The following is a 115,343-nucleotide window of genomic DNA, read 5'->3' on the forward strand; positions in this document are numbered from 1 at the left end:
AAGTGCAGCGGAAGCTGAGACGGTCACCTTTACCCCAGCACCTAATTTCAATGGTGCGGTTAGTGATATCCAATTCAGCACCACCGACGATGATGGTGCCGTATCAGCGCCAGCCACCGTTGAGATTACGGTAACTCCTGTTATTGATATCACTTATGTTGTCATTACTGGTGATGAGACAGTGACTGAAGGCGATACTGCAGACTATAGTGTCAGCTTAAAAGACAATGATGGCAACCCCGTCATCGTCACTCAAGATACCGATGTCACCGTCACCTTTAACAATGGCAGTACCCAAGACGCCGACACCGACTATAACAACGCCCAAACCATCACGGTCATCATACCCGCGGGCCAATCGAGCGCCGCGCTTGACGTTGATACCATCGATGACTATCTTGCCGATGATGGCGAAAACTACAGCCTCACCATCACCAGTGTTGGCGCCAACGAATTTGAAGCGGTTGACTTTAGTAACGAAACCACGAACACCGTCACCACCACCATCGACAGCAACAATGCAGGCGACAGCGCGAATGAGGGTGGACTTGATAGCAATGATACTGTCTATGTCAAACTAACCGGTGATGACAGCCAAATAGAAGCAGACGATGCTGTACTGACCCATACCTTATCACTTGTGGATGCTGACGGTCAGCCTGTTGAAATACCAGTAGGCGGCAGCGTAGTGGTTAATTTATCTTATCTCAACGATGAGACCACTGCGGTCGATTTTGATGCGAGTAGCAAGCTGACTACGGTCACATTTAATGCCAGCACTGGTAATCAAATCATTCTGACCAATACAGTATTAAATGATCAATTAAAAGAAGGTGTCGAGAATTATCAGCTAGCAATAAGCTCTGTTGATGGTACCAATAGTGGCTTGGAGTCTGTCAAAATTGATACCGAAAACAGTGTCACAGGAGAGGTTGTCGACGACGTTGATCTAAAACCTGATGTCAATACCGTACAAGAAGATGGCGTTTTAACCGCAACAGGCAATGTATTAGCTAATGACGAAATCGGTACCGAAACATCCGTCAGCTTGCAGAGTCAGCCTAGCGATGCAAATGATTATGGCGCGCTGACGCTAAATAATGACGGCTCGTACACCTATGTTCTAAATAATAACAGCTCTACCGTACAAGCCCTTGCCAGAGGGGAGGTAGTTGAACAAGTATTTACTTATAGAGTAGGTGATGATACTCAAACCTTAACCATCACTGTAACTGGTACCAACGACGCGCCAACCTTGGATGTCTCTGGTAATAGTAATACCACTGTCAATTATACAACAGCTTACCAAGAGGGTGATGTCCCTGTTGCTATCAGTGACAGTAGTACCATTGCCGATATTGATAATAACGATACGATTGGTAGTGCATTTATTGTATTAACAAACTCACAAACAGGCGACTTAATTGCTATTGATGAAGGTGATCTACCAGCAGGTATTTCAGCCACATTGTTAGGAAATAGCCGCATTGAGTTGAGCGGGAGTGCAAGCTTAGCTGACTACCAAACCGCTATCGATGCCATCACTTTTGCCAACACCTCTGCTACCCCTAGCGAAATAGACCGTATCATTGAAGTGACAGTCACTGATATAAATAATGCTAATAGTAATACAACAACGACAGTTATCAGTGTGGATGCGACGCCGCAAGCAGTCGATGATTCTGCTCAGGTCACTGAAGGCGGTAAAACTATATCGTCGAATACCACGTCCCTAAACTTACTAACCAACGATGATTTGGGTACGGCAAACACAACCATTACGTCATTCACATACTTAGATGAGAATGGCGATAGTCAAACAGTAGCAGCAGGCTCTGTAGTTGATACTCAATACGGCTCGCTAACTATCAACGCAAATGGCACGTGGACATACACATCAGATGATACATCGAATAATCTAAATGGCATTATCGATAGTGTCTCTTATACGATTACAGATGCCGATGGTGACACCAGTACCGCCGACTTTAATATCACAGTGGATGACACGCAGCCCACGGCACTTATTCCTGAAGTAACGCTGAATGAAGATGATCTAACTGGCGGTACCGATACGACGCCTGATGCGTTACGAGCGACGCGTAACCTTGGTATCACTAAAGCTGCAGACGACATCAGCGATGTGGTATTCACTGGTGTTACCACAGCAGGGCTAGAAGCCTTGGCGCTTGAGTCCAATGGTGAGCCATTGACTTACCAGGTGAGCAATGACGGTCATACGGTCTTTGCTAGTGCCATAGGTAGTGAAGTGTTTACTATTACTCTGACCAACCCTACGGATAGTACTGGAGATTCGCAAGCGTTTATATTTGAGCTACAAGGTCAGCTAGATCACACGGATGGAGTTACAATAACCTTACCTCTCAAATATGAAATTCAAGATACAGACAGTGCCACAGTGCAACAGTTTAATGTCAATATCGAAGATGACAAGGTGCTGGCTACAGATGATACACCTGTAAGTGTGGTGGAAGGCTCGTACATTGATGGTGATGATAGTACATTGCTTACGGGTAATGTGATTGATAACGATAAAGGTGCAGATGCGGACTTAAAAATCAATAACTTTACTTATGTAGATAAAGATGGAAATACGGTTGAAGATTCTACCGAGTTTGGGGTGAGTCTAGAAACGCCAACAGGTACTCTAACGGTTAATGAAGATGGCAGCTGGACGTTTGCCGCTAATAAAGCGATTGATAATCGTGTTCCTGCGCCGCCTCTACCTGATCCACAAGAAGATGGATCATTTAGTTACACACTAATCGACGCCGATGGTGACGTATCGAGCACTGCTAGGCAGCCTATAAGCGTGACAGACACTGCGCCCGTCATTGAAAGCGATGAAAGCGTTGTCTTAAAAGAGAGTGATTTGTTCCCTAATTCGGGCACTGCTAGCACTTATGTGGTCAAAGTCGATTCCGCATTTACGGTCACTGGCAATGAGGATAATATCTCTGATATTTACTTTACCATGGGTGATGGCGATCTAATAAACGGCCGTTTCCAGAGCAGTGGGCTACCGCTTTATTATCGCTATGCTGAGGTCGATGGCGTAATAGATTATAGCACCCTATATGTGTCGACTACCCAGCGCGGCGAACTGGTTGCGGATACAGTCGATAATCCTAACAACAACGTCATATTCAAAGTGGAAATCAACCCTGAGGGATTGCCTTATACCAGTGCAGATGCCCTGACTTATACCGCCACCCTCTATGATACGATCAGGCACGACAATATCGATGCCGATAATGACGGTAGATTGGACAATATTATATTTGATCTCGATTACGCGGTTGTCGATGAAGATGGCTCGATAACTGAAGATCAATTCGATGTCGAAGTGGAAAATAGACTATTTAATAAAGATCTTGATTTCACTATCAATGAAGGGGATTTTGGGGACATCACTGGGGATGAAAACCTTGCCCCAAATGGTAAAGATGCCTTATTAATCAATGCTGCTGAAAATTTCGATGGCGGTGTGGTTACCATATTGAATTATGATTTATCGTCATCGAGAGTTTTGCAAAGTGGCCAATCTATTTATATTGATGTAAACGGTAATGCCATTGGCACCGATGATCAGGATAACCCAGCAATCGTTGGTAGTTTGAAGAATATCGGTAATGGGCAAATCGAGTTTAATCCAGAAGAGAACTACTCCTCTATCGCGACGCCAAATGATAGAAATGTAGGCACGGCGGAAGCGCCTACAGGTTATGAGCAGACACCTGATTCGTTTGATCCTAATTATAGTGTGATGTTTAACATTCGTGTGCAAGACGGGGGGCAAACTCTAACTAGTAGAATCAATATCGAAGTAGACCCTGTAGCTGATGCGCCTATTATCGTTATTAATAAGACTGATAAAATTAGTATTGTTGATGGTGTTTATACCAACTCTGTTGAAGAAGATTCATCGACTCAGCTTGGCTTTATAGCACCAATCATTGGTGATAATGGCGGTGAGGCCAGTACGGATCTGAGAGATTATAATTCAGACTACGTGAGTGGCGCTACAAGCGATAACGATGACAATATAAACGGTGGATCTGTCGATCGTAGCGAACGTTTTGGGGCGATTACATTAAGCGGATTTCCTGATGGTGTTCAGCTATTTTACACTGATGTCAATGGCGTTCAGGACATCAGTGATAGAATAGGAGAAGATGGTACGGTCACGTTTAAACTCACCGATGGTACTCACATTAACAATGAGTTTACGGCTGATGTTGAGAATATGACAAGTGCTGACTTTGAATCATTAGTCGTCTCTCCTTCAGTTCAAGATGCCACTAACTTTACAGTAACCATGAGTGTCACTGAGTATGAAGTTGATGAAAAGGGCATCCCTTATCCGCTAGAGCCTAATGACTCCAGTAGTGCTGATCCTGATGGTAGCTTGATAGGAGAAACCACGTCAGTAGATATACTCATCGATGTGCAAGCGGTGACAGATGCATCGATTATTGATTTAGCAGAGCCTGGTACAACTTCTATCACTCTATCAGACGACCCCAACAATGGCATTGATAAAAACGATACGATCAATGCGGTTATCGACGAAGACAGCAGTCTAGATTTGCAGTCTATATTGAATGAAACATTTATAGATGACGATGGCTCAGAGGAGTATTGGTATTCTATTGAAGGGTTCGATGATGCGCTAAATGGTCAGGTGGTGACGATCAATGGTAACAGCTATACCATAGCTGATGGCACAGTCACTCTTCCAAAAGCGCGAGTGACGGCTAGTGATTTGGACCCAAGCTTTACGTTCACGCCTCCGAAAGATTTTGCGGGTGTGATTAATGCAACGCTTATGTTAAATACGAAAGACACCGATGCTGATTCTGTAGGTATCGACCCTGCCATTCAGACCGCCTCTGTACAATTGAGTATAACGGTCAATCCTACCATCGATGTGACAGCAGTGGATCCACAGGCAGGGGCTGAGGATACAACGATCGCTTTATTTACAACAAATGCTGCTGGCGATTCAGTCTTTACCATTACTGATCAAGATGGTAGTGAGACCTTGTCAATAGTGGGTATCTTGAAAGATCAAATTGATGATTTGATTACTGCAGGTGCCGAAATTTCTCTAAATGGTACGCCTATCACAACGGCAGATCTGACAGATGAAGAGCCTTATTACGGTTTTGATGTCACTGATTTGGATGGCTATACTATTACGCCGCCAGCACATAGCAGTATTGATATCAGCTTAACTTATTTTGTAGAGACTACTGATGGTTCAGTCGATAGTGATAACCCTATCACCGACAATGAAACCTTTGATGTCACTATTAAGGTCACTCCAGTGGCTGAGAGTGCTGATATCGATAGCGATGGTGACAATAGCAATGATGTCACTCTCAACCCAGACCATACCTATAGCGCACTAGTATTTGAAGACGGAGATGATGATGGTGTGAGCAGTTCTGCGCCCGTCTGGTACGACTTATCAACTGATGCTGGCTTTAATTTACTTAATGGTTGGTCAAATGAAGATGATGCCGATCCCGATAACTTTGGCGAACCAAGCCATAGCGCAGTTAGTATCGATTCAGAAGAGACCTTTGCCCGTCTGATCATTCAGATTAGAGCTGAGAACGGTGACTGGGTCAACGCTACCGGTGCTCAATTCCGTTATGACATCGCAGGTGAGACGCAGACTGTCACAGCAGGTACTGATGGTGTAGACGTACCAGTGGCTGGGCTTAGCAGCTTGGCATTTATTCCGCCTAATAATTATTCAGGGGAACTACGTATTCAAGAGCAAGCGGTCACCATCGACTATGATGAAGATGATGATACCGCAACAGATAAAGTCGTATCTGGCGAGTCTTTTCTTTACCTAACTGTGACGCCTGTTGCTGATGATGTACTGCTTAGCGTGCAACCTGCTAAAGGAGAGGAAGATGCAGGTAGATCTAATGGCAATCCAACCGATGAAGACAGCTATACACCAGATGACACTATTGACAACCCTGAGGGAGGCATTGCGCTTAAGATAAAGGCACAGTCCAAAGATAAAGACGGTTCTGAAACCTTTAATGTCACTATTGATGCGATACCGGATGGTGCCTACCTTTATGTGTGGGATGCTGATAATGGCGCAAATGGTGGCTATGTCTTGATTGACCAAAACTATGGTGCAGTCAATGATGTTACCACAGTAGATAATGCTGATGATACATGGTCGGTCACGTTGACTGATTATCAAAGTGATAAAGTACCATCGTTTATACCGCCACTGAATAGTAATGATAACTATACGCTACAAGTCACTGGTGTATCAGTAGATGGCACGGACACCAGTGAGCCTAGTGCGTCATTGGCATTGCCTATCAAGATTGACACGATTGCGGATAAAATCCTCAATGACGAATTGAATAAAGTTACCTTTGATTATGGTGGGCAAACCTCTGATAACTACGCGGTTATCCTTGAAGAAAGCGCATTGGATGCCGCTAACAGTGAGATAGCCTTTAGGTCTATTTTTAAGACGCCAGAAGATATCCGATCTTACGATGATGATGGATCTGAAATCGTGACCTACGTCATTACTGGTCTCGATGACAGGTTTGCGATGCAGGGAGCAGATGTAACCTTTATCGGTGGTGAAGGCACTGCTAGGCAGTGGGTTGTGACTGATGAAGCGATTAATAATGGCGAGATAATACTCAAAACCGCAGACAACTTCGCAGGCGAGATTAACTTTAATATCAAAGGCGTCAGTACGGAGAAAACAGGCGGTAGTGAGGCAAGTCAAAACCTCCAGCCTGTGCAAATTTTTGTTAAGCCGGATGCGCTTGATAATGATGTGGTTAATCCTACTGCTGAGCAGAATGAAAACGATTCTGTCACGTTAGACTTTGAGCGCGCCTTTAGACGTACGGATAATCCAGATGATTGGACATCAGGTGTTGAAGAGCTAAAGAGTGTGGCTATTAGCGTCACTGACCTTGAGGCACTAGGTGTTCAGCTCACTGTCGGTGTCGGTGTCAATAGCGTTGTTATCACAAGTGCTAACCTCGAAGTTGCTGATGCTGGGTTTTATACCATCGAGCGCGATTCAGAGGGTGCGTTACCTAAGGCTAGTATCATTGCTATTCCAGCTGAGCCTGCCAGTTCTGAGTCTGGTTTTGTCAATTATCAATCAGGCAATGATGTCTATGACTTTGGCATTAAATATACAGTGACGGATACTGTCAGAGCTACGAATAATGAGACGGCAGATATCGTCTATCAAACATCACAAACCCGTGAGACGAACTTCGTCGTAGATGTCTTACCTATTACTAATGAACCAAAATTTGTCAATCTTGCTGAGATTAAGACTTCAGAGACTATTGATATCGTTAACGCCGATACGGCTGATAATGAATTTATTAAAACCGTCACTCTTACCTCACCAGACTTAGATGGTTCAGAGGTGTTTACACGAATGCAAGTAGACGGTGTGCCTGATGGTATTTTGGTGCAAGTGGATGCTAATGGTGATGGCACCTTCGTTGACGCGGTCAAAGCGGGTGATACCTGGTATGTCGACTTTGATGATGAAACCATAGACACATTTATTACGGCGAGTGTGGACATCAAGTTCAGTGTAAAAGCGGGTTATGATGTAGATAATGCAGTGGACTTGCCCATTACAGTTACCGCCTATAACCAAGATGCACCTGATGTTGAGCAATTAGCACGGGAAACCTTTGAGTTGACGCTTGTTACGGGTACGGACGGTGGTGGAGAGGTGCCTCCTGAGTTAGTAGCCGATCTCATCGTGCAGCCGATAACTTTGACTGAGGATGAAGATGGTCAATCTTTAGATAGCTTTATCACTGGCACACTTAATCAGGTGGCTTATGACAACCAAACGTCTGCACCGATATCATTCACCATTGCCAACTTGCCTGATGATGTGGTGTTACAAGCGTCTAACGGGGTCTCGTTATCCAAACAAGGCAATACATGGTTAATCAGTGGTAATGTCACCAGTGATAGTGATATTGCTGATTTACTGTCTAATATTAGTATTATTCCCACCAGTGATTACAGTACAAACAACCAAAGTGAGGCAGTTACTTTAGATATCTCATTTACAGTGACTGACAGTAATGGTGACTCTGAGACTGTGACAGCAGACGATCCAGCGTTTCCAATAGGTGATCCAGGCACTAATGACAGCACATTGATTGTGCTGCCCATTACCGATTACTTCGATTTCCATGAAGAAGATCCTACAGCAGCACAGAATGATGACAATATCGTTATAGCAGAAGATGAAGAAAAAACCTTAACATTGAATCTGACAAGTACTGTAGACGTAGGTAATGTCGAAGTTATCGATGGTAATGTTTATCTTCAGTTCGCTGATAATGCTTCCGTTAATGGTACGCTTGAGGACTCTAACGGCGTGCCTTTAGATACAGCTACTAATCCTGCAGGATTGCCTGTAGGGGAGTATTTTGTATTGCCAGTAGGCGCAAACAATCCTACGTCTGTAAGTTTCAACTTCGTTCCTGAACCTAACAAAGATGGCGCGACTACAATTGAGGCTTACGTGGTACACAAGGAGACGACAGATATTCCAGATTATGATACGACGACACTAGTATCACGCAAAGACTTTGAAGTCACTGTGGAAAAAGGTCCTGATCCCTTGCTATTAGTCGTCAATGAGGCTGAGTCAAACTTAACTGTAGATGAAGATCAGGGCGAGATCGGTGACACTACTGACGTCAATGTCGTCAGTATCGTGTATACCACCGAACAAACTGATACAGATGAAGGTGATAACGATCAGCCTGCTTCCTTCATAATCAACAATATCAATGATGACTTTACCGTGTACTATGTCAATGATAGCCAAGATATTGTTATAGCCAATAAAACAGGGACAGGGTCGTGGAGCTTGCCAAGTACTGAGGCAAATCCGACGCCCGAGATATTTATCCAAGCACCAGAGAATTATAGCGGTACGAGTAACGCAGTTATTTCAGTATTAAGTACAGACGGCCTACAGGGTGACGCCACGACCGTAGAGCTAGTATTTAACCCAATAGCTGATGGCGTCGAGTTAACCCCGCAGAACTCAGCTGGCAAGGCCTATACATGGGTCGAGTTAAATACCAATGCTAAGATGGAAGACACCGACAGCAATGATATTGGTGAAGGAGGTAGTGAAACACTAACTTTGACAATCACCCCTGAAGATGGCAAACCCTTCGATGAGTCCATGCTATTTAGGATTGGCGACACAGGAGAGGTCATTGGCTTACGTAATGCTGACGACGATGGCGATGGTATCTCTGAAAGCTTAGATGAGGTATCTGTTGAATTTGTAGCGGGTAGCTATGTATTAAGTGGCGTGCCTAGCAGTAGTATTAACGATATACAGATTCTGTATCAGGCTTATAACGGCACCATCACTTATACAGGCAAAACTGTCGAGACCTCAGACCCTGATCAAGTCTTCTCTAGCGAAGAGATCAAAACTGCTGTACTGAACCTGAGTGAGTCTGTCGCTATCGAAACAGGGGCGCAAAATGACACTATCACTACCGCAAATCGTAGCACTACCGTAAACTCTGGCGCAGGTGATGATAACATTACCGGCGGTGCTGGTGATGACTTCCTAGATGGCGGTACTGGTATCAACACGCTAGTAGGCGGCGCTGGGAATGATACGCTAATATTCTCTGCTGACAATACCTTGATGGATGGTGGTGACGGTATCGATACTCTATTGATCAATGTGGCTAATACCACTATCGATTTTGGTGGCTTTGATAGTGGCGTGATTGAGAACATAGAGATGATTGACCTAACTGGGAACGATGCGCAGTCATTAATTAACATCGGTACCAATGACGTTATTACCATGACCGAAAGCAATAATGAGCTATTTATTAATGGTGATGACGAGGATAAGATATCTTTGACCGCGGAGTTTGTCGAGCAAGAAGTATCTGATCAAGCAGATTACATCCAGTATCAAAGCACCATAGATCCAACGGTTAACTTATATATCCATAATGACATCACCATACTATAAGTAGGATAGTTCAGAGTCGATGCTTTTAGATTACTTTCTTAGGAAAGTGTTAGTAGCTTGCAAAGGCGTCTAAGAGAAGAGGGTACTTCTTTTAAAGCATTGCTATTGGAAGTTTGAAAAAAGTTAGCTTATAAATACTTAATAGAGCAAAGGTTATCAGCTACAGATACGGCATTTTTACTTGGTTATCATTCTAATAGTCAGTTTTTTGGTGCTTTTAAAAGTTGGTTTGGGATGACGCCAAATAGTTCGGCAGATTATGGCCTACACTGGGAATTGCCTACCAACTGGCAACAAGCAGACTTTGATGACTCTAGTTGGCCGAATGCCACCACCTATAGTAACCAAACCATTGGGGTAGACAACAAATCAGCTTATACCAATTTCATAGATATTTTTGATAATGAAAAAGCAGATGCTGAATTCATTTGGTCAACCAATGTAGTACTCGACAATGAATTGATCGTACGTTACACAGTAAATGGATTATAAAACTTTATTTAGATTGTTCAGCCTTTATGAAAGCTACTAAGCAATAAAGTTGCAGCTATTAAACGCCTATATTGATAACATTATCTAGTACAACTGAACTTCATGTCTGAGCACTTTATACTTATAGCTAATAGTGATCAGACATTCTTTGCTCTGATTAAAGCGAAGTCGACATATATGATTATTATCGACAAACACTCTCATTCATCTTTGCTTATTCACATCAAAAACAAGCTTATTACTCAGCAGTAGTAAGCCTGTTTTTGATGTAATGATTCTCGCAGATGCGCTACAAGCAGTTTCAATTTTTGGTCCGGTTGCCGTGCTTTGGGGTAAACCGCATACATACCCATTTTCTTTCTTGTAAAGCGTTGCAAAATCTGGGTGAGCGTATTTTGCTGCATTTCTTCATAAACAAGTGCTTGTGGTAAAAAGGCGATACCTAGGTCGCTGAGAGTCGCTTGTTTAATCGCATTAAGATGATTGCTATGAAACCGACCCTGTACAGGAAGCAGTTGCTCCGTACCATCTATATATAGCGGCCATATACCATTCGCCGTATGATCAAACTTATAGACCAAACACTCATGACTCCGTAATTGTTCAGGGGTTTGAGGTGTACCGTGTCGCTCTAAATAGTCTGGTGTCGCACATATGACCCACTGGCTATCTATAAGACGTCTTGCAATGAGTGATGAGTCTTCAAGCTCTGCTGTCCTTATCGCCAGATCAAATCCTTCTTCTATCAAATCAACCAATCGATTGGTAATCTGTAAATCTACTGATATTTCTGGGTGTTGTTTACAGAATTCGGCAATGGATTCGCTCAATATTAGATTCGCAGAGACCGCTGGCATGGTTATACGTATGTTGCCTTTCATGTCCTCACCATAGCCTGTTACGGCATTTTCAGCTTCCTGAAAGGCAAATTTAGCGATTTTAGCTTTGTCATAAAGCGTCCTTCCTGCATCGGTTAAGCTTAACTTTCTGGTTGTCCTATACAGTAGCTGTGCATTTAAGCTCTCTTCTAATCTTACAATACGTTTGCTTACCACTGAATTCGTTAATGACAGCTTTTCAGCGACCCGAGAAAATGATCCTTCATCAACCACTTGGACGAATAAAACCATATCGTCAGCTTTGCCCATACTTGTTCCCCAATTGGTGTAATACGTTTTGGATTATAGCAAAAAAAGAAAATAACATTATCCTTTGATGCAATATATCAATGTATCGACAAGGCGTAGAATATTTTAGGGAATTTTGAGCATTTGTTTATTTAACCATTCTATTAATCATGTCACTGACAGAGATTGTCTTCGGCTTCGTCTGACCGACAGCGTGAAGTTATAAAAACAAATGCTTAAATGAAGTTGTTCAAGGAAGATTACACGATAAAAAAAGGACTATGATTTTGAATCAAACAATATATGGACTGTTGGCATTACTGCCAATCGTTCTCTGTGGTATTTTTTTGATAGGCTTGCAATGGTCAGCCAAAAGAACCATGCCAATCGTTCTGGCGGTTACTGCCGCGCTTGCCCTCTTTGTATGGGATATGACGCTTAATCGCGTGTCTTCATCTATTATTCAGGGAATGGTCATTACCGTCTCAGTATTGTGGATCGTATTTGGTGCTATTTTTTTATTGAATACGTTAAAGCATACGGGTGCCATTGCCGTTATCCGTGCTGGGTTTACCAATGTATCGCCAGATAGGCGGGTGCAAGCCATTATTATTGCTTGGTGCTTTGGCTGCTTTCTTGAGGGAGCGGCTGGCTTTGGTACAGCGGCCGCTATTGCCGCGCCTTTACTTGTCGCGATAGGATTTCCAGCGCTAGGTGCCGTGTTAATGGGAATGATGATACAAAGTACGCCTGTGTCATTTGGTGCAGTCGGTACGCCTATCGTTATTGGAGTAAACAAGGGATTAGATACAGTAGCCATTAGCGCCCAACTGGCACAACAAGGACTAGAGTGGGGCGATTTTTTACAACTGATTACCAGCCAAGTAGCCGTTATGCATGGTGTCATTGGTACATTTATGCCACTTTTTATGGTGATGATGCTCACGCGCTTTTTTGGTAAAAATAAAAGCTGGAGAGAAGGCTTCGCTATTTGGCCATTTGCTATTTTTGCGGGTTTGGCATTCACAGTCCCTTATACCCTAACAGGTATTTTTTTAGGGCCAGAGTTTCCATCATTGGTCGGCGGTTTGGTCAGTATCACTATCGTTGTTAATGCGGCAAAACATGGATTTTTAGTACCAAAAACCACATGGGATTTTGAACCGAAAAAAAGCTGGCCAAGTGAATGGCTTGGTAAGCTAGTGGTCAGCAAAGAAGACATCACTCCTGCGTTGAGTGATAAAAAGATGTCCACGGTCATGGCATGGTTCCCTTATTTATTGGTTGCCCTTTTATTGGTGTGTTCTAGAGTATTAACAGGCTTTCAGTCTTTGCTGAACAGCGCGACAGTAGACCTAACCTCGATTTTAAGTGAGGTAGATATCAGTGCCAGCTTTAGTCCTTTATACTTACCAGGCGGCTTGTTATTAATCAGCGCCTTGGTTGCTGCCGCTTTTCAAACCAAAAGACCTGCCAGTGCACTAAACAATGCATTTAAAGAATCAGGCAAAACTGTACTAGGGGCCGGATTTGTCCTTATTTTCACGATTCCAATGGTTAGGATTTTTATTAATTCAGGCGTAAACTTATCAGATGTGGCGAGTATGCCTGTCGCCAGTGCAGAGTTGTTTGCGGGTACTTTTGGTAGTGTTTTCCCTCTGATTAGTGCAACCATTGGTGCGTTAGGTGCTTTTATCGCGGGGTCTAATACCGTATCCAACATGATGTTCAGTCAATTCCAATATGAAGCCGCCATGAGCTTACATATTTCACCTTCTCTAATCATCGCGGCTCAAGCAGTTGGTGCCGCTGCTGGTAATATGATTGCAGTACATAATGTTGTGGCTGCATCGGCAACGGTAGGCCTACTCGGTATGGAGGGCGCCACACTTAGACGTACTATTTTACCTACCATCTATTATGTGTTGTTCTGCGGGATTATCGTCATGGCTGCCATTTATATCTTTGGTTTTCAAGGGCCTTTAGCATCATGAGTGACACACAATCACCAAATAAAGAGCGTCATATGCCGTCATTAAATAGAGCTTCATCAAACCTTTTCTCATCAAATATAGCGCATCAAGACCAAGACATACTCCGTCCTGAGCAAGTATTAGACAAGCTAACCCATTTACTGGGAGCCAGTAATGTACAGGCTGATCCAGAGAAAAACGAACACTATAGAATGGGGTGGCGCTCTGGTGGCGGCAGCGCTTTGGCTGTTTTGTTTCCGCAAACGTTGCTGGAGATTTGGCGTAGTCTAGAAATATGTGTGGAAGGCGACTGCATTATTATCATGCAAGCAGCAAAAACAGGGCTGACTGAAGGCTCAACCCCGAGCGGTAATGACTACGATAGACCAGTGGTTGTGATTAACACCCTTGCAATGAATCAGTTGTATTTGGTGAATGATAACGAGCAAGTGATTAGCTTACCTGGCGCCACGTTGCATCAGTTGCAAAGTCAGCTCAAAGCCGTAAATAGAGCGCCTCACTCGGTCATCGGTTCATCGACGTTAGGTGCGTCAATTATTGGCGGTGTTTCTAATAATTCAGGTGGGGCACTGGTAAAAAGAGGTCCTGCTTATACCGAACTTGCTTTGTTTGCCCAAATAGACAAGCACGGTCAGCTAGTGCTGGTTAATCACCTAGACGTAGAGTTAGGCGACACTCCAGAAGAAATACTCACTAATCTGCAAACAGGTAATTTTGATAAAAGAGAACTACCTGACACTGGTAAGATGGCATCTGACAAAGAATATATCGCCAGAGTAAAAGATGTTGATGCAAGTACGCCAAGTCGTTTTAATGCGGATAAGCGAAGACTGTATGAAGCAAGCGGCTGCGCTGGCAAGCTAGCGGTATTTGCAGTACGTCTTGACACTTATCCAACGGCTGTAAAAGAGAAAATATTTTATATAGGTACCAACAGTGTGAGTGAGCTTGCACAGTTGCGACGGCAGATACTATCGAGCTTCAAAAATATTCCGGAAGTTGGTGAGTATATGCATCGTGATATATTTGATGTATCTGCTAAATACGGAAAAGACACGTTCCTGAGTATTAAGCATCTTGGTACCAATGCCTTACCTAGATTGTTTTCTATCAAAGGCGCTATGGATGCAAAATTCCATAAATGGTCATGGATGCCAAAGCATTTCACTGACAAAGTCATGCAATTCGTCGCCAATATATTTCCAAAGCATTTACCGAAGCGAATGCTAGAGTACCGCGACCAATATGAGCATCATCTCATCTTAAAAATGAGTGATGATGGCATAGCAGAAGCACAGGATTTTCTTGAGGCGTTCTTTGCCGTGTCAGACACAGGTAACTATTTTGAATGTAGTCAAGAAGAATCAGAGAGCGCCTTTTTACATCGCTTTGCCGCTGCAGGTGCTGCATTACGTTATGAAGTGATACATGAAAAAGACGTCGGCGATATATTGGCATTGGATATTGCTATACCACGTAACGAATTAGAATGGCTCGAAACGCTACCTAAAGACATTGAACAGCATTTGGAAAAGAAACTCTATTATGGACACTTCTTTTGTTATGTATTTCATCAAGACTATATTTTGAAGAAGGGTAGTGATGCACATCTTGTTAAAAAAATGATGTTAGAGCTACTGAGCGCACGCGGAGCCAAATATCCTGCTGAGCATAATGTAGGGCATCTGTACGAAGCGGAACCTGATTTGCAGAACTTTTATAAAAGTCTAGACCCAACCAATACCTTTAATCCGGGTATTGGTAAAATGTCGAAAACTAAACGCAATTGCTCGTGCTGTTTATAACTGAACTCTAAAACTGATATTTAAAACTGATATTTAAAACTGATATTTAAAACTGGCCGTGGGCTGATTGTTTATCAGCTGCTAAGTAGCTAAATAGTTCAGTATTTGTCCATTATAAATTGTTCAATACATCCTCAGAAGCACTGCCGATTGGTAGTGCTTTTTTATTATTTCTCGGTAAATGTATCAGCAGCCTCGAGTTCAGAAGCACATTTATTCAAAATGATTTTGTTATCTATTGTTAAATACCAGTCGATGCTATGTATAATGCAGCACTAGCATAGCTTTCACTTAGTATGGCTTTCACTCATATGCCTTTAATAAGAAGATTACATTATGTCAAACAAGCGTCCTTTATATATTCCTGTTGCTGGACCCGCTCTTTTAGAGACACCTTTATTGAATAAAGGTAGTGCTTTTTCATCAGAAGAACGTAGCAGCTTTAATTTAACGGGGCTATTACCTCATAATATTGAAACAATTGAAGAACAATCATTACGTGCTTATCATCAACTGAGCTCATTCACTGATGCGATGGATAAGCATATTTACTTGCGTAATATACAAGATACCAATGAAACCTTATTTCATCATTTAATTGAGCAGCATATCGAAGAAGTCATGCCGCTCATTTATACCCCAACCGTTGGTCAGGCGTGTGAAAAATTCTCGCAAATTTATCGCCGTAAACGGGGTTTGTTTATCTCATATCCTGAGCGTCACAAAATCGATGATATGCTACAAAATGCCACCAAACAAAACGTCAAAGTGATCGTTGTTACTGACGGTGAACGTATATTGGGGCTAGGAGATCAAGGTATTGGCGGTATGGGAATTCCAATCGGTAAGTTGTCTTTATACACGGCTTGTGGTGGTATTAGCCCAGCTTACTGTCTACCTATTTTGCTAGATGTCGGCACCAACAACCAACAGCTGCTTGACGATCCTATGTATATGGGCTGGAGGAATCCGCGCATCTCTGGCGATGAATATAATGAATTTGTGGACTTGTTTATTCAAGCCGTTAAGCGCCGTTGGCCAGAAGTATTATTGCAATTTGAAGATTTTGCTCAGGAAAACGCGACCCCGTTACTGAATAAATATCGTGATCAGCTATGCTGCTTCAATGATGATATTCAAGGGACTGCTGCGGTATCGGTTGGTACTTTGATTGCAGCCTGTCTAAATAAAGGTCAAAAACTTAGCCAACAGAATATCGCATTTTTAGGCGCAGGATCTGCGGGTTGCGGTATTGCTGAGCATATTATTCGCCAAATGCAGCGTGAAGGATTGACTGAAGAGCAAGCTCGTAGTCAAGTATTTATGGTTGATCGCTATGGCTTATTGACAGATGGCATGACAGAACTGCAAAAATTCCAAGAACCGTTAGTACAAAAAGAATCAGCTATTGCAAGCTGGGATAAAAGTAAGAAACTCGGCTTAGCGCAAGTGGTTAAACAAGCAAAAATCACTGTATTATTTGGTGTTAGCGGACAAAAAGGTCTGTTCACCCAAGAAGTGATCGAATCGCTATGTGCTAATACTGAGCACCCAATTGTACTACCACTTTCAAATCCAACGTCTCGTGTGGAAGCAACGCCGCAAGAAGTCATGAATTGGAGTAAAGGTAAGGCAATTGTTGCGACGGGTAGTCCGTTTCCTCATACCACTTATAACGGTCAGTCTTTTGAGGTGTCTCAGTGTAATAACAGCTATATATTTCCCGGTATCGGTTTGGGTGTTTTAGCAGCACGTGCGACAGGTATCAGCGATAATATGCTAACGGCAGCAAGCCAAGCTCTTGCAGATATATCCATGGAATACGAAAAAGCACCTGGTGCCATCTTACCGCCGATCAAAGTTATCAGAGAGATCAGTGAAAAAATAGCGTATGCAGTGGCATTGCAAGCGGCTCAAGACAAGCTAGCACTACCTATCACATCGGAGAATTTACAACGCCGATTAAAAGCGAACTTTTGGTTACCTGAGTATCGTAACTATCGCCGTACTTCTTTTTAGGTTAGAGATTAGATAGTTAGCCATTATCAATATTGCAAACACCATAAAAAATCACCTTAACTTGAACAGTTAGGGTGATTTTTTTATCTGTGTAGTGATATAAAACTATAAGGTCTGTATGGTCGCGTAGCTTGTTTCAGTAATGTGTAAGGTAATGATTTTGACGGTATCTTATTTGTCGATATTGGTCGATACCGTCAAAAGTAGCCAAGATATAATTTTATTATTCCTTACTAACCTTGCCTATTAACCCTTAAATATAAAAAACCCCTTGTAGCACAAGGCTTACAAGGGGTTTTTTATTACTTCTAATATTATTGGATGGTGCGCCCACCAAGACTCGAACTCGGATCGATCGCTTAGGAGGCAACTGCTCTATCCTGTTGAGCTATAGGCGCATTATGGAGTGACATTGTAGAAAAAAGCAGTCATAAAAGCAATCAACAAAAGACAAATAGAGACAATTTATCTTTACTCACCATTGCTAAGCGCGTCAGTGACATCTACAGCATGATCACCTGATGCATTTTTTGCCTGTGAGGTTGGTTTAAATAAGTCATTTACACTGTTCTTATAACCACTAATGTTCTCATAATCATATTTTTTTAGTATATCTTGACCTGTGCTCGATAGTAAAAAATTACGGAAGTTAATAGCAGTTGTATCGTCTGTCAGGATGACACCTTCAAGCGCCTGTTCATCTTTTAGCGCATAGTTAAAGGGGTTTAGAGTGTGTATCTTTTTATCTTTATCATGCGTACTATTATCACTATTTTTATCAGATGCATTACTTATATCACTGGCCTCAGTACTTTTTTGTCTTTGATCATTTCTATCTTGTGCCTGTTGTAACTCTGACTGTAGGAGCGATACCCGTTCTGTGGATAGGCTATCGTCATTGGTAATAATCATGTCTGTATCAAAGACAAAGTCAGAGAGTTTGTCTTTGGTAGAACCACTACTTGGTACTGTAAGAAGGTCGTGAGAGGGGACATAGCTCGCTAACACTTGTACGTGCGGATAACGAGATTCAAAGCTCACAATGATATCGTCCAAAGGTATCTGTAACTTCTCCTCTGCTCGAATGTATAAAACACTGTCAGCAATCTCTCTTGATTCATCACCTTTCGTACTAGAGTCTGCTTCACTTTCACTTGCCATGATTGGCAATGGGTCTGTGTTTTTGCGATTACTGGTCCACAACCAAATGAAGACCGCGATAAAGATTGTGAGCAGTAGCAAGATTAGCCCAGCCAGCAGTAGTTTGTAGTCTTTCATATATTACTGCTCTTTTATTATTAGTTGATTCATAGCAACGTTTATATACAGGGTAGTATCTATTTTTTAAAGCTTTTGTTCTAGTACTTCATCGGTTAATTCAGCCAACATGTCTGCAAAGATATCCGTGTCTGCAGAAGGGGTAGATACTTGTTCTTCATTAACCTCACCACTTTCATCAGTATGGCCATTGGTTTGGCAATCTGTTAGAGGATCAGATTGGTCGTTTAATACCTTGGCAGCAGGTGTAGTAGTTTGATGCGCTGCTAACGGCGATTCACCGGTTAATAGTCTGTCTTTTAACCATCTAAACCCATGTGCCTCCCACCATGCTTCAAAACGTGGCAACGTGCTACCACGTACCGCTACAGGTAGATCTAGCGTTCTCAATTTCTGCGCAAGGATAGGGTTGCTGATAGCTTGATGGATGCTCAAATAAAGTGAGCTACTATCATCGGTATAGGGTCGTCTGTTTTGCCATGATCTCTCATCGATTTTCATACGTGGCAGTTGCCACAACTCACCGCGATAATACACGACGTATAAGCGTTGTTTTGGATGGACAAAAATAGCATCAATGGGACGCAATGGCATAATATTAAGTAATCCCGTCAATAGAAAGTATTATTTAGATACAGGTTGTAAAGGCCAATTTAAAAACCGCAATGAGATTATTTCATTGTAAATATGAATGATAGTATAAAACGACACTAAGTGTCGCAAGCTTATTATAATATCGGCATCTACACTAGTAAACGATAACCATCAATGGCACACTGATAGCAAATTTGGCATGTCAACGTTATCAATGGATATGTAGAATTTGCTACTATGGTTGTTTTTGTTTAGGGCCCTCATGCTAGCAGAAATGCATCATAGTAACGACCATCAAACATGGATTGATGAGTATCGATTTTTGTTTTGTCTGGATGTTGTATAGCGTTTTTGACATTGGATACAGACATCTCATCTATAAGTGAAGCCTTCTTTATTAATCCTAATACCTCACCTTTATTGCAATCAGATTATTGTCTATGTTCACTATTATTCAGTCGCACCGTACCGAAAACCTCGTTGATCAATTGCTCGTACAATATCAGTCCAAGGATCAGCCTGTTTTTGAGCCTTTTATTGTCATTGTACCGTCAATGGTATTGGGAGATTGGTTGGATAAAACTATTGCTAGCCGTGCTGGTATTAGTACCTTGGTGCGTACTAAATTTTGGGGTCAGTATCAATGGACACTGATGCAAGATGTATTGACCCGCCATAATGCATACTTACTGGCGCAAAACCCTGAAGCGACAACTCTAAACGTGCCGGAAGTGGCGGTGTTATCACCGACAGTAATGCAGTGGCGATTGTTTGGTTATTTGACTTACTATCAGGAGTCGATTGTTGCAGATGAAAAGCATCCAGTTCATCCGTTGCTAGCGTCTTTGATTGATGACCCACAGGCAACTGCTCAACAAGACAGTTTACAACAGGATAAGGCACAACAAGATGCCCGTATTTGGCAGCTGGCAAGCGATTTGGCTAGGGTGTTTAACCGCTATTTGACTCACCGTGAGGATTGGTTGGCATTATGGTCGCAAAACAAGCCGTTGAGCGTAAGTGAGTTGATAGCAGATAAAGACGCCTTATCCCTACGCTTTGATAAGTATGCGCGCGGCACGCCTGAGTGGTTGGTCGAGCATTATGTTGAGTTGGAAGTTGCCCAACGATTCTTGTGGTCGCATTTGTTTGCCGATGTTCATCTACACCGTGTGGCACTGGAGCGTGCGTTTTGGTCAGCTTTAAAAGGCAACAAGGCGAATGAGCGCGATCAGTTACCCAAAGTATTACGTATATTTACCATCCAGCAACTGCCACAGACCGAGTTAGACTTTCTACAGAGTCTGTCGCAATACATGAATATCACGCTATTGCATTACAATCCATCAAAGCTGTTTTGGGCAGATATCGTTGATAAATCATGGTTACAACGCCAGCAGATTATCAACCCTGAGAGTGTGTTTTTGCGTGATTACGGTCACAGTTTGCTATCGCGTCTCGGTAAGCAGTCGCGCGATGCGTTTGCGATGCTTGCCAATTTATCAGGTAATGAGCAATACGACGATGCGCTAGTCGAATGGCAAGATAACTTTGATAAGGGTGTAGATAATGTGCTCGGTCATTACGATTATGAAAGCATAGATGCTGCTGATGACGCTGTCAGTACTCAAGATACGCAAGGTAACCTAAGCTTATTAAAACGTTTGCAAAATGACGTATTGATGCTTGATGAGCAATCTACTCAGCAAGCAACGGCTGCTACAGTCTCACAAGCAGTAAGCAAGCAACTAGAGCCGAGCTTTGATGAAGATAAGCCAGAAACGGCTTGGTATGAAGATGAAGCGTTAGAGAACAAGCGTTTTGAGAAAGACCGTTTTTGGGCAATCTCTTCCCAAGATAATAGCCTAAGCATTCATTCGTGTCATAGTTTGCAGCGTCAGCTTGAAGTGCTGCGTATTATGATTGGTCGTTGGCTGAATGAACCTATCAAACTAGGTGAAAAGAAACGCCATATCTCCGACATTGTTGTGCTGCTACCTGATGTTGAACGTCATCATGCATTGATTGGCTCTATCTTCGTCAATGGTAAGGGTCAAGACGGCTTGACTTTGCCTGCTAAAGTGACTGGTGTTGTTGATGCCGACATTCGCCAGTTATGGGAAGCCATTATCGGTTTTTACAAACTATTGGGTAGTCATAGCGCTCGTTTTGAAGCAGCTGAAGTCTTAGACTGGCTCATGTTACCGCCATTGTTTGAAAGCTTTGGACTGACTCATGAGCAAATGAGCCGTGGCTGTGATTTATTGGTAGAGGCGGGCTTTATTCGCGGTTTTGACGAGCTGCATCTTAAGCAAACTTTAGACAGCAATGATTACGACTATCGCTTTAGCTTTGCACAGGCATTAGACAGATTAACTTTAGGTCTGGTCATGCCAGAGGCTGAGTTGAGCGACTGCTTATATGATCTAAATGGCGATGAATGGCCAAGCACTGCGTTACCAGAAATGACCTTGCCGTTACCACAAGTGAGCCTAAATGATGCGCTGATTGTTGAAGCGCTTTGCCGTATTTATACTGGCTTGGTTGCACGACGTGATGATCATACACAAAAAATGAAAGCGGAAGATTGGCTCGATCAGATTGAGACACAAGTTATCCATCGCTACTTTGGCGATGTGGATCAAACACGTACCATGCGCGCCATTTACAACGCGATGAATGGCTTTAAATCAAGTCTGCGAGCCAATCGTCACTATAGGCAGTACGCTAGTGGTGATGTCGACAACAGAGAAGTGGAGCAAAGGCTGGCAGGTGTGGAGCAATTGCCGCTCAAGCTGAGCTTTATGCTAGACAGTATCGAAAACGAGCTTGAAAGTCAGCAAGTCAGTGCGGAGCCGACGGGGGTGATTACCTTTGGTCGATTCGGTGCACTAAGAAACGTGCCGTTTGAGCTGGTGGTGATGCTCAATATGGATCTCTCTGAGTTTCCTGGGCGTGACCGAGATAACCGCTATGATTTGATGAAAGCGACCAATGCACGCCGCGGTGACAGAGTCAGTGAAGATGATGACAACGGCGCATTTTTAGATGCGCTACTGTGTGCGCGCAGTGCTTGCTGGATGTTCTACAACGGCCAAAGCTTGACGGACACCCATGAGCATTTGCCAGCCAACCCAGTGAGCGAGCTATTGCAGTTTTTGCAAGGCGAGGTGCAATGGCAGGTGAACTCGCTTGAGACATTACCCGAGAATATTGATCCCACCACCGAGAGTCTCAAGCGCTATTTGCCTAAATTGATTAAACAGTGGTTGGTGACTGAACATCCTGCACTACCTTTTCATGAGAGTCTGTTTGAAACGGCAATCGAAGGCATTGATGTTTTTGAGCAAGCGTCTCCTGATATTGATAACAATGCTAATGCCAACGTTAATCCCAACATTAATATCAATGCTCAGGATTCTAGCCCTGTCGATATGATTGATGAGTTGGATACTTTATTAAATATAGCCATGCGCAAAACCAAACTGGCTCAGAAAAAGCAGTTTCCGCCTGCGCCGCTTTGGCAAGCGGTGTTTGACACATTAAAAGGTCGAGTATCTAGTGAGCATAAAGAGTTGGTGGGCTTACCTACGAAGGCGCAGTATGAGTCAATCGCTCAGGTGTTGGGTCAAGGCTTAGGCCAGCTAGGGCAAGTAGACAATCAAACCTTGTCTGCATTGGTCGAACTATTGGCGCTAGATATAGCTGTTGATGCTAGCGACGTCAGTGGTATGACAGAGGCATTATCTGATAGCATATTTAATGTTAGTGAGATAGATATTGAAGGGGCATTGGCTTACCAAGTACGCCATCCTGCCAAAGCGTTCTTACGGTCTCAAAAGGTGCATGTGGTGCAAGGTGAAGAAGCACTGTCGCAGCAAGAGCCGCTATTCTTGGACAGTCTGACTACCTATCAAATCAAAGATCATTTGATTAAACAATTGGTTACTGATGAGAATAAGAAAAATGATAGTAATGCAGCGGATGAAACTACCACTCCAACTCTAATGTATCAAAAAATTATGCCTGCTGGTGTCGCTCGCCAAACTACATTACCCAATCAACAAAAGAAACTGCAACAGCAATGTCTAGAGTTCAAAGAGCAGCTAATTGCTAATGGCTTTGATGAAAGCAGTATTCTCAACGAGAGTAAGGCAGATAGCAGCAGTGTATTGCAGCTACTGACGCCAACCGCTGAGTATCCCGTTCAGATAGAGCTAAAAAATATACTTAGTAGCACTGACAACGAATCAAGCAATCAGACAGATATAGAGGGTATAGAAACACTGCTTAAGCTGTTGCCAAAAATCATTAAGATCAAAGGTTCAGTACCCATATTAGCACCCATATCAATTATTCAGGCGGGCGTGCCTTATGCTCAGCAATCACCCAAGCAGTGGTTAAATATATTGCCCAATTCTGCCAGCCCTAGGCATTTACTCAAGTTTTGGTTGTCACATTTGTATTGGCAAGTGGCTAGACGTACCACTGCCGAGCAAGTAGTATTAAATGATGGCGTGAGTATTTGGCGCTTTAATAAGCCCAGCTCACAAGTCAAAAAGTATGACAAGGTCATTACATTCAAACTGAGCCCGATTGTGTATGAAGATGCTGTGATTGAGCTGATAAAATGGGCTGTTTTTGGTAAGTTAACGGGTCAAGTGCCTATTACGTTATTACCAGAATATGCACTTAACTACCTTGATAAGTATCTAAAGCATGAAGAAGGTGACAGCAACCGCTACTGGCCAAAACGAGCCGACTTCTCAGACTGGTTAAGACCTAACTACAACTCAGACACGGTATACGATACTTGCTCGCAGCATGCTATTTGGCAGTACGTACTACGAGACCAAGATGCATTCAAAGCGCTATCGGCAGCGTTGACTACATTAGCCCAGCCATTATACGCGCCGATGTTTAATGCGTTAACTAACTTAGATAGTTAGCCAGTTATTTAGAACAGCCTCTAATTAGTTTTTGCTATTTTGTTTTGATAAATAATAATTAAAAGTATGCGCCCATATGACAGACCTTAGCGATCCAACCAGTACCATTGACTTGTCTACACAACCGAATTTATTTGATGAATATTCAGATGAACTGACTTTATCTGCTGTGCCTGAGCGTAAAAATGATGTCATACCGGCAGTTGAGGTTGATCTAACGGGTAAACACCTGATTGAAGCCTCAGCGGGCACGGGCAAAACTTGGACGTTGACCGGTATCGTGCTGCGCCTACTGATCGAAGCGCGACGTGCACCAGAGCAAATCATTGCCACGACTTTTACACGAGCCGCCGCTGCCGAAATGCGTCAGCGTATCCATGATCGTTTGGTAGATTTTTATCAATTATTACAATGGGTTAATAGCCTAAGTGCCGATACTAGCAATAAAGAGAGTCTCTATCCCAATATATTGCAAGTCTTGCCTGAAAGTAATAAAGACACACAGGCAGGCAATGGTTCAAGTACTAATGCAGACGCTGAAACAGATATTGACGATTTAAATCAAGACCTTGCTACTGATAAGCAAGCGGCGGCAGAGAAACGTAAACAAGCAAAAAAAGACCGCGAAGATTGGCTGGTTAATCAGGCCAAATATGTGCGCTTAGATGGCATCATGCAAGATCCTATTAACTTGCATCTCGTCGGCTATTTGCTAGATCACGTGTACAGTTACCCCATGGCGGAAGCTATTAGGCGTACGGCACTGGTACTAACCACATTGGATAAGCTGTTTGTAGGTACGCTCGATAGTTTGGCGCAAAAATGGTTGACGGAGTACAGTAGCGAAACTGGTCACCAGCAGGGTATGGGGATTATTGAAGACAGCAGTATTGAACAAGTTACCGATAGCATTGTTCATGATGAGCTGCGTCAGTTTCAGAGCCGCTTATACTATGAGCAGCCTAAACTTTATGCGCTAATGGATCAGCAAGGTAAGTTGTCTGCAGTAGGTGATCATAAGAAGTATGTGACTCGCTCGCTTAATTTTATCTCTGCGCCGATTGATGAGATAAGGATTGAGAAAGGCTTTGACTTTGATACATATGAAAAGCTAATCAATGAGTTTTCTCAGTTAGATTTAGCTGATATCCAGCCTTATTTAAACCCTGATTATAGAAAGTCTCAAGGATTCCGTGGTGGTTCTAATTTAACCAAACAGTTTGATGCCATTATCGAGGTGCATCAAAAGATATCGCAGTATCAGCTGACCTTTAATAGCTATTTAAATGAGAGCGAAAACAAGATTTTGACATCATTGCAGGATTCTAGATATCCCGATGAAGATGGTAAAATTAAGAACTTTAATAAGAATAAAGAAAAAGAGCATCAGACACTTTTTGAGCTAGAGAGCATTAGCAAGTTAATGGCTCTCTTAGACATGCTTGATAGTTTGAATCAGCATATTTTGTTGGTATTGGCCAATCTTAACCGTCATATTGTGCTGGCTGTGCGCAATAGGCTACCAGTCATTTTGGAAGAGCGCGGCGAGACGACCTTTAGTTTGCAGATGGTACGCTTAAACCAAGCATTAACTGGCCGCCAAGGAGATAAGCTGGCGCGTTATATTCGTCATCATTATCCTGTGGCATTGATTGACGAGTCGCAAGATATCAATGGCGAGCAAGCCATTATGATTGAAAGCATCTATTTGCCAAAGAATAAGCGTAAACAGTTGGACAGTGACAAGCAGGCAACCACTAAGAAAGCCAATCATGAGTTTCTGCTATTGGTTGGTGATCCCAAACAGGCTATTTATGGGTTTCGCGGTGGCGATGTGGCCAACTATAATTATATGAAAGCCCAGTTTGACAAGAGTACGCTTTGGACACTAGATATCAATCGCCGTTCTAATGCGGGTGTGATTAACGCATTGAACTGCTGGTTTGGTATGGCTGATGCCACAACTGCTGAGAATAAGCTGTCGCAACTAGGAACCGGTATTCATTACCAACATATCAAAGCGGCAAAACCAGAATATGAGCTGTCTTGGTTTAATGAGTCAAATAGTCTGGATGATGTGCTGGTGACAGAGGTGCTTTCTGCTCAGCCAGTGAGCTTATTGCACCTGCCTTATGATAAGGACAAAGAGTTTGATTATGATGAGCATGAAATAACAGCTCGCCATATAGCCACTTTGCTTAATAGTGGTCAGACACTTAAAGGTAAGCCGATTCAGCCGAGTGATATTGGGGTGCTAGCACGTGCCAAAAAAGATCTGAAAAGAGTCGAAGACGAGCTAGTAAAACTCAATGTGCCGACCTTGACCACCAGTGATGTCAGCATATTTGAGACTATCATGGCAGAAGATGTAGCGGCGCTACTGAGTGCTATGCTATATCCGTATCGTCATGACATGATTAATCGGGTATTGACCAGCCATCTATATGGACTAAGTATCAAAAACATTAAAGCCATGATGACGGATCATGAGTCAGGAATTACCGAGGGTAGTAGTAAGCCAAGCGCCCATGCAAACAGTTCTAATTTGAAAGACTTCTCAACTAATGAAGCTACTGATACTAAAAAAAGCTATCAAGACTTTATTACCTATCTAAAAGAAGGTGCCCAGCGTTGGCAGCACTTTGGCATATTATCGGCGCTACATTATTTATTAGATAAAAGTCCTGTGCAGCCGCAAGGCGTTTGGCAAGCCCTAGCTGCTCATCCAGAAGGTGACCGTCATATTATGGATTTGCGTCATGTAATGGACATTTTGGCGCAGTATGGCTTAGGCATGGGTGAGTATGAGTTGTTGGCGTGGTTCAGACAGCAGATAGATACAGCACCCAACAGTGATTGGGCTAAGCAATATCCGCTACCGACAGAGTCTGGCGTGCAATTGATGACCATTCATAAGTCAAAAGGGCTTGAGTTCCCTATTGTTTATGTATTGGGAATGGGTGATGCCAGTAGGAAGTCTGGTAATAAGGAAGACTATGGGCTGTATCTATATAATGCGCAACAAGCGCCCTCAGCGCTAGTGCGGCAGTCGATAGAAGTACAGCAATCGCTAGATAGTCAATCGACGGGAAATCAGCGCCGCTTCTCACCACTGCAAGGCTCTGCCACAGTTGAGGATTACTATACTGATATCGAAACACAAGAAGGTTTTGATGAGATAAGACGGCTTGGTTATGTGGCATTTACTCGGGCCAGTGAGCAGCTGTATGTGGTGCTGCGAGATCCGAGTAACAAGACAGGATTTGAGCTAAAGCCAGTGTTTTATTGGTTTGAATCGCCAGAAGCAAAGTTCGAGCTACCTGATAGGCTCAAAGGCATTGTAGGTATGCTTAGAGGTCATAAAATTAATGAGTTTTATTACAGTAATTACGCAAACAACAATGCTAACTCAGCAGGCGTAAATGACAGTGCTCAGCTAGCCGCAACCAAATCAAGTGCTCATAAGCCTACAACAGAGGCTATTGAGTACGCACCCTTTGCCGAGATTATGAAAACTAATTATTTTTATGGCTGGGCCAAGACCAGTTTTACCGCCTTAGCGCGTCAGCTAGATGAATCTACACAAGCAATGGCGATAGTGGATGAGCGTATTGATGATGCGATAGACATTGATATGACGGAGTCTTCAGTTTCAGACCTCTCTTTACTTAATAACGGTGAGTCTCTCGAACAAGATGGTGAACTAAGCCTCAAGGTAGAAGATGATATCCGCTTTACCTTTGTAAAAGGTGCCAATGCCGGTACGTTTTTGCATGAGATATTTGAACAAATAGATTTCACTAATAAAGCCCAGTGGCCTCAGGTTATTGATAGAGCGATTAGTAGCTATCAGTTGCCGCTGATATATAGCAGTGCGGAACAGCAGAGCCGCAGATCACAAGGCAAAAAACAAAGAAATAGTGATGGGTTTGATCTTGAGTCAATAGATACAACGAAGCATGAGGCATTAGTTAATTGGATTGAAGAAGTGCTGCATGCGCCACTATTGGCCTCCAATCAACCCTTGATTGCTCTTGATAAAGGTAAGCGATTTGCCGAGTTAGAGTTCAATATGGGGTTGTCAGAGAATTTTAAAGCACAGGATATTAGTAAGCTTTTTCAACGGTATTTACCTGACGAGGCAGATAAACACGTTACTCTAGTGCCACAAAATAAAGCACATCTGTATCGTTATCTGCGTGGTGAGATTGACTTGGTGTATGAGCATGCTGGCAAGTATTATGTGGTCGATTATAAGAGTAACTTTCTAGGAAATAGCCTAAGTGACTACAATGAAGATACCCTCAAGAAAGCAATGTCTAAAGCAGGGTACTGGCTACAAGCAGCAATCTATCAAGTAGCATTACATCGATTTCTTGCCATGAGAATCAGTGATTATACGGGTAACGAAGATAAGTACTTAGGCGCTGTAGAGTACGTGTTTTTACGCGGTGTATATGACCCGAATGCTCAGACAGCTACTACATCTGTGTCGCAAGATAAGGCTCAGTCTAACCACGATAGCTTGAGCAGTAATAGTTGCTATGGATTGGTCACTTGGGATATACCCATTGCTTTTATTAAAGGTTTAGACGCATTATTTGGTCTGCCTAATTAATAAACCTGCTATGACAATTAAATAGTCAAAAATTGTTATAGCAGTTAATCGGATTAAAAGAGATAAATATACGATGAGTAATAATAACAACAAGAGCAAGTCAGCCATTAGCTTACAAGAGAGCTGGGCCAGTAATCTCAGTGATTATATTTTGCTGCGCCGTCAGCAAACACATGTAGCGTATGATGTGGCAGATACAAAGACAAACGATGAAAATAGAAGAATCGGTAAGTCAAAAGATAGCGATTTATTTACGGCTCTATTTGTTATTTTAGCGGCTTATTTGGAAGAAGGGCATACTGTATTAACTATTGATGCATCTGATCATGAAGCCCCTATGCAAGGTCATATTAATGGGGAAGTAGTCACGTTGTATGCATGGCAGCAGCAATTATTAGAGATACTAGCAACACCAATCTTTGCGCTGATTGATACTCAGATAGACATACAAATAGATGATGAGACTATAACGCAGACATCACTATTTGTATGTCTAGATATTTTGTTTGGTCAGCGAGATTATCTTTGGGCACAGTTAGCGCTTAGTAATCATGAAAAAGAGACGTTTATCAAACGTTTTGATGCGATAACGACGTTATATCAGCGCTTGAAAAATAGCGACTTAAGTACTTTTATTCACTCACTTCATGAGCATGCTTTATTTACTAATGTTGATGCGAGTATTGGTAGTAATTATCATCAAAATAGCCTAAGTAAAAATAATCAACCGATTATTTACAACATAGCTAAAAGTGAACAAACTCGAAGTTCGAAAATCACATTTTGGTTACACCGTGCTTGGCAAGCAGAGTTTAATTTAGCAAAAAATATCAACAATATCTTAAATCAGCAAGTAAGTCCTTTACAGATAGCAATACCTGAAAACCTTCATGAGCACCAAGTGAAGGCAATCAATGTCGCTAATAATAATGCGTTTAGTATTATTACTGGTGGTCCAGGCACAGGTAAAACATATACCGTGGCTCAATTAGTTATCGCGTTACAACAGGCGACAGAGAGTAGGGGAGATGAGTCTGAACATATTAGGTTTAGCACAGACAGTGCTAGTCTAGCATTAGCAGCGCCGACGGGTAAGGCTGCCCAGCGTATGCAAGAGTCTCTACAGGCGGCTTTAGATGACGCAAATGTAGAGCTGCAGTTGCAAGAGGCAAAAACCATCCATCGTCTACTAGGTATCGGTCGAACGGGTAGACCGCGCTACGATGCCAACAACCCACTCGGTGAAGATATTATTATCGTTGATGAAGCATCTATGCTCGGAGTTGAGTTGGCCAATTATCTTGTGAGCGCGGTAAAGCCAGGTGCTAGGCTGATATTATTAGGCGATGCTAATCAGTTAGCAGCCGTCGATGCAGGAGCAGTATTGGCTGATCTCTGTCGCATTCCTCTACTGCAACCTATACATGCAGAACTAACCGAGAGCCGCCGATTTAGCGACGACTCAGGTATCGGTAAACTGGCCACTCAAATTAATAAAGCAGAGACAAATATTCAAGCTATTTGGCAATTATTAAGGCAAGACGCTGCTTTGAGTTTTCAATATGTTAATACGTTACAAGCAGAGTCTATATTAAATGACAAGATAGAAAATAGCCTAAGCAAAGAAAAAATTATTTCAAGAATCTCCAGTAATTACCAATCATACATAGATAAAATTAAAAGTTTACTAGAAAATCCAGTAGAAAAATCCGTGCCAGAATCAGTTAAAAATACTACCTCTTCGTTGATGGAGGTATTTAATCAATTTAGAATCCTAACTGCTGGTCACAATGGTGAGTGGGGCGACCACTATATCAATAACTACCTTACTCAATGGCACCTTGCTGAATTAAAGTTACCATTGGGTCAAAACACGTGGTTCCATGGACGTCCTGTTATGGTGCTACAAAACAACTATGAGCTTGGATTATTTAATGGGGATATTGGTTTCTGCTTACAAACATCAGATGAAAGGAGCCAATTAGAGGTATTCTTTGAAAATAAGACACAAGGGATAGCTGTTAATTTGCTAAATGAAGAGGTGATAGCCACGGCATATGCAATGACCATTCATAAGTCACAAGGGTCTGAGTTTGATCATGTGGCCATTACTTTCGATAATAGTCATGCAAGATTGCTGAGCAAAGAGCTTATCTATACAGCAGTGACTCGTGCTAAGAAGCAGGTAACGATATATAGTACCAAACACGCTTTAGAAAAAGCAGTTCAAACACCAACTGAGCGGCATACTGGTTTGGCATTACAATTTTAACGATTCATTCAAGTTGTTGTCGGCGCAATAAGTCAGCGCAATAAAAAAGCATCCAATTTGGATGCTTTTTTAGGACTTAACTATTTTAATCAATTAGGGACTGTATAGAATTGAGAAAGCATTGAAAAAAATAAGCAACGCCTTACTCTAATGTTTACCACAACAAAGAAACAAGGCGTCACTTATGGCTCGCACTAAGCTCAACGATGAACATTGGCACAAGCTATTTATTATATTGCGACAAATTAACGTATATAACAAGCCCAATCTAAGACGTACCGTTGAAGGCATGTTGTACCGCATACGAGTAGGCTGTCCATGGCGAGACTTACCTTCTTATTTTGGTCATTGGTCTCGCATATATCATCAATACCGTTACTGGCGTAAAACCGGTAAATGGCAAAAGCTCATGAATATAGTCACAGCAAACTATGATAGTGAATGGTTATTTATAGACGGTAGCGTGGTTAAAGCTCATCAGCATAGTACAGGCGCAGCCAGTCATCTTGATGAGGCCATTGGTAAAAGCGTTGCAGGTAATAGCAGCAAACTGCACTTAGTGGTCGATGCTTGTGGCAACCCTATACATGTTGAGCTGTCAGGTGGGCAAGTACATGACTCTAAGATGGAAAAGGCGTTGATATGTAGCACGATTAACAACCAGACTAAAGCGGTGATTGCAGACAGGGGCTACGATAGTAGCGATATTAGAGAGTGTATCTTCAAGCACTGTGCTCAGTCAGTCATACCTGTTAAGTCGAACTCTAAAAGCAGTAACGACACACTAGATTGGTATTTGTATCGTTGCCGTCATTTGGTAGAAAACGCTTTTGCTAGATTGAAACATTTTAGGGGCATTGCCACGCGATATGATAAGCTCAAAGATAGCTTTGCAGCGGCGGTAATGCTCGCTTGTGTCTTTATCTGGTTGCCCTTGATTTGAATTCTATACACACCCTAAGTTTAGAATTAAACTTTGTCTTCTTTGATTGCATAGATACCTGGCAGGTGACGCAAGTAACCATGGAAATCCATACCACAACCGTAAACATAGCGATCTGCAACATCAATACCCACAAAATCTACGTCAAAATCTGCAACTTTGCGATCATGTTGCTTGTTAAGCAAGACACAAGACTCAAGTGATAGAGGCTTTTCTTTGCTTAATTCTTCAACAACTGCTTTTAGGGTAATACCTTCGTCAAAGATGTCGTCAATTAACAATACGTGCTCACCTTCGATACTAACATCAGGCTTGAATTTCCAATCAAGCTCATTAGTACCTTCGTTATCACGATAACGAGTCGCATGAATATAATGCATGCGATGGTAGAACGTAAGATGTGTCAGTAGTTGACCAGCTGGGATCAAGCCGCCGTTCATCACGACCATAACAATTGGGTTTAGACCAGCATAATGTAGATTGAGCTGAGCGGCCAAACGCTCATAAGCAGCAGCTACTTCGATACTGCTAATAAGGCACTCTGAGTTGCGTAAAGTTTTTTCAATTTCTTGGTTACTGATTTGGGTCATCGGGTGCGCCTTTGGTAAAAAGTGCCGCTTATTTTAGCAAATTTTAGTGAATTTGCCCAACGTCATATGACTTTTGGGACAAAATTAATCCAACTTTTAGGGTTATTCTGGCTTTTCTATAATAAATGGACGGTAATAATTGGCCAATCTATTCAATGAGTCATTTGGTAGGTCAGGTAATAGCTTATTAAGTGCCATACTCATGCCTTTATCAATTGCCGATTTGGCAACTGGAACTGACTTACGTTTGATCATGCCTAGCTTTAATGTCTCAGCATAACGACTGATAAAATGGGTCAATGTCTCTTCGTTCATGGTTTCGAGTGCTGTTTTAAATTTGGCTCTATCCACATGTTCAGGCGTGATAGCAGCAAAACCTTCAGTGATGGTATTGGCATCTTTTTCTGATAGTTTAAAGCCGACACGTTTAATGCCTTCATTATCAATAAAGGTTGCATGATCTCTTAGAAAATGAAAACTTGGTAATACGTCTTTGTTGTTTTCTTTACCCAATAAGATATTGAGCAGAGTATCCGTCGCGCGTTCAATCGTTCCAACAATTTTGCGCATAGAGGCTTGACGCTCAGGGTTAGGAATAATATCTACCAAACCAACCAATAAATTATCAGTAAGATCACGCGCTGTCTGATGCGTAAGGGCATCGCGATAAGGGTAGTACTCTACATTCTCATTTGAAGCAACGACTTGTTCGGCCTCACTGATTAAAGCTTTTAGTTTATCTGAGGGTACGAATCCAAAATAATGTGCCATTGCACTTCCTTTATTTGTTGTTTTTTATGTCTTACTTGCGTTACATTGATCACCAAATCGGTTATTATTCAAACAAAGTTTCAGTCTCAGGCTCATCACACCAAATGCTGATTAGTGACATGCCCTAGTTGTAAGATAAATGACTTTGTTGATTGGTAATAATTTTGCAAATTGCTAGAATTTACCTAAACGATAGATGAGCTGAGTCACTCATCGCACACTAATTTAGCATATTTTTCATATTTTAATTCAAAAAGCTTGAACTTATAAGGCTATTGACTACTTGTCTAGGGAGAGATGAGATGAATAGTGCTATTGTACTACTATTCGCCGTTGCCGCTATGCTCTGCGGCTACGTTTTTTATTCAAAATTTATCGCCACCAAAATTTTAGCATTGGACAACAGCCGTCCTACACCCGCACATACGATGAAAGATGGGATCGATTATGTTCCCACCAATAAGTATGTATTGTGGGGGCATCACTTTACGTCAGTGGCAGGGGCTGCACCAATTATCGGTCCTGCCATTGCAGTCATTTGGGGCTGGGTGCCTGCCATTATTTGGGTAGTGGTAGGTACTATCTTTATGGCTGGCGTACATGATATGTCTGCTATTTGGGCAAGTATGCGTAATAGAGGTCAGTCGATTGGCTCTATCGCTGGTACTGTCATGGGCACACGTGTCCGCAGCTTGATGATGGTTGTCATTTTCTTGTTACTACTGATGGTCAATGCTGTATTTGGCGTAGCTATCGCCAATATGATGATCAAGACGCCATCTGCGGTATTGCCAGTTTGGGGTGCCTTAGTGGTTGCCTTTATCATCGGGCAGTGTATCTATCGCTACAATATGAATTTGGTCTGGGTGTCCATTATCGGGGTAACAGCCTTGTACGGGCTTATTTATCTTGGCCCTATGTTCCCGATTGTGTTACCTGAAACCGTGATGGGTTTGCCTGATAACGCGGTATGGATCTTGATCTTGTTCGCCTATGCGGCGATTGCGTCGTTGTTGCCTGTATGGATGCTACTTCAACCTCGCGATTATATTAATGGCTTACAGTTATTTGTCGGTTTGATTCTACTATACGCTGCTATTTTTATTGGCACGCCTAATATTGTCGCGCCAGCCGTTAACACTGCATTACCAGCCGATACGCCGTCACTGCTGCCATTGTTGTTTGTGACAATTGCTTGTGGTGCCATATCAGGATTCCATGGTTTGGTCGCCACAGGGACTACTTCTAAGCAAATTGATAAAGAAGAAGACGTTCGTTTCGTTGGTTACTTTGGTGCATTGGGCGAGGGTATGCTAGCACTTGGGGCAATCCTTGCAGCAACCGCAGGTTTTGCGACTCTTGGTGATTGGCAAGCGGTCTATCAAAAGTTTGGTGATGGCTCTATCGGTGCTTTCATTGACGGCGGTGCGACCATCTTGAATGCAGGCGTTGGTATCGATATGGTGCTATCACAGACCATGCTTACAGTAATGGCTGCATTGTTTGCTGGTACGACGATGGATACTGGCGTACGTTTACAACGTTACATCTTCCAAGAATTTGGTGAATTTTATAATTTACCCGTATTGAATAAGAGTGTCGTTGCAACGTTACTTGCTGTCGGAAGCTGTTTGTTATTAGCGTTCGGTGCTGGTGGTATCGATGGCGCGGGCGGTATGATTATTTGGCCGCTATTTGGTACAACCAACCAGTTAATGGCTGCTTTAACCTTGATGATCGTTACCATTATCTTGTTACGTAAGGGCAAGCCAGTTTGGTACACCTTAGCACCATTGTCGTTCTTGTTGGTTATGACTGTCTTTGCACTATTGATTCAGCTCAAAACCTTCTTTACTGATGGTAATTGGCTACTTATTATTATGGATATTATTATCTTAATCGCAACTATTTTAGTGACGTTTGAGAGTTTGTCTGTACTACGCAAAGAGTGGTCACTACATAAAGGTAAAAGCGGTGAGGTTTAAACATTAACCCATATTAAGTATCTGTTTAATAAAAAACGCTAGCAGCAATTGCTGGCGTTTTTTGTATCATATAGGCATGATAGATCATAAGAGTTAAGTAAAATACGAGTACATTATGGAAAATGAAAACACATCGAATGATATAGAAAACGTTCAACCATTAGAGAATACTCAACCATGGTGGCAACGGTTTAAGAGTGGACTAAATGAGTTTTATCATGCGCCTTATCGTCAGACGATGGCACGAGCGGCACGTGATGAAGAAGATTTTTTTATGTTGCTTATGTTTGCTGAGAGTTTGGGGATTGATAATCCCGCCAGCTTTTATACATTAGAGTTGCAACCATTATTTTTAGAAAACTTTCATGAATGGCATACACGTATGGGAATGGATAGATGTCCATTTGACCATGTTGGTTGCTGCTAACAGTAGTGGATTGACTATATAAAAAAGTAGCTAAGCATTTATTAGATAATGAGACAAAATACGAGATAACGATATGGCATTACACCCTTTACATGGATTGGTAGAGCAGTTAGAGACACAACCTATTATATTTATCGGCGGCAAAGGTGGTGTAGGGAAGACCACCACGGCAGCAGCTCTAGCCAGCTACTATGCAAGCCAGCAGCAAAAAACCTTAATTGTCTCAACCGATCCAGCGCATAGTTTGGGTGATGTATTGAATATACGACTCAATAATGAGAAAACGGTGATATCACCTTATCTAGATGCGATTGAGTTAAATCCTGACGTGATTGTCGATGAACATTTTACTCAAGTCGAACGTACGATTAAAGCTTATGCCAACCCAGATATGATGCCCAAAATTCGTGAGCATCTGCGATTATCTAAATCAGCACCTGGTGCCCAAGAAGCCGCGATGCTTGAGTCTATGTGCCATCACTTAGTCGAAGCGGCAGATGCTGGGTATGAACACATCATCTTTGATACTGCACCGACAGGTCATACTTTGCGATTGTTGGTGTTACCAGAAATGATGGGCGCGTGGACGGATGGGCTGCTTGCACAGCAACGACGACAGGCCAAACTACGTTCGGTGGCGACGCATTTGGACAATCACAATCAGAAACAGAGCACGCAAAAGAACGACGTGGCCAATCCATTTGCAGCAAAAAAATCAGATCGCTGGGAGCAAGCTGTCTCCGTATTAGAAAAGCGCAAGCAATTGTTCCGCCAAGCAGGGTTGCTATTACATGACCGTACACAAACAGCGATTGTATTGGTGATGACCGCTGACGTCTTACCATTGGCTGAGACCAAGCGCGCTATCGAGCAATTGGAAGATAGTAAGCTCATGCCAGCAGCAATCGTCATCAATCAGCTGATATCAACTGCGCAGTCGGATGAGTTTTGGCGACGCCGTGCTGAGCGTCAGCAGCATTTGCTGCAGGATATCGAACAAAGCTTTACCAAGTACCCGCTGTATCCGATTTACCTGCAACAGACAGATGTACGCGGTACTGATGCATTAAGTGCGTTGTTAAGTGCATAGGGTGCATAGATAGTTCGCTAGTAATTTATGACTCACGCTTATACGACTGTAGTTTACCTGACAGCGACCATGCCATGTCTGTGCGTAATAACTGAGCTTGTTCGGACTTACCGCTGCTAAGCGACGACCATTGCGGTTTACCACGCGCTTTTTTGAGCTCACTTGGTAGTTTATGAGTTGGCCATACCGTAATTGGATTATTGTCTTCATCTGCATGGCTACTGTCGTCAGTTCGCGACGTTCCAAGACTGCTGTTTTCGCCCTTATATAATAACTGAGTGGCATCTGTAGCAGCATGACCACGATGGCGTAATGCAGTAAGTAAGTCTAATGCTCGCGTGGCTAGCAATGTTAACGTTGCAGGATCAATATACAAGCGTTTTACCCCAGTAATCCTATCGGCAATACTGCTGGTATTCGATAGCAGCCCGCCTGCAATACCACCTATAGCGGCACCCAATCCCAGAGTCGTACCTAGGGCTGCTGCATCGATACCTAGTCCTAGAAGCGCACCAGCTGCTGCCCCAGAAGTGGTACGAATACCGTAGCTTTTGAGTAGTTCAGGGTCAAAAGGATCTTGTTGATAGGCTTGTAGTTCAAGCGGCGTTGCAGCGACGGCATTGTCATAAAACTTATAAAGGTTAAGTAAGTTATGCTGCATCGCACGCTCACTTTGCCTAACCGCTTCTTGCATTTGTTCTAAGACAGGAAGTGGGTCGTCATCTTCGTTGATCTCGCGTACAAAGGCAGCAACATTCAATAAAAAATCAGCGATGATGATATTGGCCTCGTCATACAGCTGCGCCCAATCCTCCGTTCGACGTTGCATCAGCTGCTCAAGCATCTCAGAGTGGGTGAGCATAGTGGCTAGGTTTTTCCATAGACGCATCTCATCTTCAAACTCAAACGCGACCGAATCGAAACGCGTTGAAATATGCAGATTGCGTCTTGCCAGCATCGTTTGCCAGTCGTCGATATTGGCATTCTGACTGTCGGTAAAATTAAAGACAGGCATCACAGGAATCGCAGCCCAAGACAAAATCGCTAGCTCGTCTTTATATTTACCCAATACAGGCTCACGAGCATCTACCACGTAAATGGCCATATCACTTGTCAGTAGCTGACGAATTACTTTGGCTTCTTGACTATAATCATAGGGCAAGTCATAGCTGTCTGAACCTTGAGCGACATCCGCCGCCAAAAACTGTTGCAGACGTTCAATACCATCACGGCGACTGGCAGTGTTGTCCTCTAGCCAGTCCATGAGTCCTGATGCGTCCTCTAGGCCTGGTGTGTCGTATAGTGCTACCAGCACCTCACCCGTTTGACTGTCTGTCAGACTTGCTTGCTCGACGTGACGCGTGGTCGCCGCTTCGTTTTTGACTTCACCAAAATAGACATCACGCAGTAACGTGCGCAATATGGAGGTCTTACCGGTATTGGTGTGTCCCACGACCGCCAATTTTAGCGCTTCACCACTGGCGATGGTTTTTTTTGTCACATTTGCGGTGGCTGGCGGTACTGATTCAGTTGATATGGATTGATTATCATGAGTTACCCTAGACTGGGCGGCCGTTTTTGACACTGTCGAATGCGAGGTCTTGGCGTTATTATTTGAGTCGCTAGGCAACGCCTTGTCTGCAAAAAGACCTGTAGGCGTGTGATGCTCGTAATTTTCTTTTTTATTGTCATTATTCATAGTCGCGTCTTATTGTTATTGATGATCAAACTTTAGCCATTTATTGTAAAACAAATCTGGTGGCAGGTTGGTTCTGAATGCGTAGTGTCCATATCGTAAACTGTATTTTATGTATCCATGATACGCTATGAGATTGCTGTAGGTGGTCGCAGCAGTACCTTGATTTTTTTCTTAATGCCCTTGGCACGAAAAAACCGCTGCCACATTCGGTAAAACACCCCAAATATCAGACCAATAATATTATCGTGACTGGTCTCACCAACAGCCCCATATTTGACGGGATTATTGACGGTGTCTTCTTCTACGTAAGTGCCAAACCAGCGATCAAAAATAATAAGAACGCCGCCATAATTTTGGTCAATATATTCACTATTGGTACCATGATGGGCGCGGTGGTTGGATGGGGTGTCAAAGATATACTCAACCCATTTTGGAAATTTCCCCACCGTCTCGGTATGGATAAAGAACTGATAAATCAAATCTAACGCATAAAAGAAAAATACCCAGACAGGATGCACACCCAATATCATCAGCGGGACGAAAAATAACCACCAACCTGTCACCGAGTACAGCAGGCTTTGGCGCATGGCGGTGGATAGATTCATCTTATCATCTGAATGGTGCACGACATGCGCTGACCAAAACCAATTCATGCGGTGTGAGGCACGGTGAAACCAGTAATAGCTGAACTCAACCGCGACAAATATGGGTATGGCTGTCAGCAATGTCACCTCAATAGTGAATAGTCGGTATTGATATAGCCACAGGCAAATAGGCAGCACAATAAGTGCTTGGACAATCAATTCAAATCCGAGATAAGAGCCGCCCAAGCTAAAATTGGTCATCGCACGGCGCCAGCTAAAGCTTTCATTTTTCCCACGCTTAGACTGATAGAACCACTCTGCCAAAAACAATAAGAAAAATGGGCCACCAGCCAGCGGTAACAGCCATTCTTGCCAGTGAGCAGGTAAGATACTTGCCAGCATTGGCTGCCATGACTCTGGTGCAGCGGTTAAGATACTTTGGTTTAACGCCTCTTTGTAATTATCCAATATCTGACCATACTCACCTGATGTTAAGAGGGTGTTGTCTGTTGACATATTTGGCTCCTAGCCACTATAAAACATCCTTGTTACCCAAGAGATAACTATTTTCTATATTACTGGTTTATTTTGTCCCTTTTATAAAAATAATTATTATTAAGTATCGCATTCAAAAACTTTAAGAATCAATATCTACCAAGCCAATTTTTCGCGCAGAGAGCGCTGTCTGCCACTGCTGATAGCGAACGGCTTGTTTATCTACTGGTTCATCATCCGTACGAGCGTCAGTCAAGTCAGCAGAAGGGGTGGTATCACTAAGCAGCTGTACAATAAGACCATCTTTTGCATGAGCGGCGATTTGATCAAGTTTGCGTAGCGTACCGCGGTCAGGCAGTGCTTTGCTATGGATACCTAATAGGACTTGTACAGGGTGCTCGTCTAAGTAGTTTTTGAGCCGTGCCATATCATCACGGTCATCGACGATACCAAAATCCTCAACCTCACTTGATTGTTGAAAACCATGATGACTGCCATCAAGCCCTGACTGCCACCATTTATCCTGATTTGAAGGATATTCAAGCAAGGCGACCAGTTTCTTGCCTGCACTTACCGCCGCTTTGGGCGCGACAGGTGCGGGTGCTTCCGTAAAGTCATCTGCATCAACCACCTGACGCTGCCAAAAATTTATGATCTTTTGGTAATACGGTTGTTTGATGTCTAAGCGCATCTTTTTGCGGCGGAACATAAAGGCACAAAATACCCACGCTATCGCACGCGGGACAATACCGTACATCAGCAAGCTACCGACTAGCAATCCTGCCCACTGCCGCGCCACAGACAATGGCATCGCTTCTGTGACCAACCTGCTTTGTACAATCGCTGTACTATCTGGCACATCAAAACCAACCATGCCTGGTAGCCAGCCGAGTATTTGCGTTAAGCTCACCAGCGCCTGATCAGAGAGTAGGGTCGACTCCCAGCTAAAGCTATACTGACGCACAACCAACAAGAATATAATCGCAAGCAGCATGCCAGTCAACGTCGCAAGCCATAACTGATGGCTAAACCGGCCCAAATACCAGCGCATACCGCTATGCTGTAATTGGCGCTCATACAGATCGACGGCCGCCTTGGTCACATCGTCTTTACCGCGTATGAGATAGCTGGGACTGACAAAGCTGGCAAACCAACTGGGCGCTTGCTGGTCTCGATTGATAAGTGTCATGACAAGCCAGCCACCAAGCATAATAGTATGAAAACCAAGCAAGCAAACCAAGACATAAAAGAAATTCACCACATTAGACTGCAATAGCGTGAACAATCCCAAAAATCCCGAGATGCACCACACCACGCTCATAACGATCATGATGCCTTTTATGCGACCATCTATTTTGCCCAGCACCCGCGCAAGTACACCATTGCTATCTATCCGTGAGGCCCGTCGATGCAGCTTTTGGATAGGTGTGCCATCCTCGCTCTGTAGCTTTTCCGTGATCAGTAACGGGTCAGTGGCAAAGACGTGCTGATCAGTCTCTAAGGCACGTACCAGCTCGGTCAGTTGGTCTTGGGGTGATAGCATAAGGCGCTGATATCCGTATAAGAACGTCAATATAAGTAATGGAAAGCAAAAAATGCGGGTTTAATCGCTAAAAATTATTGTAGCGTATATAGAATGAGAATAATGTCTATTATTTTTATCATAGCAAACGCTCGTAAAATCAGCCAAAATGAATAAACAAACCAACACATGCTAAGAGCTGTATAAAAAGAGTGAGGGTAGCATATGAATAACGACATGAATAATAAAACCTATCTTATCATCGGCGGAACGGGCGGTATTGGTCAGGCCATGGTCAAGCAGTTGGTACAAGAGTCAGCTGCCGATCAAACTGACGGCGCATCTGCTAAAAGACATAGTACACAAGTATTCGCCACTTATCATCGCAGTGAGCCGAACTTTGAAGCAGAAAATCTACACTGGTTACCCATGAATATCAGTGATGAAGAAAGTATCCAAAAAGCGGCCGACACCATCAAGCAGACAATGGGTCATGTCGATTGGGTAATCAACTGCGTGGGATTACTCCATACAGAGACTGCGCAGCCAGAAAAGGCCTTGAGGCAGATTGAAACGGAGTTCTTTTTACACAACATGCAAATCAATGCACTAGCAAGCTTGCTGATAGCCAAGCATATCAAACCGTTGCTCGCCAAAGCTGAACGCAGCGCTGAGCATCCAGCTATTTTTGCGACCATATCAGCTCGTGTCGGTAGTATCACGGACAATCAACTTGGCGGCTGGTATAGTTATAGAATGAGCAAGGCGGCGCTCAATATGGGGATGAAAAACTTGAGTATCGAATGGGGCCGATCACTCAAAGAGGTGTGCGTAGTCGTTATGCAACCGGGAACCGTGAATACCCAACTGTCCGCGCCGTTTCAAGGCAATGTCGCTGAAGGACATCTATTCTCGCCAGCGTATAGCGCCGAGTGTTTATTGGAAGTGCTATCAGGGATGACGGCTGCCCAATCAGGCAGTTTTGTCGATTGGGCAGGAGAGTCGATACCTTGGTAATGATACAGATGATAGGGTGATTTAGGATGGTTATCCTGTTAAAACACTAATAAGCCATAAATAAGTCCATAAACTCATTCACTGGCGTTTGCTCCAATTTTTCTTGATCGTCACACAGCTCAATGATTTGCTGACACCGACTATCGATAAAGCGAGTAGCCAAGCTGGCTCGGAACTTTGCCTCAAGTATAGGAATGCCCTCGGCACGGCGGCGTTTATGACCGATAGGATACTCGATGGCGACTTTTTCTGTGCTACTGCCATCTGTAAAGAATACCTGAATGGCATTGGCAATAGAGCGCTTACTGGGGTCATGGTAATCTTTTGAATACTGTGCGTCTTCTTCTACCACCATTTTTTCGCGTAGCTCATCGATTGATAAATGCTCTTCGTGATAGTCATCCTCATAGTTCTCCGCCATCAAATCGCCTGTCAATAGTGGCACAGCCACCATATATTGTAAGCAGTGATCCCGATCAGCTGGGTTAGCAAGCGCGCCCTCTTTTGAGATGATGCGAATTGCTGAATCATGGGTGGTTAGGACAATTTTTTCGATCTCATCAATTCGACCTTTCACATGTGGATGCAAAATGACGGCCGCTTCACAGGCAGTCTGGGCATGAAACTCAGCAGGAAAGCTTATTTTAAATAAGATGTTTTCCATCACATAACTGCCAAAGTCACGCTGAAAGGTAAATCGACGCTCGTCTTCGGGTTTGGTCGCAAGATCCTTATTGGTATGGCTAAACAGCACATCATAAAACCCCCATTGCGGTGCGGTTAGTGCGCCAGGGACACCCATTTCACCACGTGCGGTGATATCTACCAGACGTACCGCACGGCTGGTTGCATCACCTGCCGCCCATGATTTTCGGCTGCCCGCGTTGGGTGCATGACGATAGGTGCGCAGTGCCTGACCATCGACAATGGCTTGTGAGATGGCGGCCATGATGCGCTCGCGTGGCAGCTGATAGAGTTTGGCGACGACCGCAGTTGAGGCTAATTTTACCAAAAACACATGATCAAGACCCACGCGATTGAATGAGTTTTCGAGTGCCATGACGCCTTGAATTTCATGCGCCATGATCATCGCCTCGAGCACGGCCCTCATGGTTAGAGGTGCTTGCCTTTGGCCGATATTTTTTTGACTGATATAGTCGGCGACCGCCAAGATGCCGCCCAAGTTATCAGACGGATGACCCCACTCAGCAGCGAGCCACGTATCATTATAGTCAAGCCAGCGTACCATACAGCCGATGTCAAAAGCGGCTTTGATGGGGTCTAGTCTATAGGAGGTGCCAGGGACGCGAGCGCCATGCGGCGTTATTTGATCAGGGCAATCAGGCCCCAAGTGCTTGGTACACTCAGGGAAGCGCAGTGCCAGTAGTCCGCAGCCGATGGTATCCATGAGACAGTGGCGTGCAGTACGCCATGCATCAGTGGGATTTGGTGACTCGTTATCTATGGAATAATTGAGCACATAATCGGCGATTTTTTGGATTTCATCGTCATATTCTGGACGGATATTGCTCTCTACCGTTGCCTCATTTGTATTTGAATGGGCTGTATCTGAATTGGTATTTGACATGGTTGTTTCCTCTTCCTTGAGTGTGCTAACTTTTCGCTTTGTTGACCCATGCTCGCAGTCATCCTTTTAAAGCGGTTATCATTCAAAAGTAGCATACTCAATATGGAACAACCAGACTGAATTGTGTTAAGAAGTAAAACTTTGTAGGCTGTTTAAATCATCAAATAGAGCAGACCTAAAATAAACAGCGCTGCTATAATAAACAGCAGGAAGCTTAAAACTTTGGTCGTGGTTGACGCAGTATCCACACTTTCTTTTCTTACTTTGTTTTTCTTAGCAACGTATAGCACCATCTTCACGTGCTCAATATTATCTTCAAGATAATGCTCACCTTCAGGTACAAAACCCAAAGACTCATAAAAACTAAGCAGGTAAGCCTGTGCCGAGATAATAATCGGACGTTTTTTACCGTATTTTTTGCGGCAATGAGCAATAGCCTGAGTCATTATTTGACGTGCTAGGCCGTCACCTCTGTGCTCTGATAACACAAGCACTCTACCGATGGCAGGCATGGCAGTGTGGTTGATCTTGATCGTAGGGTCGGCGACCGATAGATTGGATTTTAGTTTATTGAATTCAGGCGGGACAATGCGGCAATATCCGACCAATGCTGCATTTTGATGAGCAATCAAATGCAAGCAATCAAAATCGACTTCATCCATATCTTGATAAGCACAGTTTTGTTCGACGACAAAAACCTGCGAGCGTGCTTTTAGGATATGGTAAAGGTCAACTGAGGTCAGCTCATCAAAGGTTTTGATAGAAAATTCACAATTCATAATGGGCAAGCTTCTAGCAATAGGCGGTAAAATAGGGGCATTATAACGATTTAGGCAGTCATTAACCATTCCTAACCCTTTAGGGTCTGACTGATTTTGTCTAAATTTAAGCTATCAGACATGGCACTAAATATCTCAAAGTATTTGCCGCGTTGGGCATAGAGCGCCTCGTGTGTGCCTGTTTCGACAACTTGGCCGTTTTCTATCACCACCAAATCATCGGCATCAATGATTTGAGCGATATTGTGCGAAACCATGATGACGGTACGATCTTTTTTGATCAGATCAAGGCTTTTTTTGACCTGTTGACTGGCGATAGCATCGAGACTGGCGGTCGGCTCGTCCAAAAACACAATCGGCGGATCTTTTAAAAACATCCGTGCTAGCGCAATACGCTGCTGCTGCCCACCTGATAACGACTTGGCAGTGCTCTCGTAGCCATCAGCTAACCCCATAATTTGATCGTGTATCGAAGCTTTTTTTGCCGCTACAATGATGTCATCAATGCTAGCGTTCATATCGCCATAGCGGATATTTTCACTGATCGTGCCCGAAAATATATGATTACTTTGTAGTACCAACCCAATGCGCTGACGCAACTCGTGAGTATCACAGTCAGCCAGATCGTGCCCATCTAGGCAGATCGTACCAGCGTCTGGGGCATAGAACTTGACCAATAGATTGATAATCGTGCTCTTGCCAGCGCCAGAGAGGCCAACCAGCGCCGTGATACGGTTGGGCTTAATAGTGAAGCTGACGTCTTTGAGCGCTTGCGTCCCATTCGGATAAGTAAAATCGACATGTTTAAGCTCGATATGACCTTTTAGGTTGTCGCTACTGATACCAGCGATGCTCTCGACTTGGCTGTCATCTTCTAAAATATCAAAAAAACCTTCGGCATAGGTCAATGCATTATTTATCTGGTCGTAGATGCGGTGCAGCTGGCGAATAGGGGCAGCGACGTTTTGAAATAGCATAACGTGAAATAAAATCATTCCAATGGTCATCTCACCTTGTAGGACAAAATAAGCGGTGAGCAGGATGATAACCACCACACCAATCTGCTCGATAAAGGTTTTGATGGCATCATACACAAACCCAATACTGCGAATACGCAGCTGATTATCGGTCATTTCCTTTTGAATGGCTAAGTGCTTTTCTGCTTCTATCGACTCACGGACAAAGGATTTCACCACGCTGATCGAATTGATCAAAGATATTACCAAACCGCTTTTGGCTTCTCTATAGCCACGCATCTGCCGACGAAAACCTTGTAGGCGCTTGGCTTGTTTTTGGCTGATAAAAAAGTAAATGGGAATGATAATAAGACCGACCAAGCCTATCCAAAAATTGGTCGAAAACATAATGATAAGTGCCACTATCGCATTGGCAAACAGCGGTAGCATATCGATAAAGAAGTTTTGCACTAAACTGGTTAAGCTGCTGACGCCATAATCGATACGCGTTTGCAACTTGCCGCTGTCGTTTTCGCTACTGGTATAAAATGCCATCCGATAGGTCAAGATGCGTTCAATGATTTTTTGCGATAAATCACGTGATAGATTGATACGAATCTTTTCGCCGAAGAAGCGTTGCCCAAACGAGATGAATATCGATAATATCTCTTTGGTTAAGAGTACCGCACTGATAATGGTCAGCATGCGCACGCCAGCTTCCCAAGGCTCAGCGAGGGTAGCGATTTCGGTCAAGGTATCAACGGCATAGCGCAGCACAAAGGCATTAACTTGCGCGGTAAAGGAGCCTAGAGCAGTCAGCGCTAAGGTGGCGATGATAAGCAAGCGATAAGGCGCGGCAAATACCGCCAGTTTTTTGAGGATATCCCACAGTAGTGCCCGCCGTTCTTTCTTTTCGACTGGCGGTTTTTTGTCTAACTGTGCGCGGCGTGGTTGGGGAGATGTTGGCATAAAACTCTATCGCAAATTAAAATACGCCATGGCTACGCTTAAAAAGCATCCGCTGGCACAAAAACTTCACCAACCATGATACGCCTTGCTGAGCGACTCATCGACACTTTTTTGGCTTGCCAGCGGCCATCGACCAGTTCGGTCTTACCGCCGACGAGCAATGTACCTGATGGGTGGCCAAAACGCACCTCTGTCAGCTCGCCAGCGCCTGCTGCTTGATTGACGATTGTGCCTTGTGTGGTTGCCGCAGCGGCAATAGCGACGGCTGCTGTACCCATCATGGCGTGATGCAATTGACCCATACTCATAGCACGTACGACTAAATCAATCTCGCCTGCATCGACCGATTTACCACTAGAAGCGGTATAGCTCTGTGCTGCGCCAACCCAAGCGACTTTAGGAATATGTTGGCTGGTCTGTGCCTCGCTCACGTCTTTGAATAATCCCATCGCCACGCCGCCTGTAGCACGAATTTTCTCAAGCTTGCTAAGTAGCTTGCTGTCGCTATTAATGTCGCCTTGTAATTCAGTACCCGTAAATCCTAAATCTTTTGCTTTCATAAAGATGGTTGGGATACCTGCACTAATGAAGGTGGCTTTGATGCTATCAGCATTTAGACCGCAGCCTGATACATCGAAATCATCGACCAAATTGCCCGTCGGGAACATGTCGCTGGTGGCATCAACCGGATCGATAAACTCAATTTTGACTTCAGCTGCTGGGAAGGTGACACCGTCTAATTCAAAATCACCTGTCTCTTGAACCTGTACTTTGTCATTTGCATCTTTATAGACTGGCACATGGGCAATGATGGTTTTACCAATATTTTCTTGCCAGATACGCACTTCACAAATCCCGCTTTCAGCATTGTCATCGATACTATTAGCAATTTTGTCGGCATCAACTAGACCCATATTAATGGCACAGGCACCGACGGCTGCAGTTAAGTTACCACAGTTACCCGCCCAATCAATCATAGGCTTGGCGATATTAACTTGTCCAAACAGATAATTCACGTCATGATCTGGTCTGTCAGAGGCCGATAAAATAACCGTTTTTGATGTACTAGAGCTACCATTGCCGAGACCATCAATTTGCTTACCGTAAGGATCTGGGCTACCGATAACACGTAGCAGGAAGTTATCTCGTGCTTCGCCAGCGACTTGGCAACGCTCAGGTAAATCAGATAATTTAAAGAAAGTGCCTTTTGAGGTACCACCGCGCATATAGGTAGCAGGAACGGATATTTGCGCGGCGAATTTTGGTTTTGATTGAGTCATTGCTGGAAATCCTTTTGATAATGCTATTATAGTAACATTGACTATATTGGGATAATTTAACTATGGTTAAAACTAAGAAAACAATCTATTTAGACCAAAATGTTTTGACAGAATTGAGAATTAATAAACTCTATACAAGTGATTCAAAGTTGATCCAATTACTAAAATTACTAACTTCTAATGAGTACACTATAGTTTATTCACATACGACTTTATTGGAAATATACAATATAGGTAATAAAGCATATATAGATGAGCACTTAGAAACCCTCAGGCTACTCAACGCAGTTTATTGGAATAAACTGTTTACGCCTAATGAACACAACGTGTATGTTATATATAGAAATTTTGTCAAAGTGCATGAAGGTAAGTTTTCTAGAGTCCTTTATGCTAGTAACGAAAAATTTATTAAAAGAATAAATGGTATAGATATTGGAATAACTACCAAAGATAGTTTTAATAGTATGCTTGGTGAAGCTGTCAGCATACCTTTCTCATACTTAGACGATAAAATACCCATTTTGAGGAAAGCAAATAAATATTTTTCAAAAAAAGCAGTTGATCTTACAATCAATTATTTTTCTAGTATAAGCAATGAGCTACCAGATTTTGACCCAGTTACTTTTAGAGAATGTATCAAAATAGATACTGAAATTAAGTTAATAGAACCTGAAGAAGCTATGTTCTTTATTATTAAAGCCTTATGTGATTATGATCCTCATTTCATAAATATATTTAAATTTGATAAAGGTAATATAGAAACAAAGATTGAATTCTTTTTTAACTTCCTCAATTGGATCGGTTATTATTCTGATAAGTTCCAAAACGATACTAATAAAAAAGGTTTCCACGCTGCATCTATGCGTGATGCAGCTCATGCTGGAACTGCTTGGCATTTTGACTATTTACTTTCAGATGATTACAAATTTAGGCAAAAAGCTAAAGCATGCTACGCTTTTGTTGGCTCTACAACGAAAGTACTTTCTATTGACGAATTCTTATTACTGCATTAGTCCGCGCTACGACTAGCAGCCCGATACTGATCAATGGACATAGCCAAATGCTTCGCATTAGCAGACGACTTCAATAAATAAAATGTCTCCATTAAACTATTATAATGAGCAAGCGACATGATAACTGCACCCTTATTGTTTTGACGACCTATAGTGATCAAGTCATCATTACAATTTACAGTATCTAAGACTGCTTCAAGGTCTTTGTTCGCCTTAGAAAAACTGATAGTTTTCATAGAATTTCTCTTAGTAATAACCTCTATAAAGTATTATACAAATATCCGTTATTATCAACGAAAAAGCCGATGTCATATAAAGTTATACAACATCGGCGACTTTTATACTTTATTGCTTATCACGCTAAAACCTACAGGATAGCCTTAGACGATATCTAGCGTACCTTCGATAAACTCTTTAGCAAAACGCTGTAGCATGCCACCAGCATTATACATTTTGACTTCATCAGCCGTATCTAAGCGGCAGATAATTGGCGTCTCAGTAGTACTGCCATCGGCACGATGAATCACTAGAGTCATCAACCCGCCAGCCGAGACTTCACCTGTGACATCAAAGGTTTCTGTACCATCGATATCTAACGTATGGCGAGTCGTACCTTCTTCGAACTGTAAAGGCAGCGCGCCCATGCCAACTAAGTTTTGACGATGAATACGCTCAAAGTCTTCAGCAACGACGGCTTCTACGCCAGCGAGACGCACGCCTTTGGCAGCCCAGTCACGGCTTGATCCTTGACCATAGCCATCACCTGCGATAATGATAAGCGGCTGCTCACGGTTCATGTAGGTTTCAATCGCTTCCCACATGCGCATGACTTGACCTTCTGGTTCGACGCGCGCCAGTGAGCCTTGGACAACTTCGCCATCTTCATCGCGTACCATTTCGTTCAATAGTTTAGGGTTGGCAAAGGTGGCGCGTTGCGCGGTTAAATGGTCGCCGCGATGGGTTGCGTATGAGTTATAGTCCTCAGCAGGCAAGCCCATAGTATCGAGATACTCGCCAGCTGCTGATGAGCCAAGAATGGCGTTTGATGGTGACATATGGTCGGTTGTGATGTTATCACCAAGGACTGCAAGCGGACGTAAACCTGTCAGTTTATTTTTCTTGGCCATTTTGCCTTCCCAGTACGGTGGGCGGCGGATATAAGTGGTCATTTCACGCCAGTCATATAATGGACTTAACGCCTTACCCGTATCTTTTTTGGCTTCATCAAACATTGGGATATAAACCGCATTGAACTGCTCAGGCTTCACGGCAGCAGCAACAATGGCATCAACCTCTTCATCATCAAACCAGATGTCTTTTAGATAGACGTCATTGCCGTCTTTGTCTTTGCCCAATGAGTCTTTTTCGATATCAAAACGGATGTTACCAGCGATGGCATACGCGATAACCAATGGCGGCGATGCCAAAAATGCTTGCTTGGCGTATGGGTGGATACGACCGTCGAAGTTACGGTTACCAGATAGCACTGCCGTGGTAAATAAATCATTATCGATGATTTCTTTTTCGATATCAGGGTCTAGCGCACCGCTCATACCGTTACAGGTCGTACAAGCAAAGCCGACTACATCAAAGCCAATCTCCTGCAATTCTGGCATCAGACCTGCTTCTTCTAGATACATTTTGACCGTTTTTGAGCCGGGTGCGAGTGATGACTTAACCCACGGTTTACGCAATAGTCCTTTGGCATTCGCGTTACGGGCGACAAGACCTGCGGCAACCATGTTGCGAGGGTTTGAGGTATTGGTACAGCTGGTGATAGCAGCGATAATCACTGCGCCATCTGGCATGAGACCATCTTTTGGTTCAGGGAGTTTTTGATCAGGCGCGTGGGCGATGCCTTTGGCCACCAAATCATCGGTAGATACACGGGCATGGGGACGCGACGGGCCTGCCATGTTACGACCGACTGATGACAAATCAAACTCAAGGACGCGTGCGTATTCGGCTTTTTCCATGCCGTCAGCCCATAGACCCGTTTGCTTGGCATACTGCTCAACCAGTTTAATCTGTTCCTCAGAACGACCCGTCAGACGCAGATAGTCAATGGTTTGCTCATCGATATAGAACATCGCAGCAGTTGCGCCATATTCAGGCGTCATATTGGAGATAGAGGCGCGGTCACCGACACTTAGCTGGCGTGCACCGTCACCAAAGAATTCAATATATGTAGAGACCACACCTGCATCACGTAAAAATTCCGTCATCGCCAGTACGAGATCCGTACCAGTAATGCCTTTTTGCAGTTTGCCTGTTAATTTGACCCCAACGTAATCAGGTAGGCGCATATAAGAGGGGTTGCCTAGCATGACGCTTTCGGCTTCTAGACCGCCTACACCGATTGAGATCACACCTAGTGCATCAACCATCGGCGTGTGGCTATCCGTACCGACCAACGTATCAGCGAATGCGACTTCTTCACCGGCTTTATTGTGTACGACTTGGACGACTGGCGACATTTTTTCTAGGTTAATTTGATGCATGATGCCGTTACCCGGTGGTACGACGTTGACGTTATCAAAGGCATACTGACACCAGTTGATAAAGTGGAAACGGTCATCATTACGGCGCTCTTCGATAGCACGGTTTTTCTCAAAAGCGTTTTCTTCAAAGCCTGCATGCTCAACGGCTAGTGAATGGTCAACAATCAACTGCGTTGGGACGATTGGGTTCACTTTTGAAGGGTCACCGCCTTGCTCAGCGATGGCGTCACGGAGACCTGCCAAATCAACAAACGCAGTCTGACCTAGGATGTCGTGGCAGACGACGCGAGCAGGGTACCATGGAAAATCTAGGTCTTGCTTACCTTCGATATGTTGCTTTAGCGCATCGGTTAACTCTTCTGGTGGGCAACGGCGTACTAGGTTTTCACACAATACTTTTGAGCAAAATGGTAGCTTGTCATACGCGCCAGCTTCGATACTCTCGACAGCCTCGCGGGTGTCAAAGTAATAAAGATCAGTACCGGGAAGTGGCTTTTTGAATTGTTCGTTCATTGGTTGTACTAGGGCGTTGTCCATAAGTCACCTTTGGCTGTTAGCTGTTTCTAATTTTTAAGAATTGTCTTTAGTTGTCTGATCTAATAAACCTTTGGAATAGTTGAAAATCGCATCAAAACCATCCTTTCTCTCTTTTATATTGACGCTTTCTAACTCTTCAAATTTCTTTGATTTAATATTAGCTCCGTATAGAAGTCCAGAAATCCCTGACACTACATTCATGAATTTAATACGAGATGATGAATTTTCAGGTTGAACATTCAATTGCAAACTATTGCATAAGTTTTTGTTCTTTTTAGTTTCAAAACTAAGAGGTTGATTAGAGTGAGCAAACTCATTTCTTATCTTTCTCAAAATATTAATGTCATTCATTGTCACTTTACTAATCAAACCTAAAGAGTAGGATAATTTAATTTTAGATGAGAATGTGCCAAGTGGACCACTAAAAGAAAAAAGCTCATTTAAATGTTGGTTACTTCCAACAAGTATATTTCTCAAAATATTTTCAAGCTCATTATCAATATGAGCAGTAGCATATAGTGCTAATCCTCTATCAGACTCCTTAAGCATTTCTCTTCTTAGTTTTACAAATTCATTTGATGAATCCTTAGCAAGCTTAGGAAGTGGAAGCCCATCCATTACTTTTTCTAAAACTTCCTCAATAGTTAAATCTGTCTTGTCATTCATTTTTAAAAACTCATGTCAGTATAGAAGTTAGTGAGAGTAGATGAGATAAATTTTAAAAATAACCAAAACAAGCATAAATTCAGAGAATCGCTCATTTTGGTTAAAAGGAAAAAAACTCCTAATATATAATTTCGGTAAATTAACGAGCACTCATATCTGGTACAGGACGCAGCTCTTCACCCGTATATTCTGCACTTGGGCGAATGATACGGTTATTGGCACGTTGCTCAAACACGTGGGCTGCCCAACCAGTCAGACGTGAGCAGACAAAGATAGGTGTGAATAGCTTGGTTGGAATACCCATAAAGTGATAAGCAGATGCATGGAAGAAATCAGCATTACAGAACAGTTTTTTCTCGCGCCACATGACTTCTTCACAGCGTACTGATACTGGGTATAGCACTTCATCACCAACGTCAGCGGCTAGCTTCTCAGCCCAACCTTTAATGACGACGTTACGTGGATCTGACTCGCTATAGATCGCATGACCAAAGCCCATGATTTTGTCTTTACGCGCCAGCATACCCATCATTTCTTCTTCAGCGTCATCAGGTGAGCTAAAGCCTTCAATCATATCCATCGCTGCTTCGTTCGCGCCGCCATGGAGAGGGCCACGCAGTGAGCCAATCGCGCCGGTAATGCAAGAATGGATATCAGATAGAGTAGACGCACAGACACGCGCGGTAAAGGTCGAAGCGTTAAACTCATGCTCTGCATACAAGATAAGTGAGACGTTCATTACTTTTTCGTGTAGCTCGTTTGGCTTTTCACCTTTGAGCAGATGCAAGAAGTGACCACCAATCGTCTCATCATCGGTGTCGGTTTCGATACGCACATTGTCATGAGTAAAGCGATACCAGTAGTTGATGATTGATGGGAATGTCGCCAGCATACGATCGGTTTGATCGTTCTCTTGCGAGAAATCAGTTTCCGTCTCTAGGTTGCCGAGCATAGAGCAACCAGTACGCAGTACATCCATTGGATGGGCGTCAGCTGGAATGCGTTCGAGTACGTCTTTTAGGGCTTGCGGCAGACCACGCAGTTTTTTGAGTTTGGCTTGATAAGCCTCTAGCTCGCTCTGGGTTGGCAAATTGCCATAAAGTAGCAAGTAAGCCACTTCTTCAAAGATGCATTTATCTGCCAGTTCTGACACATCATAACCGCGATAGGTCAAACCTGAGCCTGATTTACCAACAGTTGATAAAGCTGTTTTACCTGCGACTTGACCGCGTAGACCTGCGCCTGACAATACTTTTGTTGATGGGTTTTGTGCTGCCATGATGAAATTCCTTTTGTTGGTAGCTTTTTTGGGTTGGAAAGGGAGTGTTTATTACAGTTAATTTATAGTTCACTATATAGCTGAGCGCTACATAGGCTCTGAGGCATCTAAATCGACATTACAACGCTCAAATTCAGCATTAATGGGTACGTTTAATACCTCCATAGCGCTGCCTTCACCCTCAGCATTGTTGATCTTCATATACTTGACACCGAGCGGCGATTCCATAAACGTCTGAATCTTAGTCATCTCTTCTGGTGTAGGGTCAGCCATCGGCGTGGCGATTTCTTCGCCGTTCATAGCCCGCAATTGCTCATTACCAAAAGCAAGCAGTTTTTTACCTACATCCGACGTATAAAAGTCATCTAACTCTTTTAACTCTGCATCAGTAAACTGACTCTTATAAAAACGATCGACTTCCGCTTTACCCAAGTCTTTGTCACGTGACTCGAGGCAGCTGACTTGCTCTTCACTGAGCGCGCCGCTATTGATAATTGGTGCAAACAATAGGCTGTTGACGGTATCTAATGTAATCGTCGTCATGACCAAATCATCTTGAGTGGCAGGTGCAGGAGCCTCTTTGGTAGCATCAGCTTCAGCAGTGCTTGCACCACTGGTCGTATCGTCGGCGGTTTCTGGTGTTTTATCACAGCCCGTCATGAATAACAGCGCAGCAAGCGCACTGCTAAGTAGTGACGTTTTGACAACAGTATTAGACGTAAAAAATGGCATAAATAACCTAAAGGTAAGTGAAGACGGATTTCGAAAAGATAAAGCACACAGAGATGGTTTATCGTTTCGGCGTTGCTAATTGGCAATTATTAATTGTTAACTACTTATTATCAGCAAATAGTTTGTCTAGTGTCTGCTCAAACTCATGATAGTTCAAGAAATCGTAGAGCTCCATACGAGTCTGCATGGTATCGACGACTTTGTCTTGTGTACCATCATCTAACAAATGCTGATAAACGTTCAATGCTGCTTTGTTCATAGCGCGGAAAGCGGATAGTGGATATAGCACCATCTCGACACCCACACTATACAACTGGTCAGTGGTATATAGATCTGTCTGACCAAACTCTGTCATGTTTGCCAGTACTGGAATATCGAGTACATCAGTGAACTTACGATACATCTCGATATCGGTTAGCGCTTCTGCAAAGATCATGTCTGCACCCGCTTCTTGGAAGGCAACGGCACGTTCAACAGCAGCATCCAGACCTTCTACTGACAGGGCGTCTGTACGAGCCATCACTACAAAGTCAGGGTCAGTCTTTGCATCCAATGCCGCTTTTAGACGATCAACCATCTCTGAGATACTAACGATTTCTTTATTAGGGCGATGACCACAACGTTTTTGTGCCACTTGATCTTCGATATGTACTGCCGCGACGCCTGCTTTTTCCATCTTTCTGATGGTTTGAGCGATGTTAAACGCGCCACCAAAGCCCGTATCGATATCGACAAGCAGCGGGGTATCGACTGCATCAGTAATACGGCGTGCATCTTCTAGTACGTTATCAAGGCTGGTCATACCTAGATCAGGCAAACCAAATGAGGCATTGGCCACGCCAGCACCAGAGAGGTACAACGCTTGATGACCAACTTGGGTCGCCATCATCGCTGTATAGGCATTGATAGCGCCTGCAATCTGTAATGGTTGGTTGTTATCATTTTTTTGAGTGAGGGCACTGCGAAAGCGCGCGCCTGCTGAAGATGAAGTCATATGGTGATCCTTACTTAGAGGGAAAATATTCTAATTGTTGTATCTGATTATACTCAATTATTCATGCCTGAAAAGTTTGGGTTCTTAATTAATATTTAATTTAAATAATAATTAAATGTAGTATATTTAATAGTATTTATAATTCAAATAGCATTATGCAGTTATTGGTAATTTCCTATGATAAGTATTCATATTGCTTAAAATTACAGCTTTTAAAACCTTCTATTTTTTACATTTAGTTACAATTACTAAGTTTGCTACTTCATGATTACTGTTTTATTAATTTAACGACAATCATCAAAAAGCCCCAACAGCTAGGCTATTAGGGCTTTATTCCATTCAAATAGAATGATTAAGCAATGAGTCTTATATTAATCAAAGGTTAAGCAAATAAACCTGCCATATTGGCCAAGAACAATAACGCGAAACCTGCTAAGAATATCAAGCCTGCGATAGACAGGGCGTTCATACCTGCTGACAGTTTCTTATGCTTTTTAACCAATGAGTAGTTTAACCAACCAAAAATAGGCGCAGAGACGAACGCCGATATCATGGCAAACTTAAGCATAGCGCCTAATTGTCCTGTGAAGAAAGTGATAATTACTAGACCACCACCGATGGCATAGGTCGTCCAAAAAGCGATCTGCTTTTTATTGATTTCGCTTTCACCTTTTAGCAGGCGCCAGCATTCAGCATTAGCGCGTCCATAGCCATCAGCACAGGTAATGGTCGTGCCGAACATACACATAAAGGCGACGAAAGCGACCAGCAGTCTCGACCATTCACCAATGGTTGCGGTATACATATTGATCAACTGGTTGATATAAGCACCGCCGACCAATTCAATCTCTTGTCCTGATCCGTACTGGACAAACACACCTAACGATAAGAAGAACAACGCCAATATCGCTGAGACTGCATAGCCAACATTAAAATCTAACAAGCCTTGGCTATGCGTGGTGTGATCTGCTTTGACTTTGGCAGAGGTCCACATAGAGGTAATCGCTGCAAACTCTAGCGGTGCTGGCATCCAGCCCATGAGTGCTACGATGAAGCCCAACGTGGCTAGGTTCCAAGGAGAGGCGGCAACAAAATCTACTGCCATAACCGTTGGCTTACCAGCGGCAATAACGACCGCTGCTACCGTTGCTGTGGTAAGCGCAATCATAATCCACTTGGTCACGCCATCGAGCAATTTATAATGCCCTGCAATCAAAAAGAACCAAGAGACCGCGACGATAATGAGAGATAACGCCATCGTCGACAGACCGAATGAGGCGGGTAGCATAAAGCCTAAGATCACAGCGGCAATGAGTGAGACCGCACCCGTACTAATAACGGCTGACAAGATAGATAGAATGAAATACACCCAAAGATATACCTTTGAGCGTTTGGCATAGCCTGCAATCAAACTCTCGCCCGTATCATAAACATAATCGGTTGCGAATCGAAAAAACGGATACTTAAACACGTTGGCCAATACAATCATAATGGCCAATTGCCAGCCATAGATAGCACCCGCCTGTGTTGATGAAATCAAATGCGAACCACCAATGGCAGCAGTCGCCATCAAAATGCCTGGGCCAAAGATGCGCCAGCTAAAGCCCTCTTGTTGCGAGGCAACGCTATCGTCAGGGGCACTTGGGTTGTTGAGTTGTTGTGTGGACATGAATACCTCGAAATGGTTAAAACAGCAAATTATCACTTACCTGTGTCAGCTTGCCAATGATCAGAAAAGAACGTCCTATAAATCGCCTAAATATAAAACGATTTACATCGTATCGACTTTATCACACCAACACTGTCTAGGAGAATGATTATTCTAGTTATTATTACTATTTGTTTGCATTGCTATTCTTGTTAGTTAGCATACTTATAAAATAATATCAATATTTAAAATGAATTATTTTTGGCGGTTCTTTATAACACAATATTCAACGGATATCTGCCCATTTAGGCCTGTGACACAAAATTTTGCTGCCGATAAGTGATGCCGCGCTGTTCGTAGACGTGATAAATGGCTGTGAGCAAGTCAGGTATTTTTGGGTGTACAAAGTCTTTGAGGGTGTGTAAATAAATAGGGGAGGTAACATTTTCATGAACCAAACGTTGGTAGCTGATCTGTTCCGTACGTACGGTTTGCAAGCTGGCAGGCACCAATGTAATGCCTTCGCCTGCCGCGACCAAACCTAGTGCTACTTGTAAGTCACTTACCGTCGTCGTCATATACGGAGATATGCCGTACTGTGCAAATAAATGCAGCAAAGGTTCAGTGATTGGCTCATTAGATGCAAGTTGCTCGCCTGCATCTCTGACTGGTTGATCTAAATGAGTGTTGTCTGAATAACTACTAGCGTGTGGCGTGGACGTTACTGTGGTTGCTATCGGTAAGTGCGTTTGATGATATAAAATCAAGCGGTTGTTTGCCAGATCTATCAACCGCTGCTCCTCCACATAGGCAAGAGGATGTGACTTGGGTAGTGCAACCACATAGCGTTCATGACGCAGTAGTATTTGCTGAATCCAAGGATCTTGATGCGCAAATCGGCCAAAACCAATATCAATCTCACCAGACTTGAGGGCATCCATTTGTTGATATGAGCTAATGTCTTTTAAATTAACGTCGATATCAGGGCTGAACTGTTTAAGCGTGGCAATGATTTCAGGTAACAGGCCATATAGTACTGAGGGCACAAAACCTATATTTAAAACGCTGCTGGGTGCTGATAGACGCTGAGTCATACTGGTTACAGTATCAATCTCGGTCAGTATGGTGCTTATTTTATCGTAGAAAAAACTGCCCGCTTCAGTCAGATGTAGTGGCCTGTGGTAGCGATCAATAAGCACCACGCCCATGTCAGTCTCTAGCTGTTTTAGCAAGCGACTCAGGGTCGGCTGTGACAGTCCTGTTTTGGTGGCGGCAGCGCTAAAGCTGCACAAATCTGCAACCGCGATAAATGCATTAAGCTGTTTTAAATCCATACTATCGAGCCTGTCATAGTCTATGTTATCTCTACATAGATCAGTTCTTAAGGTTGGTTTATCATATTATTTAGAATAGTTCTTATCAATATTAGCGCTATCTCATAAATTGTGCTTGAAGATAATAGGTCGAGCAACTATATTGTTGGCTAATAACACTGTTACACTATAGTAAGAAAATTCATTCTAGCAATCATTTAACACCAGTAGAAAAAACTGGTTTGGTATTATTCTATGAGCGACGAAAAAGAAGACGCTGGCACCGATTTTGAAGAAAAATTGGCTAGAATTATTGACCAAAAGTCGCGTAAGCGTAATAACAATGATATCTATGAACGCTTTATTAATCGAGTCCATGGCTCCGAAGAGAACGATCAGGCTGAGTTTGAAACACTAGGGCGTGTCTTCAATTCACCCGATAGTCATCTAAATGGGCTAAAAATGGCTAAATCTTGCCAAACATCGTCAAATAGCTGGTTAATATCCCGATATTATCTGCGCTATTTTTCTTGTTTGACGGCAATTTATCTCATTTTTACCACCATTTTTGAAATGAAGACACGCCCTAGAAAGTGCAAAGAACCTTGCCGCTTTCGAACCCTTGAGCACAGAAGAGTTGCAACTGTTTGAAGATCAAAGCAGTGAGCAAGAATTATTGCTAGAAACAGAAGATGCTACAGCAGAAAACACCACCTCTGAAGCTTCAGATACAAATGTAGTATTTGAAAATATATCTGAAAATAATGTGCTGAATATCGCTAATGATAGCGACAGTATTAGTATTGATGTCAATGATGTCAGTTCAGATACAGAGGCCTCAGAATATATAGATCGCAACAATATAGATAGTAGTAATCAAACAAAGTCACCCTCTACGATTGACCATAGTGAATCTGTCATAACTGAGATATCAGATGATGATTCTTTAAACATCCCTTTAGAAATTGAGGATGTGTCTGAATCAGTTATCGAAGAGCCAGTCATAGACAATAAAGTGATCAAAAGCAAGAAACCAATCATGATGGCTGTGGTAATTGGTTCAATAGTATTGGTTGCTATTGCATTAATGCTTGTATTTTCAGGAGTCTTATCTATTTCTGCGGTTGATAGTATAGACAATAGCACTGATGGTAACGTAGAGATAGATAGTACACCGACTGTTAGTGCTGAGCCAGAACTGTCTACTGACAGTCAAACAACTACGGATGGCGTTGACCCTGTAAGTACGCAACCAGCCACTACTCAGCAAGATGCTTTGGACAACAATAGACAGGACCTGCCAGCTGCTAATGAGTCAGAGTCAACTTCTGAAGATCCTACACCAGAAAATGATGCCACTGTTATAGCTACTGAGGAAGCTGCTATAACTTATGAGGACTTTAGACAAGAGTCGCAGACTACCTTGTACCGCGAAACCAATGATTAAAGGGTTTACGTTTTATACCATTTCAGACGGTTAGATAACCGTCTATCAATTTATTCGAGACGTTCATACTAGAAATTGTTGCAATACAATATAAAATTCGTATCATTATGTAAAAGGCACGGTTATGTGCCATTGGTGATATGAATTAGACGGTACGTAACTATGAATGAATCAGAAAACGTGAATAATGATATCGAGCCAAAAAGTATCAGACCCCGTAGTCTTGTTCTTGCTATTATCAGTGTCATCTGTATTGTTCTAATATCTGCCTTCTATATGTCTAACCGTTTCTCTTCCACGCTATCTCAAGCGTCGACGACTAATAACGGTTTAACAGTCAGCAATATTACTAAAGAAGCTAATGCTAATCAGACTGTACAACAGCATTCGGATAGCCAAAATCAACCTAGCAGACCTATAGTTATTAACGGTCATGAAAATGACACCGCCATTAGCTATCATGACTTCAAGCAAGAAGCGCAAAATGTGCTATTTCGTGAGGAAGAAAAGATCATACAAGCTAAGTACAGTGCACATGGTATAACGCCTGCTGTCAGGGCTGAAGACTTTAGAATAGAAGCACATAAAACCTTATATCGTGAGTCCAGTTATTAGGGCTGCTATTAGCGCTTAATATTAAGCCCCATTTCTCCTCTCTAAACATAAGAGAAGAGGAATGGGGCTTTTTTTGTGGGCTTAATGCTCCATGCTTTAGCTAGCTTGCGGATAGCTTTAAGCCAGTTGCTTTTTGAGCGTTCGTAAACGGCTTTTAAATTCTGAGCGGTCAACATAACAGCCTTTGAGACGACGCTCACCGACGTTTTCATCAAATGCGTTACGCCCATGCAGGACTCGGCGGTTATCAAAAACCACCATTTGACCAGCCGCTAGTTTTAACTCAATCTTATAGCGACTGTCTTTTAATCGAGCCATCAGCTCTCGATAAGCAAGGTAGTAGTCGTACATAACGTCGCTTGGCAAATCAAAAACATCTGCAAGATGGGCGTTGTATTTGATTTCCACAATATTACCAAAGTTGTCTAAATTGATGATAGGGTGGTGCTCACGGATATCATGGGCGCTGTCATGAAAACGAAAGGGGATGGCATATTCGGCAAGCAAGCGAAAATACTCCGGCTGCTCTTCTCGTAACCCTTCTAACACCTTTAACCCATCTACGAAAGTAGATTCGCCGCCTATGCTTTCGTTACTCAAAAAATGCAAAAATTGATAGCCTGGAGGCAGTTCCTGATTTGGCAAGTCGGTATGCAAAGGTAATGAGAGCGAGGTATAAGCCAAATTAATCGGCGACTTCTCTGATATGACATCAAAGGTCATACCGAAATTAGTTTGCCGTAGATAATCGACTCGCATAGCGGTCTGTACGCCAGCATCAGAGTCATCTGGCATATTATCAATGATAGTAAGCCCATATTTATCCAGCGCACTCATCCACTCATATAAAGCACTGTCACTGGCCATGATGCTCTGTTGGTCATACATCGGAATGTGGTCAATAAACGTGCCATCCCAACTTTCATAAGGACTGCTATGGTCCTTGGCCAATGCACTAGAATACCCAAACTCACGTAACCAACTCTGATCAAAGTGGCTGATATGCGCTTGTTCTGACCATTCAATCGTCAGCGTTGTGTCATTAAAAGAAACAGAAAGTGGATGGATATCTTTTGATATACTCAGCAAATCAAAGCTACGCTCGCCAGTGTGCGGATGAAAAGCCGATGGGCAGTTATCACGCAGCCAGATATAGTGGTAGGTGCTGTCAATACCATCATTCCAGCGTATTTTAATAGCGCGGTCAATGAGCGCAACGGATTCTATTTGATAGTCAGTTGCTACGGCGATGTCTAGAGATGGTGTTGATTGAGGCGTTTCCATTGGAGCAGACCCTATATATACATGAAGTAAAAATATATTTTACGGTATCTTGTTCGGATCGGTTATTCAAACAATGAATTACGAATCACTTAATAGGCAATATCAATAAACGCAGTACTAAACTGCGATTGATATCTGGCGAGATATTTTTTGAAGGGTTTTGAATAATATTAAGGCTTCGCGAACGAAGCCTTAATATTTGCGACAATTGGTATAAGCTTTTTATTTATCCGAAAGCTAATTATCGAAAAGCTACCTTAACCAGTATTTCGTAACCCTGCAGCTAGCGCATTGATACTACGGATTAATGGATCTTCTACATTAAGGTCGCCATGTGCCGAATCGTTTGGGGTGTCCTGTTGTCTGGCACGCTTTAACAGCTCAATCTGGATATAGTTAATAGGATCTAGATAAGCGTCTCGCCACTGCAGGGATGAAGCAAGATTCTGCTGATTGGACAATAAAGAGTCTTGCTCAAGCAGAGAGTTTAATCCTGAATTGGTCAGCGCGTATTCATCGGTGACCGATGTCATGATTTTTTCGCGTAACGGCTCATCATCACACAGTTGGCTATAAGCCTCAGCGATATTCATATTGGCTTTGGTAAAGGCCATCTCGATATTACTGATAAATACGCTAAAGAAAGGCCAATGCTGATTCATCTCTTTCATCAATGCTTCGTCTTTTTTGACACTATCTAGCGCACTACCGACGCCATACCAAGCAGGTAAGGTAAAGCGTGCCAGTGACCAGCCAAATACCCAAGGAATCGCTCGCAAGGTGGTCTTACTTGGCAGGCCTTTTTTGCGATGGGCAGGACGTGAGCCAATGTTTAACAGAGATATTTCTTGTACTGGGGTGACCTCGGAGTAGAATTTATAAAACCCTTCGGTATGATCGGTCAGCTCTCGATAACGTTGTTCACCTGCATCTGCTAAGCGTGCAAACAGCGCTTCATACTCTGGCAACTCAGTCGGTTGTACCACAAACCTTGTCGAGCAGGCTTTGAGTGTGCCTGTGATTGCCATAGTTAGCTCAAACACAGCGGTGTCCGTATTGGCATACTTAGCATAGAGTACTTCGCCTTGCTCAGTTACCTTAATCTGCCCATGTAGCGTGCCTGCTGGCTGTGCCGCAATGGCTTTGTGCGTTGATCCACCACCACGGCTCACAGAACCGCCACGACCATGGAACAAGCGTGTTTTTATGCCATATTGCTCAGCAATGTTATTGATGGTTTGCTGTGCACTATAAAGCTGCCAAGCAGAGGTGATAATACCGCCGTCTTTTGATGAGTCTGAATAACCCAGCATAATCTCTTGCGTGTTGTCCGTGTTCTGTAGTAGTCCACGATACAGTGGATTATCTAATACGGCAGGCAAGATTTTATCGATATTTTTGAGATCTTCGATGGTTTCGAACAACGGCGCAACTGGCAAATCAGCAGACAATTGACCTTCGTCATCAATTCTGCATAAGCCTGCAAACCGCATGAGCAGCAATACTTCTAGTAGCTGGCTAGCGTTATTGGTCATCGAGATCACATAGCTACCAAAAGTAGCCTGTCCCACCAGTTTGCGTAGAGTAGCGACCGAATTCATCAGTGACAATTGCTCACGCGTTTTGTCTGTCAGGTTGTCAGTATAGATAAGCGGCGTGCCTGGTTTTTCTAGCAAGCGCGTCAACCACTCTTGACGTTCGGTTTCGCTTAGCGTCTGATAATCAGGCAGGTTGGAGGCACTAGCAAAGATATCGGCAATCACTTCGCCATGGTATGAAGACTCTTGACGGATATCGAGCGCCGCCAAATGAAAGCCGCAGGTTTTGACCAGACGAATCACATCGAGTAATAACCCATCGCTATGTGCCATATCATGGGTATTGACACTTTGACGGATAATACGTAGGTCTTCTAGTAACTCTTCTGGATTGCGATAAGCATCTTTTTCGGCCTCGATATCCGTACCTTTGCTTTGAATGCGGCGATTGGTGGCTTTGACTTTAGTGAGGATTATCGAGAGCAGGCGACGATAAGGCTCATTGCCATAGTCATCGAGGTTATAGTCAAACACACGCTGATCGAGCTCATCATAACTTTTAATCTTGGCATATACGTCAGGTGAAACGGTGACAATGGTGTCACTATGAATCAGCTGGCGGCGCAGTTTTTTGAGTAGTACTTGATAGTGACGCAGCACGGTATCAGCATGCATCAATACGGCAAGTTCTGTGGTCTCAAAAGTCACAAAAGGATTGCCATCTCTATCACCACCAATCCATGAGCCAAAGCTCATAAATGCAGGCAGTGGATAGTCTGTGAGCTCTGGATAGATATCGACAATGGCTTTTTTGATATTACGATACACTTTAGGAATGGCATTGAACAAACTGGCATTAAAGTAATGCAAGCCATTGTTAATCTCATCATATACCAACGGCTTACGGGTGCGCACTTCGTCAGACGACCATAATAGATCAATCGTTTGCGCAGTTTGTTCTTTAGCTTGCTCGTAGGCGAAGCTGTTTTCAGACACGTTGTTTAAAGCGTCGCTATGCGTGAATAGACTTTGTAAGATATTCATCGTTGTACGGCGACGCGCTTCGGTAGGATGCGCCGTAAATACAGGTGTAAACTTTAGCTGATCAATCAGCTCTTGCATTTGAGCAGGCTCGATATTGCGCTCACGACACTCAAGTAAGGTACGACGAAATGATCCTTCCCAGCTTTGCTCAGATTGCATACGCAGCTCATGACGCTGCTCACGCAAATAGTTCTCTTCGCTTAGATTGGCTAGGAAAAAATAGATAGAAAAGCCGCGTATGACGTTTTTTAAGGTTTGATTGTCCAAAGAAGCAATAAAATCGATAAGCTGCTGTTTATGTGCCTCATTCGGCTCACGACGCTGTTGAATAAAGCCTTTGCGCAGCGTCTCAATCGTATCTAGCGTCTGCTCACCAGATTGGCGAGAAATAGCATCACCTAATAATGAACCCAATAAGCTGGTGCGTCTACGTAGTACGTTGTTATCTAGTGTCATCTTCAACCTTCCTATCAAATGAGTGGATACAATACTATGGTTATCTTATACGTAATATCCTTATGGTTTTTTGCAATTTAACATAAATAGGTGAGGCCTGCTTGATGTTGATAGCAACTTTTTTACTAGTAGATATTAGCAGACCTCTAATGCACTATTATTAAAGCGATTTTTTATGACCATGCTCATTGCTATATTCTATCCAAAAGTCCGCATTATCCACTCCAGCCTTTCTAGGGTCAAAGACAGGGTTTATACCTAATTTCATCTGCTCGTCGTAGTCTTTTAGAACTTTTAGAGCAACTTTACTTAGAAGTAAAATGGCAATGAAATTTAAGTAGCACATACTGCCAAACCCTATATCACCTAACGCCCACATCATACCGATTGACTGGACACTACCAGTGAAACAAACGATTAAAAAGACCAGTTTGAGTACATGCTTGAGAATGGGGTAGCGCAGTTTATTGTCCAAATAGACCAACGTAGTTTCGGCAATATAGTAATAAGCAACCAAGCATGTGAAGGCGAATAAAAAGATAGCAATCGCAACAAAGCCACTTCCATACTGGTTAAAGACAGTAGAGACAGCCGCTTGGGTAAATGCCGTACCAGCTTCAACACCAGGCATATTATCAACTAGGGTTACACCTTCAGGGGTCACCACGTTATACATGCCAGTTGATAGGATCATTAGCGCTGTTGCAGTACAGACAAGCACCGTATCGATGTAGATAGAGAAGCTTTGCACTAAGCCTTGTTTAGCAGGATGTGATACTTCGGCTGCCGCTGAGCTAAAGGTCGCCTCGCCAGCACCCGCAACGTTTGAGAAAACAGCACGGCGTACGCCCCAAGAGATTGCGGTCCCAACCATACCACCAAACACTGCATCCATGCCAAAAGCGCTCTTAAAGATAAGTGCAAACATTGCAGGAATATTTTGAGCGTTAAATGCCAATACAATCACCATCATAAGGATATAACCGATTGCCATGACAGGTACGACTTTTCCTGCAAAATTAGCAATACGCTTTACACCGCCAAAAATAATGATACCTAAGAGTACGACTAGGATAATCCCTGTTACAACGGGCGGTATATTAAATGCTGTATTAAAAGAGTCCGCAATGGTATTGGCCTGAACACCAGGCACTAACACGCCGTAAGATAGACAGGTCACGATAGCGACGATGATAGCAAAAGGTTTTAGCTTCAATCCTCTTTCAATATAGAACGGGGAGCCGCCACGATATTGATCACCGACCTTATGTTTGTATACCTGCGCTAAGGTAGACTCAATAAAAGCGCTAGCACCACCTAACACACCCATGAAAATCATCCAAAATACCGCCCCAGGGCCACCTGCTGCAATGGCTGTTGCAACCCCAGCGATATTACCCACACCAATACGTCCTGATAGCGCCATACAGAAAGCTTGGAAGGAGCTAATCCCAGCTGATGAGCTTTGTTTGTCGAACAACAGCCTAATCATTTCTTTGAAATAACGGATTTGTACGGCACGAGTCATAATTGTAAAATATATGCCGACGCCTAACGCAAGATAGACTAGGGCGTCACTCCAAATATACCCGACGATATTATTGATGATATTTTCCATAACTTTACTTCCTTGTAATGTTTTTGGTTATGCTGACTTGGGCGTGGATAGCGGACAATGTCAGTTTTTAGTTCACCAACCAGATAGTTTTGGTTTGGGTATACTGGGACAACGCCTCTAAGCCATTGTCACGACCACCGAAGCCAGATTGTTTATAACCACCAAAAGGTGTCGTAATATCGCCCTCAGAGAAACCATTAATCGAGACGGTACCAGCTTTAATAGCGGATGCCACGCGGAATGCGCGATGGACGTTTTGTGTATAGAAGGAAGCGGCAAGCCCATAATCACTCTGATTGGCGAGCTGAATAGCTTCCTCTTCGGTTTCAAAACTTGTGACAGCTAAAAGCGGACCAAAAACCTCTTCTTTAAACAGCGTCATATCCGGGCTGACATTATCAAAGACGGTAGGCTCGATATACCAGCCACTACCGAGTTCATCGTGGATATGTCCACCTGCGATCAAAAGAGCACCTTCCGTTTTGGCAGTATTGAGATGCGATATTACTTTCTCAAAATGCGCTTTTTCGATCATTGGGCCAATAGCGACCTCAGGATCGTAAGGATGACCAACCTTCCAAGACTGAAGACCTTCTTTTAATAGCGTTAACAATGCTTCTTTTTGGCTAGAATGGACAAGTAGACGCGAACCACAGCTACAGTTTTCGCTCATATTCCAAAAAGCAGCGGATAAAATATGTTCGATGGTTTGTTCATTGATAATGGCATCTGCAAAGACGATTTGAGGGCTTTTGCCACCACACTCTAAGACGACTTCCTTAAGATTGCTTTGTGCAGAGTACTGTAGAAACAGTCGACCGACTTCGGTTGATCCTGTAAAAGAAACCATATCAACATCCATATGCTGACCGAGTGCTGCACCTACTTCTTCACCAAGCCCACAGACTAACTGTAACGCCGCTTTTGGCACGCCAGCCTCGTACGCTAATTGTGTTAATCGATATGCTGAGAGCGAGGTCAATTCAGCAGGTTTAACAATGACTGAGTTGCCGGTTATTAATGCGGGTGCAACTTTCCATGCATACATTTGTGCTGGGAAGTTCCATGGTAGTACTGCACCCACTACACCAATAGGCTCTTGTACTACAAGGCCTAGTGCATCAGCACCAGTAGGAGCAACCTTGCCAAAAACTTTATCAGCCGTTTCGGCGTACCATTCAAAGGTTTCAATCGTAGCGGGTAGGTCAGTGTTGAGACATTCTGTAATAGGCTTGCCTGCATCGACGCAATCTAAGGCAGCTAACTCATCCATATGCTCATGCATTAACTGACACCAACGCTGCATGATAGCTTTGCGCTCTGCAGGAGACATCCGTCGCCACTTACCATGTTCAAAAGCATCTCGGGCTGCCGTTACCGCTGTATTAACATCTTGCTGACTTCCATTAGCAATGCTACCTATACAGGTATTATCAATAGGGCTGTAGTTAGGGAGTGTTGTCTCGGATACTGGTGCTGTGGTATCTATTAAATGGCCTGCCCAAAGCTGTTGGTTGCTGGCGAGTTCGAAGACTTGCGCTGTGGTCATACTCATTAGATTGTCCTTTTCTATACAATGGTAGGAATGATAAGAATGGTGCGATGTATCAAGACAGAAGTGCTAAAAATGACTGAGTCTCTTCTTTTGACATATCAGTCAAAGGTAGTCGTACTGACCCAATATTGATGCTCCCGTTAATGCAGCCTGCTTTGGCTTTTTGGTTATAGTTTCCAGACTCCATAGAGTGGATAGCAGGATACATGGCTGTCATCAGCTCCTTAGCATGGTTCCAATCGCCTTTTTGTGTGGCTTCAAACAATGCGACTTGTTCTGCTGGAAATACGTTAGCCGCACCAGCGATCCAGCTCTTAGCACCCCAAAAGAAGAAATCTACTGGTTGGTCGTCACAACCACAAACCACTTCAAAGTTTTCAAAATCAGCCTGTAGCATACGTAATGCATGGCTAAAATCGCCGCTGCTTTCTTTGACACCTACAATATTGGGATGTTTGGATAAATGCGCGACGGTTTCAAACTCAATGCTTACACCGACGCGTGCTGGAAAATTGTACATAATGATAGGTAAGTCAGTGGCATCAGCGACGGTTTCAAAATGCGCAATAATACCGTCTTGGTCTGGTAGGCTATACGGATTGGCTGATAACATTAAGCCGTCGTAGCCCAAGTTTTTGGCTTGGTGAGCAAGTTCGATAGAATGATTGGTCGATAAACTGTTGATACCTGCAATTAGAGTGACTTTGCCTTTGGCAGCGTCAGCGATAGTGGTCAAAACCAGTTCACGCTCTGCAGGCGAGAACGTGTAGTATTCACCCGTTGTACCGCAAGCTACGATTCCGGTAACGCCTTTTTCTACGAATACATTGACCAGTTCGGTTAACTTTTGAGTATCGATATCTCCATTAACATCGAAAGGAGTAACGATAGGGACTAAAACGCCATGAATGTTCATATAAATATCCTTATTTGGAAGTAAAAGCCGTTAGTAAGCCATGAGCTATTAGCGACGTTGTTGGTTCTATGAGTTGTCATAGAGATAAAATGTTCGATTATTATTTAAAAGATTTACGTTTGAAGCGGTTTAGACGATAGGCAGTAGGATCTACCATGGCAGTATCGCCAAAATACAAAGCCGCGATCATCTGTGCGCTTACGACAGCTTGGGTCAGACCTAGATGCTGATGACCAAAGTTTAAAAAGACTGAATTACGTCTATCTATGACAGGTAGTGAGTCTGCTGTAGAAGGTCTAAACCCCATCCATTGCGTATTGCTGTCACTATCTAGTGGGATCTTTAGCATTGCTTGAGCTTGTTTCAACAGCATATTCGCACGGTTCATGTTTGCTGGCGCCTCAAGTCCTGCATACTCAACAGTGCCAGCCAAGCGCAGCCCTTTTTCCATTGGTGTCATAATAAAGCGGCGATCCATGCTAGAAATAGGGATGGTAAGACGCTGACTTTCGTTAGGAAGCATCAGGTGATAGCCTCGCTCTGTATCCATTGGTACTGAGACGCCTGTTAGCTGTTTGGCTAAGGCTTTAGAATGCGCCCCTGCGGCGAGCATAATTTTGCTGGCATGAAGCTGCTTTTGTGTCGTCGTCAAACGAATACCATCAGTTATTACTTCCGCGCTCAGAACACGGCAATTTTCATAAATCTGACCACCAAGCGATCTAAAAATAGTACTTAATTTATGGGTAATGGCTTCTATATTGGTGATATGACCTGTCTCTGGAAAAAACAAAGCACCCAATTGATTGTCTTTTAACGCAGGCTCAAGATCTGTCAGTGCTGATTGTGAGAGTAGGTTGTTAGAAACCCCTAAACGGTTTAAGCGTTGGCCGTGTTCAGTCAGCACTTTTAGGCTGTTGGGCGTCTCTGCGGTTAATACAGATCCTTGTATTTGTACCCAAGAATGTAATTGCCACTCTTTGGTAAAATCTTGCCAAGCTTGAAGGCTCTGTGCATTTAATGCCAAAAGCGCTTGGTGACTGCGTGCAAATGGTTCGGTACGCATATTAAGTAATAACTTGAAGGCCCATGGTGCTAAGCGTGGAAGGTAGCGCCAATCTATACGCAGAGGTCCTTCAGGGTTGAGTAGCATGGCAGGAACATGTCGTAAGATACTGGCATCAGCGATAGGGAAAACCTGTTCAGTGGCAATGTGACCTGCGTTGCCATAAGTTGCACCGCGACCGATTTTATCGGCTTCCAAAATCGCAACTTTTACCCCGCGAGACTGTAGGGTAACCGCAGCACATAGCCCGATAATGCCACCACCGATAATATGTATATCAAACACTTGTGTGTCCATGAGACTCTCGCTTTTCTGACCTTACTGAGCAGTGATTGGTTGCGTTCTAGAAGCCATACAAACGGGTATTTATAAAGAAATACCCCATTTGAATGGATCGCTGTCTTGAACGATGAGAGAGGTCTCTGCACATACGTAGGCGTACCCTCGGATCGTGGGGATAATAGTATTGATAGGGTGGTTATGAAGAGGGTTATGATTACTAAGCACATCAATAGGCTGATAGCTGGCACTAAAGACACTGCCAATGATGCTTTGCTGATACCAAGTCTCACCAGGTGCGAGTACATTGTCGGCGGCTAAGCAAGCCAATTTGGCACTGGTTCCAGTACCACAAGGAGAGCGATCGTAGGCAGATCCAGGGCATAATACGAAGTTTTTGCTGTTAGTGCCGGTGAGATCGCTCTTGCCAAACAGTTCTATATGATCAATTTCGCCATTGTTAGCACCCATAATTCCAGACTTATGAAGTGCTTCCTTAATCTGTATGCTAAATTGAGTAAGCGCCTCAACATTATTGGCTTCAATAGCTTGCTTATGATCGTTGACTAAGAAAAACCAATTACCACCCCAAGCAATATCTCCATAGATAGGACCGATATTGGGTACTTGAACTTCTACTTGTTTTTGGTAGCGATAAGAGGGGACATTTTGGACGCTACAACTACCATCATCATGCAAGGTTGCTTTAACTAGGCCTACGCTTGTTTCTAGATAGTGATCACCAGCGGTTATCTTTTGTTGATAAGCTAGAGATGCAATAACGCCGATAGTGCCATGGCCACACATACCTAAATAGCCATGATTATTAAAGAAGATCACGCCAGCCGTGGCACGAGGATCAGAAGGCGGGCACAAAAGCGCTCCGACAAGCACGTCATTACCACGAGGTTCTAGGATAATACTTTGACGTAAATGATCGAAATTCTGTTTGAAGTCTTGAAGTTTTTCTTGAATAGATTGCCCACTAAGCTCAGGAAATCCTTCATACACCATACGAGTAGGTTCACCGCCAGTATGCGAATCAATAATCTTAAGAGTGAAAAGCGTATCAAACATGACTGCCTACCTGATTCATCCGTGAGTTAATATACTGTTAGCATTATTCATAAATGAACAAAGCGTAAATATAGAATGACGTTTTTCAGAAAAGCAGTCTTGATGTTTTTATATGAATAAATGCGCATTTCTGCACAGGTTATAAGGATATTTAGGAGTATAAATATTGTGTAGCACCCTAAAATACCTGAAAAGCTCAACGACAAGCTTGAGATGCTATATGGGAATATACCGATGCGGCCGTTAGTATTAGAAACACCTACAGAACAACTGTCAAAACACCTACAGACTTATCAACCAGCCAATTTTGATGAGTTTGTTGGCAATATATCATTATTGATGCCTTTGTTTGACACTATGAAAAATGTGGTGTTTTTTGTTAAAGATGACCAAGCATGCTATCGATTAGTCAGTAAAACGCTCATTAGACGCAGCGGGCTTAAAAACAAAAAAGCACTAATAGGACTGACTACAGAGCAAGTATTTTTGAAGTCTCAAGGCAAGGATTATCTCAATCAGGATCTGAGAGTGTTAAAGGAAGGCAGGGAGATTGTTGATAAGTTAGAACTTCATAGTTATGCATCAGGACAGCTGGGATGGTGTATCACGCAAAAAATCCCCGTCTATGATGTAGAAAATCATATTGTAGCGATGGTAGGTATATCAATAGATATTGATGAAGATAACGAGCGGATATTACGCAAACACGCTCGATTGGCAAGCGTAGATCAATACGTACGAGACAATCTTGATCAAAAAATTAATATTGGTGAATTGGCGAAATTGGCAAATCTTAGTCAATCGCAATTGGAGCGTACCTTCAAAGCAGTACTGAATATGTCACCCATTCAGTTTGTACAAAAAATCCGTCTAGAGCATGCCATTCGATTATTAGCGAATCATAAGCTAACAGTAACTCAAGTCTCCTTAAACTGTGGATACGGTGATCATAGTGCCTTTAGTCGACAGTTTAAGCAGTTTACTGGGATGTCTCCTGTGAACTTCCGTAGAATACATTTCAAAGAAGCATAAATAAAAGCAAAAAATATGGTTTTTGATTTTAAAATAACTCTCTAACGACTCCGAAGCTCATCTATATAATCTGCCCAATCTTGCATCATCTGTACCCTGGTGTCGATTTCATCAAGCCTGTTGTAAGCTCCGCCATGTGTGTCTTTTATCCTGTGACCTAGCTGTAATTCTGTGACGATGTCAGAATAGCGTAGCTCAGGCTGTTCCATAAGCAAGGTTTTAGCAGATGCTCGAAATCCATGCGCACATTGCACGTCTTTATATCCAAGTCGGTGGAATATCTGCACCAACGTCGCCTTACTGATATAGGCGTTGCTTGAACCGCGCATCGACGCAAATACATATTCCTTATGCCCAGTAATTGATTGGATGTTTCGTAATCGCGTAATCACTTGCGTGGCCAAGGGAACAACTAAGTGCGAGACCATATCGTCACGACCTTCGCCTTTAGTCGGGGATAATGCCCATGTATTGTTGTCCCAATCGATGTCACCCCAACGCATTGAGCGCAGATCGATGCTACGTACAAACACGTAAGGTAATAAGTTCATCGCCTCTAATGTAATCTTACTTGCACCTCTAAAATTCGACATATCCTTTAAGAGAGTCGCAAATTGGTCTGGCTTGGTGATGGCAGGCAAGTGATTGCCTGAATTGGCAGGTGCAAGCTCACCACGGGTATCAATTGCCACATTTCTATCGCACAACCCTCGAGCAACAGCGAATGAAAATACCTTTTCAGTATACAGACGAGTGCTTGCACCAACGAAAGTCGCTTGGTTTTCATTGTTTTGAATCGACTCACACACACTTAGTATCATCTCGCTGGTGATATCGTCCATTCTTAAATCACCAATTTCTTGGCACATATATCCTAGGCATAAATCCCAGAACTTAAGGGTTGACTCACTGTATGACGGTTTTTTAGATTTACTTTGATTGCGACCTGCTGTTTTGTGTTCTCGCCATGCTTGAGCAATGTCATAAAATGGTGCGTTTTTTAGGTGAGTATATTTATTGGTTTGCTCTTTTTGCTGAATAGCTTTAGGGTCAGAGCCTTTTGCGACCATATCAAGAATGGTGTCTGCTTTATACTTAACCTCATGGAAACTGACATCCTCAATCTTACCCAACATCATCCTAGGACGTTTGCCCTCGATATGCGGATGGGAATAACGTAAGTAGTATTCCTTTTTGCCATTTGGATAAATACGCAGACTTAGGCCAGCCACACCTGAGATACTGACAGAATAATCTTTGTCTCGGCATTCAAGCTTATTGATATCGTTTGCAGTGTCGATAGCCATAATGTACATCCGTCATATGATAATTAAGGTTAATGATAGGTTTATGATTAATGACTTATAAAAAGTCTCTTCTGTAGAAAACTATAGAATTATTGGACACTGTCATGGACACTGGTATTCGTTATTATTATTAGTAAATCCTTATATAATAATACTTTTAATATTAAATTATCCCCAAGGGAAAGTTGGGGATAATTATAGTATAGAGGAAAGAGAGGGAGTAAGCCATGTGTTTATTGATATATATGGCGTTTGGGGTAATAAACTTCAGATAGATTAAAAGTAAGAACGCTATTTATTACTATTGATAGAGTTCTTACTTTTATTTACAAAGAAAACCATGCTCCTGTACGTGCACAGAATATAAAAATCAGGGTCATAGTACTGTTCTGTGCAAATTTGGAGGTTGTTAACTTAGTGCTCCAGATTGAAGTATATTGCGAAGAGGGATAAATACTTTCTTAGTAGTGAGAGGGTTTTTGATTACTTAAAACAAAAAGTATTACAGCTTAGTTGGCAATGATATTCGTGATTATAAGGTAGATCTAAACCAGACTTGCAAACAGGCCAGGTAGGAACATTGTCAGATCATACATGCGCTATTAGAAATTATATGAAGTAATAGATATCTAAAAGAGTTATGGCTTTTGATCTTAGCTAATAGAGTCCATAGGTAATGATATCTTACCTAACGTGTTGCAAGAATATTCGTACCAAAGCGCCAGTTGATTGAGATGCTAACAATTGAATGATAGTGAATTTGGCTGTTAGGTGATGATTAGGAACGAGAGATTACCTTCACAATGCTAGCTGTGCATTGTGAAGGTAGTAATCATATTAACCATAGTCAGAACAAGTTCACTAAAGAGACTAATTTGAATGAACAGTAAAAGTGACTGTATCTACAACACATTTATAAAAGGTTTATGAAATAGATGCAAAGAGGTTATTAGCGACTTGATCTAATACTGATACACTAAGCTCAATTAGGACTTCGCGTATTAAGCATTCAAGACATATGAGTTAGTAGTTACGTCAAGGATGATTACATTATTTATTTGATAGGTAGTACATATTCTGGTTAAGCAATTATCAACCAAATTATCTAATAGCTTACTGTTAATCATCATCTCATGAAGTTAATGTCAGGTAGCTCTAGTTTAACATAATATACATTATGCGAAAACAAACCAACGGTTTTAGTAGTTAGGCGAAAAACCATTTATACCATGTCATTCTTATACCTTAGATCAGATTTAATATGAGTTTGAGTTATAGACTTTTACTAACGACAAGTTTCAAGCAAATGCTGACGCAAAGTTTTGTCATCCTGATCTAAAACCACATCTGCGACTTGGCAAGTTTTATCATTATCATCACATGAAAGCTCATAATAAATATCGCTACCTTGTGCCAAGCTAACCTGAACCAATCCTTGATCAGTTATTGAAAATTTTTTGTCTTGCGTATAGTCAGGATCTTGCGAGTTCCAAAGTACATCGTAATCTATATTGCAGGACGTCTGAGTTTTATCAAAATATGCTTGCTCAAGTTGCATCGCTGCTTGCAAGTCAGCATCAGCATATTGCTGCAGCACTACAGGATTACTCATACCTTGGTCATCAATATCTTGTTGGTACATTTTCGTGATGGTCGCAATCTTTATATCAGCCATGGCATTTTGTTTCTGATCTACTTTTGATACATCCGCTATAGCGTGACCGACAGGCATCAGTCCTATGGTCAATAGTAATGTCAGCGATTTATATGTTGGCATCTTATTCTCTGCGAGCTTTTATCCTATAAGTGTTACCGACTATTACATCATACCTATATTCGGACTCTGCTGTATTATCGTATCATTCAGGTTTACTTACCAAAATATCGATTACATAACGCTTTTATGGTATTTTTTACCGGTTCCCATGACAATTTATAGTGATGTTTCTTTCGCTAATAACTGTGCTAAGGATGATTTTATGATGACATTACCTGCTTTTTTTAAGGAAAAATCTGCGACATTAGCCTTTAGTAGTTTTTTGCTATTCACGCTAGCTGCGACGGGTTGTCAGTCTGCTTCTGAGTCCAGCGAAGCCATTGTATCTCAGCCAACCAGTAGTTCATCAACACCTAGTAATGCTGATATCAGCCAGCAAACCCTTAGACAGCAAGCGTTACGTATACAGCGCGCACTGGCAAATAAGGATTTTTCTAGAATCACTAATGATATCCATCCAATACGTGGCGTTCGTTTTTCAATGTACGCTTATGTACGGCCTGAGTCAGATAAAGTCTTTAGCCGCAGGCAATTTGCACAGTATTTACAGCAGTCTAACATTCAATTTACTTGGGGCGAAAAAGACGGTACTGGCGATCTATTGGTCACGCCGTTGCCTACTTATTTGGATACTTGGGTGGATGGCAAAAAGTTCAACAACGCTATTACCAATGTCAATGAATTCAGAAAAAACGGTAATTCTATCAATAACTTAAAAGATATATACCAAACATCAGACGTTGTGGAGTTTTATCATAAAGGCACGGATGAGTATGATGGTATGGACTGGCGTGTTTTGCGCTTGGTATTTGACGAGTATCAAGGGAAGCGTTATCTGGTGGCCATTATTAATGATCAATGGACAGTTTAGCAGCAGATATAGTCAACGGATACATGGTTAGCTGATTTAATAGACAAACCGAATTAGAAAAGGGCAATACATCAAATCAGATGTACTGCCCTTTTTATTGTCTTTTATATTTATATTCAATATAATGAATATATTGAAGCTAATTTTTATAATCACTAGTGTAGTATTAAAGGTGTTTCACATCAGGTTTTTGGATGTGTCTTTAGATGAATAACCAAAGTATTTTCTACATGTACGTAAAAAGTGACTGTGGTCATATAGCCTACTCTATGAGAAATTTTACGTAGCTATTTAACTGGAATACGAAAACCAACATCGACCTTAATTCGAGTCAAATCAGGACTTGCTAAGTCTTAAATCTCCTGATTGCATAGAAAAATTACTGCTTATCATAATGCTCTTAAGTGCTTTTAAGGTTGAGCATTAGAAATTATTTAAAAAAATGCATGAGGTAAGAAATAACTAACAAGGATGTTAATATTATGAGAATTATTATAGTAACGTTGGCTTTAGCTCTCTTATCTAGTTGCTCTATGATTGGTTCCCTTACAACAAGTCGTGAAGCAGGCAATTTTTGGTGCAATGAGAGATACTTACATGATATGAAGTATCCTCCTTTCCCTAATGAGACTTCGAAACATTTGGAAATAGCGGAAAAAGGTTATATATACGCATTAGCTAGTACACTAGTACTTCAGGGTCAATATCCAGATGACCTATCACAAGAAAGTAAAGATCATTTTTTTCAAACTCCCTCTTATTTGGAAATATATGACTGGCCTAAGTCAGACACTTCTGGTTTTGAGGTAGGAACTTTTAAGCTATATGAAACATCTGATAAAACAAAGCTTAAAGAAATAATAATTGCATTCACTGGATCAGACCAGAAACGTGACTGGGTATTTACAAACTTACTTTTTAGTAAAAAACAATACAAATTAGCAAGAGAATATGTTACAAAAATAGCGGAAGCAAATCCAAATACTACAATTGTTGTTGCAGGCTATTCGCTCGGTGCAGGATTAGCCGTTCATGTGATTAAAGACCCATCTACGAAAAAGTACATATCTCAGGCTTGGGCTTTTAATCCAAGTCCAAAAATTTATGCAGATGGAGAAGAAGACGAAGACATATGGTTGGCATCAACTGGTAATGAAATGTTGAAAATGGTAAGAAGTCCGTTCTTTTATAAATGGCCTGGAGTCGATAATATTGGTGCCCCTAAAAATCAAACTGCTGATGAATATAATCGCATAAAATCATGGAGTATTTACTCACACTACAGATGGGTTCTGACGCGCAATATGCTTTGGGCTGCTGACCTATCTATATATAACCGTACAAAAGCTGATATGACTGAACCGTTAAAGATAATTAAAAATTCAAGTTTTAAATCCTGTGAACAATAGAGTGAATAAACAAAGCTTAGCTTAGACTCTTAAAATATTCCGGTTTTATGAGGCTAATGCTTCACACAATAAGAATTAAATCTAGATAGGTGTTTGTTTGAAAAACTGCACCATAATCTGATAAATATCCGGATAAGCATCAACCAGCTTTTGCGGTGTTTCAAAAAACACTTCACTCAAAACCGCAAAAAACTCAGCAGGATTGGTTGCGCCATAACGATCAAGTCCTGACTTGCGATGTGTTTGAAAATCTTCAAAATCGCGGCTCATAATCTGTGTCCAGTTTGCAGGATCCATATCATGTTGCATCGGTGGAAAGCCATTGGCGCGGCCATTCATCATATCGAGTTTATGAACAAACTCATGAATGACAACGTTGTGTCCATCACGTTCGCCTGAGTGCTTGGCATCTTTCCATGAAAGAATGACAGGCCCTCGCAGCCATGCTTCCCCGCTACGATGTTGACTGCCTTCGTGGACGATACCAAATTCATCTACCGTGGTACTGTTGCTTTTGTACGAGCCAGGATAAATAATAATCGATGACCAGCCAGCATACCAGTCAAGACCTAAGTTTAAGATCGGCAAACACGCTTGTAGTGCAATCGATTGTCTGACAGCATTGGTAATCTCAAAGCCTTGTGCCCCAGTGATGGATTTATCGGCCAAAAATAACGTTGCTAGCTCAAATAAATGTGTCATCTCGTCAATACTTAATCTATCAAGTATCACAATACGTTCAGCTGCCTGCATCCAGTCAGCTCGAGTAAATTCGCTATTATCTAATATACGCTGTTCACGCCAGTCTTTTATGATGCCAAACATAATTTGCTATCCTTAGACCTTACGATATTGAAATAACCCAGCCTAGCATGCACTCACTTGCCACAAATATACCAATATCGTTATTAAGAAGACTTTATGGCATCCAACTGTACTCCAACCACACGAAGTGCCATGGTCTTCCAGTCTAGATCCAGTTCATCGGCGAACACTACATGGTGACTAATACTGACGTACCCATGTACGATGGCCCAGATATCTAACGCTATTTGCCGACGTTCCGTCATGCTAGCATCTTCTGATAAATAAGAACCCGCCACCCGAACCAACTTTGAAAATGCGCTATCTCTGGCTGCAATGGCCTCGATTGAGGGCTGATATCCTGCGTCAGATTCCCCAAAAATTAGCCGATAGTGCGCTTCATATTTCTCGCCTACATTGAGATACCCTAGGCACGCCTCTAATACTTGCTCTTTGTTTGCCTTACCTTCTGAAATGACATCCATGGCTTCACGGACTAGGTTAAATCCTTCTATGTACAGCGCATCTAGTATGCCTTGCTTACCTTGGAAGTGACTGTATATACCGATGGTGGACAGTCCTGCCCGCTTGGATATAGCGCGTACACTCAAGGCGTCTCCGCCCCCTTCTAAGAAAAGCTCAGATGCAGCGTTTAGTATTTTGGTTCTGGCATCCATTAGATTCTCACTATGTCTTGACAATTATAACAGTGTTATTCTAGTATATAACACTGTTATACACAAACAATTATGAATTGCTTGTGTTGATAGAAACTCAACTTAGAGTAAGGACGCTATGAGTATTCAACAGATAGAAACGGATTATCTAATCATTGGTAGTGGCGCGGTGGGCATGGCTTTTGCCGATGTGCTGCTCACAGAAACTGATGCTAATATTATTATTGTCGATAAACATCATAAGCCAGGTGGTCATTGGAACGATGCCTATTCGTTTGTCACATTGCAGAGGTTAAGGTCAATAAGAAAATCATTGATGGTACTTATTTTAAAACTTCAGTACCAGCAACCCATACCCCAAACTTTGAGATTGCTGAAGGTGTTAAGTTTGGCCCATTAAATGATTTGCCGAGTTTAACCAAACCCCGTGATGGTTACGTGATTATCGGTGGCGGAAAAACGGGTATAGATGCGGTTTTATGGCTACTAGAGAATCAAATTGACCCAGACAATATCACGTGGATTATGCCAAGAGATGCTTGGCTGATCGATCGTAAAAACACCCAACCCTCTCGTGATTTTTTCACCCATACTATAGGGGCGCAGGCTACTCAAGCAGAAGCGATTGCTGAAGCTGAAAACATCGAAGACCTGTTTAATCGATTAGAAAAAGGCGGCGTATTAATGCGTATTGATCCAAATGTACGCCCGCAAATGTTCCATGGCGCTACCATTAGCAGTGAAGAGCTTAAGCAGTTACGCCGTGTTAAAAACATTGTGCGTAAAGGGCGCGTGACTCGCTTAGATACTGACAAGATTTATTTTGGTGAGGACAGCATTTCTACCACTCCCAACACCATGCATATCGACTGCTCTGCACGGGCAGTACCAGTGACAGAGACGTATGATGTGTTCAAAGGTGATACCGTGGTGGTGCAAACCGTACGTACCTATCAGCCTGTGTTCAGTGCGGCGTTCATCGCCCACATTGAAGCCAATTATGATGACGAAACTGTCAAAAATGAGTTATGCCAAGTGGTGCCAATCCCAAATCATGATACGGACTTTTTAGTTGGCCTTGTTAAACAAATGCAGAATCAAATGCGTTGGTCAAAAGAGCCTGCGCTACGTGAATGGATGATTAACAATCGATTAGATGGCTTCACCAAATTGGTACGAGCCAGCGAAGGTACACCACCTGAAGAGTTAGCTATCCTTAAACGTCTAAAGGAAGCAGGACCAAAAGCCGCTGCAAACATGCCCAAGCTCATGGGTGAAATCATGCAAATTACGGCAGCGCGTCAAGCCAAAACTGCTAATGCTTAATCCGATAACTATAAAATAAAAAAGGAAATAACCATGCAAGAATTTCAGACCAATAAAGCAAACCTAACCCAAGCTCGCCTGCAAGAGACGCCTGTACATACCCTAGGCGATGGTGAAGTACGTGTCAAAGTTGATCGCTTTGCTTTTACTGCGAATAATATTACTTATGCAGTCATGGGTGACCAATTACGCTATTGGCAGTTTTTTCCGCCAAATGGTGACGAGCCTGAGAAATGGGGTATTATTCCAGTCTGGGGTTTTGGCGATGTTGTAGAGTCCAATAGTGATGCACTACCTGTCGGTGAGCGCTTATTTGGTTACTTCCCGCCCGCCAATGAATTAATCGTAACACCCAAGCGAGTCACGCAGAGCAGCCTGCTGGATGGTAGTGCCCATCGTGCCGAGCTGCCGCCTGGCTACAATATGTATCAGCGCGTCAATTATGAACCTGGTTATGACCATGCCAATGACAATCAGCGCATGCTACTGTTTGTATTGCACTTAACCTCATTCTGCTTACATGATCTATTGAAGAGTAATGACTGGTTTGGCGCAGAGCAAGTGGTGATTATCAGTGCCTCTAGCAAGACCAGTACTGGCTTAGCATACGGCTTAGTTGATGATAAAGACGCACCGCACGTTATCGGTCTCACCTCAAACCGTAATATAGATTTCGTTCAGTCAATTGACGCTTATGACAGTGTGCTTAGCTATGACACACTAGAGCAGATTGATGCAACTAAGCCGACGGTTATTGTCGATATGTCGGCCAATACCGACGTGCTCAGCCGTCTACATAGACACTTAGGCGATAACATGCGCTACACCAGCAATGTCGGTCTTACGCACTGGGACGAACCACGTCATACCGAAGGTATCATTCAAGAACGTAGCCAACAGTTTTTTGCGCCCAGTCATGTACAGCAACGTATGAAAGAATGGGGCCCTGAAGAGTTCAATAAACGCTCTATGCGTTACATCATGAATAGCACCGCAAAAACTAGTGCGTGGTTAAAGATTCAGGAGCTTGATGGAGTTAAGGGTTTACTGGAGGTTTATAAAGATATCTGCGAAGGTAAAATAGCTGCTGATGAAGGTTTGGTAGTAGTCATGGGTGATTAGAATGGCTAGGCTATAAAAGCCTGACTATAGAAATTGTTTATTCGTCATTAATAAAAAAGCAGAGCGCCTATTGACTAGGCACTCTGCTTTTTCCGTATTGTATTCTAGATGCCAAACGCATACGCCCTACTGACCGTTTTCGAGGTTAATATTCGCGGTTTAATGTACCCAACCTTCCTCTTTTAAATAACCATGCAACCCTTCAGCGAACTGTCTGTAGCCTGCCGCATTGGCATGAATTTTATCAGATTTCAATGCATCATCTGACAGTACAGTGGACCAGCCATCAGAATACAGAGGTATGCCTTCAGTTTCCGCAATATCTTCATACAGTGGATTATCACTTACCTTTCCAAACAAAGCACTAGTACTGAAATATGGCTCAGCGATTAGGACAACATCAATATTGTTGGATTGCAAAGTGTCTATAGTCGCGATGATATTAGCCCGCATCGTATCAGGCGAAATGCGCTGCAATACATCATTACCTCCCACACCCAGTAAGACTAAATCTGGGTTTTGCTCAGTAATCTTATTCACGCGAGTAAGCACATCTGCAGAAGTGTCACCATTGACGCCTGCATTAACGACGTTCCATTTGCTTAGCTCTGCTAGCACCGTAGGATACGCTGTTTTAGGGTTTGCGCCGTAACCATAGGTTAATGAGTCGCCAAGTGCGACCACTGTGCTACCAGCAGGCAAGATATCTTGTTGTGGTTCGCTACCACAGCCAGTCACACTGATAGTCGCTGACAACCCTATACCTGCCAGCATTAAGAACCTACCACGTAGCTTCATGTCTTCTCTCCTACTGTTTCTATTGAGTTAAACTTATTGGATTTAGGTTCAAGTTTTTAAAAATCTATTATTTAACTCTTGTTGTATATTGCTCAGTAACCGTTGTATAGTCCATACAGGAGATAGACTACCTGTTGGGCGCAGTACAAGTGCTACTCTACCTAGCATAGACAGTGTATTCATCATAAAGTATAACTTTACCAAGGATACGTGAGGTACTTATGAATAAAAAATCATCTCAATCCCAGAGTCAATCACAAAATAAGTCAGCAGACAGTAACTCAACAGACACTCCCCCATCACGCGCACCAAGTTTTGATGAACTCCAAACGAATAAAGGTCAGTATCGTCCCGTTGCAAAAGCCGTTGGTCATTGGCTTGATAACATCAACATGGATGCCCTCAATTATTTAAACGAACAAGCAGAAAATATCTTTTACCGTAAAGGGGTCACCTTTACTGTCTATAGCGATGCCAAAAACATCGAGCGTATGATTCCGTTTGATATCATTCCACGCATTATTGCCGCGAGCGAATGGAAACAAATAGAAGCAGGCTGTAAACAGCGGATCACCGCTCTCAATGCATTCTTACATGATATCTACCATGACCAAGCCATCATGAAGGCAGATATTGTCCCTGCCAGCTACGTCTATGCCAGTGGCTGCTATGAGCCATGGATGATGGGCATTGAGCTCGACAAGCCTATCTATTCGCACATCAGCGGTATTGATTTGATTCGAGACGAGACAGGTAAATTTTGTGTGTTAGAGGATAACCTGCGTACCCCGTCAGGCGTCTCATATATGCTTGAGAGCCGCAATATATCAGAGACGCTCTTAGCTGATATATTTACTGAAACGCCTATCATGGGCATCAGTGATTATCCCAACCGTCTCAAAGCCTGTCTTGCCAGCTCAACATCCAAATATGATCCGCAAGTCGTCATTTTAACGCCAGGTCGCTTTAATAGTGCCTATTATGAGCATGCTTTTTTAGCGCATGAGATGAATGTACCACTCGTTCATGGTTATGATTTGGTCGTTGAGGACAGCAAAGTCTATATGCAAGGTATTCGTGGCAAGGTACAAGTCGATGTGATCTACCGCCGCATTGATGATCCCTATATTGATCCGTTAGCCTTTAAATCTGATTCCATATTGGGTGTATCAGGGCTAATGAGTGCTTATCGCGCTGGCAACGTGGTGATTGTTAACGCCCCAGGTACGGGCGTGGCCGATGATAAGAGTTTATATCCTTTTGTACCAGATATGATTAAATTCTATTTAAATGAAGAGCCTATCCTACCTAATATCGAGACATACCAGTGCCGTAAGCCTGATGATCTCAAATATGTGCTTGATAATCTGGACAAGCTGGTGGTAAAAGAAACGCAAGGCTCAGGCGGCTATGGGATGCTTATTGGTCCGACATCAACCAAAGAAGAAATCGAAGAATATCGCCTGCGTCTGCTTGAAAATCCAGCCGGCTTTATTGCTCAGCCAACCATCTCACTATCTACCAACCCTACTGCGGTGAGCGATGGTATCGCACCGCGTCATATTGATTTGCGTCCCTTTATTCTCAGTCATGGTGATGGCACGGTAGATATCGTACCTGGTGGCCTGACACGAGTGGCCATGGTTGAAGGCTCGTTGGTCGTCAATTCATCGCAAGGCGGCGGTATCAAAGACACTTGGATTATTGATGACAGTGATTTAGACAGCCAGCAAACCGACAAGTGCGCGCCTTTATCCTCAGTAAGTGTCAACTCTACAGGCAACGCTTTAGGGCATGCGAACTACTATGATCGAGTCCAGCCCTTAGAAACCGGTTACGAGAGTTTAGATGATGCGCCCATGATACTGCTACTCTCTACCGCCAGTCACTTAATATGGCTAGGCCGATATAGTGAGCGCTTGTATTACTATGACGATGTCATGAAACAGCTCATCAAAGGCGATCTCAAAAAATCACAGATTAGGCATTTAATTAGCCATTTAGGGTTTGCCGTTGATGGTGAAGTGTCACTGACCACCATGAAAGCACAAATGATGTCTGATTTGGAACAAAACATCATACCCAATATCGTGCAATCGATTGAGGATAATGTCCAAGAGGCCAAAGGTGTCATTGGTAAAGATACTGCTGAGTTATACAACTTGATCAAGCGTTTATCGAGTGCTGGCACGTATCGAGCGGCGACCTTGCAGCTACACGCGTGTAACGCTGCGATGAAACAAGAGAATCCGACAGTGACTTGCTTCTGGCAATTGGGGCGTCACTTTGAGCAGCTTGAGCGTGCCGTCTTGTTGGGAGAGGATTCAACAGAGATCAGTTTTGAATTCAGACATTGGATTAATGAGTTGCCGGAGAATACGCGCTGGCGTGAGCTTATCCGCTTGACCAACCAGATGATCAGGTCAAAGAAATTTAGTGATTTTGCGCTGATTAGCAAAGAGTTCAATCTCATATTGCGTCAAGGTGTATAGAAGGTGTCTAGCCAAAAACCAATAACAATGGCTCATGAGACATATGGAATAAACAGAAAATAGAAAGACGCTATAAGGAAAATGCCATGAAACTTCAAATCAGTCATCAAACCAACTATTATTACGATGAGCTGGCACAGCGCAGTGTACAGTATATACGCATGACCCCCATGCAAATGCCGCACCAAACCATTCATAAATGGGATGTGATGCTCCCTAAAGTGGCTACCAATCAAAAGGATGGCTTTGGTAATGCATGGCTCACGCTCAGTCGTAACGAGGCACATAACAACTTACAAATGCAGGCGTCAGGTATCGTTGAGATTAACACCGAAACCGAACGTTTAGAGGATATGGATCATGTCCCCTACCTGCTATTTACCGTACAAACCCCGTTGACCAAATGCTCACAAGAGATGCGAGAATTTGCAGCACCATATCTGAAAACCCCTACTCATGACAGCTTAAAGGCGATGGCGAATGCCCTTATTATGAAAATGCCTTTTGTTAAAGACGTCACACATGTGGGCACAACTGCTGCTGAGGCGTTTGCGACAAGTGCCGGTGTGTGCCAAGACCATACGCATGTATTTTTAGGTATCTTGCGCGATCAACAGATTCCAGGGCGTTATGTGTCCGGTTATCTGTATGACGATACCGAAAATCACATGGCCAGTCATGCATGGGCTGAGGTTTGGCTGGATGGTTACTGGTATACTTTTGATATCTCAAATCAGGCATTTACCCCAAACTCACATGTGTACGTGGCTATCGGACGAGATTATCTAGATACAGCGCCTGTTCGCGGCGTGCGTATGGGCGGCGGTTACGAAAATCTTTACAGTTTGGTATTAGTCAAAAAGCTATCATAGCGTTTGCTATTTTTTATTACGTTTATTCATCAAGGGTATTTTATGACTTATTGTGCTGCCATTCGTCTAAAAGACGGTATGGTCTTTGCCAGTGACACGCGCACGAATGCCGGTGTTGATCACATATCGACATTCAGAAAGTTGTATCAATACGGCGTTGAAGGCGAGCGCTTTATGGTGCTACAGACAGCTGGTAGCTTAGCGACATCGCAGGCAGTGTTCAATAAACTACAAAGCGACATTGACCAGCGTGCTGAGAGTAACCTTAATACAGTAGCGACGTTGTTTGATGCCGCGCAAATGGTTGGTGAATGTATGCGTGATGTTATGAACCATGCAAAAGCAGTCGCTAACTCTACTCGCGACGGTGCATTTACCAGCTCGTTTATGCTTGGTGGTCAAATCAAAGGACAGCCACCTGAGCTATACCTGATTTATCCTGAAGGCAATTGCATCAAAGCCACTGAAGATACACCGTTTTTTCAGTTGGGTGAAAGCAAATATGGCAAACCTATTTTGGATCGTTCTGTCAGCTATAACACGGATGTAAGACACGCAGCCCGCGCATTAATGCTATCATTTGATTCCACGATTCACTCAAATCTATCAGTCGGTATGCCGATAGATTTTGTACTTTATGACAATGACAGCCTAGCTCTGCCCAACGGCCGACGTATTGATGAGCGTGACGAGTACTTTAACACCATCCGTCATCAATGGTCAGATGCGTTACGTCGCACGTTAGTTGAATTGCCTAAATGTCCTGATGGTTATTGGGGATAAATAGTTCCGTATAAAATCATATTTTCTGCACTAAAAAGCCCTTTGTCTATCACAAAGGGCTTTTTTATTATCAACTAATAATCAGGCAATAAAAAACCGGAATAGCGCTGAATAAACAGCCCTAATCCGGTTTTGCTTTAAAGGCCTTGAATGTCATCATAGCGATGTCACACTCAATTGTTGTGTAATCTACCTCATGACCTGGTACATGGAAGACTCACTGGACTGCACCTAGATAACGGCCCTAGTGCATTAGCTCAATCACGATTGCGTGATTGCGCCAGCGAGCTAATGACACTAGGGCCGTTATCTAGGTATTAGCAGGACTGAAACAGTCTTCCTTGGGTAAAATGTAATGGCTTGACTCGTGGACGACGCAACGTCGCCCCTCACCGTAAACGGTGAAACGCTAAATCTCACAACTCGTTAAGTTTGCCTCATCACAGTTATTATTGTCAATATATAATTGCAAATAAAATCATGCGCGACGCTATATGTCGCAGTCCATATATTTCCTTACAAAAGTCCTTGATATTTTCTGTGAAACGCGCTTTTATAATGCTACAAAATTACGCGCACCGACAAAATAAAAATTAAGGCAAATTTCTATGAGTCTGTCCTTCGCACAAATTCAGCAAGCTTGGCAAGCCCAAGATCCTAGCTTGGTTGATAAGTTATGTTTATTAGCAACACAAGTTGATGATATTCCTGAGTCGCCCATCCCTGAGCATGAGCTTACTTTTGATCGGTTTTTAGATAAGATATTTAGTCATCAATTTCGGGAGCAACATCCCGAAGTACAGTTTGCAGAGCGCGTGGCAATGATTGCCAAATTGGAAGCAGACGAAGGCGTTTACCCTCTCCCAGATCGCTATAAGATCCATATAACACTGACCGCACTGTGGGAAGATGGCAGCGCGTACTCTAGAGCCATCTTAAAACAAGCCATTACGGCTTTGCCAGTCAGCTATGGTGCGTGGAAGGGTTTAAAGCGTATTTATAAGCAAGCTGAATTTTCTCAAGATTATGAGATATTTGGACAAATAGCCGCCAAGATTGATTTACAGCGTTTCAATCAAACCGCCAACTCTGCGGTCAGTCTCGCCACCAAAACCTATATGAGCCTTAGAGCATGGCGTTATCTGCGGCAGTTGGGTCAGCAAATGCCGATTGGCTATATTGATGCTGCCGTCTGTGTACTCGCCAGCTATGACGAAACCATGACGGCAGGTAGCCTTGCACAAACGAACAGCTGGGTACTCAATCACATCTGTTTCCATAACAGCCTTGATTATGGCGTCAATCGATTCAGCAGTCGCTCACCTCGCAAGCTCTTTGATGCCAAAGGTCGCGCGTTCTCTGAGGCGTGGCAACGAGACCCTGAACCACTTATCCAGCTATTGGCTATTGCCAAAAATGAGGCTGTCAGACAGTTCGCAACCGATAGCCTAAAGCACGATTTCAAAACCCAACTACGTGATGTGAGTGGTGAGACGCTACAATATCTATCTGCTGGACAAGCGCACAGTAAAGCGCGTGATGAGATGATTGTTTGGCTATTAGAAAATTCACCGCATTTTGAAAAGTCTAAATTTAAAACATTGGGCTTGCATCAAGTGGTGCTACAACTACTCCATTCACACTATCCTGCCGCCTATCAATATGCGATTGGCTATGCCAAAAGCTACGCTCAGGACTTATCACTCACTGAGCTGATGTTGCTTGCCATGTCAGATTATGAACCTGTTAGAGCATTTGCCATCAATAGTATCCTGAGTCGTGACCCTGTTGCTGATATTGGTGTCAACGGTTGGGGTCAGCTGTTAGATACAGAGCATCACTATCAAACGGCGAGTAAACAACTTAGCAAACACTTTACAAGGCGTGATTTGACCCCTGAGTGGTTTTTTGAACGATTGACTAGCGGTAGAACACACAGCGTAAAATTTGCAATAAAAAAACTGCCTGAGCTTTATAGTGCCAAAGAGCTAGGGACTGAATACTTTATTCGTGTTGCCCAGCAGCTAGACATACCAGAGCAACAAGACTTCTCTGCTTATAACGATAGCGACTGCATGGACTTTGCGTTGGATCAGCTCAGACGTTTGGATTTGAGCCAAGTAAACGCGGCAGTATGGCAAATGCTGCTATTACATCCACTGTCGCAATCCACTATTACCGATTGGTTTGATGAAGATGTACTGTCAGCGGCGACGCTTGATATGAGTTATTGGCATGCACTTGCCTATGAGCCTGACTGGCAGGTAAGTGAATATATTGAACAATTAAAATCTGCTGACACTCTTATTAAAAACTGGCAAAAGCACTTGGCCTTTGATGAGTATTTAGCAGAAAACGTGCGAGATTGGCTGTCTGATGTGCGTCGGTTTGCGCCGATAGATTTAGGTTTCGACTGGCTTATGAATCTTGCGCATAGCGAACAAGCACTCTACCGTGAATTTGCTATTGAGCGCATTAACAAAGGGTTCTTGCCTGCCGACTTTGTCGCATATCTTGACAGTAATGAAGACGCCTCTACTGACAACGCTTCCAGTAATAGCATTGACAATAAAGGTTCTGATAGCAGTGCCGCTACTGAAGTAGATTTAACCGGCCAACGCTATTTATTCACAGGCAAGATGCAAAGTATGACTCGTGGCGAGGCCGAAAAAGTTGTGAAAGCGGCTAATGGTGCCATCAGTGGTGCTGTCAACGGTAAGTTAGATTACTTAGTCATCGGTGATGATGGTTCACCGTTATACGGTAATGGCCGTAAAGGTAGCAAGCAAGTTAAAGCCGAAAGCTTAATCGCTGATGGTGCGCCGCTAAAGATTATTTCCGAAACCGCTTTTTTACAGATGCTAAGCGGTCAATCACGAGAGGTGTCTGAAGACGATACTTTTGCAGGTGCCAATGCACTGTGGCATATGGCAACAGATGATGCTACTGCACCTATCAGTGAGCTTGCGATCAGCTACCTCAGTCATCATCATGAACAGATTTGCATGGCATTGACAGACAGACCAGTCGATCCTGATGCGATTATCCCTTCTTCATTCTTTAATGCGGAGCGCGTCATTCCTTTATTGCAACACCGTAACAGCCAGCTGCGAGACTTTGGCTTATTACTGAGTAAGTATGAGATGGCGACGTGGCAAACAACGCCAGCCCTATGGCTGATGATGGCAGAATCTCCCTATACGGATATCACTCAACTGCTAAAGCGTGCGCTATTGGATAAGCCATCCGTTGCCAATCGACGTTACCACGTTCAGTCAGCACAGTTGAATGCTGGCATGTTGAATGCGTTGATTGAAAGCAAAGCGCGAGTCGCTCGCCAAATCGGTATCACCTTGCTGCAGCGTCATGCTAATTTCCAAGATGTGCAGTCTTTATATCGATTGACCCAAAGTACAGACCATGAAGTACGTTATGCTGCCGTGACCATGCTATGGAAACACTACAAGACGCGTCACGTGTCTCCAAACTGGCAACCAGCCAGTAGCGATAGTAAAGATAAAGATGCTGCACGAGATAAAGACAACAGCGCACAACCAGTCATAACAGAGCAGTCAGATAAACGTTTGGCAAGCTTGCCTGCAGAAGCTGATCAGCTACTAATGCTGCTACGCCGTGGTCTCTTTGAGCTACCACCTGGTCGTCTAGGCGGTTCGCAAGAGCCAAGTACTAGTGACAGTAATAAGCACAAAAATCAACGTTACTCAGATAAAAACTCAGCATCACCACAGTCATCAGATACATCTGAGTCAGATAGCAATATCACACTAAAACCCATATCTGCGAGTCGTGCCAAACTGGCGTTGATTGAGACCTTTCGTGATGTGGCGTTGGCTGACAGCACCTTTGCGGCGCTCATTATGCCCACACTGTTCACCTTTACGCACTCGGCAGGCAAGATGGAGCGTCATGCGTGTTTGGTTGCCGTCACACGGCTATTGCATCGCTATCCTGAGCTATGTAAAAATCTGCAGCCAGTGGCATCGGCTTAACGGCTTTGGCAAACAGATATAGATAAATAGCTACTAGCAAGCTTTTATATTCGAAAAAAATACTCAAAAAAAATATGACGTCACCTCAACTGAGATAACACCATGAAAACAATAACACTCCCCTATTGGGGTCAAATTATTGGCTTAGTCAGTAAGGCCAACAGCACCCAAGCGGCAACTCAAAAGACAACCAAGCAAGATGGGCGCAGTCTTTTTATTACTCGCCAGCAGCGAGCATCTGCTACGGTCTTATACGTCCTTGATCAACAAGGTGAGCAATTCAGCTTATCGACAACAGCGCTGCCTTGTGCGATGCAAGCGATCACCAAAATAGATGACAGCACTATTGTGATGATTGGTGATGATGGTCATCTTTATCAAACGGATTGGCAAGCAAAGAAAGTTAAGAAGACCAGTGCTACATCCTTGTTCGATGCACCTAAAAATAATAACGATGATATAGGCCGTGCCGTAGCAATGGCACAACTACAAGATGCCTTGGCTATCTTATATCCAAAATACATTGTCGTATGGCCTTATCAGGACAGTCAAGCCAGCAGTACTGTCATCGTTGAGCCTTACTCGTCTTCTATAGCAGCATCAAGTAAGGAGTCTGCATTAACAGCGCTAGCAACCTCAAGTGATGGTTCGTGGTTAGTCGTGGCAGATAAAACGGGAGATGTTAGTAGCTATCAATGGACCTCAGATGGTGTCCAGCTCACTCTAAGTAGCCGCAAACAGCTCCACCAAGGTAAAGTGAACGCGCTTTGTTTTGAGCCAGTCGGGCAGCACTTCTTCTCAGCAGGCGCAGATAAGTGCTTATACCGTACTCATGTCCAAGGCGATCTGCACCCTGTTGATAGAGCCAAGTCTAGCCAACACAGCGAAATGATCACGGCGCTTTGTGTCTCAGACACACGGTTGTTCACTGCCGCTGATGACAAGAGTGTTAAATCATGGGCATTTGATAAAGGTCAGCCAAACAGCTGTAAAGAGGATCTAACCAAGGCTCGACAGATCGTCTTATCTTCTTATGCTGAACAACCAACGCTCATCGTCGTCAGTGCCGATCAGAGCTTACGTTTCATACCTATTGACCATACTAAAAGTACGTCACAGAATAGTACGGCACAAAACAGTAAGTTGCTCCCAGTCACTTATATCATCAAAGACGGCTATCAGAGAATCAGCCAGTTACTGACAGATACGTCAAATAATAATGATGTGTCGTTTAAAGAAGGTCTAGCGCTGCTACAGGCGCAAGCAGATAACCAAACGTTAGAGCTGGTTAAAAAATTACTTGCTGATAGCGACACGCTCACGGCTAACCAAGCATTGCAATTGGTACAGTGGGTTGCGACTACTAATCTTGATAAAACTGCACAGGTTTTAGAGCAGCAACTAAGCTCAGCGCACAGTGCAAAAGTACGCCTTGCTGCTTTTCATGCCTTGGCCGACCGCGCAAGTACGGCGAAGCGACCGCTGCATTATCTAGAAGAAGCCTTTAAAAACCGTTACTACGAAGAAGTGGTGGCTTCTGCGTTACAAGGTTACTTAAAGGTTGCGATGAAGGATGCCACTAGTCAGCGCCGCATCTTGCCTATTTTAAGAGAGGCGTTGTCACACAGTTTTGCAAATATTCGTAAGCAAGCATTGGCCTCGCTTGAGACACTATTGCCTGACAACAGCCCTCAAGCAGATTTGATGGCATTAGACTGCAATCAGTCAGACATTGTCCAATCAGGACTGATTCGTCTGTATCAGCGCGGTATGCTAAACCATCTTGAAGTCTCGCGTCAGTTGATGCTGCTACAGAATCATCGTAATACAGAGATTAGGCAAACGGCGTTTTACGTCTCATTGTTGTCTCAGCCTAAGTTGATAGAGGCATTGAAACAGCAAGGTGACACGCAAACATTACGTACCCTGACTGATTTTGATGACTTTCGCTTACTGCGCGGCACGCTACTAGATAATGCTAGCAACGCAGCGGCAAATGATAAGAGTGTTAAACAATCAGAATCCGATGAGGCGATCCGTTTAACCTTATCTACGCAAGATTTTATCTCGCAAGCAGATAGTACCCAAGCATCTAAAAGTAAGGCTAAAACGGCCAAATCCAAGAAGCCTGTTGCTGAATCTATAAAGCTAAGCAATGACACGTTAGAGCCATTATTACAAAGCTTAAGCAATAGTCACGAAGATATCAGTTTCCGAGCGGCTTATACGCTGGCTTGCCTACAAGACAAACGAGCGTTTGGCACCCTGATTAGTCTAATGAGCCATGATGACAGTGCCATCATCCGTGCTGGTGTCGCCACAGCGCTTGGTCATTTAAATATAGAAGACGCCAAAGCAGTCCTACCGACATTACTAGATGATAAGGACGCTGGCGTGCGCCAAGTCGCCATGCAAGCCTATGGCAAATTGGCAGACAATGCATTGTCTTGGGCAGCGACAGGTTTTGCTTCTAAACATCAAGATATTCACGAGCAGTCTTTAGCACTGTTTTTAAAGCATGTTGCAGCAGATAGCTCAAATAGTGGTGACAAAAGCACTCAGATGTCGTCAGAGATGACAGACATACTGCTACAGGCATTGAACAACCCTTTTACCAGTATTCGGTTAGAAGTGGTTAAAGTTCTATTAAACCGCCAATTTAAGCAGTCATCTGACAATATTTCTAAAAATGTTTCTGACAGTGCTATCGTTGACATTATTGAGCTATTGCAGCAAAGCCTTTTTGAAGATGTGCACCAAGTGGCGATAGAAGAATGGCAACGACTGTTGCTAGCGATGAACTCGAAGCATAAAACGAATAAAACTGAAGAAACTGATAGTCAAAAGACCAATCAAGCTGTCCTGACCCTATTCTTTTCAGATACGTTTGCCGCTATTCGCAAACAAGCCTTTGACATCGCACTTAAGCAAAGCAAGCATTTAGGGTTTGCTGACGTCATGTTGAGCGCGCTTGCCAGCCCTTATGCTGATACCAAGCAACTGGCCCTTACGACAGTGCAAGCCAGAGCGAATACGACTCAGCTGACACAGTTGATGCCAGCTATCGTGGCTATGTTCGCTGATGACAGTATTGAGCTACGTAAACAAGCTTTGACGGTCGCTTTGGCGCTGACAGACTTACAGCCTACTATTTTAGCGGATTACAGTAGCCTAGATGATAGTAGCACCGATGATCAACCGAATCATCACGAAGCATTGATTACCGCGGCCCTCAACAGTCCTTATCCTGATATTCAGCTAATAGTCGCTCAACTGCTGGCCAGCCAATCACGCTTATACACTGACGAAGAACAGGCAAAGCGAAGTGATGAGCAAGCGTACCAAGTCTTTAAGCATTACTTAGATCTACCAATACCCTCTCAGGACAAAAAAAGTGAAACATATACTCAGTGGTACAGTCATGTAGGCCAAGCACTGTCTGGCTTGTCTAAACTGGCATACCCATCAAAGTATGATGCACTATGTTGGTATGCTAAATATCTACACCACCCTGATGCTGATTTTAAACCTCTTGCACCAAAGATTACGCAGATAGTTTCTTTTGAGGACATTGATCTACTGGTGAAATGGCAAAAAGATGAGCGCGACATTATCAATCAATCAGCCAGTTTGTGTTTGGCTATTTTGGGTGACGCTCGCGGGCAGTACTTCCTTACTCATGATATGGGAGACGAAACAAACAATTTGAGTACGCTTGTTGCACCGATGACGCCTACGCATTGGCTACAAGCGCAGCACGGTTTAGGTATTACACATGCACGGCAATTACAGCCTTTGTTTGAGTCAGAGTCCTATGCAGTAGCAGGCAGACTGTTATTGATATTTAATGACTTACAGAATGGCTTGCAAGCTACTAAAACAGACGCCACTAGCACTGGTCGACCTAACCAGCTGATTGAAGCGTTAAGCTTTGCCGATAATGACACGGCAGTAGTCTACGCCAATATACTCGCTCGTTATCCTACTGACGTACAACAACCTAATAACCAACAAGCCCTATCGTCAACGTGGCAGTACCTAAATGATTACTTGTCACGTCAATTAGGCAGTATTTTATCGTCTCACTCTGAAGTCATCACGATGATGATGGATGCTATACCAAACGCGGCAGATAAAGGTGGTGTTAAAGGACAGTCGAATAATACGGCCTCTATCCGAGCAAGTATTCTAACGACGGTGAGTACCGAAAACTTACAACAGCTCGCCAACCTCAGTCGCCATCAGCAGCCATTGGTACGCGCCCAAACCATTAGTGTCATTTGCCACTTATCTGAATTACTCGCTCATGATTATTATGACGATGAGGACGATGTTTTTGAGACATTACAAAAATGGCAACGCAGTTTGCAGGCATTGTTAAGTACTCACCCCGCTACAGCCACCATTAATATGGTAGGCAATGCGCAAACAGTAGGTAGCTCTCCTACTGACAAACAAGACAGTTCTGAGGTGCATTATCCATACCAGTCTCTTGCCTTTGGCGCTTGGATTGGCGTCATACGCGCAGGCGATGATTATTATGCTAATAGCAGCACCACAGACCAAGCCATTCGAGGGCTGATGTGGCTTGCTACTCAATCATCGCAGCTTAACACTAATAACGATGAGGACTGGCGAGACAGTACCAGTCGCGTGTTGTTACCATTACTCAACCACAGTAGTTTTGACACTCGTGAGCTGGCTTGGGCATGCTTGTATAAGCTGGACATGCCAGCCAAAAAGCTGGCTGACTATGCCATGAGTACGCCCTACCGTGATATGGTCAAACGCGGCTTGGATCTATTGCTAGATACCGCAAATAACAATGCCGTACAGCAGCAAAGCAAACCATCGGATACAGCTACTGTCAGTAGTAGCGCTGATCAACAACTCATTGATTTATTAAAAACCAATAATCACACCTTAGCAGAAGAGGCCTATCAGCTGTTAAAGGGCCGACTAGGCCATCTGCCAGCCAGCTTACTTGGGCTACAGTCTTATTGTCAGTCGCTACTGCCTCAGATCGTTGCTGAATGGAAACAAGTCATCGTCACGCCCTTTGCAAACAGTCAATCGCCGTCAGTGCAACGCCAAGACAAACTGACGTTTTTGTTGCATGCTGTGAAGAGTGATGATTGGGATGCAAAATATCAAGCACTGAGTCAACTGGTCGAGTTTCATGACGTACTCTTTGCGGACAACACGCTATTTGATAGCTTATTTGATTTTGCTGAAGATGCTCAGGCCAGTAATGAGAAATACCGTAGCTGGAACTTACTTGTTGAGGCACTCACGTCGTACCAATTCATCAATAAGAACACTTTAGAGGGTCATTTAAAGAATGGTTTGGAGAGCAGCTTTGATATTGCGACTGCTGAACAAGTTGCTAATGAAGCGCACTTACGATTATTAGCCTTACTTGACGATCCCCATATCAACAAACCTAAGCAGTTTATTTATGGTGATATCGCTGACCTGCGTAATACGCATCTGGTCGCACCATTACTACAGCGTTTAGAGAATCTGTTTGACCACACGCCGCAAAAAAACAAAGAAGAGCGTAAATATTTATTTGATACCTTAGTAAAAATCAGTGGTTACGATCAAAACATCGATGACTACCTAGATGAGCGTGAAGACACCCGTTGGTTACAACGTCAGCACCCTAGAAACTCGCAAGTCTTGTTGTCACTGTTTACCACGCTTATGAGTCATAGTGACTATGCGCTTGCCGCTCTGCTATTGCCGTCACTTGCATGGGTGCAATCGGATGACAGTGATTTGTCCTCGCGCATTGATAGTGCTTTAGCGCTAGCCTACGAGCAGATGCCAGCTAACCATACCTTTAAATTGGTTGAAGCACTGGCATATCGAGCTAAAAGACGGCACGGCAGCATTGCTTCATTACAAAATGCCCTACGCAATAAAGACGCCGATGTGCAATTTGCCGCGGCTGAAGGACTCGCTAAATGCGGTCATGCTGATGGGGTCAATATCTTGATGGCCACGATCGATTATAACCCTGATGCTGAGTTCCGCAGCTGCAGTGTGTTAGCCATTGGCGAGCTACTAGGCAGCAGTGACCATCAAAACCAAAATCAAAATGCTGACTCGCCTAATGCTAGCTCACCTGCGGACAATGCCGATAAAAACTTACAGGTTCATACCTTATACAAAGCCTATGATAAGTTAATCAAACTGGCCGAGGACGACGAGCACTACTTACAAGACGTGGCCAGTGAAGCCTTAGGTCGCCTTGCACAAGGTGGTGACTTTGAGCATAGTTCGCATATTTTTGAGCTATTAAAATCGCACTTGTCAGACCCCGCAGTCCATTTCACCAATCCCGCCATTGTCCATTGGTTAAATGGACTGCGCTGGCTCAACACAACGCCTGCTTGGGAACAAATCCGCAGCTATATCCGCACTCATATCGATAAAGCCATATTCTTCCGTCCACAAAGGCATGCGGTATGGCTACTGCAGATGAATGGTAACGATGCCAATAAAGCATTAATTTTAGATATTTTAAAAACGAGCAACCTAGATCGTGCTGTGCTCATGGTAGCTTATACTGCGGCACAGAAAACCTGGGGTAGTCTCGCGTCGCAGATTTATCCTTATGATTGGGCAGCCATCCAAAGCCATAATGATGACTTTGTAGAAGAGACGGAGCGCTTGAGCCTAAAGCGTATTATTGATAATAGCAGCATCGATGAGCTGGCAACATTCATCACGCAGCATGGTGAGCACTTGCCAGCCGATACCCTGATGGCACTGCAAAATGCCATTATGGCCAAGCAAGATATGCCAACATCACAGCTTACCGCGTTAATTACCAGTAGTAATCCCCTGACACAGCATATTGGACTGTGTTATCTGACCCAATATCCAACTAACTATTTAGACAAAGAAATGGTTGCGACGTTGCAGCAGCGTTTTGACACTGCAAGCGAGCAATGGCACACGCTTATCGACACCATCAACCGCAGCCCAACGACCATCAATAATAGTCAGTGGATTGGCATGGTTGAGCAAGTGGGTACCACCATCAGACAACTGGTGTGGCTAATCATGCGTCATATATCCATTACAACTGCCAAAGGTGCTGTCGATAAAGCGGCTACTAAGCAAATCGAGGCAATGCTTGATTGGCTCAATGATTCTCGTCAACCATTGACCATCACTTCTATTCCACTGCTTTCTACGACTGTTAGTGGTTGGTGGCAGCAAGCGCTATTGGCACTACTGGCCAGACCAGTCGCTGAAGATAAGGTGTTATCAAATATAGTGCCAACATTGAGCAGCGTATCAACTACGGTTCAACCGCCGCTCACTTATGATAACCAAACCTTACTATCAACGCTACTAACTCGTATTGAACAAAGCGGTACATCTACCCAAAAATCCATAATAACGGTAGTAAAGAATGCGCTGAAGCATAAGGGCTCGTCTACCGAGATACCAATCAATCAACAGCTGCTACAATGGATCAGAGCAAAAGACGCTGATGCACTTTATTATTGTGCAAGTAATGACAACATGGAGATGACGGTTCGTATCCGTGCTATCGAAGCGCTTGGGCAGCTATATAACCCAAATATTGAACAATGGCTGACGACGCTCATGACACATGAAAACTCAGACATTCAGAAGCTTGCTTATAAAGTACTACGCCGCTGGCAACGTGCCATGATACGAGCACAGCAAAAGCGTCCGTTGGCATATAGTCAGGACAGCAGTCAAAAAAGCAATCAGGGTGAAGGAGACAGTCAATGACTATAGACAATCAATTAGACCAAGCATCAGAAACAGAGTCAGAAATAGTAGCAAACACTGATGGCCTGATGATGCAGTTAGACTACGCCGCACCTAGCCAAATCAGTCAAGTTAACGAATCGTCAGACTCACTGTCGGAGGCGCAAACAAGCGAACACACTCAGCATGTGGCACTATTTGCTCAGCTGAATCGATCGGAGGTTAACTTCCACGGTAAGGTCAAGTCTCCCCTTGTCTTTCGTGACAGTTTGCTAGCCCTATTTGATGTGGTCAGTAGTGATTATCGCTATGTGCCAAAAGACCGCTCAGCGTACACGGTATTTATGCAGATGCGCCGTGCCAGCAGCAATAAAAACCTATTTACTGCGCAGCGTGATTATTTCACGTGGTTGTTCGACAATGACCCACTGGCTTTTTGTATTTTGGACCCGATTATTCAGGTGCATGAGCAAGGTGTTAGCTTTGAGGTATTTAGCCGTGATGAAGGCTGCTATGCTCAATTGACATTGACCAATGAGATTTTTGAGCAAAATGCCGAAGCTACCCTTGGCACCACCAGTATTGATTACAGTGCGGCTTTGTTTAACGGTATTGAGAAAATACGAGATCATCAACAAACGATATTAGACATTGGTCATGAAGCGGTCGGCTTACAATTACTCGAAACCATGCCAGAGACCGCTGAAGCAGATACTGATAGTACAGTAACTACGCCCACCGTAAAAAAACAGATCATAGAAAAGCGCATCAATGTGCCCAAAAGCTGGATCAGAGCACTGCTGCAAGTACAGTCTGCAGGTCAATTGCCACAAGACACCATCCATCTTGATCCAATCGCACTGTACAACGTGCTGTTTGAGCTGCGTATGCATGCTGACATTAAAGGCAAACGCCGTGGATTATTGATTGAGCTTAGACCTCAGCAGCTGCCAGTGATTATATTAGAGCCTTTTGATATTACTGTCACCAGCCAAGTTAGCCAACAGCAAAAACCCTATCAAGGTCAACAAGCAAAGCTCATTCGCTTATGGGGTCGCCGTCGTCTCAGCCTATTAAAACGTCTGTTGCCGCATACTGACAGCGTTTCGGTATCGCTACTGGGTCAAGGCATGCCAAGCTATTGGACACTAAAAGGCAAAGGCTTTCATTTTACCTTTGCTATGACAGGCTTTAGCCAAGCCAACTGGTCACAGTCATTAAACTTTGACTTGTTACTGCCAAAGCGCCCACTGCAAAATACATTAGCTGCTATTGAAGGGTTATCAGACAGTAGTAAAGCAACCTTAGATGATAGTAATAATGATAATAACGATGAGCATAATGGCTTGTCTGTATTAATTAAGACACTGGAAAATACCCCTAGTACGCTAGAAGATTTGGTAAAGTCGCTATCAGCAGATGCTTCATTAACGTCTGTGCCTGTTTCTCACTCACAAGTACAGCAGTGGTTACTGTCAGGTACTCAGCAAGGCTTAATTCGCTATGAGATGGCGACGCAGCTGTATCACTACAGACCTTTGAGCCAAGTGCCGCTTGATATGGCACAGTTCGCTTATCACCACGAAGCAGAAAAGCAGGCTTTTGATTTGATTAGCCGTACGGATGCCGTGCAGAAATTTTCCGTCGAGACTGTCGCTGTCAAAGGTATTACCATTCGTGCAGATATTCATGTCGAAGAAGACAGACGAACCTATTACAGCCAGCTGCAATTAGGCGATGAAGGGCTAGTCACCAAGGCAGAATGTAGCTGTCCGCAGTACTTGCAGCACCGACTCACACAAGGCGTGTGCGCGCATCTTATTGCATTACGTCTGAGTTATAACAATTACGACAGTAACACTGCCAAAAATGACAGCTGGCATGACACCCGTATATTGAGTCAGCGTGTTCCTGTTCGTCACCCTATTAGCCACTCTATTCGCCATTCCACTAAAGTTGCCACTCAGTATAAAAACGAGGCAATCATAGCACCTTCAGATCTGGTGATGGACTTATCTGCGTTGTCACAGCTAGCAAAACCATCATTAGATAATAAGACAGACAATATAAAAGAGAGTATCAAAGACAAAGTGATTGCTACAACAGACGAGACTTGTATTACTTATATCTATCTGACCATCGCACATAAAAAAATAACGATCGAGCAGACCACGGGTGATGACAGTACACATCAGCATTTCGTGTTTAACCAACCTGCTCAAGCCAAAGCCGCATTTTTACAACATATTGCCAGATTTGAAGCCAAAGGCTTTATCGAAAACCAAGGGATGTAAGGTATGACCACACACACAGCCAACAATAACGATTACATCAGCCCTGAGCCAGCACCCACTCCTTTTGAGCGTCAGTGGCAGCAACTATGGCAAGATATTGAGCTGGCGGGCGGACGTTACCAATATGTTCAGCAGCAGCTAGTAAGTCAAGGCTTTATGGTCGATCGTCAACCTGTCGACAATATGAGCCCGAAAGAACGGGATCGCTATAAAAAAGCTTTGAAAAAAGAGGCGGCTGAAGAAAAAAGTCTCAAAAAAGCTGCTTGGCAAGCATACAAAGCGCATCACATGGTTTATCTTGGTCGTCATATATATTGGACGGACGATACCAGTATCGATAAGTGGGACGTAAAAGACGCGGCCAATCGGCTGATTGAAAACAAACTGCCATTGCTGCATAAACATAATGAGTTAGCAGAAGCGGTTAACCTTTCCATTCCGCAGTTAAAAGGATTGTGCTATCAAAGAGAAGTTGCCACCAATCTGTCTTATTCGCATTTTACTATTGCCAAACGCAATGGGACAGCACGTCAAATATGGTCGCCGATACCACGTTTGAAGTTTGTACAACGCTGGATTTTGCATAATATTTTGAATAACTTAACGACGCATGGTGCCGCCCATGGCTTTGTACGCGGAAAATCCATCGTGACCAACGCGGCAGTACATAGCAATAGTGAGCTCCTTATTAAGCTTGATGTCAAAGATTTCTTTCCTAGCGTGAGCTGGCGCCGTGTCAAAGGGGTCTTTCGTCATGCTGGCTACCCAGAGCAAATTTCGACATTACTGGCATTACTCTGTACGGAGTCCCCTAGGCAAGTGGTACAGCAAGATGGCGTTACCTACTATGTGGCATTAGGTGATAGAGCCTTGCCACAAGGCGCGCCTACCAGCCCTGCATTAACGAACATTGTTTGCTTAAATCTGGACCGCCGCTTGACAGGGTTAGCAGAAAAATTGGGGCTACGTTATAGTCGTTACGCCGACGACTTGACCTTTAGTGTTCCTGCTATTGAAGACGTCAAACCCAAATCGAAGGCTAAAACAACGATTAAAGCCACGACCAGCACCGCAAAGAAACAAGCCGATGCGCAGCACAACAGGCTAATCGGACAACTGCTCGGCTCAGTCCATAAGATATTACGCGAAGAAGGTTTTGCATTGAATAATGATAAGACACATGTGATTCGTAAAGGCAATCAGCATAACGTTACTGGCATGGTGGTCAATGGACAAGGCGTACCCAGGGTATCTCGTCAAATCAAAAAAATGTTGCGGGCGGCGGTACATAATTTAGAGGCAGGCGGGCAATTGCGTGCTGATGAGACTTTAAATACGTTGTCAGGATATGCCGCTTGGATAGCCTCGGCAGAGCCAGAGTTGGGACATAGTTATCTAGATAGAATTGAGCGTTTGCAAGTACAGCAAGAGACACCTGCATAGATATTTCTTTATATTTATAAAAAATGAGTATTAGAAAATCCTATTTCTAATACTCATTCAAGTAAAGCATGTTAGCTCGGAACTATATTTTAATTAAATCGATAAGAACGCTGCAGTACGACTGTCTTTTGATTGGGCAACGTCATATGGCGTACCTTGTGCGACAATAATCCCACCCGCATCGCCCGCCCCTGGCCCAATATCTATAATCCAGTCACTATTGCTCGCCACCTGCATATCATGTTCAACCATGATGACGGTATTGCCCGCATCGACAAGACCGTTCAGCTGCGTCATAAGCATAGACACGTCAGCAGGGTGTAGGCCAGTGGTTGGTTCATCCAATATGTATAGTGTGTCGCCTCGCTGCGTGCGTTGCAGCTCGGTGGCAAGTTTAATACGCTGTGCTTCGCCACCTGATAATTCAGTGGCAGGCTGACCCAAACGTAAGTAACCAAGTCCAACTTGTAGCAACGCTTCTAATGCACGCAAAATAGGCGCTTCATCGACGAAAAATTCATGGGCTGCTTCAACCGTTAAGTTTAATACTTCAGCGATGTTTTTGTCTCGATAAGTGATTGCCAGCGTTTCCTCGTCATAGCGTTGCCCATGACATACCTGACAAGGCGCGTAGACGCTTGGTAGAAACAACAGCTCAACACTGACAAACCCTAACCCTTCACAATTTGGGCAGCGGCCTTTGGTCGTGTTAAATGAGAACCTGCCAGCATCATAGCCATGAGATTTTGCTTGCTTAGTCGCCGCAAAAATCTTCCGCACATCATCAAACAGACCCGTATAGGTTGCCAAGTTAGAGCGCGGTGTACGACCAATTGCTTTTTGATTAATATTAATGAGACGTCGGACATGCTCCATGCCAGCGACGATTTCACCGCCAGTTACTGACTCAAGCTCCTGCTCAAGTAAGTCCGCCTCACCGACAGGCGATTCTGTGACTGTTTTTTGCCCCAAGGCTTCATTGATAAGCTCTACCAACGCTTGACTGACGAGACTTGATTTGCCTGAGCCCGAGACCCCTGTGACACTGGTCATTACCCCAAGCGGAAACTCAACGTCTAATCCTGTTATGTTATTTCGCTCAATATTGGCAAGCTTAAGCCAGGCTGCTGGCTGCCTTGTATTAGATTTTGACTGTGCGTTAGATGTCGCATCGGCAAAGAGATATTGACCAGTATGCGACTGTTCAATCTCACGAAGTCCATCTATAGGGCCACTATAGACAATCTCGCCACCATGCGTGCCTGCCTTTGGCCCGACATCGACTACCCAATCAGCATGTCTGATGACACTAACATCATGCTCAACAACAAATACTGAATTCCCAGCTGCGATTAGCTCATCCAATGCACCTAGTAATGCTTGAGTATCAGCGGGATGCAGACCTGCTGATGGCTCATCAAGAACATACACCACGCCAAACAGCTGCGAGCGAATTTGAGTGGCCAAACGCAGTCGCTGTAATTCACCAGGAGAGAGTGTCGGTGTGGTACGTTCAAGCGAGAGATATCCTAACCCTAACCTTGTCAGCGCTTCAACACGAGAGAGAATATCACTGGCGATACGTTGGGCAACGATGGCTTTTTCGCGGTTTGGCGTGTCATCAGTTACCTTAGTCCGCGCTGTTTTTTCCAGTTTTTCCGCCATTTCAGTCAGTGTTAGCTGTGATAGCTCTCCGATATCGAGTCCTGCAAACTTAACCGATAGCGATTCTTTCTTTAGTTTTTTACCATGACATTCTGGACACTCAGATATCTGCATAAACTGCGAGACGCGTTTTTTAGTACGCGGGCTCTGAGTGGTAGCAAAAGAGTGCAAAATGAAGTTTTTGGCACTGGTAAAAGTACCCATATAGTTTGGCTTTTCGCCTTTTTCTATCGCATCGCGCGTTTGCTCAATGTTGTATTCAGGATAGACAGGTACTGTTGGCGTATCATCTGTAAACAAAATCCAGTCGCGTGTTTTTTTAGGTAGTGTGTGCCATGGTTTATCAATATCATAGCCCAATGTGGTCAATATACGACTGAGGTTTTGACCTTGCCACGCTGGTGGCCACGCTGCAATCGCACGCTCACGGATGGTCTTGGTATTGTCTGGCACCAGCAACTCTTCAGTGACCTCAAATACGCGGCCAATACCTGAACAAGTTGGGCAAGCACCATCTGGCGTATTGGGAGAGAATGCATCGGCATATAGTATTCCTTGATCTGCCGGATATTCTCCTGCTCGTGAGTACAGCATGCGCAGGCCATTGGATATCGTCGTAACGCTACCCACAGACGAGCGCACTGAAGGCGTACCTCGCTTCTGCTGTAAAGCGACTGCTGGTGGTAACCCTTCTATAGAATCAACGTCTGGCTCATCGACCTGATCAATGAGTCGTCTGGCATAAGGCGATACAGAATCAAGATAACGGCGTTGTGACTCGGCAAATAGTGTACCGAATGCTAATGACGACTTGCCTGAGCCTGAGATACCAGTAAAGACCACCAAGGCATTACGAGGTAAGTCAACATCAACGTTCTTCAAATTGTGTACGCGCGCACCTCTGACCTGAATATTATCTTGGTCAGGGTTATAAAGGGTATTTCTCACTGTGCTTGTTTTACTTGTTTTTTCTTCTAATTTTTCTGAATTTGCCATAGCGTTATTGTTCCTATCGAATCGTTGTTTATTCCTAACGTGCTTAGTTTTCTTTACTTGATTAGTTGTCTTTATTTAATTAGCAGAAAGGTTAACACGTACTCATGTGTGGCCATGGCTAGGCTTACATATCAATAGCATAGATAGACAAAACGATAACTCAAGTCACCCAATCATTAATAATAAAAAACCCGCATCAAGGCGGGTTTTGTTCAGCAAGAACTGAAAATTTAGACATTAAGACACAACCAAGCGCATCAATTGGGTACTAATATAACCACCAAATGTCCCTACTGCGTAACCTAAAATACCCAAGAACACGCCAACAGGCGCTAGCGATGGATGAAAAGCTGTGGCGACAATCGGTGCAGAAGAAGCACCGCCCGTATTGGCATTAGAGCCAACTGCCAAAAAGAAGAACGGTGCTCGAATGATTCTAGCGACAGCAAAGATAATCACGACATGGATGCTCATCCATAGTAAGCCGATTAACAGTAAACGCCACTGTGAGACGATTCCAGCCAGATTGATTTGCATACCAATCGCGGCGATTAATACAAAGATAAATACCGTGCCGATTTTTGATGCACCCACATGGTCAAGCCGACGAATCTTAGTAAATGAAAAGATGACGCCTATTAAAGTGATAATCACCACCATCCAAAAGAACGAGCTGGCAAAGCTATATTGAACGGCCCAACTATAAGGGGCAAAGAAATCTGCAATCTGGCCACCGACAAAGTGCGCCACTCCGACCATCGCAAAGCATAAGCCAAACATCACCATCAAATCATTGATAGTGGCTGGGCGGGCATGATCACGCTCATAGCTCTCGACTGCTTTGACTACTTTATCAATACTACTCGTATCAGCTCGCAAAAAGCGGTCTATCTTATCGCTATGTTTTGCCATTACTAAGATAGCTAACAGCCACAGCGAGGCATTGGTGGTATCGACCAAAATCATCATACCAAACAAATCATCACTGACCCCAAACAGCTCCTTCATCGCTGCTTGGTTGGCCGCGCCGCCAATCCAACTACCTGCTACAGCAGAAAACCCACGCCATAAAGTATCATCGGTAAACATGGCAGGCGATACCCATTTAGCGACTCCCAAACTGATTGGACCACTGATGACGATAGCGATACTGGCAGCAAAAAACATAGCGATCGCTTTCCAGCCTAAGCCCAGTATTTTAGGCACATCCATGGATAAGGTCATCAATAGCAAACTTGCTGGCAGTAAGTAAGTGGCAGTAAAGCCATATATCTGCGAACCAACACCATCGGCAAACACGCCCAAACTGTTTAAAGTGGCTGGTATAAAGCAGCAAAGCACAATACCAGGTAGTACGGCATAAAACCGACGCCAAAACTTACCCGGCAAGCCTTGGGTATAAAAAACCAGACCAATAATGGCCATGATAATGCCAAAGGCTAATGGCAAATTATCAATTGCTAAATTTGAGGTGGCAGGCATCAAGGCGCTCCAAGAGTTACAACGGGCAAAAGTAAATCAGTATAGACAAGGCAAAAAACTCCTGCAAGCAGCCATCAAATATTAGCTAGGATTTGCCGAGTAGTATTTGACAGGATAAATGGCAAGGTGACGGCTAGACACGTAACGTCATACGCCCGTTATTGAGCAATATAAAACAGGTAAACGCAAAAAAAACCAGATAACAAGTATCTGGCCTTTTTAGTGCTATCTTTAGACGATTAATGAATCAACGATTTTAATCGTCAAATATAGCTGTATTACGAGTTGTTACCACGGTTGCCGCCGTTTGGACGACCTTGGCCACGGCTGTCAGAACGACCAGCTGGACGACCTTGGCTACCGCTTGGACGACCGCGACCAGTTGCAGCGCGCTCACCACGTGGAACGCCATTGCTATCACCGCGGCTTGGGCCACCAGTGCGCTTGCCTTGATACGGCTTGCCACCTGAACGCTCATTCGGTTTGCCTGACGTGTCACGTGGCTTACCTTGATAACCGCTGTCATTGCTAGCGCGTTGACCAGTGTTGCTATCGCTTGAACGACCACGACCTTGACCACCACCGCTAGATTTACCAGCATAGCCACCGCCTGAACGACCACGGCCTTGACCGCCACCGCCGTTAGAACGACCACGACCACGGCCACGACCATTACCTTTGTTTTCGCTAGGTACGTAAGTTTTCTTAGGCTCCATACCTTCGATAACACATACTTCCATTTTGCGATCTAAATAACGGTTGATAGCGTTAAGCTGTGGACGATCATCCATGCTACATAGGCTGATAGCAACACCAGTACGACCAGCACGACCACAACGACCGATACGATGGACGTAATCTTCAGTCTGACGCGGCAAGTCATAGTTGATAACGTGCGAGATAGCTGGGATATCTAGACCACGAGCAGCAACGTCAGTCGCTACTAGGATTTTTACTTTACCATTACGCAAGTCTTGAACGATACGGTTACGCTTGCTCTGTGGCAAGTCACCATGTAGGAAGCTTGCTTTATGGCCTGCTTCTTGTAACTGTTTAGCCAGTTTTTCAGTGCTACGTTTGGTAGCAGCAAAGATAATGATTTGTTCCATATCTTGTTGGCAAACGATTTTGTCAAGTAAACGGTTTTTGTGATCAAAATCATCACAGTAGTACACTTTTTCTTCGATGTGTGCAGATTCTACTTTGATTGATACGCGCTCAGGGTTCTTAGTGAAACTGGCAGCGATTTTACCTACTGGGCCATCCCAAGTTGCTGAACACATGATCGTTTGACGATCGATTGGCGCTGCACGAAGGATGTCACTGATGTCATCAGCAAAACCCATGTCTAGCATACGGTCAGCTTCGTCAAGTACCAATACTTCTAGGTTTGACAAATCAACGCGACCTGCATTGATATGGTCAAGTAGACGACCAGGCGTTGCAACGATTACTTGAACGCCCTTTTTCAAAGCAGTGATCTGACCGTTGTATGGTGCGCCGCCAACTAGTGGTACACAAAATAGACCGCGCATATCTTTAGAATAAGTGCGAACGCTGTCATGTACTTGCTGAGCAAGTTCACGCGTTGGCGTTAGGATAAGTGCTTTGGTTAGTTTGTCAAAGCTAGTCGCACGGCTCAAACGGTCAAGTACAGGGATAACGAAAGCCGCTGTTTTACCACTACCCGTTTGCGCTGACAATAAAAGGTCACGACCGGCTAGAGCAAAAGGAATGGCTTGTTCTTGAATAGGGGTTGGATTGGTATAGCCACTGCGATCAAGGGCAGTAAGAATTGGCTTAGCAATGCCAAGATCAGTAAAAGTGATTTTGTTTTCTTCAGTGGCGTCAGTAGCAGCCGCTTGAGTATTGTTATCAGTATTTGGAGTGTCAGTGCTTTCGATGATGCCGTTTTCAGCGGCGATTGCAGATAAGATGTCAGTCATAAGAATCCTTGGTAAGTATAAGTTGCTGTAAATTCAGCAAACTTGATGCATACCACTGATAACCGTTCACCACGCTGCTCTTATTAGCATTACCGAGCAATATAAAATTGTCGATAATTAGAAACCAAGCCAATAGAGCTTAGCGTCTTTATAATAAATGCGTTCGTGCTGTCTGACGTATTTTGGTGGTAGTGCCGAGTGTCTTATCCTTGCTTGATATACGCTCATTATCAATGCTTTGTCCAAAGCAGATAAAGGCAAACAGCAACCAATCTAGACCCTAGTTATAGGCCAGTAGATAAGATATGAGTCAAAAATAACTGATATTTTTAAAGGTTATTTAAGTACACAAAATCATCGGCAACAATTACTTATGGTCATCCTAGACCCAAAATCGCAGGCGATGTTATCAATCTCATAATTCACGAAAGCCTAAGCTAACGAGGCGACGCAGTATAGCACAATAAAAAAATATATGTACCTATTTCTTCAATTACTGAGTAAATAAGCACTAACAGTGTTGATAATAAACAAGTTTAGTTGTTTTATTTAATAACTAAAGCAAATGAGCTACTCACTATTTATCTATCGTACTACTTTGACTTCTGTTACATAAGTAGGTAGCTGCCATGCCCCGCCCGCCTCGATTAAGCGGCAAAGTCCAGTGGTGCTTTCATGGCTTTTTTCAAATGCACGGCCCGTCCATAGCCAATCGGTTTTGCTCATGCAATCACCGATGCCGCGACCTTTTTGTACAGAGGTAAGCTTGCCTTTATCGTAGCCAGTAGCATTGGTCGTAACCAACGTTGGCTTATAAGGTTTACTATCATTGAGCACCCAAACCCCTGCTCCAGCGTTATAAGCGCCTGTCCAGCACTCATGCTGTGCCAACAGCTGAGAGCCATTTAGACGACTGATACGCCAAGGTGATTTGTCTGAAAGATTGGGACAAACGCTGTCTGCATCTTTCATTGTGCCTTTTACCAACGCTGCCAACTGAGAGGACCTCATTACAAACTTTTTGTCATTACCATCGTCCGCTTTGGCGCTTGGAACGATGAACTGCAGTACTGGCGCGGCTTTGGGAGGTAATATACCGCCACTAGATTTAGCAGCATCGTCATTTTTGATAAAAGCACTGGATGTACCAACGCGACCTTGGAACTCATCGGCTTTTAGCATAGCAGCACTGGCACCTTTGTCAGAGAGCTGCCAACGTGAATTGCGCAAGGCCAACGTAATCTTGCTAGATTTGGTCAAAGCTTCTAACAATGCAGTTACCTGCGCTTGAGTAAGCTCAGCGTTACCTGCAGCGGCTGAATATGGCTTCGTCTCACCATAATCCTTATCATTAATAAACAACGAGATGCGATGACGATTACCAAGCTGCATTAAGGCTTTAGACGAGCTGTCCTTTGCTCCGCCAAGCTTTACTTTACCATCCACGCCAGCATTTGCACCTGCACGGCGTACGAGCAATATAGAAACCGGAAACTCACTGTTATTCTCTGCTTGATACCCTGCCAGCCGGCACGTACGCGTATTATCACAAGCGACTTGCCAGTCTTGACTAGTAAACTCAGTCGATGTATTGGCCATACTGGTGGTACTGAATAAAGCGGTACTAAGCGCTGCAAGTACAGGCAGTAATATTTTATTTTTTATCATATAGGTGGATTGTTCTTTTATTTTTTTAGGTATGTTTTCTGAATAATACTCTACAGTGATGTTTTTGGGATTTTTATTAGACTGGGCACTGTTTTTATAGCTATTGTCATCATACTTATTATCGTCATAGATAATGCCTGACCTACTAACACCAGTTAAATCAGCGCCTCTTGATAGCGACATATCGTTTATATAATTATTGTCTTTCATAATCATCACCTTTCAGTAGAAGAAGTATAAACACCTGTCTATTGTAATGGTGCCCGGCTATCTTAACGCACTAGTGTTTCTATCTGTTGTACTAATGTATCATTGTGTAAAGACAAAAGAAAGACCTAGCATACATTATATTCATTTTTATGAATATAAGTAAAAAGGCTGATAAGCTATTTGCTTATCAGCCTTGCTGCTGTGTTTAAGGTTTATTTATGCTTAAAATGTACTGTTAGATCTAAACTGTATTGAGTACTTAGTTTAGTCGATTGGTTTTAGCTCTAGCGCTACTGCACGTTTAACCGCAGGACGTTCAGCGATTTTCTTAGCCCAACGCTGCAAGTGTTTATAGTCTTCTACTTGTAAAAATTCTGCCGCGTCATAGAGCTTACCTAGTGCCAACTGACCATACCAAGACCAGACAATCATATCCGCAATGTTGTAATCAGATTCATCATTGCCGCACAGGTACTCATTATCTTTTAAATGCGTATCTAATACATCGAGCTGACGCTTGGTTTCCATCGTATAGCGGTTGATTGGGTACTCTAGAGGTTCAGGCGCATACGCATAAAAGTGTCCAAAGCCGCCACCTAAGAAAGGCGCGCTACCCATTTGCCACATAATCCAAGACAAACAATCTGCTCGCGCTTTGCCAGTAGCCAGTGGTAGGAACTTATCAAACTTTTCTGCTAGATACATTAAGATAGCACCCGACTCAAAGAGTGCTATCGGCCCCTCTGCTGTATCAGTAGAATGATCGACCAAGGCTGGAATCTTTGAATTAGGGTTTATCTCTACGAACCCTGAGCCAAACTGCTCACCTTTAGAAATATCGATTTTATAGGCATCATATGCTGCTCCGTCAATGCCAAGCTCTGCCAGCTCTTCTAATAGTATGTTTACCTTGACACCATTTGGCGTATTTAACGAGTACAGCTGTAACGGAGCATTGCCAACAGGCAGCTCTTTATCATAGCGAGCTCCAGACGTTGGACTATTAATACTAGCAAACTTGCCGCCGTTGTCTTTATCTTGTGTCCAAACTTTTGGTGGTACGTATTTATTATTATCTTGACTCATAATTTATCCTCGGTTTGTATTTATGACTGCCGTGAAGGTTTACTATAACGAGAACTCGTAACGACTTTAAAGTCCTCTCTTGTAATCAATGTTGTGTTTCTACTGCCAAAGTAAATAGAGAGGAGCTATTAGCACGCATCGAATTTCTTGTCATATTTCGCCTCTTTGCCTTTTTATTAGCTACCCTTCGCATCGTTGCTCTTATATAAGTTATCTTATATCAGTTACTTTGAGTCACTTTTATTATGAGCTAGGCTTTCTTATACTACTCAGCTTGCATAGTGATCTGCTCGCAAATCCGCTATTTTCTTACTTCATAACGAGACGTTCAATGGGATTCACATGGTAACGCTCACCCCAACTCAAGAGAAATACCTGCCTTATGTACTAGCGGTAGCGTTATTTATGCAAATTTTAGACGCTACTATTTTGAATACCTCATTGCCACAAATGGCGCAGGCACTGGGTGAGTCACCACTAAAAATGCAATGGGCCGTCATCAGCTATGCATTAACCTTAGCGATTTTTATCCCTATTAGTGGTTTTTTAGCGGATAAATATGGCACACGCCGCGTATTTTTATCGGCGGTCATCATTTTTTGTGTTGGCTCATTACTGTGCGCGGCCTCACCCACACTAGATTTTTTGATTGGCTCACGCATCGTTCAAGGTATTGGTGGCGCGATGATGACGCCTGTCGCTCGTTTGATATTGGTTAAGTCTTATCCGCGCAATAAGCTGCTCACTGTGATGAATTTTGCTGTAATACCTGCATTGGTTGCACCATTAGTCGGTCCAGTATTGGGCGGCTATATCGTGCAATATGCCAGCTGGCATTGGATATTTTTGATCAATATACCGATGGGTGTGGCAGGTTTTATCATGGGCAAAAAACTGGTTCCAGCGCTATTTGAAGATACCAAGCGCCTTGACTGGACAGGGTTTGTATTGTTTGCCGCCGCTGCTTGCGGATTCACTCTCGCTGTCGAGTTTGGTTCACAGACTGGTCGCGGGGTTTATGGGCTATTACTCGGGTTAGGCGCAAGTCTATTGATCGGTGCGTACATCTGGCATGCCAAACGGCGAGCAGCTCCCCTGTTTCCACTCAGCTTGTTTGATATTCGTACCTTTCGAATCGGTATTACAGGCAATTTGTTTACGCGGCTTGGTATCAGTGCCGTGCCATTTTTGCTGCCCTTGTTACTCCAAGTGGTGTTTGAGTACTCACCTTCGCAGGCAGGTTGGTTGCTTGCCCCGATTGCGGTGGGTGCTATAGGTATCAAACCTTGGGTTAGCAAGATTATTCAGCGGTTTAGCTACCGTAAAGTACTGGTCTATAATACCTTGTTTATGGGTTCGCTTATCATTGTGCTAGCGCAGTTTAATGATGCCTCGCAGTGGCTATGGTTTATACCCATCCTGACCATCATGGGTGCCTGTAACTCCATGCAGTTCAGTGCGATGAATACGATTACTATTGGCGATTTACAGGGCACACAGACTAGTAGCGGTAATAGCTTAATGGCGGTCAATCAGCAGTTGGCGATTAGCTTTGGTATTGCGTTCGGTGCTGCTGTGTTGAATCTATTACGTGAGCGTCTACAGATGGATACGTTAGTAGCGTTCCAAACCACTTATTGGATATTGGGCATTTTGACCATTCTCTCGGGGCTGTATTTTTTACGTCTAAAACCTGAGGATGGCCGCGGTTTATACTAGGGTGTGTCTTCAATCGAGATAAGCTTTCTATTGAGTGAGATTTTACGTACGGCAAGTCTCTATTCTATATATCCGAAACGTTAAAAATAGCTTATCTATAGACAGAAAAAAGCCAGCATGCGATTGGATTATCAATCTCATACTGGCTTTTTTTATTATGACTTACATTAATAGCAAATACTATTATGCGTCATCATCACTCATTTGCGATTGGATGTAGCGTTCTACACCAATACTTTCTATCAAGTCTTGCTGCGTTTCTAACCAGTCTTCATACTCTTCATTGCCATCTTTTAGCGTGACTAATAGCTGGCGGGAGACATAGTCAGACTTTGTTTCACATAAGGTGACGGCATCAGTAATAATATCAAATTTTTGTCTCTCAAGACGTAAATTGCACTCAATGATTTCTGGTACATCTTCACCGACCAAGACCTTGCCCAGTTCCTGCAAGTTTGGCAAACCGCCTAGCAATAAAATACGAGCGATTAGGTCGTCTGACCATTTCATCTCAGCAATAGATTGCTTATATAATGAGTCATTAAGCGCCTCTAGACCCCAATGACGTGCAATACGTGCATGCAAAAAATACTGGTTGATGGCAATCAATGACTGCCCAAGTACTTTGTTTAACGCGCGAATAACTTCTTTATCCCCTGTCATTACCTTTCTCCCTTAATCTCTGTTATTTATGCTAAATACTGTGAATGCTACTTATATGTAGGATGATATCAGACAATATTAGGAGTGACTTCAGCCATTTGGCTTTGTAGGTAATTCGGTAGACCAATCATGTCGATGAGACGGAGCTGCTGCTCAAGCCAATGCGCATGATCTTCTTCGGTATCTTTCAACTGCTCAACCAACATCTCACGCGTGACATAGTCATGCTCTGCTTCGCAAAGTGCGATGCCTTCTTTTAGATGCTTTTGTACTTGGTACTCTAAATCTAGGTCAAACTGCAACATCTCAGGGACAGTCGCACCAATATGGATAGCATCGACCGACATCTTTGGCGTGCCACTCAACATCAAGATACGGCGAATGATATTCTGTGCGTGTAGCGTTTCGTCTTCCATTTCATGATGGATACGATCGTACAACTTGCCATAGTGCCACTCAGCATACATCTCTGAATGGATAAAATATTGGTCACGGGCAGCAAGCTCACCACCTAGTAAGAAATTCAAATAATCAATGACTTTCTGGCTACCTATCATAACGCGTACTCCCCTATTTATTTTTACCGATCACCATACATCCACAATTTATTATATAAGGATAGCATAATTGGCAAACTGACCAGTAAAAATCAAAATCAATAAAATGGCTTCTAATCTCAGGTAAATATAGTAGCATACAGGCGCAGTATAGGGTGTAACGTTATGAACTAAGAATAAGATGCTAATTGAGAATCATAATTAGCTACAACTGGCATGAAACTATTTCATATAGTTCGTGTTGGTGTATGACTGAAGTTATATGGACGCTTGCACACTGCTCCTTATGTATAATAAATAGAGCTAGATGCAAAATACTGAATATAATTTATCGTGTTAGATTTTATTGCACTAAATAATGAGAATGTGTGATTAACAGTGTTTAAACGGCGTATGCTAGATTATCGAGTTTTGCATGATGTTCGTTTAGGTAGTCATTGACCATCGGCTCACAGCAGCCACAGCACGTTGCCACGTCGAGCGTATCTTTTAGACCATCGAGCGTATCAACACCTGCAGCAATAGCTGCTTTGATTTGCTTTTCTTTTACGTTGTTACAGATACATACGTACATGGATTGGCTCCTCGAAATACCACTATTCGATAATGACGGCATACGACACTTATATAGAAAACCTTTGTGATAAGTGTCGTTGATAAACGGATAATTTACTGTTTTCTAGCAATTAAAAATTAGTTGTTGAAATCACGTTTATCCCTTGCAGTATAATAACGATAATTATTATCATTTTCAATCACATTCGATATATTTATTCGTTGAGACAGTATCCTTGTATTACAGGCATTTCATTTATGTAAGCGGATATAAGTGTGCGTGTAACCGAATATTGTCAAAGGTAGTGAATTGACGATGAACTGTAAATTTGCTTATTTTTTAATCGATTTTGTAGATAACTGCTGTTATATTGAACCCCTATTAACGAAGCCCATTGGAATTCTCCTATGTCTGATAATAATTTTACGATACGACCTATCGATTTATTCAAAGTCCTATCTGATCCGACACGTCTAAAAATATTTCAAATTCTTTTTAAAAAAGAAGCA

General features: G+C 43.2%; 71 protein-coding genes, 1 tRNA gene and 2 pseudogenes (1 of these 74 only partly in view). 33 read left to right on the forward strand and 41 right to left on the reverse strand.

The annotated features are described in order from the left end of the window. The 3 genes and pseudogenes from QO187_RS02415 to QO187_RS02425 all read left to right on the forward strand — a co-directional run. On the forward strand, positions 1-10,090 hold a 10,090-nt coding region (locus QO187_RS02415; protein WP_371546987.1), incomplete at its 5' end, for a VCBS domain-containing protein. 138 nt (positions 10,091-10,228) lie between these two features. After that, positions 10,229-10,324, forward strand: a pseudogene (locus QO187_RS02420) (hypothetical protein); the annotation flags it as partial. Continuing rightward, on the forward strand, positions 10,325-10,582 hold the full coding sequence (locus tag QO187_RS02425; protein ID WP_371546990.1) for a hypothetical protein: 258 nt from the start codon (positions 10,325-10,327) through the stop codon (positions 10,580-10,582). Between the two features lie 242 nt (positions 10,583-10,824). Here QO187_RS02425 and QO187_RS02430 read toward each other — a convergent pair whose 3' ends face one another. After that, positions 10,825-11,730 (reverse strand): LysR family transcriptional regulator, encoded by a 906-nt coding sequence (locus QO187_RS02430; protein WP_371546991.1) that lies wholly within the window; start codon positions 11,728-11,730, stop codon positions 10,825-10,827. 266 nt (positions 11,731-11,996) lie between these two features. Here QO187_RS02430 and QO187_RS02435 point away from each other — a divergent pair, with 266 nt between their 5' ends. The 3 genes from QO187_RS02435 to QO187_RS02445 all read left to right on the forward strand — a co-directional run bounded on the left by QO187_RS02435 (position 11,997) and on the right by QO187_RS02445 (position 17,527). Continuing rightward, the gene (locus tag QO187_RS02435; protein WP_371546994.1) at positions 11,997-13,703 is read left to right on the forward strand and encodes an L-lactate permease; all 1,707 of its coding nucleotides are present in this window, start codon (positions 11,997-11,999) and stop codon (positions 13,701-13,703) included. Then, the gene (dld, locus tag QO187_RS02440) at positions 13,700-15,508 is read left to right on the forward strand and encodes a D-lactate dehydrogenase (protein ID WP_371546996.1); all 1,809 of its coding nucleotides are present in this window, start codon (positions 13,700-13,702) and stop codon (positions 15,506-15,508) included. Before QO187_RS02435 ends, dld begins: the two co-directional genes overlap by 4 nt. Before the next feature lie 336 nt (positions 15,509-15,844). Next, a complete protein-coding gene (locus QO187_RS02445) occupies positions 15,845-17,527 on the forward strand; it encodes an NAD-dependent malic enzyme (protein WP_101205849.1) in 1,683 nt (560 codons plus the stop codon). A 322-nt stretch (positions 17,528-17,849) separates the two neighbouring features. Here the strand turns inward: QO187_RS02445 and QO187_RS02450 are convergent. The 3 genes from QO187_RS02450 to QO187_RS02460 form a co-directional block, all read right to left on the reverse strand. Further along, a tRNA-Arg gene (locus QO187_RS02450) sits at positions 17,850-17,925 on the reverse strand. A 73-nt stretch (positions 17,926-17,998) separates the two neighbouring features. After that, positions 17,999-18,805 carry a hypothetical protein gene (locus QO187_RS02455; protein WP_101205850.1) on the reverse strand — a complete coding sequence of 269 codons (807 nt, stop codon included), beginning with the start codon at positions 18,803-18,805 and terminating at the stop codon, positions 17,999-18,001. A 66-nt stretch (positions 18,806-18,871) separates the two neighbouring features. Next, positions 18,872-19,399, reverse strand: a complete 528-nt coding sequence (locus QO187_RS02460) for a hypothetical protein (RefSeq protein ID WP_101205851.1) — start codon at positions 19,397-19,399, stop codon at positions 18,872-18,874. A 440-nt stretch (positions 19,400-19,839) separates the two neighbouring features. Here QO187_RS02460 and QO187_RS02465 point away from each other — a divergent pair, with 440 nt between their 5' ends. The 4 genes from QO187_RS02465 to QO187_RS02480 all read left to right on the forward strand — a co-directional run bounded on the left by QO187_RS02465 (position 19,840) and on the right by QO187_RS02480 (position 32,181). Next, positions 19,840-24,348, forward strand: coding sequence for an exodeoxyribonuclease V subunit gamma (locus tag QO187_RS02465; RefSeq protein WP_371547001.1), 4,509 nt, complete (start codon positions 19,840-19,842; stop codon positions 24,346-24,348). Between the two features lie 76 nt (positions 24,349-24,424). After that, a complete protein-coding gene (locus tag QO187_RS02470) occupies positions 24,425-28,966 on the forward strand; it encodes a UvrD-helicase domain-containing protein (RefSeq protein WP_371547004.1) in 4,542 nt (1,513 codons plus the stop codon). A gap of 73 nt (positions 28,967-29,039) precedes the next feature. Further along, positions 29,040-31,238, forward strand: coding sequence for an exodeoxyribonuclease V subunit alpha (gene recD / locus QO187_RS02475; RefSeq protein ID WP_371547007.1), 2,199 nt, complete (start codon positions 29,040-29,042; stop codon positions 31,236-31,238). Positions 31,239-31,422: 184 nt separating this feature from the next. Then, positions 31,423-32,181: an IS5 family transposase gene (locus QO187_RS02480; RefSeq protein ID WP_371547009.1), complete on the forward strand. Its 759-nt coding sequence runs from the start codon at positions 31,423-31,425 to the stop codon at positions 32,179-32,181. A 26-nt stretch (positions 32,182-32,207) separates the two neighbouring features. Here QO187_RS02480 and QO187_RS02485 read toward each other — a convergent pair whose 3' ends face one another. Then, the gene (locus tag QO187_RS02485; protein ID WP_057760160.1) at positions 32,208-32,771 is read right to left on the reverse strand and encodes a hypoxanthine-guanine phosphoribosyltransferase; all 564 of its coding nucleotides are present in this window, start codon (positions 32,769-32,771) and stop codon (positions 32,208-32,210) included. A gap of 102 nt (positions 32,772-32,873) precedes the next feature. After that, a complete protein-coding gene (locus tag QO187_RS02490) occupies positions 32,874-33,542 on the reverse strand; it encodes a hypothetical protein (RefSeq protein ID WP_160021771.1) in 669 nt (222 codons plus the stop codon). Between the two features lie 302 nt (positions 33,543-33,844). On the opposite strand from QO187_RS02490, the gene QO187_RS02495 reads away from it, so the two are divergent. The 3 genes from QO187_RS02495 to QO187_RS02505 all read left to right on the forward strand — a co-directional run bounded on the left by QO187_RS02495 (position 33,845) and on the right by QO187_RS02505 (position 37,044). Then, positions 33,845-35,527, forward strand: coding sequence for a carbon starvation protein A (locus QO187_RS02495; protein WP_057760164.1), 1,683 nt, complete (start codon positions 33,845-33,847; stop codon positions 35,525-35,527). A 115-nt stretch (positions 35,528-35,642) separates the two neighbouring features. Next, complete coding sequence (locus QO187_RS02500; RefSeq protein WP_179799197.1) at positions 35,643-35,954, forward strand: cory-CC-star protein; 312 nt, start codon at positions 35,643-35,645, stop codon at positions 35,952-35,954. Between the two features lie 73 nt (positions 35,955-36,027). Then, positions 36,028-37,044 carry an ArsA family ATPase gene (locus QO187_RS02505; RefSeq protein WP_371547015.1) on the forward strand — a complete coding sequence of 339 codons (1,017 nt, stop codon included), beginning with the start codon at positions 36,028-36,030 and terminating at the stop codon, positions 37,042-37,044. Positions 37,045-37,069: 25 nt separating this feature from the next. Here QO187_RS02505 and QO187_RS02510 read toward each other — a convergent pair whose 3' ends face one another. The 3 genes from QO187_RS02510 to QO187_RS02520 all read right to left on the reverse strand — a co-directional run bounded on the left by QO187_RS02510 (position 37,070) and on the right by QO187_RS02520 (position 41,365). Next, positions 37,070-38,743 carry a DUF3482 domain-containing protein gene (locus QO187_RS02510; protein WP_371547016.1) on the reverse strand — a complete coding sequence of 558 codons (1,674 nt, stop codon included), beginning with the start codon at positions 38,741-38,743 and terminating at the stop codon, positions 37,070-37,072. A gap of 125 nt (positions 38,744-38,868) precedes the next feature. Further along, complete coding sequence (locus QO187_RS02515; protein ID WP_371547019.1) at positions 38,869-39,843, reverse strand: sterol desaturase family protein; 975 nt, start codon at positions 39,841-39,843, stop codon at positions 38,869-38,871. 121 nt (positions 39,844-39,964) lie between these two features. Next, positions 39,965-41,365: a DUF2868 domain-containing protein gene (locus tag QO187_RS02520; RefSeq protein ID WP_371547022.1), complete on the reverse strand. Its 1,401-nt coding sequence runs from the start codon at positions 41,363-41,365 to the stop codon at positions 39,965-39,967. 204 nt (positions 41,366-41,569) lie between these two features. Here QO187_RS02520 and QO187_RS02525 point away from each other — a divergent pair, with 204 nt between their 5' ends. Further along, complete coding sequence (locus QO187_RS02525) at positions 41,570-42,361, forward strand: SDR family oxidoreductase (protein ID WP_371547025.1); 792 nt, start codon at positions 41,570-41,572, stop codon at positions 42,359-42,361. Between the two features lie 46 nt (positions 42,362-42,407). Here QO187_RS02525 and QO187_RS02530 read toward each other — a convergent pair whose 3' ends face one another. The 4 genes from QO187_RS02530 to prpF form a co-directional block, all read right to left on the reverse strand. Further along, positions 42,408-43,949, reverse strand: coding sequence for a bifunctional 2-methylcitrate dehydratase/aconitate hydratase (locus QO187_RS02530; protein WP_101205862.1), 1,542 nt, complete (start codon positions 43,947-43,949; stop codon positions 42,408-42,410). A gap of 152 nt (positions 43,950-44,101) precedes the next feature. Then, positions 44,102-44,728, reverse strand: a complete 627-nt coding sequence (locus tag QO187_RS02535; protein WP_075107142.1) for a GNAT family N-acetyltransferase — start codon at positions 44,726-44,728, stop codon at positions 44,102-44,104. A 71-nt stretch (positions 44,729-44,799) separates the two neighbouring features. After that, positions 44,800-46,653: an ABC transporter ATP-binding protein gene (locus QO187_RS02540; RefSeq protein WP_371547028.1), complete on the reverse strand. Its 1,854-nt coding sequence runs from the start codon at positions 46,651-46,653 to the stop codon at positions 44,800-44,802. 38 nt (positions 46,654-46,691) lie between these two features. Next, positions 46,692-47,933: a 2-methylaconitate cis-trans isomerase PrpF gene (gene prpF, locus QO187_RS02545; protein WP_371547031.1), complete on the reverse strand. Its 1,242-nt coding sequence runs from the start codon at positions 47,931-47,933 to the stop codon at positions 46,692-46,694. A 62-nt stretch (positions 47,934-47,995) separates the two neighbouring features. On the opposite strand from prpF, the gene QO187_RS02550 reads away from it, so the two are divergent. Beyond that, a complete protein-coding gene (locus QO187_RS02550) occupies positions 47,996-48,946 on the forward strand; it encodes a hypothetical protein (RefSeq protein WP_101205866.1) in 951 nt (316 codons plus the stop codon). Here the strand turns inward: QO187_RS02550 and QO187_RS02555 are convergent. The 8 genes from QO187_RS02555 to QO187_RS02590 all read right to left on the reverse strand — a co-directional run bounded on the left by QO187_RS02555 (position 48,943) and on the right by QO187_RS02590 (position 58,637). After that, a complete protein-coding gene (locus tag QO187_RS02555) occupies positions 48,943-49,182 on the reverse strand; it encodes a type II toxin-antitoxin system Phd/YefM family antitoxin (RefSeq protein WP_101205867.1) in 240 nt (79 codons plus the stop codon). The genes QO187_RS02550 and QO187_RS02555 overlap by 4 nt on opposite strands. A 144-nt stretch (positions 49,183-49,326) precedes the next feature. Next, positions 49,327-51,960: a Fe/S-dependent 2-methylisocitrate dehydratase AcnD gene (gene acnD, locus QO187_RS02560; protein ID WP_371547183.1), complete on the reverse strand. Its 2,634-nt coding sequence runs from the start codon at positions 51,958-51,960 to the stop codon at positions 49,327-49,329. 57 nt (positions 51,961-52,017) lie between these two features. After that, the gene (locus tag QO187_RS02565; RefSeq protein ID WP_102090707.1) at positions 52,018-52,650 is read right to left on the reverse strand and encodes an MltR family transcriptional regulator; all 633 of its coding nucleotides are present in this window, start codon (positions 52,648-52,650) and stop codon (positions 52,018-52,020) included. Positions 52,651-52,789: 139 nt separating this feature from the next. After that, a complete protein-coding gene (gene prpC / locus QO187_RS02570) occupies positions 52,790-53,929 on the reverse strand; it encodes a 2-methylcitrate synthase (protein ID WP_371547036.1) in 1,140 nt (379 codons plus the stop codon). 87 nt (positions 53,930-54,016) lie between these two features. Next, positions 54,017-54,661 (reverse strand): DUF2059 domain-containing protein, encoded by a 645-nt coding sequence (locus tag QO187_RS02575; protein ID WP_371547039.1) that lies wholly within the window; start codon positions 54,659-54,661, stop codon positions 54,017-54,019. A gap of 100 nt (positions 54,662-54,761) precedes the next feature. Beyond that, positions 54,762-55,655 carry a methylisocitrate lyase gene (prpB, locus tag QO187_RS02580; RefSeq protein ID WP_114700000.1) on the reverse strand — a complete coding sequence of 298 codons (894 nt, stop codon included), beginning with the start codon at positions 55,653-55,655 and terminating at the stop codon, positions 54,762-54,764. A gap of 382 nt (positions 55,656-56,037) precedes the next feature. After that, entirely contained in the window at positions 56,038-57,324 is a 1,287-nt protein-coding gene (locus QO187_RS02585; protein WP_371547042.1) for an NRAMP family divalent metal transporter, read from the reverse strand. A gap of 284 nt (positions 57,325-57,608) precedes the next feature. After that, a complete protein-coding gene (locus QO187_RS02590; protein WP_101205873.1) occupies positions 57,609-58,637 on the reverse strand; it encodes a LysR family transcriptional regulator in 1,029 nt (342 codons plus the stop codon). 234 nt (positions 58,638-58,871) lie between these two features. Between QO187_RS02590 and QO187_RS02595 the strand changes: the two genes are divergently transcribed. The 3 genes from QO187_RS02595 (at position 58,872) to QO187_RS02605 (ending at position 60,678) form a co-directional block, all read left to right on the forward strand. Next, positions 58,872-59,267 (forward strand): hypothetical protein, encoded by a 396-nt coding sequence (locus QO187_RS02595; RefSeq protein ID WP_157822740.1) that lies wholly within the window; start codon positions 58,872-58,874, stop codon positions 59,265-59,267. Then, a complete protein-coding gene (locus tag QO187_RS02600; RefSeq protein WP_134292206.1) occupies positions 59,239-60,063 on the forward strand; it encodes a hypothetical protein in 825 nt (274 codons plus the stop codon). Before QO187_RS02595 ends, QO187_RS02600 begins: the two co-directional genes overlap by 29 nt. Before the next feature lie 162 nt (positions 60,064-60,225). Beyond that, positions 60,226-60,678 carry a hypothetical protein gene (locus tag QO187_RS02605; RefSeq protein ID WP_101205875.1) on the forward strand — a complete coding sequence of 151 codons (453 nt, stop codon included), beginning with the start codon at positions 60,226-60,228 and terminating at the stop codon, positions 60,676-60,678. Between the two features lie 117 nt (positions 60,679-60,795). Here the strand turns inward: QO187_RS02605 and QO187_RS02610 are convergent, their stop codons facing one another. The 7 genes from QO187_RS02610 to QO187_RS02640 form a co-directional block, all read right to left on the reverse strand. Then, positions 60,796-61,962, reverse strand: a complete 1,167-nt coding sequence (locus tag QO187_RS02610; RefSeq protein WP_101205876.1) for a TauD/TfdA family dioxygenase — start codon at positions 61,960-61,962, stop codon at positions 60,796-60,798. Between the two features lie 257 nt (positions 61,963-62,219). Beyond that, a complete protein-coding gene (gene ppc / locus QO187_RS02615) occupies positions 62,220-65,000 on the reverse strand; it encodes a phosphoenolpyruvate carboxylase (RefSeq protein WP_101205877.1) in 2,781 nt (926 codons plus the stop codon). Positions 65,001-65,160: 160 nt separating this feature from the next. After that, positions 65,161-66,618, reverse strand: a complete 1,458-nt coding sequence (locus QO187_RS02620) for an alanine/glycine:cation symporter family protein (RefSeq protein ID WP_371547047.1) — start codon at positions 66,616-66,618, stop codon at positions 65,161-65,163. 67 nt (positions 66,619-66,685) lie between these two features. Beyond that, a complete protein-coding gene (locus QO187_RS02625; protein WP_371547050.1) occupies positions 66,686-68,173 on the reverse strand; it encodes an aldehyde dehydrogenase in 1,488 nt (495 codons plus the stop codon). A 52-nt stretch (positions 68,174-68,225) separates the two neighbouring features. Further along, positions 68,226-69,089: a 4-hydroxy-tetrahydrodipicolinate synthase gene (dapA, locus tag QO187_RS02630; protein ID WP_371547053.1), complete on the reverse strand. Its 864-nt coding sequence runs from the start codon at positions 69,087-69,089 to the stop codon at positions 68,226-68,228. 100 nt (positions 69,090-69,189) lie between these two features. Beyond that, entirely contained in the window at positions 69,190-70,452 is a 1,263-nt protein-coding gene (locus tag QO187_RS02635; protein WP_160021742.1) for an FAD-binding oxidoreductase, read from the reverse strand. Positions 70,453-70,521: 69 nt separating this feature from the next. Continuing rightward, positions 70,522-71,511, reverse strand: coding sequence for a proline racemase family protein (locus QO187_RS02640; RefSeq protein WP_102078413.1), 990 nt, complete (start codon positions 71,509-71,511; stop codon positions 70,522-70,524). 234 nt (positions 71,512-71,745) lie between these two features. Between QO187_RS02640 and QO187_RS02645 the strand changes: the two genes are divergently transcribed. Then, complete coding sequence (locus tag QO187_RS02645; RefSeq protein ID WP_371547057.1) at positions 71,746-72,543, forward strand: helix-turn-helix domain-containing protein; 798 nt, start codon at positions 71,746-71,748, stop codon at positions 72,541-72,543. Between the two features lie 41 nt (positions 72,544-72,584). Here the strand turns inward: QO187_RS02645 and QO187_RS02650 are convergent, their stop codons facing one another. Together QO187_RS02650 and QO187_RS02655 are read right to left on the reverse strand one after the other, a co-directional pair. Then, the gene (locus tag QO187_RS02650; RefSeq protein WP_371547060.1) at positions 72,585-73,850 is read right to left on the reverse strand and encodes a tyrosine-type recombinase/integrase; all 1,266 of its coding nucleotides are present in this window, start codon (positions 73,848-73,850) and stop codon (positions 72,585-72,587) included. 1,285 nt (positions 73,851-75,135) lie between these two features. Further along, positions 75,136-75,627: a hypothetical protein gene (locus tag QO187_RS02655; protein WP_228153168.1), complete on the reverse strand. Its 492-nt coding sequence runs from the start codon at positions 75,625-75,627 to the stop codon at positions 75,136-75,138. Between the two features lie 202 nt (positions 75,628-75,829). Here QO187_RS02655 and QO187_RS02660 point away from each other — a divergent pair, with 202 nt between their 5' ends. Continuing rightward, a complete protein-coding gene (locus QO187_RS02660) occupies positions 75,830-76,498 on the forward strand; it encodes a hypothetical protein (RefSeq protein WP_102093600.1) in 669 nt (222 codons plus the stop codon). 482 nt (positions 76,499-76,980) lie between these two features. Next, positions 76,981-77,907, forward strand: coding sequence for a cutinase family protein (locus QO187_RS02665; protein ID WP_102093599.1), 927 nt, complete (start codon positions 76,981-76,983; stop codon positions 77,905-77,907). Between the two features lie 81 nt (positions 77,908-77,988). Here the strand turns inward: QO187_RS02665 and QO187_RS02670 are convergent, their stop codons facing one another. Together QO187_RS02670 and QO187_RS02675 are read right to left on the reverse strand one after the other, a co-directional pair. Then, a complete protein-coding gene (locus QO187_RS02670) occupies positions 77,989-78,732 on the reverse strand; it encodes a zinc-dependent peptidase (RefSeq protein ID WP_102093598.1) in 744 nt (247 codons plus the stop codon). Between the two features lie 83 nt (positions 78,733-78,815). Next, positions 78,816-79,388: a TetR/AcrR family transcriptional regulator gene (locus QO187_RS02675; protein ID WP_102093596.1), complete on the reverse strand. Its 573-nt coding sequence runs from the start codon at positions 79,386-79,388 to the stop codon at positions 78,816-78,818. A 118-nt stretch (positions 79,389-79,506) separates the two neighbouring features. Here QO187_RS02675 and QO187_RS02680 point away from each other — a divergent pair, with 118 nt between their 5' ends. Genes QO187_RS02680 through QO187_RS02690 form a run of 3 tightly spaced genes read left to right on the forward strand, consistent with a single transcriptional unit; the run spans position 79,507 to position 81,836 of the window. Beyond that, complete coding sequence (locus QO187_RS02680) at positions 79,507-79,788, forward strand: FAD/NAD(P)-binding protein (protein ID WP_197707704.1); 282 nt, start codon at positions 79,507-79,509, stop codon at positions 79,786-79,788. 5 nt (positions 79,789-79,793) lie between these two features. After that, positions 79,794-80,714 (forward strand): hypothetical protein, encoded by a 921-nt coding sequence (locus tag QO187_RS02685; protein WP_197707703.1) that lies wholly within the window; start codon positions 79,794-79,796, stop codon positions 80,712-80,714. 33 nt (positions 80,715-80,747) lie between these two features. Continuing rightward, on the forward strand, positions 80,748-81,836 hold the full coding sequence (locus QO187_RS02690; protein WP_102093595.1) for a DUF2855 family protein: 1,089 nt from the start codon (positions 80,748-80,750) through the stop codon (positions 81,834-81,836). Between the two features lie 159 nt (positions 81,837-81,995). On the opposite strand, the gene QO187_RS02695 is transcribed toward QO187_RS02690, so the two are convergent. Continuing rightward, positions 81,996-82,634 (reverse strand): GDSL-type esterase/lipase family protein, encoded by a 639-nt coding sequence (locus tag QO187_RS02695; protein ID WP_102093593.1) that lies wholly within the window; start codon positions 82,632-82,634, stop codon positions 81,996-81,998. Between the two features lie 221 nt (positions 82,635-82,855). Here QO187_RS02695 and QO187_RS02700 point away from each other — a divergent pair. The 7 genes and pseudogenes from QO187_RS02700 to QO187_RS02730 all read left to right on the forward strand — a co-directional run. Further along, positions 82,856-84,346, forward strand: a pseudogene (locus tag QO187_RS02700) (circularly permuted type 2 ATP-grasp protein); the annotation flags it as partial. Between the two features lie 866 nt (positions 84,347-85,212). Continuing rightward, positions 85,213-85,998 (forward strand): transglutaminase domain-containing protein, encoded by a 786-nt coding sequence (locus QO187_RS02705; RefSeq protein ID WP_371547067.1) that lies wholly within the window; start codon positions 85,213-85,215, stop codon positions 85,996-85,998. A 42-nt stretch (positions 85,999-86,040) separates the two neighbouring features. Further along, positions 86,041-86,781 carry a peptidase gene (locus tag QO187_RS02710; RefSeq protein WP_160021730.1) on the forward strand — a complete coding sequence of 247 codons (741 nt, stop codon included), beginning with the start codon at positions 86,041-86,043 and terminating at the stop codon, positions 86,779-86,781. A 608-nt stretch (positions 86,782-87,389) separates the two neighbouring features. Next, a complete protein-coding gene (locus QO187_RS02715) occupies positions 87,390-90,791 on the forward strand; it encodes a BRCT domain-containing protein (RefSeq protein WP_102093589.1) in 3,402 nt (1,133 codons plus the stop codon). 102 nt (positions 90,792-90,893) lie between these two features. Next, complete coding sequence (locus tag QO187_RS02720; RefSeq protein WP_371547069.1) at positions 90,894-98,570, forward strand: HEAT repeat domain-containing protein; 7,677 nt, start codon at positions 90,894-90,896, stop codon at positions 98,568-98,570. Beyond that, the gene (locus tag QO187_RS02725; protein WP_102093587.1) at positions 98,567-100,843 is read left to right on the forward strand and encodes a hypothetical protein; all 2,277 of its coding nucleotides are present in this window, start codon (positions 98,567-98,569) and stop codon (positions 100,841-100,843) included. The genes QO187_RS02720 and QO187_RS02725 overlap by 4 nt, the downstream gene beginning before the upstream one ends. Positions 100,844-100,846: 3 nt before the next feature. Next, positions 100,847-102,286: a reverse transcriptase family protein gene (locus QO187_RS02730; RefSeq protein WP_102093585.1), complete on the forward strand. Its 1,440-nt coding sequence runs from the start codon at positions 100,847-100,849 to the stop codon at positions 102,284-102,286. A 93-nt stretch (positions 102,287-102,379) separates the two neighbouring features. Here QO187_RS02730 and uvrA read toward each other — a convergent pair whose 3' ends face one another. The 5 genes from uvrA to yghU form a co-directional block, all read right to left on the reverse strand. Beyond that, a complete protein-coding gene (uvrA, locus tag QO187_RS02735) occupies positions 102,380-104,947 on the reverse strand; it encodes an excinuclease ABC subunit UvrA (RefSeq protein ID WP_102093583.1) in 2,568 nt (855 codons plus the stop codon). Between the two features lie 237 nt (positions 104,948-105,184). Beyond that, positions 105,185-106,429: a DUF819 domain-containing protein gene (locus tag QO187_RS02740; protein WP_102093581.1), complete on the reverse strand. Its 1,245-nt coding sequence runs from the start codon at positions 106,427-106,429 to the stop codon at positions 105,185-105,187. Between the two features lie 278 nt (positions 106,430-106,707). Then, a complete protein-coding gene (locus QO187_RS02745; protein ID WP_101205896.1) occupies positions 106,708-108,375 on the reverse strand; it encodes a DEAD/DEAH box helicase in 1,668 nt (555 codons plus the stop codon). A gap of 585 nt (positions 108,376-108,960) precedes the next feature. Then, positions 108,961-110,253 (reverse strand): DUF1176 domain-containing protein, encoded by a 1,293-nt coding sequence (locus QO187_RS02750; protein ID WP_228153188.1) that lies wholly within the window; start codon positions 110,251-110,253, stop codon positions 108,961-108,963. Between the two features lie 264 nt (positions 110,254-110,517). Beyond that, on the reverse strand, positions 110,518-111,339 hold the full coding sequence (gene yghU / locus QO187_RS02755) for a glutathione-dependent disulfide-bond oxidoreductase (protein WP_102093580.1): 822 nt from the start codon (positions 111,337-111,339) through the stop codon (positions 110,518-110,520). A 342-nt stretch (positions 111,340-111,681) separates the two neighbouring features. Here yghU and QO187_RS02760 point away from each other — a divergent pair, with 342 nt between their 5' ends. Further along, complete coding sequence (locus QO187_RS02760; RefSeq protein ID WP_102093578.1) at positions 111,682-113,058, forward strand: DHA2 family efflux MFS transporter permease subunit; 1,377 nt, start codon at positions 111,682-111,684, stop codon at positions 113,056-113,058. A gap of 183 nt (positions 113,059-113,241) precedes the next feature. Here the strand turns inward: QO187_RS02760 and bfr (QO187_RS02765) are convergent, their stop codons facing one another. The 3 genes from bfr (QO187_RS02765) to QO187_RS02775 all read right to left on the reverse strand — a co-directional run bounded on the left by bfr (QO187_RS02765) (position 113,242) and on the right by QO187_RS02775 (position 114,852). Further along, positions 113,242-113,721, reverse strand: coding sequence for a bacterioferritin (bfr, locus tag QO187_RS02765; RefSeq protein ID WP_057760255.1), 480 nt, complete (start codon positions 113,719-113,721; stop codon positions 113,242-113,244). A gap of 68 nt (positions 113,722-113,789) precedes the next feature. Then, on the reverse strand, positions 113,790-114,278 hold the full coding sequence (gene bfr, locus QO187_RS02770; RefSeq protein WP_057760257.1) for a bacterioferritin: 489 nt from the start codon (positions 114,276-114,278) through the stop codon (positions 113,790-113,792). 382 nt (positions 114,279-114,660) lie between these two features. Then, the gene (locus QO187_RS02775; RefSeq protein ID WP_102093577.1) at positions 114,661-114,852 is read right to left on the reverse strand and encodes a bacterioferritin-associated ferredoxin; all 192 of its coding nucleotides are present in this window, start codon (positions 114,850-114,852) and stop codon (positions 114,661-114,663) included. Between the two features lie 389 nt (positions 114,853-115,241). Here QO187_RS02775 and QO187_RS02780 point away from each other — a divergent pair, with 389 nt between their 5' ends. After that, positions 115,242-115,343, forward strand: the start of a protein-coding gene (locus QO187_RS02780; RefSeq protein ID WP_102093575.1) for a helix-turn-helix transcriptional regulator. The gene runs 228 nt beyond the window's last position; only the first 102 of its 330 coding nucleotides appear in the window; its start codon is at positions 115,242-115,244; the stop codon falls past the right edge of the window.

The sequence above is a fragment of the Psychrobacter sp. Arc9 genome (assembly GCF_041431295.1).
In the GTDB taxonomy this organism is placed as follows: domain Bacteria; phylum Pseudomonadota; class Gammaproteobacteria; order Pseudomonadales; family Moraxellaceae; genus Psychrobacter.

Excerpts from the sequence above, each read along its gene's own strand:
- QO187_RS02425 (WP_371546990.1), top strand. The coding sequence starts at position 10,325 with ATGACGCCAAATAGTTCGGCAGATTATGGCCTACACTGGGAATTGCCT.
- QO187_RS02430 (WP_371546991.1), bottom strand. The coding sequence starts at position 11,730 with ATGGGCAAAGCTGACGATATGGTTTTATTCGTCCAAGTGGTTGATGAA.
- dld (WP_371546996.1), top strand. The coding sequence starts at position 13,700 with ATGAGTGACACACAATCACCAAATAAAGAGCGTCATATGCCGTCATTA.
- QO187_RS02445 (WP_101205849.1), top strand. The coding sequence starts at position 15,845 with ATGTCAAACAAGCGTCCTTTATATATTCCTGTTGCTGGACCCGCTCTT.
- QO187_RS02455 (WP_101205850.1), bottom strand. The coding sequence starts at position 18,805 with ATGAAAGACTACAAACTACTGCTGGCTGGGCTAATCTTGCTACTGCTC.
- QO187_RS02460 (WP_101205851.1), bottom strand. The coding sequence starts at position 19,399 with ATGCCATTGCGTCCCATTGATGCTATTTTTGTCCATCCAAAACAACGC.
- QO187_RS02465 (WP_371547001.1), top strand. The coding sequence starts at position 19,840 with ATGTTCACTATTATTCAGTCGCACCGTACCGAAAACCTCGTTGATCAA.
- QO187_RS02470 (WP_371547004.1), top strand. The coding sequence starts at position 24,425 with ATGACAGACCTTAGCGATCCAACCAGTACCATTGACTTGTCTACACAA.
- recD (WP_371547007.1), top strand. The coding sequence starts at position 29,040 with ATGAGTAATAATAACAACAAGAGCAAGTCAGCCATTAGCTTACAAGAG.
- QO187_RS02480 (WP_371547009.1), top strand. The coding sequence starts at position 31,423 with ATGGCTCGCACTAAGCTCAACGATGAACATTGGCACAAGCTATTTATT.
- QO187_RS02485 (WP_057760160.1), bottom strand. The coding sequence starts at position 32,771 with ATGACCCAAATCAGTAACCAAGAAATTGAAAAAACTTTACGCAACTCA.
- QO187_RS02490 (WP_160021771.1), bottom strand. The coding sequence starts at position 33,542 with ATGGCACATTATTTTGGATTCGTACCCTCAGATAAACTAAAAGCTTTA.
- QO187_RS02495 (WP_057760164.1), top strand. The coding sequence starts at position 33,845 with ATGAATAGTGCTATTGTACTACTATTCGCCGTTGCCGCTATGCTCTGC.
- QO187_RS02500 (WP_179799197.1), top strand. The coding sequence starts at position 35,643 with ATGGAAAATGAAAACACATCGAATGATATAGAAAACGTTCAACCATTA.
- QO187_RS02505 (WP_371547015.1), top strand. The coding sequence starts at position 36,028 with ATGGCATTACACCCTTTACATGGATTGGTAGAGCAGTTAGAGACACAA.
- QO187_RS02510 (WP_371547016.1), bottom strand. The coding sequence starts at position 38,743 with ATGAATAATGACAATAAAAAAGAAAATTACGAGCATCACACGCCTACA.
- QO187_RS02515 (WP_371547019.1), bottom strand. The coding sequence starts at position 39,843 with ATGTCAACAGACAACACCCTCTTAACATCAGGTGAGTATGGTCAGATA.
- QO187_RS02520 (WP_371547022.1), bottom strand. The coding sequence starts at position 41,365 with ATGCTATCACCCCAAGACCAACTGACCGAGCTGGTACGTGCCTTAGAG.
- QO187_RS02525 (WP_371547025.1), top strand. The coding sequence starts at position 41,570 with ATGAATAACGACATGAATAATAAAACCTATCTTATCATCGGCGGAACG.
- QO187_RS02530 (WP_101205862.1), bottom strand. The coding sequence starts at position 43,949 with ATGTCAAATACCAATTCAGATACAGCCCATTCAAATACAAATGAGGCA.
- QO187_RS02535 (WP_075107142.1), bottom strand. The coding sequence starts at position 44,728 with ATGAATTGTGAATTTTCTATCAAAACCTTTGATGAGCTGACCTCAGTT.
- QO187_RS02540 (WP_371547028.1), bottom strand. The coding sequence starts at position 46,653 with ATGCCAACATCTCCCCAACCACGCCGCGCACAGTTAGACAAAAAACCG.
- prpF (WP_371547031.1), bottom strand. The coding sequence starts at position 47,933 with ATGACTCAATCAAAACCAAAATTCGCCGCGCAAATATCCGTTCCTGCT.
- QO187_RS02550 (WP_101205866.1), top strand. The coding sequence starts at position 47,996 with ATGGTTAAAACTAAGAAAACAATCTATTTAGACCAAAATGTTTTGACA.
- QO187_RS02555 (WP_101205867.1), bottom strand. The coding sequence starts at position 49,182 with ATGAAAACTATCAGTTTTTCTAAGGCGAACAAAGACCTTGAAGCAGTC.
- acnD (WP_371547183.1), bottom strand. The coding sequence starts at position 51,960 with ATGAACGAACAATTCAAAAAGCCACTTCCCGGTACTGATCTTTATTAC.
- QO187_RS02565 (WP_102090707.1), bottom strand. The coding sequence starts at position 52,650 with ATGAATGACAAGACAGATTTAACTATTGAGGAAGTTTTAGAAAAAGTA.
- prpC (WP_371547036.1), bottom strand. The coding sequence starts at position 53,929 with ATGGCAGCACAAAACCCATCAACAAAAGTATTGTCAGGCGCAGGTCTA.
- QO187_RS02575 (WP_371547039.1), bottom strand. The coding sequence starts at position 54,661 with ATGCCATTTTTTACGTCTAATACTGTTGTCAAAACGTCACTACTTAGC.
- prpB (WP_114700000.1), bottom strand. The coding sequence starts at position 55,655 with ATGACTTCATCTTCAGCAGGCGCGCGCTTTCGCAGTGCCCTCACTCAA.
- QO187_RS02585 (WP_371547042.1), bottom strand. The coding sequence starts at position 57,324 with ATGTCCACACAACAACTCAACAACCCAAGTGCCCCTGACGATAGCGTT.
- QO187_RS02590 (WP_101205873.1), bottom strand. The coding sequence starts at position 58,637 with ATGGATTTAAAACAGCTTAATGCATTTATCGCGGTTGCAGATTTGTGC.
- QO187_RS02595 (WP_157822740.1), top strand. The coding sequence starts at position 58,872 with ATGAGCGACGAAAAAGAAGACGCTGGCACCGATTTTGAAGAAAAATTG.
- QO187_RS02605 (WP_101205875.1), top strand. The coding sequence starts at position 60,226 with ATGAATGAATCAGAAAACGTGAATAATGATATCGAGCCAAAAAGTATC.
- QO187_RS02610 (WP_101205876.1), bottom strand. The coding sequence starts at position 61,962 with ATGGAAACGCCTCAATCAACACCATCTCTAGACATCGCCGTAGCAACT.
- ppc (WP_101205877.1), bottom strand. The coding sequence starts at position 65,000 with ATGACACTAGATAACAACGTACTACGTAGACGCACCAGCTTATTGGGT.
- QO187_RS02620 (WP_371547047.1), bottom strand. The coding sequence starts at position 66,618 with ATGGAAAATATCATCAATAATATCGTCGGGTATATTTGGAGTGACGCC.
- QO187_RS02625 (WP_371547050.1), bottom strand. The coding sequence starts at position 68,173 with ATGAGTATGACCACAGCGCAAGTCTTCGAACTCGCCAGCAACCAACAG.
- dapA (WP_371547053.1), bottom strand. The coding sequence starts at position 69,089 with ATGAACATTCATGGCGTTTTAGTCCCTATCGTTACTCCTTTCGATGTT.
- QO187_RS02635 (WP_160021742.1), bottom strand. The coding sequence starts at position 70,452 with ATGGACACACAAGTGTTTGATATACATATTATCGGTGGTGGCATTATC.
- QO187_RS02640 (WP_102078413.1), bottom strand. The coding sequence starts at position 71,511 with ATGTTTGATACGCTTTTCACTCTTAAGATTATTGATTCGCATACTGGC.
- QO187_RS02645 (WP_371547057.1), top strand. The coding sequence starts at position 71,746 with ATGCGGCCGTTAGTATTAGAAACACCTACAGAACAACTGTCAAAACAC.
- QO187_RS02650 (WP_371547060.1), bottom strand. The coding sequence starts at position 73,850 with ATGGCTATCGACACTGCAAACGATATCAATAAGCTTGAATGCCGAGAC.
- QO187_RS02655 (WP_228153168.1), bottom strand. The coding sequence starts at position 75,627 with ATGCCAACATATAAATCGCTGACATTACTATTGACCATAGGACTGATG.
- QO187_RS02660 (WP_102093600.1), top strand. The coding sequence starts at position 75,830 with ATGATGACATTACCTGCTTTTTTTAAGGAAAAATCTGCGACATTAGCC.
- QO187_RS02665 (WP_102093599.1), top strand. The coding sequence starts at position 76,981 with ATGAGAATTATTATAGTAACGTTGGCTTTAGCTCTCTTATCTAGTTGC.
- QO187_RS02670 (WP_102093598.1), bottom strand. The coding sequence starts at position 78,732 with ATGTTTGGCATCATAAAAGACTGGCGTGAACAGCGTATATTAGATAAT.
- QO187_RS02675 (WP_102093596.1), bottom strand. The coding sequence starts at position 79,388 with ATGGATGCCAGAACCAAAATACTAAACGCTGCATCTGAGCTTTTCTTA.
- QO187_RS02680 (WP_197707704.1), top strand. The coding sequence starts at position 79,507 with ATGAGTATTCAACAGATAGAAACGGATTATCTAATCATTGGTAGTGGC.
- QO187_RS02690 (WP_102093595.1), top strand. The coding sequence starts at position 80,748 with ATGCAAGAATTTCAGACCAATAAAGCAAACCTAACCCAAGCTCGCCTG.
- QO187_RS02695 (WP_102093593.1), bottom strand. The coding sequence starts at position 82,634 with ATGAAGCTACGTGGTAGGTTCTTAATGCTGGCAGGTATAGGGTTGTCA.
- QO187_RS02705 (WP_371547067.1), top strand. The coding sequence starts at position 85,213 with ATGAAACTTCAAATCAGTCATCAAACCAACTATTATTACGATGAGCTG.
- QO187_RS02710 (WP_160021730.1), top strand. The coding sequence starts at position 86,041 with ATGACTTATTGTGCTGCCATTCGTCTAAAAGACGGTATGGTCTTTGCC.
- QO187_RS02715 (WP_102093589.1), top strand. The coding sequence starts at position 87,390 with ATGAGTCTGTCCTTCGCACAAATTCAGCAAGCTTGGCAAGCCCAAGAT.
- QO187_RS02720 (WP_371547069.1), top strand. The coding sequence starts at position 90,894 with ATGAAAACAATAACACTCCCCTATTGGGGTCAAATTATTGGCTTAGTC.
- QO187_RS02725 (WP_102093587.1), top strand. The coding sequence starts at position 98,567 with ATGACTATAGACAATCAATTAGACCAAGCATCAGAAACAGAGTCAGAA.
- QO187_RS02730 (WP_102093585.1), top strand. The coding sequence starts at position 100,847 with ATGACCACACACACAGCCAACAATAACGATTACATCAGCCCTGAGCCA.
- uvrA (WP_102093583.1), bottom strand. The coding sequence starts at position 104,947 with ATGGCAAATTCAGAAAAATTAGAAGAAAAAACAAGTAAAACAAGCACA.
- QO187_RS02740 (WP_102093581.1), bottom strand. The coding sequence starts at position 106,429 with ATGCCTGCCACCTCAAATTTAGCAATTGATAATTTGCCATTAGCCTTT.
- QO187_RS02745 (WP_101205896.1), bottom strand. The coding sequence starts at position 108,375 with ATGACTGACATCTTATCTGCAATCGCCGCTGAAAACGGCATCATCGAA.
- QO187_RS02750 (WP_228153188.1), bottom strand. The coding sequence starts at position 110,253 with ATGAAAGACAATAATTATATAAACGATATGTCGCTATCAAGAGGCGCT.
- yghU (WP_102093580.1), bottom strand. The coding sequence starts at position 111,339 with ATGAGTCAAGATAATAATAAATACGTACCACCAAAAGTTTGGACACAA.
- QO187_RS02760 (WP_102093578.1), top strand. The coding sequence starts at position 111,682 with ATGGTAACGCTCACCCCAACTCAAGAGAAATACCTGCCTTATGTACTA.
- bfr (WP_057760255.1), bottom strand. The coding sequence starts at position 113,721 with ATGACAGGGGATAAAGAAGTTATTCGCGCGTTAAACAAAGTACTTGGG.
- bfr (WP_057760257.1), bottom strand. The coding sequence starts at position 114,278 with ATGATAGGTAGCCAGAAAGTCATTGATTATTTGAATTTCTTACTAGGT.
- QO187_RS02775 (WP_102093577.1), bottom strand. The coding sequence starts at position 114,852 with ATGTACGTATGTATCTGTAACAACGTAAAAGAAAAGCAAATCAAAGCA.